General features: G+C 71.1%; 102 protein-coding genes, 1 tRNA gene and 9 pseudogenes (2 of these 112 cut by a window edge). 47 read left to right on the forward strand and 65 right to left on the reverse strand.

The features are described from left to right. Positions 1–18: pseudogene (locus ENC19_RS05380) on the forward strand (SCO7613 C-terminal domain-containing membrane protein); it begins 4900 nt to the left of the window's first position. Positions 19–26: 8 nt separating this feature from the next. On the opposite strand, the gene purE reads toward ENC19_RS05380, so the two are convergent. From purE to mca, 6 genes are all read right to left on the reverse strand, one after another. Continuing rightward, positions 27–518 (reverse strand): 5-(carboxyamino)imidazole ribonucleotide mutase, encoded by a 492-nt coding sequence (purE, locus tag ENC19_RS05385; protein ID WP_164446056.1) that lies wholly within the window; start codon positions 516–518, stop codon positions 27–29. Continuing rightward, positions 515–1711, reverse strand: a complete 1197-nt coding sequence (locus ENC19_RS05390) for a 5-(carboxyamino)imidazole ribonucleotide synthase (RefSeq protein ID WP_164446057.1) — start codon at positions 1709–1711, stop codon at positions 515–517. Before ENC19_RS05390 ends, purE begins: the two co-directional genes overlap by 4 nt. Positions 1712–1762: 51 nt before the next feature. Then, on the reverse strand, positions 1763–3802 hold the full coding sequence (locus ENC19_RS05395) for a thioredoxin domain-containing protein (protein WP_164446058.1): 2040 nt from the start codon (positions 3800–3802) through the stop codon (positions 1763–1765). 43 nt (positions 3803–3845) lie between these two features. Next, positions 3846–6314 (reverse strand): putative bifunctional diguanylate cyclase/phosphodiesterase, encoded by a 2469-nt coding sequence (locus tag ENC19_RS05400; protein ID WP_235944557.1) that lies wholly within the window; start codon positions 6312–6314, stop codon positions 3846–3848. A gap of 240 nt (positions 6315–6554) precedes the next feature. After that, positions 6555–6851 carry a hypothetical protein gene (locus ENC19_RS05405; protein ID WP_164446060.1) on the reverse strand — a complete coding sequence of 99 codons (297 nt, stop codon included), beginning with the start codon at positions 6849–6851 and terminating at the stop codon, positions 6555–6557. A 48-nt stretch (positions 6852–6899) separates the two neighbouring features. Further along, entirely contained in the window at positions 6900–7781 is an 882-nt protein-coding gene (gene mca, locus ENC19_RS05410; protein WP_164446061.1) for a mycothiol conjugate amidase Mca, read from the reverse strand. A 220-nt stretch (positions 7782–8001) separates the two neighbouring features. Here mca and ENC19_RS05415 point away from each other — a divergent pair, with 220 nt between their 5' ends. Continuing rightward, positions 8002–8436 (forward strand): DUF4307 domain-containing protein, encoded by a 435-nt coding sequence (locus tag ENC19_RS05415; protein WP_164446062.1) that lies wholly within the window; start codon positions 8002–8004, stop codon positions 8434–8436. Between the two features lie 104 nt (positions 8437–8540). Next, a complete protein-coding gene (gene greA, locus ENC19_RS05420) occupies positions 8541–9038 on the forward strand; it encodes a transcription elongation factor GreA (RefSeq protein WP_164446063.1) in 498 nt (165 codons plus the stop codon). Positions 9039–9098: 60 nt separating this feature from the next. Here greA and ilvA read toward each other — a convergent pair whose 3' ends face one another. The 4 genes from ilvA to ENC19_RS05440 are packed head-to-tail and all read right to left on the reverse strand — an operon-like array spanning position 9099 to position 13843. Then, positions 9099–10319, reverse strand: a complete 1221-nt coding sequence (ilvA, locus tag ENC19_RS05425; protein WP_164446064.1) for a threonine ammonia-lyase — start codon at positions 10317–10319, stop codon at positions 9099–9101. A gap of 2 nt (positions 10320–10321) precedes the next feature. Then, positions 10322–11230 (reverse strand): DUF4328 domain-containing protein, encoded by a 909-nt coding sequence (locus ENC19_RS05430; protein WP_164446065.1) that lies wholly within the window; start codon positions 11228–11230, stop codon positions 10322–10324. A 44-nt stretch (positions 11231–11274) separates the two neighbouring features. Next, the gene (locus tag ENC19_RS05435) at positions 11275–12684 is read right to left on the reverse strand and encodes an amidase (protein WP_164446066.1); all 1410 of its coding nucleotides are present in this window, start codon (positions 12682–12684) and stop codon (positions 11275–11277) included. Positions 12685–12700: 16 nt separating this feature from the next. Next, complete coding sequence (locus tag ENC19_RS05440; RefSeq protein WP_164446067.1) at positions 12701–13843, reverse strand: cystathionine gamma-synthase; 1143 nt, start codon at positions 13841–13843, stop codon at positions 12701–12703. Positions 13844–13919: 76 nt separating this feature from the next. Here ENC19_RS05440 and ENC19_RS05445 point away from each other — a divergent pair, with 76 nt between their 5' ends. From ENC19_RS05445 to ENC19_RS05495, 12 genes and pseudogenes are all read left to right on the forward strand, one after another. Then, the gene (locus ENC19_RS05445; protein WP_164446068.1) at positions 13920–14246 is read left to right on the forward strand and encodes a hypothetical protein; all 327 of its coding nucleotides are present in this window, start codon (positions 13920–13922) and stop codon (positions 14244–14246) included. Positions 14247–14248: 2 nt separating this feature from the next. After that, entirely contained in the window at positions 14249–14941 is a 693-nt protein-coding gene (locus tag ENC19_RS05450; RefSeq protein WP_164446069.1) for a nucleotidyl transferase AbiEii/AbiGii toxin family protein, read from the forward strand. 40 nt (positions 14942–14981) lie between these two features. Then, positions 14982–15398, forward strand: coding sequence for an HIT family protein (locus tag ENC19_RS05455; RefSeq protein WP_164446070.1), 417 nt, complete (start codon positions 14982–14984; stop codon positions 15396–15398). Positions 15399–15472: 74 nt separating this feature from the next. Then, the gene (gene msrA / locus ENC19_RS05460; RefSeq protein WP_164446071.1) at positions 15473–16135 is read left to right on the forward strand and encodes a peptide-methionine (S)-S-oxide reductase MsrA; all 663 of its coding nucleotides are present in this window, start codon (positions 15473–15475) and stop codon (positions 16133–16135) included. 39 nt (positions 16136–16174) lie between these two features. Beyond that, positions 16175–16516, forward strand: a complete 342-nt coding sequence (locus ENC19_RS05465) for a hypothetical protein (RefSeq protein WP_164446072.1) — start codon at positions 16175–16177, stop codon at positions 16514–16516. 4 nt (positions 16517–16520) lie between these two features. Next, a complete protein-coding gene (locus tag ENC19_RS05470) occupies positions 16521–17174 on the forward strand; it encodes a nucleotidyl transferase AbiEii/AbiGii toxin family protein (RefSeq protein WP_164446073.1) in 654 nt (217 codons plus the stop codon). A 46-nt stretch (positions 17175–17220) separates the two neighbouring features. Further along, positions 17221–17301 (forward strand): annotated as a pseudogene (locus ENC19_RS31685) (peptide-methionine (S)-S-oxide reductase MsrA); the annotation flags it as partial. Between the two features lie 303 nt (positions 17302–17604). Beyond that, positions 17605–19389, forward strand: a complete 1785-nt coding sequence (locus ENC19_RS05475) for an N-acetylglutaminylglutamine amidotransferase (RefSeq protein WP_164446074.1) — start codon at positions 17605–17607, stop codon at positions 19387–19389. 2 nt (positions 19390–19391) lie between these two features. Next, positions 19392–21284, forward strand: coding sequence for an N-acetylglutaminylglutamine synthetase (gene ngg / locus ENC19_RS05480; RefSeq protein WP_164446075.1), 1893 nt, complete (start codon positions 19392–19394; stop codon positions 21282–21284). Further along, positions 21281–22474 carry an osmoprotectant NAGGN system M42 family peptidase gene (locus tag ENC19_RS05485; protein WP_164446076.1) on the forward strand — a complete coding sequence of 398 codons (1194 nt, stop codon included), beginning with the start codon at positions 21281–21283 and terminating at the stop codon, positions 22472–22474. The genes ngg and ENC19_RS05485 overlap by 4 nt, the downstream gene beginning before the upstream one ends. A gap of 318 nt (positions 22475–22792) precedes the next feature. Further along, positions 22793–23722, forward strand: a complete 930-nt coding sequence (locus tag ENC19_RS05490; RefSeq protein ID WP_164446077.1) for a ribonuclease Z — start codon at positions 22793–22795, stop codon at positions 23720–23722. Beyond that, complete coding sequence (locus tag ENC19_RS05495) at positions 23719–24228, forward strand: GNAT family N-acetyltransferase (RefSeq protein ID WP_164446078.1); 510 nt, start codon at positions 23719–23721, stop codon at positions 24226–24228. Before ENC19_RS05490 ends, ENC19_RS05495 begins: the two co-directional genes overlap by 4 nt. Positions 24229–24321: 93 nt before the next feature. On the opposite strand, the gene ENC19_RS05500 is transcribed toward ENC19_RS05495, so the two are convergent. Next, positions 24322–25692, reverse strand: a complete 1371-nt coding sequence (locus ENC19_RS05500; RefSeq protein ID WP_164446079.1) for a cystathionine beta-synthase — start codon at positions 25690–25692, stop codon at positions 24322–24324. A gap of 82 nt (positions 25693–25774) precedes the next feature. Then, positions 25775–26131, reverse strand: a complete 357-nt coding sequence (locus tag ENC19_RS05505; protein WP_164446080.1) for a YkvA family protein — start codon at positions 26129–26131, stop codon at positions 25775–25777. 139 nt (positions 26132–26270) lie between these two features. Between ENC19_RS05505 and ENC19_RS05510 the strand changes: the two genes are divergently transcribed. The 3 genes from ENC19_RS05510 to ENC19_RS05520 all read left to right on the forward strand — a co-directional run bounded on the left by ENC19_RS05510 (position 26271) and on the right by ENC19_RS05520 (position 29528). Continuing rightward, entirely contained in the window at positions 26271–27323 is a 1053-nt protein-coding gene (locus tag ENC19_RS05510) for an SGNH/GDSL hydrolase family protein (RefSeq protein ID WP_164446081.1), read from the forward strand. Positions 27324–27437: 114 nt separating this feature from the next. Continuing rightward, a complete protein-coding gene (locus ENC19_RS05515) occupies positions 27438–28178 on the forward strand; it encodes an SGNH/GDSL hydrolase family protein (protein WP_164446734.1) in 741 nt (246 codons plus the stop codon). Between the two features lie 90 nt (positions 28179–28268). Further along, on the forward strand, positions 28269–29528 hold the full coding sequence (locus tag ENC19_RS05520) for an acetyl-CoA C-acetyltransferase (RefSeq protein ID WP_164446082.1): 1260 nt from the start codon (positions 28269–28271) through the stop codon (positions 29526–29528). A 62-nt stretch (positions 29529–29590) separates the two neighbouring features. On the opposite strand, the gene ENC19_RS05525 is transcribed toward ENC19_RS05520, so the two are convergent. From ENC19_RS05525 to ENC19_RS05535, 3 genes are all read right to left on the reverse strand, one after another. Continuing rightward, positions 29591–29884, reverse strand: a complete 294-nt coding sequence (locus ENC19_RS05525; protein ID WP_164446083.1) for a hypothetical protein — start codon at positions 29882–29884, stop codon at positions 29591–29593. 248 nt (positions 29885–30132) lie between these two features. Then, positions 30133–30966 carry a Bax inhibitor-1/YccA family protein gene (locus ENC19_RS05530; protein ID WP_164446084.1) on the reverse strand — a complete coding sequence of 278 codons (834 nt, stop codon included), beginning with the start codon at positions 30964–30966 and terminating at the stop codon, positions 30133–30135. A gap of 145 nt (positions 30967–31111) precedes the next feature. Beyond that, positions 31112–31192, reverse strand: a tRNA-Leu gene (locus tag ENC19_RS05535). Positions 31193–31293: 101 nt separating this feature from the next. Here ENC19_RS05535 and ENC19_RS05540 point away from each other — a divergent pair. Continuing rightward, a complete protein-coding gene (locus ENC19_RS05540) occupies positions 31294–33129 on the forward strand; it encodes a hypothetical protein (RefSeq protein WP_328824160.1) in 1836 nt (611 codons plus the stop codon). 34 nt (positions 33130–33163) lie between these two features. Here ENC19_RS05540 and ENC19_RS05545 read toward each other — a convergent pair whose 3' ends face one another. The 13 genes from ENC19_RS05545 to eno form a co-directional block, all read right to left on the reverse strand. Further along, the gene (locus ENC19_RS05545; RefSeq protein ID WP_164446085.1) at positions 33164–34489 is read right to left on the reverse strand and encodes an NAD(P)/FAD-dependent oxidoreductase; all 1326 of its coding nucleotides are present in this window, start codon (positions 34487–34489) and stop codon (positions 33164–33166) included. Positions 34490–34644: 155 nt separating this feature from the next. After that, positions 34645–35208, reverse strand: a complete 564-nt coding sequence (locus ENC19_RS05550) for a hypothetical protein (protein ID WP_164446086.1) — start codon at positions 35206–35208, stop codon at positions 34645–34647. Between the two features lie 58 nt (positions 35209–35266). Continuing rightward, positions 35267–36619, reverse strand: coding sequence for a DUF58 domain-containing protein (locus ENC19_RS05555; RefSeq protein ID WP_164446736.1), 1353 nt, complete (start codon positions 36617–36619; stop codon positions 35267–35269). A 44-nt stretch (positions 36620–36663) separates the two neighbouring features. Next, positions 36664–37671 carry an AAA family ATPase gene (locus tag ENC19_RS05560; RefSeq protein WP_164446087.1) on the reverse strand — a complete coding sequence of 336 codons (1008 nt, stop codon included), beginning with the start codon at positions 37669–37671 and terminating at the stop codon, positions 36664–36666. After that, on the reverse strand, positions 37671–38258 hold the full coding sequence (locus ENC19_RS05565; protein WP_164446088.1) for a hypothetical protein: 588 nt from the start codon (positions 38256–38258) through the stop codon (positions 37671–37673). The genes ENC19_RS05560 and ENC19_RS05565 overlap by 1 nt, the downstream gene beginning before the upstream one ends. Beyond that, positions 38255–38983 (reverse strand): DUF4129 domain-containing protein, encoded by a 729-nt coding sequence (locus ENC19_RS05570; protein WP_164446089.1) that lies wholly within the window; start codon positions 38981–38983, stop codon positions 38255–38257. The genes ENC19_RS05565 and ENC19_RS05570 overlap by 4 nt, the downstream gene beginning before the upstream one ends. Positions 38984–38991: 8 nt before the next feature. Beyond that, complete coding sequence (locus ENC19_RS05575; RefSeq protein ID WP_166458143.1) at positions 38992–39732, reverse strand: uracil-DNA glycosylase; 741 nt, start codon at positions 39730–39732, stop codon at positions 38992–38994. Beyond that, positions 39725–40411, reverse strand: a complete 687-nt coding sequence (locus tag ENC19_RS05580) for a dienelactone hydrolase family protein (protein ID WP_164446090.1) — start codon at positions 40409–40411, stop codon at positions 39725–39727. The genes ENC19_RS05575 and ENC19_RS05580 overlap by 8 nt, the downstream gene beginning before the upstream one ends. Before the next feature lie 152 nt (positions 40412–40563). After that, positions 40564–41517 (reverse strand): Ppx/GppA phosphatase family protein, encoded by a 954-nt coding sequence (locus ENC19_RS05585; RefSeq protein WP_164446738.1) that lies wholly within the window; start codon positions 41515–41517, stop codon positions 40564–40566. A 46-nt stretch (positions 41518–41563) separates the two neighbouring features. After that, complete coding sequence (locus ENC19_RS05590) at positions 41564–42076, reverse strand: amino-acid N-acetyltransferase (protein ID WP_164446091.1); 513 nt, start codon at positions 42074–42076, stop codon at positions 41564–41566. Further along, complete coding sequence (locus tag ENC19_RS05595) at positions 42073–42630, reverse strand: DUF501 domain-containing protein (RefSeq protein ID WP_164446092.1); 558 nt, start codon at positions 42628–42630, stop codon at positions 42073–42075. Before ENC19_RS05595 ends, ENC19_RS05590 begins: the two co-directional genes overlap by 4 nt. A 22-nt stretch (positions 42631–42652) precedes the next feature. After that, positions 42653–43273: an FtsB family cell division protein gene (locus tag ENC19_RS05600; RefSeq protein WP_164446093.1), complete on the reverse strand. Its 621-nt coding sequence runs from the start codon at positions 43271–43273 to the stop codon at positions 42653–42655. A 29-nt stretch (positions 43274–43302) separates the two neighbouring features. Beyond that, positions 43303–44586 carry a phosphopyruvate hydratase gene (gene eno / locus ENC19_RS05605; protein ID WP_164446094.1) on the reverse strand — a complete coding sequence of 428 codons (1284 nt, stop codon included), beginning with the start codon at positions 44584–44586 and terminating at the stop codon, positions 43303–43305. A gap of 221 nt (positions 44587–44807) precedes the next feature. Here eno and ENC19_RS05610 point away from each other — a divergent pair, with 221 nt between their 5' ends. Continuing rightward, a complete protein-coding gene (locus tag ENC19_RS05610) occupies positions 44808–45500 on the forward strand; it encodes a hypothetical protein (RefSeq protein ID WP_164446095.1) in 693 nt (230 codons plus the stop codon). Between the two features lie 29 nt (positions 45501–45529). On the opposite strand, the gene ENC19_RS05615 is transcribed toward ENC19_RS05610, so the two are convergent. From ENC19_RS05615 to mfd, 4 genes and pseudogenes are all read right to left on the reverse strand, one after another. Beyond that, positions 45530–47149 carry a DUF885 domain-containing protein gene (locus ENC19_RS05615; protein WP_164446096.1) on the reverse strand — a complete coding sequence of 540 codons (1620 nt, stop codon included), beginning with the start codon at positions 47147–47149 and terminating at the stop codon, positions 45530–45532. 89 nt (positions 47150–47238) lie between these two features. Beyond that, entirely contained in the window at positions 47239–48225 is a 987-nt protein-coding gene (locus tag ENC19_RS05620; RefSeq protein ID WP_164446097.1) for a nucleoside triphosphate pyrophosphohydrolase, read from the reverse strand. Positions 48226–48227: 2 nt separating this feature from the next. Then, positions 48228–48995 (reverse strand): hypothetical protein, encoded by a 768-nt coding sequence (locus ENC19_RS05625; protein WP_164446098.1) that lies wholly within the window; start codon positions 48993–48995, stop codon positions 48228–48230. A gap of 13 nt (positions 48996–49008) precedes the next feature. Then, positions 49009–52705 (reverse strand): annotated as a pseudogene (mfd, locus tag ENC19_RS05630) (transcription-repair coupling factor). Positions 52706–52989: 284 nt separating this feature from the next. On the opposite strand from mfd, the gene ENC19_RS05635 reads away from it, so the two are divergent. Beyond that, positions 52990–53904, forward strand: a complete 915-nt coding sequence (locus ENC19_RS05635) for a cyclase family protein (protein ID WP_164446099.1) — start codon at positions 52990–52992, stop codon at positions 53902–53904. A gap of 141 nt (positions 53905–54045) precedes the next feature. Here ENC19_RS05635 and ENC19_RS05640 read toward each other — a convergent pair whose 3' ends face one another. Further along, complete coding sequence (locus tag ENC19_RS05640; protein WP_164446100.1) at positions 54046–55086, reverse strand: S66 family peptidase; 1041 nt, start codon at positions 55084–55086, stop codon at positions 54046–54048. Between the two features lie 204 nt (positions 55087–55290). Between ENC19_RS05640 and ppc the strand changes: the two genes are divergently transcribed. After that, on the forward strand, positions 55291–58077 hold the full coding sequence (gene ppc, locus ENC19_RS05645; protein ID WP_164446101.1) for a phosphoenolpyruvate carboxylase: 2787 nt from the start codon (positions 55291–55293) through the stop codon (positions 58075–58077). 844 nt (positions 58078–58921) lie between these two features. Here the strand turns inward: ppc and ENC19_RS05650 are convergent. Further along, positions 58922–59740 carry a hypothetical protein gene (locus ENC19_RS05650; RefSeq protein ID WP_164446102.1) on the reverse strand — a complete coding sequence of 273 codons (819 nt, stop codon included), beginning with the start codon at positions 59738–59740 and terminating at the stop codon, positions 58922–58924. 311 nt (positions 59741–60051) lie between these two features. On the opposite strand from ENC19_RS05650, the gene ENC19_RS05655 reads away from it, so the two are divergent. Beyond that, positions 60052–61224: a DNA recombination protein RmuC gene (locus ENC19_RS05655; RefSeq protein WP_166458145.1), complete on the forward strand. Its 1173-nt coding sequence runs from the start codon at positions 60052–60054 to the stop codon at positions 61222–61224. A gap of 163 nt (positions 61225–61387) precedes the next feature. Continuing rightward, positions 61388–64645 (forward strand): S8 family serine peptidase, encoded by a 3258-nt coding sequence (locus ENC19_RS05660; protein WP_164446103.1) that lies wholly within the window; start codon positions 61388–61390, stop codon positions 64643–64645. A 75-nt stretch (positions 64646–64720) separates the two neighbouring features. On the opposite strand, the gene ENC19_RS05665 is transcribed toward ENC19_RS05660, so the two are convergent. From ENC19_RS05665 to ENC19_RS05675, 3 genes are all read right to left on the reverse strand, one after another. Next, entirely contained in the window at positions 64721–65557 is an 837-nt protein-coding gene (locus ENC19_RS05665; RefSeq protein WP_164446104.1) for a hypothetical protein, read from the reverse strand. Positions 65558–65630: 73 nt separating this feature from the next. Further along, on the reverse strand, positions 65631–66083 hold the full coding sequence (locus ENC19_RS05670) for a hypothetical protein (RefSeq protein WP_164446105.1): 453 nt from the start codon (positions 66081–66083) through the stop codon (positions 65631–65633). A 76-nt stretch (positions 66084–66159) separates the two neighbouring features. Continuing rightward, a complete protein-coding gene (locus ENC19_RS05675; protein WP_164446106.1) occupies positions 66160–67149 on the reverse strand; it encodes a 4-hydroxy-3-methylbut-2-enyl diphosphate reductase in 990 nt (329 codons plus the stop codon). Between the two features lie 157 nt (positions 67150–67306). Here ENC19_RS05675 and xseA point away from each other — a divergent pair, with 157 nt between their 5' ends. Both xseA and ENC19_RS05685 read left to right on the forward strand, forming a co-directional pair. Continuing rightward, a complete protein-coding gene (gene xseA, locus ENC19_RS05680) occupies positions 67307–68527 on the forward strand; it encodes an exodeoxyribonuclease VII large subunit (RefSeq protein WP_164446740.1) in 1221 nt (406 codons plus the stop codon). A gap of 167 nt (positions 68528–68694) precedes the next feature. Beyond that, positions 68695–68925, forward strand: a complete 231-nt coding sequence (locus ENC19_RS05685) for an exodeoxyribonuclease VII small subunit (RefSeq protein WP_373688900.1) — start codon at positions 68695–68697, stop codon at positions 68923–68925. Positions 68926–69149: 224 nt separating this feature from the next. Here the strand turns inward: ENC19_RS05685 and ENC19_RS05690 are convergent, their stop codons facing one another. From ENC19_RS05690 to ENC19_RS05700, 3 genes are all read right to left on the reverse strand, one after another. Further along, positions 69150–69992, reverse strand: coding sequence for a hypothetical protein (locus tag ENC19_RS05690; RefSeq protein WP_164446108.1), 843 nt, complete (start codon positions 69990–69992; stop codon positions 69150–69152). Positions 69993–70171: 179 nt separating this feature from the next. After that, a complete protein-coding gene (locus ENC19_RS05695) occupies positions 70172–70954 on the reverse strand; it encodes a hypothetical protein (protein ID WP_164446109.1) in 783 nt (260 codons plus the stop codon). Between the two features lie 155 nt (positions 70955–71109). After that, a complete protein-coding gene (locus ENC19_RS05700; RefSeq protein WP_164446110.1) occupies positions 71110–71685 on the reverse strand; it encodes a DUF4245 domain-containing protein in 576 nt (191 codons plus the stop codon). A gap of 144 nt (positions 71686–71829) precedes the next feature. Here ENC19_RS05700 and glpX point away from each other — a divergent pair, with 144 nt between their 5' ends. Together glpX and ENC19_RS05710 are read left to right on the forward strand one after the other, a co-directional pair. Then, positions 71830–72861, forward strand: a complete 1032-nt coding sequence (gene glpX / locus ENC19_RS05705; RefSeq protein ID WP_164446111.1) for a class II fructose-bisphosphatase — start codon at positions 71830–71832, stop codon at positions 72859–72861. After that, complete coding sequence (locus ENC19_RS05710) at positions 72858–73886, forward strand: DMT family transporter (protein WP_166458147.1); 1029 nt, start codon at positions 72858–72860, stop codon at positions 73884–73886. The genes glpX and ENC19_RS05710 overlap by 4 nt, the downstream gene beginning before the upstream one ends. On the opposite strand, the gene ENC19_RS05715 is transcribed toward ENC19_RS05710, so the two are convergent. The 5 genes from ENC19_RS05715 to ENC19_RS05735 all read right to left on the reverse strand — a co-directional run bounded on the left by ENC19_RS05715 (position 73816) and on the right by ENC19_RS05735 (position 78139). Then, positions 73816–74469, reverse strand: coding sequence for a rhomboid family intramembrane serine protease (locus tag ENC19_RS05715; protein ID WP_164446112.1), 654 nt, complete (start codon positions 74467–74469; stop codon positions 73816–73818). The two genes, ENC19_RS05710 and ENC19_RS05715, sit on opposite strands and share 71 nt — an antisense overlap. Before the next feature lie 109 nt (positions 74470–74578). Then, on the reverse strand, positions 74579–75253 hold the full coding sequence (locus ENC19_RS05720; protein WP_164446113.1) for an aggregation-promoting factor C-terminal-like domain-containing protein: 675 nt from the start codon (positions 75251–75253) through the stop codon (positions 74579–74581). A 287-nt stretch (positions 75254–75540) separates the two neighbouring features. Continuing rightward, a complete protein-coding gene (locus ENC19_RS05725; protein ID WP_164446114.1) occupies positions 75541–76956 on the reverse strand; it encodes a PhoH family protein in 1416 nt (471 codons plus the stop codon). A gap of 381 nt (positions 76957–77337) precedes the next feature. After that, complete coding sequence (locus ENC19_RS05730) at positions 77338–77766, reverse strand: hypothetical protein (protein WP_164446115.1); 429 nt, start codon at positions 77764–77766, stop codon at positions 77338–77340. Between the two features lie 28 nt (positions 77767–77794). Beyond that, positions 77795–78139: a hypothetical protein gene (locus tag ENC19_RS05735; RefSeq protein ID WP_164446116.1), complete on the reverse strand. Its 345-nt coding sequence runs from the start codon at positions 78137–78139 to the stop codon at positions 77795–77797. Positions 78140–78403: 264 nt separating this feature from the next. On the opposite strand from ENC19_RS05735, the gene ENC19_RS05740 reads away from it, so the two are divergent. The 3 genes from ENC19_RS05740 to otsB all read left to right on the forward strand — a co-directional run bounded on the left by ENC19_RS05740 (position 78404) and on the right by otsB (position 80251). Beyond that, on the forward strand, positions 78404–78844 hold the full coding sequence (locus ENC19_RS05740) for an XRE family transcriptional regulator (RefSeq protein ID WP_164446117.1): 441 nt from the start codon (positions 78404–78406) through the stop codon (positions 78842–78844). Positions 78845–79003: 159 nt separating this feature from the next. Continuing rightward, entirely contained in the window at positions 79004–79357 is a 354-nt protein-coding gene (locus ENC19_RS05745; RefSeq protein WP_164446118.1) for a hypothetical protein, read from the forward strand. Positions 79358–79426: 69 nt separating this feature from the next. Continuing rightward, positions 79427–80251, forward strand: coding sequence for a trehalose-phosphatase (gene otsB, locus ENC19_RS05750; RefSeq protein ID WP_164446119.1), 825 nt, complete (start codon positions 79427–79429; stop codon positions 80249–80251). 31 nt (positions 80252–80282) lie between these two features. On the opposite strand, the gene ENC19_RS05755 is transcribed toward otsB, so the two are convergent. The 4 genes from ENC19_RS05755 to ENC19_RS05770 all read right to left on the reverse strand — a co-directional run bounded on the left by ENC19_RS05755 (position 80283) and on the right by ENC19_RS05770 (position 85279). Then, positions 80283–81053, reverse strand: coding sequence for an isoprenyl transferase (locus ENC19_RS05755; protein ID WP_164446120.1), 771 nt, complete (start codon positions 81051–81053; stop codon positions 80283–80285). 31 nt (positions 81054–81084) lie between these two features. Continuing rightward, positions 81085–82227, reverse strand: a complete 1143-nt coding sequence (locus ENC19_RS05760) for an NAD(P)/FAD-dependent oxidoreductase (RefSeq protein WP_164446121.1) — start codon at positions 82225–82227, stop codon at positions 81085–81087. 315 nt (positions 82228–82542) lie between these two features. Further along, on the reverse strand, positions 82543–83397 hold the full coding sequence (locus ENC19_RS05765) for a hypothetical protein (RefSeq protein WP_164446122.1): 855 nt from the start codon (positions 83395–83397) through the stop codon (positions 82543–82545). A 31-nt stretch (positions 83398–83428) separates the two neighbouring features. Next, a complete protein-coding gene (locus ENC19_RS05770) occupies positions 83429–85279 on the reverse strand; it encodes a phosphoenolpyruvate carboxykinase (GTP) (protein WP_164446123.1) in 1851 nt (616 codons plus the stop codon). 138 nt (positions 85280–85417) lie between these two features. Here ENC19_RS05770 and ENC19_RS31690 point away from each other — a divergent pair. From ENC19_RS31690 to ENC19_RS05780, 3 genes and pseudogenes are all read left to right on the forward strand, one after another. Beyond that, positions 85418–85505: pseudogene (locus ENC19_RS31690) on the forward strand (GtrA family protein); the annotation flags it as partial. A gap of 191 nt (positions 85506–85696) precedes the next feature. After that, entirely contained in the window at positions 85697–86224 is a 528-nt protein-coding gene (locus ENC19_RS05775; RefSeq protein ID WP_235944505.1) for a GtrA family protein, read from the forward strand. A gap of 63 nt (positions 86225–86287) precedes the next feature. After that, positions 86288–87004 carry a GtrA family protein gene (locus ENC19_RS05780; protein WP_164446125.1) on the forward strand — a complete coding sequence of 239 codons (717 nt, stop codon included), beginning with the start codon at positions 86288–86290 and terminating at the stop codon, positions 87002–87004. Between the two features lie 39 nt (positions 87005–87043). On the opposite strand, the gene ENC19_RS05785 is transcribed toward ENC19_RS05780, so the two are convergent. Both ENC19_RS05785 and ENC19_RS05790 read right to left on the reverse strand, forming a co-directional pair. Then, a complete protein-coding gene (locus ENC19_RS05785; RefSeq protein WP_164446126.1) occupies positions 87044–87601 on the reverse strand; it encodes a PH domain-containing protein in 558 nt (185 codons plus the stop codon). Between the two features lie 173 nt (positions 87602–87774). Then, a pseudogene (locus tag ENC19_RS05790) lies at positions 87775–88649 on the reverse strand (biotin--[acetyl-CoA-carboxylase] ligase). A gap of 75 nt (positions 88650–88724) precedes the next feature. On the opposite strand from ENC19_RS05790, the gene ENC19_RS05795 reads away from it, so the two are divergent. After that, positions 88725–90308 (forward strand): acyl-CoA carboxylase subunit beta, encoded by a 1584-nt coding sequence (locus tag ENC19_RS05795; RefSeq protein ID WP_164446127.1) that lies wholly within the window; start codon positions 88725–88727, stop codon positions 90306–90308. Between the two features lie 49 nt (positions 90309–90357). Here ENC19_RS05795 and ENC19_RS05800 read toward each other — a convergent pair whose 3' ends face one another. From ENC19_RS05800 to ENC19_RS05810, 3 genes are all read right to left on the reverse strand, one after another. Further along, positions 90358–91242, reverse strand: a complete 885-nt coding sequence (locus ENC19_RS05800) for a hypothetical protein (protein ID WP_164446128.1) — start codon at positions 91240–91242, stop codon at positions 90358–90360. Then, complete coding sequence (locus tag ENC19_RS05805; protein ID WP_164446742.1) at positions 91232–91735, reverse strand: SigE family RNA polymerase sigma factor; 504 nt, start codon at positions 91733–91735, stop codon at positions 91232–91234. Before ENC19_RS05805 ends, ENC19_RS05800 begins: the two co-directional genes overlap by 11 nt. Positions 91736–91805: 70 nt before the next feature. Continuing rightward, positions 91806–92546, reverse strand: a complete 741-nt coding sequence (locus tag ENC19_RS05810; protein ID WP_164446129.1) for a M50 family metallopeptidase — start codon at positions 92544–92546, stop codon at positions 91806–91808. 229 nt (positions 92547–92775) lie between these two features. Between ENC19_RS05810 and ENC19_RS05815 the strand changes: the two genes are divergently transcribed. After that, on the forward strand, positions 92776–93525 hold the full coding sequence (locus tag ENC19_RS05815) for a GH25 family lysozyme (RefSeq protein WP_164446130.1): 750 nt from the start codon (positions 92776–92778) through the stop codon (positions 93523–93525). A gap of 106 nt (positions 93526–93631) precedes the next feature. Here ENC19_RS05815 and ENC19_RS05820 read toward each other — a convergent pair whose 3' ends face one another. The 3 genes and pseudogenes from ENC19_RS05820 to ENC19_RS05830 form a co-directional block, all read right to left on the reverse strand. Continuing rightward, a complete protein-coding gene (locus tag ENC19_RS05820; protein ID WP_164446131.1) occupies positions 93632–93868 on the reverse strand; it encodes a hypothetical protein in 237 nt (78 codons plus the stop codon). 64 nt (positions 93869–93932) lie between these two features. Continuing rightward, positions 93933–94610, reverse strand: a complete 678-nt coding sequence (locus ENC19_RS05825) for a hypothetical protein (protein WP_164446009.1) — start codon at positions 94608–94610, stop codon at positions 93933–93935. A 911-nt stretch (positions 94611–95521) separates the two neighbouring features. Beyond that, positions 95522–96499 (reverse strand): annotated as a pseudogene (locus tag ENC19_RS05830) (serine/threonine-protein kinase); the annotation flags it as partial. 92 nt (positions 96500–96591) lie between these two features. Here ENC19_RS05830 and ENC19_RS05835 point away from each other — a divergent pair. The 5 genes from ENC19_RS05835 (at position 96592) to ENC19_RS05855 (ending at position 101383) form a co-directional block, all read left to right on the forward strand. Continuing rightward, entirely contained in the window at positions 96592–96804 is a 213-nt protein-coding gene (locus ENC19_RS05835; RefSeq protein WP_164446132.1) for an acyl-CoA carboxylase subunit epsilon, read from the forward strand. Between the two features lie 110 nt (positions 96805–96914). Beyond that, positions 96915–97415: a hypothetical protein gene (locus ENC19_RS05840; RefSeq protein WP_164446133.1), complete on the forward strand. Its 501-nt coding sequence runs from the start codon at positions 96915–96917 to the stop codon at positions 97413–97415. Between the two features lie 1360 nt (positions 97416–98775). Further along, positions 98776–99954 carry a S8 family serine peptidase gene (locus ENC19_RS05845; protein WP_309246201.1) on the forward strand — a complete coding sequence of 393 codons (1179 nt, stop codon included), beginning with the start codon at positions 98776–98778 and terminating at the stop codon, positions 99952–99954. A 109-nt stretch (positions 99955–100063) separates the two neighbouring features. Next, entirely contained in the window at positions 100064–100720 is a 657-nt protein-coding gene (locus ENC19_RS05850) for a Maf family protein (RefSeq protein WP_164446134.1), read from the forward strand. Between the two features lie 9 nt (positions 100721–100729). Beyond that, positions 100730–101383, forward strand: coding sequence for an O-methyltransferase (locus ENC19_RS05855; protein ID WP_164446135.1), 654 nt, complete (start codon positions 100730–100732; stop codon positions 101381–101383). 193 nt (positions 101384–101576) lie between these two features. Here the strand turns inward: ENC19_RS05855 and ENC19_RS05860 are convergent, their stop codons facing one another. Both ENC19_RS05860 and ENC19_RS05865 read right to left on the reverse strand, forming a co-directional pair. Continuing rightward, the gene (locus tag ENC19_RS05860) at positions 101577–102332 is read right to left on the reverse strand and encodes an ABC transporter permease (RefSeq protein WP_164446136.1); all 756 of its coding nucleotides are present in this window, start codon (positions 102330–102332) and stop codon (positions 101577–101579) included. Positions 102333–102349: 17 nt separating this feature from the next. After that, positions 102350–103309, reverse strand: coding sequence for an ATP-binding cassette domain-containing protein (locus ENC19_RS05865; protein ID WP_093406253.1), 960 nt, complete (start codon positions 103307–103309; stop codon positions 102350–102352). Between the two features lie 185 nt (positions 103310–103494). Here ENC19_RS05865 and ENC19_RS05870 point away from each other — a divergent pair, with 185 nt between their 5' ends. Further along, positions 103495–105249, forward strand: coding sequence for an acetyl/propionyl/methylcrotonyl-CoA carboxylase subunit alpha (locus ENC19_RS05870; RefSeq protein WP_164446137.1), 1755 nt, complete (start codon positions 103495–103497; stop codon positions 105247–105249). 13 nt (positions 105250–105262) lie between these two features. Here the strand turns inward: ENC19_RS05870 and ENC19_RS05875 are convergent, their stop codons facing one another. Beyond that, complete coding sequence (locus ENC19_RS05875; protein ID WP_164446138.1) at positions 105263–106159, reverse strand: LysR family transcriptional regulator ArgP; 897 nt, start codon at positions 106157–106159, stop codon at positions 105263–105265. Positions 106160–106230: 71 nt separating this feature from the next. Between ENC19_RS05875 and ENC19_RS05880 the strand changes: the two genes are divergently transcribed. Together ENC19_RS05880 and ENC19_RS05885 are read left to right on the forward strand one after the other, a co-directional pair. Then, the gene (locus tag ENC19_RS05880; RefSeq protein ID WP_164446139.1) at positions 106231–106827 is read left to right on the forward strand and encodes a LysE/ArgO family amino acid transporter; all 597 of its coding nucleotides are present in this window, start codon (positions 106231–106233) and stop codon (positions 106825–106827) included. 14 nt (positions 106828–106841) lie between these two features. Continuing rightward, complete coding sequence (locus ENC19_RS05885) at positions 106842–108281, forward strand: GuaB1 family IMP dehydrogenase-related protein (RefSeq protein ID WP_164446140.1); 1440 nt, start codon at positions 106842–106844, stop codon at positions 108279–108281. A gap of 28 nt (positions 108282–108309) precedes the next feature. Here ENC19_RS05885 and ENC19_RS31695 read toward each other — a convergent pair. After that, positions 108310–108989: pseudogene (locus ENC19_RS31695) on the reverse strand (TetR/AcrR family transcriptional regulator). Between the two features lie 85 nt (positions 108990–109074). Here ENC19_RS31695 and ENC19_RS05895 point away from each other — a divergent pair. Next, positions 109075–109521 (forward strand): DoxX family protein, encoded by a 447-nt coding sequence (locus tag ENC19_RS05895; RefSeq protein ID WP_164446141.1) that lies wholly within the window; start codon positions 109075–109077, stop codon positions 109519–109521. 33 nt (positions 109522–109554) lie between these two features. Here ENC19_RS05895 and thrS read toward each other — a convergent pair whose 3' ends face one another. Beyond that, entirely contained in the window at positions 109555–110775 is a 1221-nt protein-coding gene (gene thrS / locus ENC19_RS05900) for a threonine--tRNA ligase (RefSeq protein WP_164446142.1), read from the reverse strand. Between the two features lie 521 nt (positions 110776–111296). Here thrS and ENC19_RS05905 point away from each other — a divergent pair. Then, positions 111297–111941, forward strand: coding sequence for a DUF998 domain-containing protein (locus ENC19_RS05905; protein ID WP_164446143.1), 645 nt, complete (start codon positions 111297–111299; stop codon positions 111939–111941). Here the strand turns inward: ENC19_RS05905 and ENC19_RS05910 are convergent. Continuing rightward, positions 111875–113278 (reverse strand): NAD(P)H-quinone dehydrogenase, encoded by a 1404-nt coding sequence (locus tag ENC19_RS05910; protein WP_164446144.1) that lies wholly within the window; start codon positions 113276–113278, stop codon positions 111875–111877. The two genes, ENC19_RS05905 and ENC19_RS05910, sit on opposite strands and share 67 nt — an antisense overlap. 106 nt (positions 113279–113384) lie before the next feature. Between ENC19_RS05910 and ENC19_RS05915 the strand changes: the two genes are divergently transcribed. After that, positions 113385–113840 carry a gamma-glutamylcyclotransferase gene (locus tag ENC19_RS05915; RefSeq protein ID WP_164446145.1) on the forward strand — a complete coding sequence of 152 codons (456 nt, stop codon included), beginning with the start codon at positions 113385–113387 and terminating at the stop codon, positions 113838–113840. A gap of 93 nt (positions 113841–113933) precedes the next feature. Here the strand turns inward: ENC19_RS05915 and ENC19_RS05920 are convergent. Both ENC19_RS05920 and ENC19_RS05925 read right to left on the reverse strand, forming a co-directional pair. Beyond that, positions 113934–114669: pseudogene (locus ENC19_RS05920) on the reverse strand (SCO6745 family protein). 85 nt (positions 114670–114754) lie between these two features. Further along, positions 114755–115343: pseudogene (locus tag ENC19_RS05925) on the reverse strand (hypothetical protein); it runs 334 nt beyond the window's last position.

The following is a 115343-nucleotide window of genomic DNA, read 5'->3' on the forward strand; positions in this document are numbered from 1 at the left end:
CTACGCGGCATGCGCTGAGTGTGGCGTCAGGCCAGGGAGGCGCGGAGTGCGGCGTCCTTTTCGGCGACCAACTGCTCCAGGTCTGCCTGGTACGCCGACATCCGGTCGAGCAGGGCGCGGTCGGCGGTGGCGAGGATGCGGACGGCGAGCAGCCCGGCGTTACGGGCATTGCCGATGGACACGGTCGCCACCGGCACACCGGCGGGCATCTGCACGATCGACAACAGCGAATCCATGCCGTCGAGGTGCTTCAACGGCACCGGTACGCCGATCACCGGCAGCGGGGTCACCGAGGCGACCATGCCGGGCAGCGCCGCCGCGCCACCGGCCCCGGCGATTATCACCTTGAGTCCCCGATCGGCGGCCGCCCGACCATAGTCGATCATCTTGACCGGGGTGCGGTGCGCCGAGACCACCTCGACCTCGTACGACACCTCGAACTCGGCGAGTACCTCGGCGGCGGCCCTCATCGTCGGCCAGTCCGAGTCGCTCCCCATGATCACACCGACCGTGCTCACGCCGCTTGTTCCTCCGGTGTTCCGTCCCGCAGCCAGCGGGCGGCCCGGGCAGCCCGGGCGCGTACCTCGTCCAGATCGTCACCGAGCACCGTGACGTGCCCGATCTTGCGGCCGGGGCGCACCTGCTTGCCGTACAGGTGGACCCGGGCGGTCGGCTCGGCGGCGAAGAGGTGGTGCAACCGCTCGTCGATCGACATGCCGCCGGGCTGACCACCGAGCACGTTCGCCATCACCACCACCGGGGCGGTCAACGAGGTGTCGCCCATCGGATAGTCCAGCACCGCGCGCAGGTGCTGCTCGAACTGCGAGGTCCGGGCGCCCTCGATGGTCCAGTGCCCCGAGTTGTGCGGACGCATCGCCAGCTCGTTGACCACCAGCCGGCTACCGCCGGGAACCGTCGGGTCGGCCACCTCGAACAGCTCCACGGCCAGCAGGCCCACCACGCCGAGGGCGGTGGCCAGGTCGATGGCGAGCTGCTGCGCGGCGACCGCCAGTTCCTCGGCCAGGCCGGGGGCCGGGGCCAGCACCTCGACGCAGATCCCGTCGCGTTGCACGGTCTCGACGACCGGATAGACCGCGACCTGCCCGAACGGCGAGCGGGCCACCTGCACGGCCAGTTCCCGGCGCAGCGGCACCCGTTCCTCGACGATCAGCTTCGTGCCACCGGCGAGCAGCGTCTGCGCCAGGTCGGCCGCGGCGGCCTGGTCGGTGACCGGCCAGACTCCCCGCCCGTCGTACCCGCCGCGGGCGGCCTTGAGCACGACCGGCCAGCCGACCTCGTCGCCGAAGGTGAGCAGTTCGGCGGGGGACGCGACCGGTCGCCAGCGCGGGTTGGGCGCGCCCAGGGTGTCGAGCCGCTCCCGCATCACCTGCTTGTCCTGAGCGTGCACCAGGGCGGCGGCGGGCGGGAACAGCTTCACGCCCTCGCCGGTCAGCGTGCGGATGTGTTCGGTAGGGACGTGCTCGTGGTCGAAGGTGACCACCTCGCAGCCCTTGGCGAAGGTACGCAGCGCGACGAGGTCGGTGTGGTCGCCGTACTGGACGTCGGCGGCGACCAGGGCCGCCCCGTCGTCCGGGGTGAGCGCGAGCACACGCAGCGACTGGCCGAGGGAGATCGCAGCCTGGTGGGTCATCCGGGCCAGTTGGCCGCCACCCACCATGCCGACAACGGGCAGACCGGTACGGGAATCCATAGCGGCGTCAGCCTAACCGGGCCGGTCCCGGCACCGACCGGCGGATCCGGCTCAACGCAACTGCCCCACCAGCTCCTCGACCCCGGTCACCGGTCGCTGGCAGACGAAGCCCCGACAGACGTACGCGGTGGGCCGCCCGTCGACAAGTGGACGGTCGGCCAGCAGCGGAATCCCGGGCCGGTCCGGGGGGCCCGCCACGATCACCGCGCCGGGTGGGGCGTGCCGGTACGCCGCCGCCACCAGCGGGTCGCCCGCCGGATCCTCGGTCGCCACCGCGATCTCGTACGGCCCGGAGAGCAGTGCCTCGCCCACGGTCGCCGCGTACCCGGTGAAGCGGGCGTGCCGCCCGACGATCGGCGCGACGGTGGACAGGGCCGCCTCGGCGGCCTCGCGGTAGCGGTTCTCCCCGGTCAACGCCGCGTACGCGACGAGGGCGGCGACGATCGCGGACCGACCCGAGGGGGTGGCGTTGTCGGTCGGGTCCGCGGGCCGGGCGACCAACTGCTCCGCGTCGTCGGCGGTGTCGTGGAACGCTCCGCCGGGCGCGGCGAAGTGGGCCAGCGCCGCGTCGATGAGCTGACCGGCCAGGTCCAGCCACCGCCCCTCGCCGGTGACCTGGTGCATCGCGCAGAACGCCTCGGCCACACAGCCGTAGTCCTCCAGCACTCCGGCCGGATCCCCGACCCGGCCGTCGCGGGAGGCGCGGCGCAGCCGACCGTCGACGACGTGCACCCGGGCGAGGTACTCGGCGGCGTCCCGCATCGCACCGTCGGCCACGATCGTGACCCCCTCCAGCAGGTTCGCCTCACCCTCGGTGCCGACCCGGCCGGTGGTCTCGACCAGCCGGACGAACTCCGCCAACGCGGTGATCGCCAACCCGTTCCAGGCGGCCACCACCTTGTCGTCGCGCGCCGGCTGGGGTCGGGTGTCCCGGACGGCCAGCAGTCGGCGAACCACCACCTGCCAGCGTTCCCGTACCGCCGGATCGGCGTCGTCGACGTCCCGCGCCAGCCGCAGCACGCTGGTGCCCTCTTCGAAGCTGCCGGCATCGGTCACCGCGAACAGGTCGGCGGCCCAGCGGCCGTCCTCCTCGCCCAGCGCCTCGACCAGTTGGGCCGGCGTCCAGACATAGGTCAGCCCCTCGACCCCCTCGGTGTCCGCGTCCAGCGCGGAGGCGAAGCCCTGCCCGGGCCGGTGCAGCTCGTCGGCGAGGAACCGGGCGGTGTCCCGGGCCACCCGCAGTGCCAGCGCGTCGCCGGTGAGTCGCCACAGCTGGGTGTAGACCCGCAGCAGCAACGCGTTGTCGTAGAGCATCTTCTCGAAGTGCGGCACGGTCCAGTGTCCGTCCACCGAGTACCGGGCGAAGCCGCCGGCGAGCTGGTCATGGAGGCCGCCACGGGCCATCGCCTCGCAGGTGTGCCGGACGATCTCCAGGCTCCGCGCCGAGCCGGTGCGCTGGTGGTGGCGCAGCAGGAAGAGCAGGTTCATGTGCGGCGGAAACTTCGGCGCCCCACCGAAACCACCGTTGACCTCGTCGTACTCGCTGGCCAGCTGGTCCGCGGCGGCGTCGAGCAGCTCGGCGGTGAGCGGGGCGGTGGGGCCGCCGACCGCCTGGGCGCCGCCGATCGCCTCCACCACCGCGGCGCCCTGGCGCAGCACGGCCTCACGCTGGTCCCGCCACGCGGTGCCGACCGACTCCAGCAGCCGGACGAAGTTCGGTCGGGGAAAGTACGTGCCGCAGAAGAACGGGGTGCCGTCCGGCGTGGCGAAGACCGTCATCGGCCAGCCGCCCTGACCGGTCATCGCCTGCGTCGCGGTCATGTAGACCGCGTCGACGTCGGGCCGCTCCTCACGGTCCACCTTGATCGATACGAAGCCCTCGTTCAGCAGCTTGCCGACGGCCTCGTCCTCGAACGACTCGTGCGCCATGACGTGGCACCAGTGGCAGGCCGAGTAGCCGACCGAGATCAGCACCGGCACGTCCCGCCGTTTCGCCTCGGCGAACGCCTCATCGCACCAGGGCCACCAGTCCACCGGGTTGTCGGCGTGCTGGAGCAGGTACGGACTGGTCGCCTCCGCAAGTCGATTCACCCGACGACCATATCCAGCCCGGCACCCGGTTGCCGGTCGGACGTCAGGAGGCGCCGTCGGCGCGGAGGGGGAGGACGTTCGTGGGGGCGGCGTCGCGTAGGGAGCCGAGGACGGCGGCGATCTTGTCGGCGGGCATCGGCTTGAAGAAGTGGTAGCCCTGGGCGGCGGTGCAGCCCAGCTCCGCCAGCGCGGAACGCTGCGCGGCGGTCTCCACCCCCTCGGCCACCACCCGCAGGCCCAACTGGTGGGCCAGCCCGACGGTGCTGCGCACGATGGCCGCCGCCTGGGGTGAGTCGGCCATCTGGAGGACGAAGGAGCGGTCCACCTTCAGCTCGTCCACGGTGACCCGGGTGAGGAACGCCAGCGACGAGAAGCCGGTGCCGAAGTCGTCCACGGCCAACTGCACGCCCATCGAACGCAGCGTGGTGAGCACCTGGTCGATGACCTCCAGGTCGCTCATCACCACTGTCTCGGTGATCTCCAGGACCAGCCGGTCCGCCGGCACCTGGTGCCGACGCAGCGCCTCGGCGATCTCCGCCGGCAACCTCGGATCCAACAGGCTGCGGGCGGAGAGGTTCACCGAGATGGGGACGTCCAGACCCTCCCGGGCCCAGTCGGCGGCCACGGCGAGCGCCTTGTCGAGCACGTAGCGGGTGAAGGCGCCGAGCTGTTCGCTGTTCTCCACCGGCCGGATGAAGTCGGCGGGCCCCAACCAGCCCCGCCTCGGGTGCCGCCAACGAATCAACGCCTCCACACCGGTCGGTGCCCCGGTGACCAGGTCCACGGCCGGCTGCAACACGAGCACCAACTGGTCGTCGGCCTGCAACGCCTCTCGCAGCTCGGCGAGCAGGGCCAGCTGGTCGGTGCTGGCCGCGTCGCGTGCCGTGTCGTACGCGGCCACGCTGACGCCACCCGACTTGGCCTGGTACATCGCGATGTCGGCCCGGCGCAGCAGCTCGGTCAGGTCGGCGGTGCCGGCCGGGGCCACCACCACCCCGACGGAGACCTCGACGGACATCCGCACCCCGGCCACCTCGGTGGGGGCGGCCAGCCGCTCGGCGATGTCCCGGGCCTGACGCAGCGCGTACGCCATGGGCGCGGCGCGGTCGCCGACCACCGGGACCGAACTCAGCAGCAGGGCGAACTCGTCGCCACCCAGGCGCGCCAGCAGGTCACCGGAGCGGGCCAGGGCACCCAGCCGGTTGGCGGTCAACCGCAACAGCTGGTCGCCGGCGGCGTGCCCGAGGGTGTCGTTGACCTCCTTGAACTGGTCGATGTCCAGCAGCAGCAGGGCGACCGGATGGTCGTGGGCCAGCTGCCGCAACGCCTGGTCGCCCTTGCCGAGCATCGCAGCCCGGTTGGCCAGGCCGGTCAGCGGGTCGTGCACCGCCTCGTACGAGGAGCGGGCGGTGACCAGGCGCAACTCCCGGTGGGTGGCGGCATCGTGCAACGCCGCGGCGAGGGCGTCGGCGAAGGCGGCGTGGGCGTCGCGTTCCCGACCGGTGGCCGGCGCCGTACGGGGAAATCGCACCCGCAGGCGGCCCACGCGGCTATCGCCGACCGACAGGTCACGGACCAGTTCCCCCGGTTCAGGCTCGTCGCCGCCGGGCGGAGCGATCTCCCGGTCGACCACCTGACCACCCGGGTCGCCCCGGTAGCGACGCCACCGACCGTCCCGCCGGGCCACCTCCACGTCGACCAGGTCCGCCTCGAACAGCGTCAGCGCTCCGGTGACACCCGCCGTGGCGACACCCCGCTCGTCGAGTTGGTTGAGCGCCTTCATGGCCTCGGCGAGCGATCGCCAGGTACGCCGATCGCGGTCCTCCCGCAACCGTTGCCGGTAGGTCTGCTGCAGCAGCCACAGCGGAGCGGGCAGCAACAGGAGCCAGCGTGGGTCGATCTCGATCAGCACCACCACCAGCACGCCGACCACCACGTTGCCGACGAACATCAGCAGCTTGCCGCGCAGCGCGGCGAGCAGTGGGCGTCCGATCGGGATGCCGTGCCGCAGCGCCAGCATCACCCCTCCCAGCCAGGCGCTGGCGAGTAGATAGGCGAGGGCGCCAGCGGCCACCGCGAGCGTGAGTGCCGGGGTCGGACCGGCGAGCGTCGGCTGACCAAGGGCGGTGGTGACCGCGACCGCCAGCGCGGTGGCGGCGGTGTGTGCGCTCGCGATTCGGATCACGTCCCAGGTGGCGCGGCCCTCGTCCACCAACGAGAGGGCCGTCCAGGCGAGCGCGACGCCGAGCAGCGCGGCCCCGGGCAGCCAGCCAGGTGGTACCAGGTAGAGGCAGACGACCAGGGCGGCTTCGGCCCAGGTGACGCTCACCACGCCGGCCGCGGCGCGGAACCGGAGCCGGGCCAGCTGGGACAGGGCGAAGAGGGCGACCGCGAAGCCGAAGCGGGCGGGCCCGCCGAGCGGATCGTCGACCGGCAGCCCCACCGGCAGGCTCAGGCCCACCACCGCGGCCACCAGCGCGGTGGTCACGACGGCGGCGGTGAGCAGGTGCAGCCCAGTCGGCGTACCACGGCTCCGGGGCCGGTCGAGCGGTTGACCGGCCCTGCCGGAGGTCACCGACCCCCTCCCGCCGACCCGGAACAGGCCACGCGGCGGGCGGATACGACTGCGGTGGTCATCGGCGCCCCCTCCCGCGCAGCTTGAGGACTTCTGGTCCCCCCGGCGGAAGGCTAAGCCAAACCCGATGGTCGCAACAGGGGTCGACCATCCGGTTCGACGTGAATCATGCTCCGATCAGCCGTCGCGGCGCTGCTTGCGCCCGTTGGGAGCATCCGTGGATGAATCCTCCGTCACGATCCCACCTGTCGGATCATCGACCGAGCGGTCCATCGACTCCGTGCCGGGTGCCGTCGGCCCCTCGGTCGGGAACCGGTCCGGAAGCCGGCGCAGGCGGGCATTCATGTTCCGGATCAGCAGCACGGTGGCGGCACCGAGGACGAGGATGAGGAACAGGCCCATCGGCCCGGCGAGGCCACCGGTGCGGGTGTCCCCGAAGTTGTTCTGGGCGAGCACCTGAGCAGCGGTCAGCATGGGATTCCTCCGGGTCGCGGTGTGCGACCAGGGTAGCCCGCCGCCCGCTCAGCGGGCATGGGCCGTACCTCGTACGCCAGCGAACAGGTCCGACTCCGGCATCGGGCTGTCGACCGACGACCGGACCAGCTCGAAATCCTCCGTCGGCCAGGCGCGCTGCTGCAACTCCATCGGCACCTGGAACCAGAAGCCGTCCGGATCCACCTGGGTGGCGTGCGCCCGCAGCGCGTCGTCGCGCACCGGGAAGTACTCGGCGCAGGGCACCCGGGTGGTGATCCGGGGCCCCTTGTCCGGCCGGTCCTCCCAGCGGGTCAGCCACTCCGCGTACGGCGACTCGGCACCGGTCGCGAGCACGGCCTCGTGCAACGCCAGGATCTTGCCCTTGGAGAAGCCGATGTCGTAGTAGAGCTTGAGCGGCTGCCACGGCGCGCCCAGTTCCGGGTAGCGCTCGGCGTCGCCGGCCGCGTCGAAGGCCGCCACGCTGACCTTGTGGCACATGATGTGGTCCGGGTGCGGGTAGCCACCCTCCTCGTCGTAGGTGGTGACCACGTGCGGACGGAACTCACGCATCAGCCGCACCAGCGGGCCGGCGGCCACGTCCACGTCCTGGAGGGCGAAACAACCCTCGGGTAGCGGCGGCAACGGATCGCCCTCGGGCAGACCGGAGTCGACGAAACCCAGCCATGCCTGCTCGATGCCGAGGATCGCCCGGGCCGCGTCCATCTCGGCGCGACGGATCTCGGCGATGTTCGCCCAGACGTCGGGACGGTCGAGCTTGGGGTTGAGCACGCTGCCCCGCTCACCGCCCGTACACGTCACGACCAGCACGTCCACCCCCTCGGCGACGTACTTCGCCATCGTCGCGGCGCCCTTGCTCGACTCGTCGTCGGGGTGCGCGTGAACGGCCATGAGTCGAAGTTGCTCTGCCAAGGTCGGCGCTCCTCGTCTCTGCCCACCGGCGACCCACCCCGGGCCCCCGTTGACCTGCCGGATTCCTCCCCGTAGCGGCACCGGACCGCGCCGGCCTGTCATATTTGACCCCAGCCGTACGCGACGCTGAGCCAGATCTGGCGACCGAGTCGAACAGGAATGGCGGACTCTGCCATTCTTGCCGATACCGCTGACAACAACGCCAGGGAGATACCCGACGGTGACCGAGACGCACGCCACACTTGGACCGGACGCGCCGGTTTTCCCAGCCGGCCGATACGGCCGCCGCCGCGCGCCGCGGCGCCGCCGCCCGGTGCTGGCCGCGCTGCTCGCCGTCGTCGTGGTCGCGACGCTCACCGTCGTCTCGGTCCGGCTCTACCGGCAGTACGGCGATCCGGCGTACGACGCCCAGGTGATCAGCTACGGCGACATCACGGACGACCAGGTGGTGGTCGACTTCCGGGTGAACCTGCCGGACGGTGGCTCGGCGGTGTGCGTGCTGCGCGCCCGGGACCATGCCGGTGCCGAGGTGGCCCGCGAGGAGGTGCCGGTGACCGCCGTCGCCGGGCAGCCTCACGTCACCGTCCGGCACCGCCTCGCGACCACGGCGCGGCCGTTCATCGGTGAGGTCGTCCGCTGCCGGCCACCCGTCTGAGGATCGACGACGCCCGGCGTGATCGCCGACACTCCTTGTCGTAGGGCACTGGTAACTTGGAGGTTCACCTGTCAGCCAGCACGCACAACCGAGGAGGACCGCCTGTGTCCAATGGCAACGAGGCGCCCGCCACCTGGCTGTCCCAGGACGCGTACGACCGCCTGAAGGGCGAGCTCGACGAGTTGATCGCCAACCGGCCGGTCATCGCCGCCGAGATCAACGCCCGGCGTGAGGAAGGCGACCTGCGCGAGAACGGCGGCTACCACGCCGCCCGCGAGGAGCAGGGCAAGGCCGAGGGGCGCATCCTCTACCTGAAGGAGCTGCTCCGCACGGCCCAGGTCGGCGAGGCGCCGACCGTCGACGCCGTGGCGCCCGGGATGGTCGTGACGATCTACTTCGACGACGACGCCGACGACACAGAGACGTTCCTGCTCGGCTCGCGTGAGATCGCCTCGACCACGGACCTGACGGTCTACAGCCCCGAGTCGGCCCTCGGCCAGGCGATCCTGGGCGGCAAGGCCGGCCAGGCCTGCACCTACACCGCTCCGAGCGGCGCCGACATCAAGGTGACCGTGGTCAGCTTCGAGCCGTTCTCCGGCTGACCGTCGTCATCCGCCGGCCGGGCCGGCAATCCGATCGTCCAGAGGCGTGACGCCACCGCGTCACGCCTCTGGTGCGATGGTCACCTGGTAGCCACTGGCCCGCAGGGCGCTGATCAGCATGTCGGAGTGTTCGACGCCACGGGTCTCCACCGACAACGCCACCTCCACCTCGCCGAGGCGTAGGTGCGGGTTGGCCCGCTGGTGCACCACGTCCACCACGTTCGCCCGGTGCTCGGCGATCTCGCTCAACAGCGAGGCCAGCTGTCCGGGCCGGTCCGAGCAGCGCACCGTCACCCGCAGGTAGCGACCTGCCGCCGCCAGTCCGTGCTCGATCACGCGCAACATCAGCAGCGGGTCGATGTTGCCACCGGAGAGCACCACCACCGCCGGCGCGGTCACCTCGACAGCACCGGCCAGCAGGGCGGCCACGCCAACCGCCCCGGCCGGCTCCACCACCTGCTTGCCGCGTTCGAGCAGCATCAGCAGCGCCCGGGAGATGTCCTCCTCGGAGACGGTGACCATGTCGTCGACAAGCTTGCGGACGTGGCTGAAGGTGACGTCGCCCGGCCGACCGACCGCGATGCCGTCCGCGATGGTGGTGAAGGCCGGCAGCCGGACCGGCTCGCCCGCGACAAGTGACGGCGGGAAGGCCGCCGCACCGGCCGCCTGCACCCCGATCACCCGAACCTCCGGCCGGAGCGCCTTGGCGGCAACCGCCAGCCCGGAGATCAGTCCTCCCCCGCCGACACCGGTGACGATCGTGGTCACCTGCGGGCACTGCTCCAGGATCTCCAGCGCCACCGTGCCCTGCCCGGCGATGACGTCCCGGTGGTCGAACGGATGGATCAGCACTGCTCCGGTGCGCTCGGCGAACGTCTGCGCCGCGACCAGAGACTCGTCGACCGTGGCACCGATCAGCTCGACCTGGGCGCCGTATCCCTTCGTGGCCGCCACCTTCGGCAGTGGCGCATTCACCGGCATGAAGACAGTGGCGTGGGTGCCGACCAGGCCGGCGGCGAGCGCCACCCCCTGTGCGTGGTTGCCGGCGCTGGCCGCGACCACACCCCGGGCACGCTCCTGCGCCGACAGCCGCGAGATCCGCACGTACGCGCCGCGCACCTTGTAGGACCCCGCCCGCTGGAGGTTCTCGCACTTGAGCCAGACCGGCCCGCCGAGCGCGGCACTGAGCGGGCGGGACGACTCCAGCGGAGTGGTACGGACGACCCCGTCGAGCAGGTCCCGGGCGGCGCGCACCTCGTCCAGGCTGACCAGTTCCGTCATGCCTAGATCGTGCCACCCGCCCCGTCCGGCGTCGGCGACGCCCGACCCGGAACAGCCGGCAGCGGACCGTTGGGCGGTACCGGTAACGGCACGGCCCGGGCCGGATCCGGCGATGCGGCCATCGTCATGCCGGGCAGGATCGGGCCGGCGGGCATCGACCGTGCGATTCGGGCGGTCTGGGCAGCGGAGATGCTCTGGATCAGCACGATCAACGAACCTCCCGCCACCGTGCAGAAGATCGCGGGCACCAGGTACTCACCGGTGGCCGTCAGATAGTGGTCGGCGTACGCCTGGAAGTCGGACGAGGTCTGCGGGTACGGCAACGCCTCGTACTCGGCGGCGGCGGAGCGCGCGAACATCCGTTCCGCGAAGAGGAACACCAGCCAACTGCCCCACCACACGTGCACGAGTACCGGGGTACTCAGCCGCCAGAGACTCTCCCGGGCGATGTTGCCCACCACCCGGTGCGGCATCACGAAGTTGACGAACGGCACCAGCCATCCGGCGATCGCCCACCCGTCGGAGTTGGTGGGCCCGGCGCCCGGAAAGACGTCCAGGTTCGTCCGGGCCCGCCAGGTCCAGACGATCACGAGCACGATCGCGACCAGGAACGCGACCTGGTAGAGCAGTGCCGCCGCCAGTTCCAGCACCCCCGCGGTGAGCAGGAACGTCTCGCTGTCGCGGGTGTCGGCCGCCCGCTCGGCGAGCAGCGCGTTCACCGGCTGGACGGCCACCGTCAACAACAGGAACGCGGTGGTCGCGGCGACGGCGACCGAGGCGGCCCGACCGACGCCCCGGACCGGTCGCACCCGGGCACCCGGGTGCAGGGCCGGCGCACCGACCGGCGTGCGGCAGGTCGGGCATTCTCTGGTGCGTACGTCGGTCTCGGTGTCGCAGGTGTGGCAGAGCATGCTCGGCGGTCCTCCCCTGTCGCGGTGCCGGGGAGCCTAGATGATCAAGCGTTGGCTGGCCAGCCCGTTCCGACGTGCGGGTATCCGGGTGCGTGCCGAGGCCACGGGTTCGCCATCTCGAACTGACCGGCGACGCCGAGCAGCAGCAGTTCCGAGCCGGGTGGTCCGACAAGTTGCACGGCGAGCGGCAGCCCGTCCGGGCGGCGGCCCACCGGCACCACCAGGGCGGGCAGGCCGGCGATGTTCCACGGCGCGGCGTAGGGCGCGTACCGGATGCTGGCCAGCATGTTGGCCTGCCAGGAACGGGTCGACCAGCTTGCCGCCGGCGGCGGCGCGCTGGCCAGCGCCGGGGTGAGCAGCAGGTCCACCGAGTGGTCGGTGAAGAAGCCGATCGACCGCTCGCGCCAGGCCGACCGGTCGGCCTCCCGGACGTACCCGCGCCGCCAGGCCCACTCGCCGAGGGTGACGTGCCGGCGGCTGCGGCGTTGCAGGGCCCGTCGGTCGACCCCGGCGTCACGCACGTCGGCTGCGGCGGCGGCGAACCAGGTGGCGACGCCCTTCAGGCCCAGCGACGTCGGGTACACCGGGTCGGCCGGCACCGTGTCGTGCCCGGCACCGGCGAGCAGCCGACCGGCGGCGGCGACCGCGTCCCGGTTCGGCGCGTCGGGTGAGACGCCCCGCACGGGCGATCGCAGCGACACCCCGACCCGCAGCCGCTGCGGTGGTACGAGCTTGCTCTGGGCACGGCCGGCGAGCACCTGGAAACCGACCGCCGCGTCGGCGACGGTGGTGCTGAGCATGCCGTGCTCGGTCAGGCCGAACCAGTCCTCCGCGCCGAGCTGACAGGGCACCACCCCACGACCGGGTTTCAGGCCGACCAGCCCGCAGCAGGCGGCCGGGATCCGGATCGAGCCGAGACCGTCGTTGCCGTGGGCGATCGGCACCAGTCCGGCAGCCACGGCCGCGGCCGCACCACCGGAGGAGCCGCCCGGGGTGCGGGACAGGTCCCACGGGTTGCGGGTGACGGCGGTCTCGTCGTCGGTGCTGCCCCACAGGCCCAGCTCGGGCATCCGGGTGACGCCGAGGATCACCGCGCCGGCTCCGCGCAGTCGGCGGACCACCTCGTGGTCGGCCTCCGCCACGGGGGTACGGACGGCGGCGGAACCGTTCCAGGTGGGCACACCGGCCACCGGGGTGTTCTCCTTGACCGCGACCGGCACCCCGGCCAGCGGGAGGTTCGCCAGGTCCTCCTGCTCGTCGACCTTCTCCGCCTCGGTGACCGCCTCCCCGCCGCGTACCGCGCGGAACGCGGCGAGGTCGACGTCGGTCTTGGCGACGTGGTCAAGGTGGTCGGCAAGCACCTGGGTGGCGGAGACGTCTCCCCGGCGTACCCCCCGGGCGATCTGTTTGGCGGTCGCCCCGACCCAGGTCGGCATGATGTCCTGCACGGCCACCCTCCCAAGCCAGCGGTCAGCCCAGCGCCTGCTCCAGATCGGCGAGCAGGTCTTCGACCGTCTCGATGCCGACAGACAGTCGCACGAGATCGGAGGGAACTTCAAGCGGCGAGCCGGCAGCACTCGCGTGTGTCATCCGACCGGGGTGTTCGATCAGGGATTCCACCCCACCGAGGGACTCGGCGAGCACGAAGAGCCGGGCCCGGTTGCAGATCTCGACAGCGTGCTCCTCACCCCCGGCCGCGCGGAAGGAGATCATGCCGCCGAACCGGCGCATCTGCTTCGCCGCCACCTCGTGCCCTGGGTGCGTGGGCAGACCCGGATAGAGCACCTGACCGACCTTGGCATGCCCGTCCAGGTACGCCACGATCCGTTCGGCGTTGTCGCAGTGCCGGTCCATGCGTACCCCGAGGGTCTTGATACCGCGCAGGGTCAGCCACGCGTCGAACGGACCGTTGATCGCGCCCATCGCGTTCTGGTGGTAGCGCAGTTGCTCGCCGAGGTCGGCGTCGGCCGCCACCAGCGCGCCACCGACCACGTCGGAGTGCCCGCCGACGTACTTGGTGGTCGAGTGCACGACCACGTCCGCGCCGAGCGTGATCGGCTGTTGCAGGTACGGCGAGGCGAACGTGTTGTCGACCACCAGCAACGCCCCGGCGTCGTGCGCCACGGCGGCCAGGGTGGCGATGTCGGCGATGCCGAGCAGCGGATTGGTCGGGGTCTCCACCCAGACCACCTTCGTGACGCCGGGCCGGATCGCGGCCCGCACGGCGTCCGCGTCGGAGACCCGGGCCGGGGTGTACGCCAGACCCCACCGCTCGGCGACCTTGGCGAAGAGCCGATACGTGCCGCCGTACGCGTCATCGGGGATCACCACGTGGTCGCCCGGACCACACACGGTACGCAGCAACGTGTCCTCGGCGGCGAGACCGCTGGCGAAAGCCAGGCCGACCTGGCCGGCCTCCAGCGCGGCCAGGCACTCCTGGAGCGCGTCCCGCGTCGGATTGCCGGAGCGGCTGTACTCGTAGCCGAGCCGTGGCGCGCCAACCGCGTCCTGGGCGTACGTGCTGGTCTGGTAGATCGGTGGGATCACCGCGCCGGTGCGGGCCTCGGGGTCCTGGCCGGCATGGATGGCGAGCGTCTCGAAGCCATGGGTCATTCCGCAGACGTTAGTCCTCCCGCCCGTCCCACCGTATGAAACCCACCCTGCCGGCCGGCTGGGTCATACTGGGCCGATGAGTCCGACGGAAACGCTGGCGTCTCGCCTGGCCGGCGCGGCCGACCGCATCCCGACGTCACTGGACCAGCTCACCGGGCCGGAGTGTGGCCACGTCGTACTGCCCCTGCGCTTGGCCTGGTCGGGTCTCACCGAGTTCGACATCGCCGATCCGCGGCAACGACTGACTCTGTACCGGACGTTGCTCGACTGCGGCCAACGGGACGATATCGTCCGCTACGTCAACGCGACGCTGCTCCGTAACGACTGGCCCCGCATCAGGCGGCTCACGTCAAGGCGTCTCGTGGCGATCTGGGAACGTCGGCTTCCCGAACTCGTTTCCTGAGTGTGGATGAACTACACCTTCGACTGCTGCGCGTCGGCTTCACTGCTGGCGACGACCTCGGGCTCGTCCTGGCTGGCGGCTACGCCCTCGCCGCCCACGATCTCGTCAAACGACCGTCCCGGGACATCGACTTCGCGACAGCCACCACCCTTCCGCTACCGGCCGTGGCCGCGCGCCTTGTCGATGCGTACGTCGCAGCCGGATTCGACGCCCGCATCATCGAGGCGACCGCACGGATGGCACGGTTGATGGTCACCGCCACGGGCCAAGCCTGCGAGGTTGACCTGTTGAAAGAGGCGATCGGGCCACCCGCCGCGCTCAACCTTGGGCCCGTTCTCGCCTTCGACGACGCTGTGGGCCTGAAGATGCGAGCGCTTCACGAACGCGCTGCGCACCGTGACTACATTGACATCCACGCCGCCAACGACCGGCTCCCTCGGCCCGACCTGGAGTCCCTGGGTGCCCGACACACGGTCGGATTCTCGTTGGAGGAGTTGGCTGACCGGCTCGGCGCCATCGGTGAGCTGGACGACGAGACGTTCACCGCGTACGGGCTGACGGACCCGAGGATCGTCGAGCTACATGGCTGGGCTCTCGACTGGGAGGCGGACATCCGGTTCCGGCTGGCGAACGGAGAGACCGGTCCGGTCCCGGTCGTCGGCGACGAGTGGGACGCGTACCTCGACCGCTTGTGACGAGCGGGCGGCGGCACCCGGTCCGGCTTAACCTGGCCGGATGGCGGGGTGTGTGTTCTGCGGGATCGTGGCTGGTACGGTGCCGGCGTTCCAGGTGACCGACGAGCCGGACGGGGTGGCGTTCCTGGACACCCGACCGGTGTTCAAGGGGCATGCGCTGGTGGTGCCGCGCACCCATCTGGTCACCCTCGCCGACCTGCCGCCGGAGTCGCTGCCCGGCTACTTCGGGTTGGTGCGGCGGATCGCCGTGGCGGTCGAGTCCGGTCTCGGCGCGGGCGGCACGTTCGTGGCGATGAACAACCGGGTGTCCCAGTCGGTGCCGCACCTGCACACCCATGTGGTGCCCAGGACGAAGGGCGACGGGCTGCGTGGCTTCTTCTGGCCGCGTACCCGGTACGCCGACGACGCCGAGGCCACCTCGTACGCGGGCCGTGTCCGGGCGGCGCTGGCGGCCTGACGGCGCACGACGCGGGTAAGGAAGCGGGGTCCGCCGGTGTTGCACGCGGGGAAGGGTACGAAAGGAGTTCCACCGTGTTCCTCCGCCGCATGAAGGCCGAGATGATCTCACCTGACCGGGCCCTGCCCGGCCGTCCCATCGCGATGCCGGTGGCCGACCGGCACGAGGTGCTCGGGACCCCGCTGAAGGGCCCGTTCCCCGAGGGCTACCAGGTCGCCGTGTTCGGTATGGGGTGTTTCTGGGGAGCCGAGCGCCTGTTCTGGACGCTGCCCGGCGTCTTCACCACCTCCGCGGGGTACGCGGGTGGTTACAGCCCCAACCCGACCTACGAGGAGGTCTGCTCCGGGATGACCGGGCACGCCGAGGTGGTCGAGGTGGTGTACGACCCAACGAAGATCAGCTACGAGGACCTGCTGAAGGTCTTCTGGGAGAACCACGACCCGACCCAGGGCATGCGCCAGGGCAACGACGTGGGCACCCAGTACCGGTCCGCGATCTACGCCAGCACGGACGAGCAACTGGCGATCGCCGAGGCGTCCCGAGAGGCGTTCGCGCCGATCGTGGCCCGGGCCGGCAAGGGCGAGATCACCACGGAGATCGCCCGACTCGGCGACTACTACCTGGCCGAGGACTACCACCAGCAGTACCTCGCGCCGACCAAGAACCCCAACGGCTACTGCAACCACGGTCCGAACGGGCTGAGCTGCCCGGTCGGCGTGGCCCGTACCGCAGGCTGAATCCAGGCGTTAGCCTGATTCGGACGTTGGGAGGGCACGATGAGCGGCGACAGCGCTAGCCGTCCACACGGTTACGCCAAGCCGATTGTCGTGCCCGAAACCCTCGATCAGCTCTGCGGGCCCACTTCCGGGGTAGTGGATCTACCACGCCATCTCAAGTGGTCCGGCAATCCTCGTTACGACCTCACGCAGCCCGGACGCATCGGCGACCTGTACCGGACGGTCCTCAACGAGGCCGCCAGTCCGACCGACCTCTACACCTACGTCAGCCGCGATGCCCTGATCCGGCTCTGGCCGTCGATGTGGCTGCCCCAGGCCGTGCGCCGCGCATGGGAGGAACGTTTCCCTGAACTGCGCCGCGCCCCCCGCCGCGCTGCCTGACACGATGCTGCCGAGTCACGTCAAGATCACCAGAGTCGCTCTCGCGGCGGCCGGACGGTTCGGCTTCGCCTTGGCAGGTGGATACGCGGTGAGCGCGCACGGCATGGGCAGTCGGCTCAGCGGCGACGTCGATCTTTTTACGTCCTGGCATCTGCGTGCCTCTTTCCCGGAAGCGGTCGACAACGTCATCAACGCCCTCGAAGAGCACAGGTACACAGTCACCGCGCTGATTCGGAGTGAGACGTTCGTCCGCCTACTCATCGCCGGCCAAGATGATCCAGGCGCGGAGCCGGACAAGCTGGAGATGTCGGCGGATTGGCGGGCGCACGACCCGGTGATGTCGGCCGTCGGCCCTGTCCTACACCCCGACGACGCCGTCGCCAACAAGATGTGTGCGCTCTTCGGCCGCGCCGAGGCCCGAGATTTTCTCGACGTAGACGCCGCCCTCATGAGCGGCCGCTACACCAAGCAACGCCTGCTCGAACTGGCTGCGGCAGCAGATCCGGGTTTCGAGCCGCACGCCTTTGCGGACGCGCTCGGCGCGTTGACGCAGATCACCGATGCGGACTTCGACTGCTACGGAATTCCGGCCGCTGAGCTACCTGCTGTCCGTGATCGTTTCGCTCGATGGCGACGCGAACTCACCGACACGCCATAGGCGCAGCAGGTGCGGCAACACCGCCAGTGGAGATGCCCCGCCCTCGACCAAGAACCCGAACGGGTACTGCAACCACGGTCCGAACGGGCTGAGCTGCCCGGTCGGCGTGGCCCGTACCGCAGGCTGAGCAGGGCAACGCGCCCAAGCGCCCTTGGCAGCCGGCCCGCCGAAGTCGGCGGGCCGGCTGCCGTCGCGTGTGCGGGACCACCGACCCCGTGATCACGCCCATGCCACACGTATTGCGGCATTCGTCACACCCGGCGCCGCTTCGCAAAGGCCGCAAGTGTCACGAGGTAGGCAGGAAACGACCCAACACTCGGCGTGGGATGTCACCTGCTTGATCGCGGGGCGCGGATTCTAGCAATGCTGTTACACGACCGTCATGGTCTCAACAGGCTAATCGCAACATCCTCTGGCAGCATGGGCACACATGTGCGGACTGGCTGGGGAGTTCCGACGGGACGCGACGCGTGCCAACGTCGCAGCGGTGGAACAAATGGCCGCCACCATGTGCGATCGGGGGCCGGACGGCAGCGGGGTGTGGTCACAGGGGGCGGTCGCCCTCGGCCACCGGCGCCTGAAAATCATCGACCTGTCGGCGGCCAGCGGCCAGCCGATCGTCGACTCCGCCGCCGGTCTGGCCGGCGTCTTCAACGGCTGCATCTACAACTACCGCGAGCTGCGTGCCGAGCTGCAGGCCAAGGGCCACCACTTCTTCTCCACCGGGGACAGCGAGGTCGTCGTCAAGGCGTACGCCGAGTGGGGGCTGGACTTCGTCGACCACCTGATCGGCATGTTCGCCGTGGCGATCAGCGAACGGGACACCGGCCGTCTGGTGCTGGCCCGGGACCGGCTCGGCATCAAGCCGCTCTACCTCGCCGAGTCCGCCGGCGTGGTGCGCTTCGCCAGTACCCTGCCGGCGCTGCTGGCCGGCGGCGGGGTGGACACCGGCATCGACCCGGTCGCCCTGGGCCACTACCTCAGCTTCCACAGCATCGTGCCGCCGCCGCGCACCATCCTGCGCGGGGTCACCAAGCTGCCACCGGCCACCGTGCGGGTCTACGAGGCCGACGGCCGCAGCCACGAGCGGGTCTACTGGGATCCACCGTTCCTCCGCCGCGACGAGCACGCCGGCTGGTCCGAGCGGGACTGGCAGGACGCGCTGCACGAGTCACTCACCACCGCCGTACGTCGGCGGATGGTCGCCGACGTACCGGTCGGCGTGCTGCTCTCCGGTGGCCTGGACTCCAGCCTGGTGGTCGCCCTGCTGGCCGGGGAGGGGCAACGCGGGCTGTCCACGTTCTCCATCGGCTTCGACGCCGTCGGCGGCCGTGAGGGCGACGAGTTCCGCTACTCCGACGTGGTCGCCAAGACCTTCGACACCGACCACCACCAGATCCGGGTCGCCGCCCAGGATCTGGTCCCGCCGCTGGAGGCGGCCGTCGCGGCCATGAGCGAACCCATGGTCAGCCACGACTGTGTCGCCTTCTACCTGCTCAGCCAGGAGGTGTCGCGGCACGTCAAGGTGGTGCAGTCCGGCCAGGGTGCCGACGAGATCCTGGGCGGCTACCACTGGTACCCGCCACTGGCGCAGGTCGGTCGGGAACAGGCCCTCGACACGTACGCCCGGGCCTTCTTCGACCGCGACGGCGCCGGCCTGGCCCGGGTGCTCAACCCCGACTGGCTCGCCGACGGCGATCCGGCGCGGGAGTTCGTCGCCGCGCACCTGGCGCGGCCGGGCGCGCAGACCGCGGTCGACGCCGGCCTGCGCATCGACACGCAGATCATGCTCACCGACGACCCGGTCAAGCGGGTCGACAACATGACCATGGCGCACGGGCTGGAGGCCCGGGTGCCGTTCCTGGATCACGAGTTCGTGGAACTGGCCGCCGCCTGCCCGCCGGAGTTGAAGCTGGCGCAGGGCGGTAAGGGTGTGCTGAAGGAGATCGGCCGTCGTGTGCTGCCGCACGAGGTCATCGACCGGCCCAAGGGTTACTTCCCGGTGCCGGGCCTGACGCACCTGGAGGGCAAGCTCCTCGACCGGGTACGCGACGCGCTGTCCGCTCCCGAGGCCCGCCGCCGCGACCTGTTCCGCACCGATTACGTCAACGCCCTGCTCGACGCGCCCAACGCCGAACTGACCCCGTTGAACGGAAACAAGCTGTGGCAACTCGGACTCCTGGAAATGTGGCTCCAGAGCCACGGAATCGACTGAGCGTGACCGACACCCTGGCCACCGGCGTAGCCCGGACCGACCGGGGCCGCGGCGCGGGCAGACGGTACGAGCGGGTCGGGCCGGGCGGTGATCCGATCGCCACCGGCGGTGCCGACCCGACCGCCGACGAGCGCCCGAGCACCGGTGCGGACGTCATCGTCGACTGCGGTTGGGGGCGGCTGGTCTTCGGCCAGACGTTCGCCAACCAGTCCGCGGTCGCCGACGTGCTGCGCTCCGAGGCGGCCGGAGCCCGGGACATCTGCATCTACCTGCGAGATCCGCACGTGCTGGTCTCCCGGCTGCCCGACGAGCTGTTCATCGACCCGTCGCTGACCTTCCGGCTGCCGCTCGGCGGGGACCGTCGCGGGCCCCGTCCCGGTGCCGGGACGACCGAGGAGGCCGGCACCGCCGAGACGCCGGCACCGCTCGACGGCCGCAACGAACTGCCCGGGGTACGCATCCGCCGGTTGCGCGACGCCGCCGACGCGGACGCGGTCAACCGGATCTACGCGGCCAACGGCATGGTCACCGCCCCGGTCGACGTGCTTGTCGACAACGCCGCGACCGACCGGTTCCTGCACCTGGTGGCCGAGGCGGTCACCGGCGAGATCGTCGGCACCATCACCGGCATCGACCATGTGGCGGTCTTCGACGACCCGGACAACGGCGCCAGCCTGTGGTGCCTGACCGTCGACTTCAACCAGGCCCCGCCCGGCACCGGGCAGGCACTGATCACCGAGCTGGCCAGCCGGTTGGTCGCCCGGGGTCGCGCGTACGTCGACCTGTCCGTGCTCGCCGAGAACGCCGGGGCGATCCGGCTCTACGAGCGGCTCGGTTTCTACCGCACCGCCACGCTCTGCGTGAAGCGGAAGAACCCGATCAACGAGCGGTTGTTCCTGCCGGCCATGCCGGTCGGGTACGACGGGCTCAACCCGTACGCCCGGATCGTCGCCGACGAGGCGATGCGGCGTGGCATCCGGGTGGAGGTGACCGACCCGGAGTGGGGCGAGCTGCGGCTGACCAGTGGCGGTCGGACGATCCTCACCCGGGAGTCGCTGTCCGAGCTGACCTCGGCGGTGGCGATGAGCCGCTGCGACGACAAGCGGGTCACCCGACGGATCCTGACCGAGGCCGGCCTGTCGGTGCCGCGCGGGCGCACCGCCACCGGCGACGCCGCCGACGCGGAGTTCCTGGCCGAGGTGGGCCAGGTGGTGGTCAAGCCGGCCCGGGGCGAGCAGGGCAACGGCATCACCGTCGGGGTACGCACCCCCGAGGCGCTGGCCGCCGCCGTGGAGCTGGCCGCCCGGTTCTGCCCGGAGGTGCTGCTGGAGGAGCTGTGCTCCGGTGAGGACCTGCGGGTCGTCATGATCGATCACGAGGTGGTGGCCGCCGCCGTCCGCCGGCCCGCCTCGATCACCGGCGACGGCGTGCACGACATCGCCGAGCTGATCGAGCGGCAGAGTCGCCGCCGGGCCGCCGCCACGGGCGGCGAGTCCCGCATCCCGCTTGACGACATGACCCGGGACGTGGTCACCGAGGCCGGCTACCAGCTGCACGACGTGCTGCCGGAGGGGCAGATGCTCGCCGTGCGGCGCACCGCGAACCTGCACACCGGCGGCACCATCCACGACGTGACCGGCGAGCTGCACCCGCTGATCGCCGAGGCGTGCGTCGCCGCCAGCCGCGCCATCGACATCCCGGTCACCGGGCTCGACCTGCTGGTGCCGGCGCCGGACCAACCCGAGCACGTCTTCATCGAGGCCAACGAGCGGCCCGGGCTGGCCAACCACGAACCGCAGCCCACCGCCGAACGCTTCGTGGATCTGCTCTTTCCCGGGACTCGGGCACCGCAGAAGCTGTGGACGCCGGCGGGTGCGGCACCATCTGGGGCATGACCGTACGCAAGACCACTCCGCTCCCCATCGACCTGGACTACCTCCGTCAGGTGCTGGTCGAGCTGCTCGACATACCGAGCCCCTCGGGGCGCACCGACCACGTGCAGCAGTACGTGGGTGAACGCCTGTCCGCGCTCGGCATCCCGTCGACGCTCACCCGCCGGGGCGCGCTGAGCGCCTGCCTGCCCGGACCCCGCGAGACCGGCGCGGACCGGGCGATCGTGGTGCACACCGACACCATCGGCGGAATGGTCAAACGGCTGAAGGAGAACGGCCGGCTGGAGCTGAAGCCGATCGGGACGCACAGCGCCCGGTTCGCCGAGGGCGCGCACGTACGGATCTTCACCGACGACCTGGACCGGGTGGTCACCGGGCAGGTGCTGCCGCTCAAGGCCAGCGGCCACCGCTACAACGAGGGCGTCGACCTGCAGGGCTTCGGCTGGGAGCAGGTGGAGGTACGCGTCGACGAGCCGGTGGAGGACATCGCCGGGCTGCGGGCGCTCGGCGTCGACGCGGGCGACTTCGTGGCGTTCCTGCCCAACCCGACGGTCACGCCCAGCGGGTACGTCAAGTCCCGCCACCTGGACGACAAGGCCGGCGTGGCCGCGGTGCTCGCCGCCCTGAAGGCGATGGTCGACGCCGGGGTGAAGCCGGCCGTGACCGCGCATCTGCTGGTCACCGTGACCGAGGAGATCGGCCACGGCGCGTCCCACGGCCTCGACCCCGACGTGGCCGAGATCGTCTCGGTGGACGCGGCGGTGGTCGCCCCCGGTCAGCAGTCCCGCGAGCATTCCGCCACCCTGGCGATGGGCGACGGCGTGGGCCCGTTCGACTACCACCTGACCCGCAACCTGGCGTCGATCGCCCGGGAGCACGACGTGGATCTCGTGCGGGACGTCTTCGACTACTACCGCTCCGACGTGGCGGCGGCGGTGGAGGCCGGGGCGCACGCCCGGGTGGCGCTGCTCGGCTTCGGTGTCGACGCCACCCACGGTCACGAGCGCACCCACCTGGAAGGGCTGCGCCACCTGGCCCAGTTGATCTGCCTGTACCTCCAGAGCGACCTGGTGTTTCCCGAATGGGACGCCGAGCCGGAGGGCGACCTGGCCGACTTCCCGTCGCTGGCGGTGCAGCCGGCCAACGCCGACGGCCCGCGCGAGGGCCCGATCGGCATCGCCCAGACCGCCTGACCGGAGCGGCGACGGCAGTGTGATCGAAATCCGTTGCCGGTGGGCCGCCGGCTGGATAGCGTGGCGGTACACGGGAAAGGAGGTGGTCCAGACTTGTATAGCAATCGGACTCGTGAGGTGGCTGTCCGCTAGCCGCTGTCCTCGACAGTGACAGCCTGTCCCCCGGGACGGGCACGGTAAGAGTCGTCGAGACCGTGTGGCAGCGGTGCGGCGAAACCACGACAGCCACCCGACCCCCGGGGTGCCGGCCCAGTCCAGTCGGCCCGCGCGTCAGCGCGGAAGCCCCGGGGGTCGCTTCATTCCGTACCGGAGGCGGCCGTGTCCATGCGCGAGCTGGTGGTGCTCGGCACGGCGAGCCAGGCGCCCACCCGGACCCGCAACCACAACGGGTACGTGCTGCGGTGGGACGACGAGGTGATCCTCTTCGACCCCGGCGAGGGCAGCCAGCGGCAACTGCTGCACACCGGCGTCACCGCCAGCGACCTGACCCGGATCTGCGTCACCCACTTCCACGGCGACCACTGCCTCGGCCTGCCCGGCACCATCCAGCGCCTGTCCCTGGACCGGGTGCCGCATCCGGTGGCGGTGCACTTCCCGGCCGGCGGTGCCGACTACTTCGCCCGGCTGCGGCACGCCAGTTCCTTCCACGAGACCGCCGAACTGGCCGTGGTGCCGATCGAGGCGGACGGGCAACGGGTCGCGCTGCGCTGCGGGACGCTGGAGGCGCGTCAGCTGCGGCACCCCGTCGAGACGTACGGTTATCGGCTGGTGGAGCCGGACGGGTGCCGGATGCTGCCGGAGAAGCTGGCCGCGTACGGCATCGCCGGGCCGGCGGTCGGTGAGCTGCACCGCGTCGGCCACCTCGACCTCGACGGGCGCCGCGTCACCCGGGACGAGGTGAGCACGCCACGGCCGGGGCAACGGTTCGCCTTCGTGATGGACACCGGCCTCTGCGACGGGGTGTACGCGCTGGCTGAGCACGCCGATCTGCTGGTCATCGAGTCGACGTTCCTGGAGTCGGAGGCCGCGCTCGCCGCCGAGGTCGGGCACCTCACCGCCGGTCAGGCGGCGCGGGTGGCGGCCGAGTCGGGGGTACGCCGACTCGTGCTCACCCACTTCTCCCAGCGGTACGCCGATCCGGCCCGCTTCGCCGACGAGGCCCGCCGGCACTTCGACGGAGACCTGGTGATCGCCGAGGATCTGACCACGGTTCAGGTGCCACCCCGGCGGGTACTCTCGGCGGGGTGAGCGTCACGCTGCGTCCGGCAGAGTCGGCCGATCTCCTGCCGGTGGGCGCCCTGCACCAACGTTCCCGGGTCGCCGCGTACTCCTCGTTCCTGCCGGCGGAGGCGCTCGCCGACCCGACGCCGGAGGCGATGGGCGAGTACTGGGTGCACCGATGGACCTGGGAGCGGGCGGACCATCTGATGACGGTGGCCGAACGGGACGGCGTGCTGGCCGGCTTCAGCTATTTCGGCCCCGACGACGCGGGCGACCCGGCGACCGGCCTGCTCAACGCCATCCACCTGGAGCCGACCGAACGCGGTCGCGGCGTCGGCCGGGCGCTGATGCTCGACGCCCTGACCAACATGCGGGCGCGCGGCTGGCGCCGCGCGGTCCTCTGGGTACTACGCGACAACACCCACGCCCGCCACTTCTACGAGCGCGGCGGCTGGCACCCCACCGGCCAACAACGCGACGAGACGATCGGCACCGCACTCACCCCCCAACTCCGCTACACCCGCCCCCTCTGACTCCCCTCCCCCCGTTGATCATGAGGTTAGCGGCATCGTGGAGATCGAAGACTGCCGCTAACCTCATGGTCAACACTGCTGTGGGGGGTCGGGTCAGCGGGCGCCGAGGTGGGCCAGGAGGTCCTGGCGGGTGAGGACGCCCTTGGGTTTGCCGTCGATCAGGACCAGGGCGGCGTCGGACTTCTCCAGGAGGTTCACCGCCTCGCTCACCGGCTGGCCGCCGCCGATCATCGGCAGCGGCGGGCCCATGTGCCGCTCGATGGTGTCGTGCAGGTGCGCCTGACCGGTGAAGAGCGCGTCGAGCAGATCCTTCTCGGCGATCGAGCCGGCCACCTCGCCGGTCACCACCGGCGGCTCGGCCTTGAGCACCGGCAACTGCGAGACGCCGTACTCGCGCATGTAGTCGATGGCGTCGCGAACCGTCTCGGTCGGGTGCACGTGGACCAGTTCGGGCAGGCCGCCCGGCTTGCCGGCCAGGGCCTGCGAGACGGTGGGTTCCGAACCGGAGGCGTCGAGGAAGCCGTAACGCGCCATCCAGGCGTCGTTGAAGATCTTGGAGAGATAGCCCCGGCCGCCGTCCGGCAGCAGCACCACGACCACGTCGTCCGGGCCGGCGGTGCGCGCCACCTCCAACGCCGCGACCGCCGCCATGCCGCAGGAGCCACCGACGAGCAGGCCCTCCTCGCGGGCCAGCCGCCGGGTCATCTCGAAGGACTGCTTGTCCGAGACCTCGATGATCTGGTCGGCCACGCTCCGGTCGTACGTCTCCGGCCAGAAGTCCTCGCCGACCCCCTCGACCAGGTACGGCCGACCGGTGCCGCCGGAGTAGACCGAGCCCTCCGGGTCGGCACCGATGATCTTGACGGTGCCGTTGGAGGCCTCCTTCAGGTAGCGCCCGATGCCGGAGATGGTGCCACCGGTACCCACCCCGGCCACGAAGTGGGTGATCCGTCCCTCGGTCTGCTTCCACAGCTCCGGGCCGGTCGTCTCGTAGTGCGAGCGTGGGTTCGCCGGGTTGGCGTACTGGTTGGGCTTCCACGCGCCGGGGATCTCCCGGGCCAGCCGGTCGGAGACGTTGTAGTACGAGCGGGGGTCCTCCGGGGCGACGGCCGTCGGGCAGACCACCACCTCGGCGCCGTACGCCCGCAGCACGTCCTGCTTGTCCTGACTGACCTTGTCGGGGCAGACGAACACGCAGCGGTAGCCCCGGAGCTGGGCCACCAGGGCCAGCCCGACGCCGGTGTTGCCGCTTGTCGGCTCGACGATGGTGCCGCCCGGCCGGAGGATCCCCGCCGCCTCGGCGTCCTCCACCATGCGCAGCGCGATCCGGTCCTTCACCGACCCGCCGGGGTTGAGGTACTCCACCTTCGCCAGCACCGTCGCCCGGATGCCCTCGGCGACGTTGCGTAGCCGTACCAGCGGCGTGTTGCCGATCATTTCGACCACGTTGTCGTAGTACTGCACCTCGTTGTGCCCTTTCGCTCCGGCACCGGCACGCCAGGCCGGGCGGGTGAACCAGGTGGAATTCCCGCCCAGGGTACGTCGGTCAGCGCACCACGTGGCCCGGGACCACGTTGCTGCGACGTGCCTCCCACTCCAGGAAGCGCTCGGTCTCGGCGAGCACCGCACCGGCCAGCCAGGTGACCATCACCGCGTCGTCGATCAGCCCGAACACGGTGAGGAACATTTCCGGGACCGCGTCGATCGGCGAGACGATGTACGCCGTGGCGGCGGTCATCATGGCCAGCCGCAGCCCGCCGTCGTACTGGCCCCGGGCGGTGGCCGCGATCATCCTGGGCAGCGCCCCGATCCGGGCGCCGAGCGACGGCCCGCCCCGGGCGCCGGCCGTCATCGCCCGTGCCAGCGCCGCGAACGCGGCACCTCGCTTCAACGTCTTAGCCATCGTCGTGCTCCTCTCCACGTGCAGCGTGACGCCCCGCCGCAACACCGTCCATCCAAGTACCCAGGACGGTCGATTTCCAGGCACCGCAGCGCCGCAACGATGACAGCAGGGCGTCAGACGGGCGCGCTAATGTCACGGTATGGGGGTCGCTGGTTCCGTCGTACCGGATCGTCCGCGCTGGCAGCGCACCCTGCGGGTGGCCCGGCTGGCGGCCATCGGCACGGGCGCCACGGTGGCCGCCGCCGCGGCGACGACAGGTGTGCTCCTCGGTCAGGCCCGGCAGGCCCGACGCACCATCCCGATGGCCGAGGCGCCGCCACCACGCTGCGACGGCATCTACGGCCCGAAGTTTCCCGGGCCCGCGATCACCATGGTCGTTCTCGGCGACTCGTCGGCCGCCGGCTACGGGGTGCACCGGCGCCGTGAGACGCCGGGCGCGTTGTTGGCCACCGGCCTGTCCCGGCGCCTGCGGCGGCCCGTCCGGTTGCACCGGTTCGCGGTGGTGGGTGCCATCTCGGCCGGCTTGAAGTTCCAGGTCGAGGCGGCCCTGGAGTGCGACCCCGACGTCGCGGTCATCCTCATCGGCGGCAACGACGTCACCAACCGCACGCCGCCGGCCCTGGCCGTGCGCTACCTCGTCGAGGGGGTCCGGGCGCTGCGCGCGGGCGGCGCCGAGGTGGTCGTCGGGACCTGCCCCGACCTGGGCGCGATCCGACCCATCCAGCCGCCGCTGCGCTGGTTGGCCCGCCGGTGGAGCCGGCAACTCGCCGCGGCGCAGACGGTCGCGGTGGTGTCGGCCGGCGGCTGGACGGTCTCGCTCGGCGACCTGCTCGGTCCCCGGTTCACCGCCGAGCCGGGGCGGATGTTCGGCTGGGACCGGTTCCACCCCTCCGCCGAGGGGTACGCGGCGGCTGCCGCCGCCCTGTTGCCGACGGTGCTCTCCGCGCTGGGGCACGGCGGCGAACGCAGGCCTACGCCAACGCGTCTCGAAGGCGTACGGTCGTTGCCGAAGGCCGCGCAGGAGGCGGCTCGGCATCCGGGGACGGAGGTCAGCGGTACGCAGGTCCGCGGCAGCGAGAGCGGCCCGGCCGGCCGTTGGGCGCAGCTGCGTCGGCGGGCATTCTTCGGTGTCGGTCCGACACCGCAGTCCGCCCCCACCGTCGACTCACCCGCAGTGGAAGGATTCTCATGACCGAGCGGATCAGGGGCCGGCTCGGCTCCGGCGCCGGCCCGAGGCGGGCACCATGACCGGTCTTCCTCCCGGCGACCGGGTCGCCGCGCGCGTCGCCCGTACCGCCGCGTTCTCCTGCTCGCTGGCGCGCTCGGCGGAGCCGTGGTGCTCGCCGGCGAGGCCGTGGTGGCGCGCAACCGCCGTTACGCCCAGCCGGAACTCGGCCTGGCGCTGCGGGCCACCGTCGGTCGGGCCGGCGCCCCACCGCTGCGTCTGGTGCTGCTCGGTGACTCCGCAGCCCTCGGCGTCGGCGTGGACCGGCTCGGCGACACCATCGGCGGGCAGTTGGCGGAGCTGCTCGCCGAGGGGCCGGGCGGGCGGCAGGTTCACCTGTCCAGCGTCGGTGTCTCCGGCTCCCGCTCGACCGACCTGGCCACCCAGGTGGCCCGGGCGCTGCTCGGTGAGCGGCCGGACGTGGCGGTCATCCTGGTCGGAGCCAACGACGTCACCGGCATGCGCCGCCCGGCCGAGGCCGCCGCCTACCTCGGCGCGGCCGTGCACCGGCTGCGGCACGCCGGTGTCGAGGTCGTGGTCGGCACCTGCCCGGATCTCGGCGCGGTACGCGCGATCGCAGCGCCCCTGCGGCAGGTCGTCGGCTGGCTGGGGCGCCGCGTCGCCCGGGCACAGACCGGTGCGGTGCTCGACGCCGGTGGGACGGTTGTCGATCTGGCCACCGAGACGGGACCGGTGTTCCGGGCCGACGCCGGCACCTTCTGCCACGACGGCTACCACCCCTCCGCCGACGGCTACCGGGTCTGGGCGCACGCCCTGCTGCCCGCCGTGGTCGCCGCAGCGGCCGTCACCCCACGCCACTGAACCGTCTACTCGTCCGGGTTGCGCGGGGGTGACATTTCCCGGCGCCCGGAAAACTTCCGCCGCAAGTTACCGGCGAGTTAACGTGACCGTATGCCGATTGAGTCGTCCCGCGACGCCGTCATCGTCGCCACCGCCCGCTCCCCCATCGGCCGGGCACACAAGGGGTCCCTACGGGATCTCCGCCCGGACGATCTGGCCGCCACCATCGTGCAGGCGGCCCTGGACAAGGTGCCGCAGCTCGACCCGCGACAGATAGACGACCTCTACCTCGGGTGCGGCCTGCCCGGCGGGGAACAGGGCTTCAACATGGCTCGCGTGGTGGCCGTGCTGATGGGCCTCGACGGTCTGCCCGGCGCGACCCTCACCCGCTACTGCGCCTCCTCGTTGCAGACGACGCGGATGGCCTTGCACGCGATCCGGGCCGGTGAGGGCGACGTCTTCGTCTCCGCCGGGGTCGAGATGGTGTCCCGGTACGCGCGCGGCAGCTCCGACGGCCTGCCGCCCGAGGCTCAGGCCCTGCTCGGCGGCTGGGAGAACCCCCGCTTCGCGTCGGCACGTGAGCGGTCCAAGGCCCGTGCAGAGGCCGGCGCGCCGGTCTGGACCGACCCGCGCGAGAAGGACGCCCTGCCCGACGTGTACCTGGCCATGGGGCAGACCGCCGAGAATCTCGCCCAGGTCCACGACGTGAGCCGCGCAGAGATGGACGCCTTCGGCGTACGCAGCCAGAACCTGGCCGAGAAGGCGATCGCCGACGGGTTCTGGGCCCGGGAGATCACCCCGGTCACCACGCCCGACGGCACGGTGGTCAGCACCGACGACGGCCCCCGCGCCGGGGTCACCCTGGAGGCGGTCGCCGAGCTGAAGCCGGTCTTCCGTCCGGACGGCCGGATCACCGCCGGCAACTGCTGCCCGCTCAACGACGGGGCCGCCGCGGTGGTCGTGATGAGCGCGCAGCGGGCCGAGGAACTGGGCGTGACTCCGCTGGCGCGGATCGTCTCCACAGGTGTCACCGCGTTGTCACCGGAGATCATGGGCCTCGGTCCGGTGGAGGCGAGCCGGCAGGCACTCGAACGCGCCGGGATGACCATCGACAACGTCGACCTGGTCGAGATCAACGAGGCCTTCGCCGCCCAGGTGATCCCGTCGTACCGCCAGCTCGGCATCCCCGAGGAGAAGCTGAACGTGATGGGCGGGGCGATCGCCGTCGGTCACCCGTTCGGAATGACCGGTGCCCGGATCACCGGCACGCTGCTCAACGCCCTGCAATGGCACGACAGGACCATCGGCCTGGAGACCATGTGCGTCGGTGGCGGGCAGGGCATGGCGATGGTCATCGAGCGCCTGAGCTGACATCGCTTCCACGGCCCGGCCCGCGTGGTCGGCGCGGGATGGTCGGCCCGGTCAAGCCGGGTCTAGAGCGCGGTGCGGGTCGCGGTCACTTCGGTCGCGGCCCGGGCCAGGGCCTCCTCGCTCGGGTGCGCCGCGAGGAGATCGGCGGCGACCACCCGGAGCTGGTCGGGCAGGGCGAGGTCGTTGTCGAGCCGGGGTACGTCTCGTCGTGGCTGCCCTTCCGCGTCCGCGGCAAGGTTGGCGATCTCCTGTACCAGCCGGTGCACCAGATCCGCCCGGGACACGTTGCCGACCGATGCCGCGGCCGACCACCGGGGCTGCTGCCAGTGGCTCACCTGCCGCACCAACAACTCCACCCCTCGGACAACCTCCGCCTCTGACTCACTCCCACCCACACCCGCCACCCCCCGCACTCTACGCACGACCCCCCAACCGACCGCCGATCACGCAGTTGTGGTCGTTGATTCCTCCGCTTACGCCCGACCTATCCGGTGCCACGACTGCATGATCGGCGCAGCGGGAGAGCGGGGGCGGGAGGTGGGGTGGGAAGGCGACGGCGCCCGCCCCGGGTGGGGCGGGCGCCGTCGGTCGTCGGGCGGCGAGGTCAGTCGTCGCCCTGGAAGTAGCTCAACAGGCGCAGCATCTCGATGTAGAGCCAGATCAGGCTGACCAGGATGCCGAACGCGGCAACCCACGAGTAGCGCTGCGGCAGGCCCATCCGGACGCCGTCCTCGACCTCCTTGAAGCTGAGCACGAAGCTCAGCGAGGCGACCACGATGCAGACGATGCTGAACCCGATGGCCAGCGGGCTGCCGTCACGCAGGCCGGTGTTGACGCCGAAGAGCGCCAGCACCAGGTTGATCAGCATGACGGCGAACAGGCCCGCCATCACCGCGATCATGCCCTTGACGAACTTCGGCGTCGCCCGGATGACCCGCGCCTTGTAGAGCATGGCCATCACGAAGAACACACCGAAGGTCGCGGTCACCGCCTGGAGCACGATGCCGTCGTACAGCGATTCGAAGAACTTGCTCACCGCGCCGACGAGGACGCCCTCGACGACGGCGTACGCGACGACGAGCGCCGGGTTCGCCATCCGGGAGAACGAGATGATCAGGCCGAGTACCAGGCCGACGACGGCCGCGCCGATCCAGGCGACGCCAAGGAACATGTCGGGCACAAGCGCCCACGCCGCCGCGGCGGCGACACCGACGATGGCCAGGAGGGTGACCGTCTTGACCACCACGTCGTCGATCGACATGGGGGTGACCGCCGGCGGGGCTGACGGAAAGCCGGGCGCGCCGGGGTAGCCGGCCTGCGGCGGAACCTGCTGGGGGTAGCCGGGCTGTCCGTACGGCCCGGACGGGGCGTACCCGGCAGCCCGCTCCCGCTCGGCCGCCTGACCGAGCCGGGCGAGCACCGGGTTCGAAGTCTTCACTGTCTGGCCTCCCTAAGGGGGTCGTGGCACGTCAACGCGCGCTACAAGAGTAAACGCCCCGCACAGCCCAGCGGTGATCGGAAGGCTGAGCGAACGCTGAGAGTGCCCGGTTCGGGTCGCCCGCGTCGGGCCTGCGGACGGCGGGTGCCCGGGGCGGGGGTCGAACCCGCACGCCTTGCGGCAGCCGCTTTTAAGGCGGCCGTGTCTGCCGTTCCACCACCCGGGCGGGTGACACCGGGGCGCCAGCGCGAACGGTGCAGTGCCACGGTAGCGGGTTCGTCGCCACTGCGGCGTCCCCCGTCGAGCACCGCCACTAGGGTCGAGGCCGTGAGCAGCCGCGCACCCATCGCCTCCACCGACGACGTGGCCACGCAGGCGGATCACCCCCTTGCCCGGGTACGCCGGCTGCGGCTCACCCGGTGGGGCCGGACGTTCGCCCGGCATCGGATCGACCTGCTGATCGGGCTGTTCTTCGCGGCGCTGGCCAGCGCACTCACCCACCGGCTCTGGGCCGACCCGACCGGTCTGGTGCTCGCGCTCAACCCCGAGGACCAGGTGCTCTACGAGTGGTTCCTGGCCGTCGACGCGCGGGCGCTGCTGGGCGACTTCGGCCTGTCCACCGACCGGCTGAACGCGCCCGACGGGGTCAACCTGATGGCCAACACGTCGGTCATCGCCCTGGGTGTGCTGTTCGCCCCGGTCACCCTGCTGTTCGGCGCTCCGGTCACCTTCGCCCTGCTGGTGACGCTCAACCTCGCCGGCACCGCCACCGCCTGGTACCTCCTGTTCAGTCGTACGCTGCGGGCCCGCCGGGCCGCCGCGACGCTGGGCGGTGCGCTGTGCGGCCTCGCCCCGGGCATGGTGTCCCAGAGCAACAGCCACCTGCACATGACGGCGCAGTGGCTGCTACCGGTCATCGTCTGGCTGGTCGTACGCCTGCTGCGGGCCGCCGAGCCCGTTGCTGGAGCAGCGGGCGGGCCCGACCGACGCCGGCTGACCACCTCCGCGCTCGGCTTGGCCGCCGTCGTCTCCGTCCAGGTGTTCATCGGCGAGGAGGTGCTGTTCCTCGCTGCGCTCACCCTGCTGGTGATGGCGGTGACGATGGTCGTCGCGGACCGTGACCTGGCCCGCCGGGCGCTGCCCGCCTTCACCGGCGCGATGGCCCTTGCCACCGGTGCGGCCCTGCTGGTGCTCGCCCGGCCGCTGTGGTTCCAGTTCGCCGGTCCGCTCGGCGTCGCCGACGGCATGTTCAGCCCGCACTACTTCTCCGCCGATCTGCGCAGCTGGTGGGCGGTCTCACCGCTGTCCCTGGTCGGGAACGAGCGGGCCGCCCGGCTGAGCACCGGCCCGGCCGAGTACAACACCTTCCTGGGCTGGCCGCTGCTGGTGGTCACCGTCGGCTGCGTTGTCTGGCTGGGGCGCCGTCCACTGGTGCTGGCCTGCGCCACCGGCATTCTCGTGATGGGTGCGCTGTCGCTCGGTCCCGAGGTGGTCTTCGACGGCACAGGCACCGGTCTGCCCGGGCCGTACGCGCTGCTCGGCGGCCTGCCGGTGGTCGACGGCGCGCTGCCGATGCGGTTCGCCCTGGCCGTACCGCCGCTGATCGCGACGCTGCTGGTGCTGGCGGTCGACCGGGCACTGCGCGGCACGGGCCGGGTCCGCCGCCTGACGCTGGTCGCGGTCGCCGTGGCGGTGGTACCGCTGATCCCGGCACCGTTGCCCACCGCGCACCGACCGCCGGTGCCCGAGTTCGTCACCGCCGGCCACTGGCGAACGTGTGTCGAGCCGGGCGGCGTCCTGGTACCGGTGCCACTGGCCACGCCCAAGCAACCCTGGCCGATGCAGTGGGCGACCGCCGCCGACGCCGAGTTCAGCATGCCGCAGGGATTCTTCATCGGCCCGCACGGCCGAGGCGGCAGCGCCGCGATGGGCGTCGCCCCGCGCCCCACCTCCGCCCTGCTGGCCGAGGTGGCCCGCAGCGGCCTCCGGCCGGTCGTCGGCGACGAGCAGCGCCGTCGCGCGGCGGCGGACGTCGAACACTGGGGTGCCTCGTGCGTGGTGCTGGCCGCCGACACCGCGCACTCCGACAGCCTGCGACTGACGGTGGAGGCGCTCTACGGCCCGGCGACCCGACTCAGCGACGCCTGGTACTGGCGGGTCTGAGCGCGTGGGGCGCCGATGGCGCCCCACGCGGGACTCACACCTTCGCCTGTGGCTGGGACGCCTCGGCGAACTCCTCGCGCGGGTCGTGCAGCTGGCCGAGGGCCACCACCTCACGCTTGAGCACGAACGCCAGCGTCCAGTCGACCACCACCCGGACCTTCCGGTTGAGCGACGGGATCCGGCTCATGTGGTACGTCCGGTGCATGAACCACGCCGGCCAACCGGTCATCTTGATCCCGTAGACCTGGGCGACACCCTTGTGCAGGCCGAGGCTCGCCACGCTGCCGGCGTGCTTGTGCTTGTAGGGGACCGGCTCGCGGCCCCGGAGCACGGTGACGATGTTGTCGGCCATCCGCTGGGCCTGGCGTACCGCGTGCTGGGCGCTCGGCGAGCAGTAGTTGCCCGGCGGCTTGGTCAGGTCCGGTACGGCGGCACAGTCGCCGGCGCTCCAGGCGCCCTCCACCACGCGGTCACCGTCGACCACCTGGAGCGTCGGCAGGCAGGTGACCCGGCGCCGCTCCTCGCGGGGGAAGTCGGTCGCGTCCAGCATCGGTGACGGCTTCACCCCGGCGGTCCAGACGATGGTGTCCGCGCTGAAGCTGTCCCCGTCGGAGAGCTTGACCACCCCGTCGACGCACGACTCCAGCCGGGTGTCGAGCCGGATGTCCATGTCCCGCTTCAGCAGCTGCTGCACCGTGTAGGCGCCCATGTCCCGGTCGACCTCCGGCAGCACCCGCTGGGTGGCCTCGACCAGTACCCACCGCATGTCCGACGTGTTCAGCTCCGGGTAGTACTTCAGCGCGTGCCGGGCCATGTCCTCCATCTCGGCCAACGCCTCGATGCCGGCGTACCCGCCACCGACGAAGACGAAGGTCAGCGCCCGGCGGCGTACCTCGGGGTCGGTCGTGGCGGCAGCCACGTCCAGCTGTTCGAGCACGTGGTTGCGCAGGAAGATGGCCTCACCGATGGTCTTGAAGCCGATGCCGTGCTCGTGCAGGCCGGGGATCGGCAGGGTCCGGGAGACCGAGCCGGGGGCGACCACCACGTGGTCGTAGGTGATCTCGCGAGGCGGGCCGATGATCGGCTGCACCGTTGCGGTCTTACTCGCGTGGTCGATCCGGGTGACCGCACCGGCCACCACCTTGCACCGGCGCAACTCCCGACGCAGCGGCACCACGGAGTGCCGTGGGGAGATGTTCCCCGCCGAAGCCTCGGGCAGGAACGGCTGGTACGTCATGTGCGGCTGGGGGTCGACGACGACGACCTCAGCCTCCCGGGAACTCAGCTTCTTCGACAGGCGCAGCGCCGCGTAGAGACCGACGTGCCCGGCACCCACCACAAGGATCCGCTTCGGATTCACGCCTACCATCTTTCCCCCACCGACAGCGGTAATCCCGGGTGCGGCCCCGTTCTGTGACCGAGCACAAGGCGGCTGTGACGCCGGTAACGGCGGCCACCGTCGCCACCGCCGACGCGGCAACACCCCCGGTCACCCGAGCCCCGACGGCCCCTGGTTCACCTGCGTCGCAGCAGCCCGGCCAGCAACGCCGTCACTCCGACGGCAAGCAGCAGACCGGCCACCGTCACCGCCTGCCAACCGCCTTCGGCGGCCCGGACACCGGCGAGTTCGAGCAGCAGCACGCCGAGCACGGACGTGGCGAGCAACACTCCCGCGGCTCGGGTGAGCCAACGCACTATCACGTCCGGATCCACCACGGCGTCGTACGGCAGCACCGCCACCAGCGCGCAGAGCGTGTGGGTCAGGTAGAGCGCCACGGCCACCGCCATCAGTCGCCACAACGCGATCGGCCGGTTGTACCCGTCGGTGGCGAGCAACCACCCGCCGACCGTGACCAACGCGACGAAGGTCGGCCAGAGCCGGCGCGGCGCCACCGCCGGCAGCACCGCGACCGCCACCAACGGCCCCAGTGCCCGCCCGACCACGACCTCGGCGGGGTACGCGAGCAGCAACCCCACCAGGGTGCTGAGGAAGATCCCCACCCGGACCAGTACCGGAGTGAGGGAGATCCGCGCCGCGGCCGTGCGCACCGCCCGGACCCGCCCGATGACCGACTCCATCACCGAGCTGACCTCTCGCTCGCGACTGCGGGACTCCGCTGCGCTGCGTTCCTCGCGCTCACCGGCCACCCACCCGGGGGGCGGTGGCGAGCCTCGCCACGTCACGCAGCACCTGGTCGAGACTGCCGGTGCCGGCCCACGGCACCACCGGCACCCCGTGCTCGCGCAACTGCGCGATCATCGTGTCCCGGTCCAGCCGCCACAGCCGGTACGCCACCTCGACCCAGCCCCGGTCCTGCGGTGGTGACAGGTCCGCCGGAAGCGTGTCGACGGCCACCACGAACCGTCCCGAACGGGCCAACCGGGCAAGCATCTGCGCCGACCGCTCCTCCAACAGCGGGGTGAGCACCACCACCAGCGCGTCCGCGGAGAGCAGTTGGGGACCGAACACATGGTCGTACGGCTCGTGCGGGGAGGACTGGGCCTTGACGTCCAACAGCCACTCCAGCACGGTCAGGTACTGCCGTCGCCCGGTGGCCGGACGCAGCCGCCGGGCACTCGGGCCGTACTCCAGCAGTGCCACCCGGTCACCCCGGTGCAGGTAGTGCTCGGCGATCGCGGCGGCCGCCCGGACCGTGGTGTCCAGCACCGACGCGGTACCGGTGACCCCGCCGGAGCGACCCGCCTCGGCCAGCACGTCGAGCAGCACGACCACCTCGGCGTCCCGGTCGGACAGGGTGGCCGCCACGTGCAGTTGCCGGGCCCGCAGCGACACCCGCCAGTCGATGCGGCGCAGCCGGTCACCCGGTGCGAAGACCCGCACCCCGGCGAGTTCGCCCCCCTCGCCGGGACGACGCGAGTGATGCGCCCCGACCAGGCCGGCGGCCCGGGGCATCACCTCGACCGCCTCGAACGGCTCGGTCTTCGGGTACACCTTGGACCGGACCGGTTCGACGACCACCGCGCGCGAGATCAGCAGGCCCTGCGCGGCGGCGACCCGGGCGCCCGCCGGGCCCAGCGGATGCCGACCCCACCGCAGCGCGGTACCGGCCAGTTCCAGGTCGATGGCGGTGTCCGGGGCTACCGACGTGACGAACGGACGGTCCGCCACGGTCGGCCGACCGGCACCGGCGGGCCGGCCGGTGCCGACGACCGCGCTGCCGGCGAGGCCCGCCCGTTCGACCCGCAGCCACGGTGAGACGCGGGTACGCAGCACCGCCACGTCGTAGGAGACCGCACCCGGGTTGCCGACGGTGACCGTCCCGGTCATGGCACCGCCTTCCACCAGGGGATCCTCGTCGGCGCTGAGCCACACCCGGGGCAGGTCGACGGGTCGGCGTCGCAAGGCGTACGCGGTGCCGAGGGCGAACGGCACGGCCAGCACGATCAGATCCACCCGCCCCAGCACCACCGCGGCGATCAGGAGCAGGCCGGTGAGCAGCACCGCCCGGCCGAACGCCCAGGTGGGCATCCAGTTGGTCGGTGCCGACTGCTCGCTCCGCTCGCTCACGCCGGTCAGTCTCCCGGCCGACCGGCGGCGTAGCTGGGCAGTGCGCCACTGGCCGGCGCCGGGGTGCCGTCGAGGACCTCACCGACCACGAAGGACGGATCGACACGGCGCAGCCACATCTCCGGCCGCAGCGTGATCCGGTGTGCCAGCGCCGGGGCCGCGACGTCCTTGACGTCCTCGGGCACCACGTAGTCCCGCCCGGAGAGCACCGCCCGTACCCGGGACAGCAGCAGCAGGGCCAGCGATCCGCGCGGCGACGCGCCGACCAGCACCGACGGATGCTCGCGGGTGGCCGCGGTCAGCGCCACGATGTACCGGCCCACCGAGTCCTCGACCACGACGTCCTCCAACGCCGCCTGCATGGCGCGCAGGGTGCCGGCGTCGACCACCGGCTTGATGTCGGCCTCCTCCCGGCGGCGCGCCATCCGCCGACGCAGCACCTCCCACTCCTCGTCCTGCGCCGGGTAACCGAACGACACCCGCAGCAGGAACCGGTCCAGCTGCGCCTCCGGCAACGGATAGGTGCCCTCGTACTCGATGGGATTGGCGGTGGCCAGCACGTGGAACGGTTCGTCGAGCCGGTACGTCACGCCCTCCACCGAGACCTGCTTCTCCTGCATCGCCTCCAGCAGGGCCGACTGGGTCTTCGGCGGGGTCCGGTTGATCTCGTCGGCGAGCAGCAGGTTGGTGAAGACCGGCCCGGCCCGGAAGGTGAAGTCACCGCTGCGCTGGTCGTAGAGGAAGGAGCCGGTGACGTCGGCGGGCAGCAGGTCGGGGGTGAACTGCAGACGCCGGAAGTCCAGGCCCAGCGCCTGGGCGAAGGACCGCGCGGTGAGCGTCTTGCCCAACCCCGGCAGGTCCTCCAGCAGCACGTGGCCGCCGGCGAGGATGCCGGCCAGCACCAGCTCCAGGGCGTCCCGTTTGCCGACCACGACCTGGCCCACCGCGTCCAGCACGGCCCGGGCGAGGCGACCTACCTCGGTGGGGGGCATCGTCCGGCCGACGTCGTTCATCAGATCTTCTCCAGTTCGGCGACGATCGCCGCGAGGTCGCGCGGCGAAGGGGTGCGGCGGGGTGTGGTCTCCAGGAACGTCGACAGGCGGTCACCCAACAGGGCGCGGGCCCGGGTCGGATCGGACTCGCGGGTGACGCCGTACTTCAGGCGCATCCGCTCGTCCGCCAGCTCGGCCAACCGGGGCAGGATCATCGTGGTGAACCGTTCGGGACTCGTCTTGGACCACTCCAGAGGTGTCGCCCAACCGTTGACCGCCACCCGCAGCGCGTCCCGCGCGTCCCAGTTGTAGGTGCCGGGTTCCTCGCCGCCCCGCGACGACGAACCCGCCTGGCCGGACTTCGCCGGTGGCGCGAGAGTGGCGACGATCCGGCGTACCACCAGCAGCGCGACCACGGCGGTGACCAGCACCAGCAACGAGACCCGCAGCCCGACCGCGCGCAGTCCGGCGACGGCGACCACGGTCACCGCCACGGTGACACCGAGCAGGCCGGCGACGGTACGCGCCCGCCCGCCCCGGCGTCGCTCGGACTGGGCCGGCCGCTCCTCGGAGAAGCTGAGCAGGTCGTCGATACTCGTGCTGCTCACACCGGCTCACCCCCGGCCAGTGCGGTCAGTTCGCCACGCAGCCGGCGCAGGGCCACCCGGGCCTGGTCCCGGGTCCGTTCGTCCACCGGACGGGTGGCGTACCGGGCCTCGCGGTAGACGTTCGCGAACCCGGCCAGCACGTCGGCGCTCACGATCGCCGGCACGCCGGTGGACGGATCACCGGCGAGCAGCCGGGTGACCAGGTCGGTGGGAGTGTCACCGGTCAGTCGGGGCACCCCGGCGACGGCGGCGGCCTCTTCGAGCCGTACCCAGCAGGCGATCACCGCGGTCCGTGGGTCGGTGGCCTCATCGTCCAGGTCCACCAGGCCGGCGTCGACGGCGGCCACCACCTCCGCGGCGGTGCCCTCGGCACTGCGCCGGGTCGGCTGCCCGGGAAGTGCCCGGGTGACCCGCCGCGCCACCCCCCGCGCCACGGTCCACAGCAGATAGCTGAGGGCGGCGAGCAGTGCCAGCCCGAGCACCGCCACCGCCACCGTGCCGAGCCAGGACGGAATCCGGGTACGGGTCTCCTCGGCGGCCTCGCGCGGTTCGGCCGGGATCGACGGACGCGGCTCCCCGCTGGGGTACTCCAGCACGAAGGGGGCGTCCTTGACGGCGGGCGGTATCCGGCTCGCGCCGATCGACGAGTGCGCGGTGGCCAGGGTCACGGCGGCGAGCAGGGCAATCACCGCCGTCACCGGCCACCACCTGCGAAGCACGTCCATCGATTACCTCAGTCCACCCCGGCCAGTAGTTTCGCCCGGGCGAACACGTCGTCCAGCATCTCTGGTGTCAACCGACCGGTGAAGGTGTTCTGCTGGCTGACGTGGTAGCAACCGAGCAGTTCCGGTCCGGTCGTGCCGGACCAGTGTGCCCCATGCCCGAACGGCGGTCGCGGGCTGGGCGGAGGGACGCCGTACCCGGCGCGTAACGCCGGCCACCACGCGGCCCAGGCGAAGGCGCCCAACGCCACCACCACCCGCAGCGTCGGCCGGATCAGCTCGACCTCCCGGTGCAACCAGGGCGCGCAGGTGTCCCGCTCGCCCGGGGTGGGCTTGTTGTCCGGTGGGGCGCAGCGTACGGCGGCGAAGATCCGCGTGTCGCGCAGCGTCAGACCGTCGTCGGCGGCCACACTCGTCGGCTGGTTGGCCAGGCCGGCCCGGTGCAGGGCGGCGAAGAGCACGTCACCGGACCGGTCGCCGGTGAAGACCCGGCCGGTGCGGTTACCGCCGTGCGCGGCCGGGGCCAGCCCGAGGATGGCGATCCGGGCCGCCGGATCACCGAAGCCGGGCACCGGCCGCCCCCAGTACTCCTGATCGCGGAAGGCCGCCCGCCTGGTGCGGGCGACCTCCTCCCGCCAGTCGACCAAACGGGGGCAGGCGAAACAGTCGGCGACGCCCGCGTCCAGGTCGGCCAGGTCCGTCGCGCGCGCGGCGCGGGCGACGATCTCGGTGGGAGTACGCGACTCAGCCAAGCTTTGCCCGGAAGAGTTCGAGGGTGCGTGCCCAGGCGCTGGTGGCGGCCCGCTGGTCGAACTTCTCCGGCCGGTCCTCGTTGAAGAAGGCGTGCGAGGTGCCCGGGTAGTCGTGCAGCTGGCAGGTGCCGCCGGAGTTCTCGATGGCCCGGCGTACCGCCTGCACACCCGGGTCCGCGGAGGTGCCGTCCGCCTCCGAGCAGTGCACCAGCGCGTCCTTGCCCGCGTAGTCGGTCCACTCGGTACGCATGCCCTCCCAGGGCAACCGGGGATAGAAGGCGGCGGTGGCGACGATCCGCTCGGAGAAGTTCGCCGCCCACAGCGCCAGGCTGGCCCCGGCGCAGAAGCCGGCGCAGCCCACCTTGCCGGTCACCTCGACGCGGCCGGCGAGGTAGTCGGCGGCGGCGGCGATCTCCTGTGCCGTCTCGTCCATCTGCGGCCCGTTGAGCAGCCGCCGGGGCTCACTAGGTTTCCCGGCTGGCTCACCGTGCCGGAAATCGGGTGCGAGGGCGACGAAGCCCGCCTCGGCGAAGCGGTCCACCACCGACCTGATGTGCGGCACGAGGCCCCACCAGTCCTGGATAACGATCACTGCCGGGCTTGCCGCACCGGTGGCGGGTATCGCGAGATATCCCTCACCCGTGCCGCCATCACCACGGTAGGTCACCATCTCGCCCATCGGCCCGTCCTCCTAGCGGTCAGTCATCGTTGGCTGGTCGCCCAGTGGTCCTACGTGCGGGTAGCCTGCCACGCGGTGACCACCGCCGGGAAGATGCCGGAACAGTGGCATTCACCTCCTGTTCGCGCTGGCGCCGACACCTCCTGTTCGCGCTAGCGCCGATACCTCCCGTTCGCGTTTGCCAGACTCCAGGCGATGCCGTCGAGGATGTCGTGCTCGGAGGCGATCACGGCGGTCATGCCGGCCCGTTCCATGGCGACCCGGAGCACCAACGCGCCGGCACCTATCACGTCCGCGCGGCCGGGATGCATCGCCGGGATGGCCAGCCGCTGCTCGCGCGTCATGGCCAGCAGGTCGGCGGTGACCCTTGCCACCTGGTCGTACGACACCCGAGCATGGTGGATGCGGGCCGGGTCGTACCCGGTGAGGCCCTCGGCGATCGCGACCACGGTGGTGACCGAACCGGCGAGCCCGACAAGCGTGGCCGCCTGCCGCCCCGGCACGGCCGTCAGTGCGCGGTCCACCGCGACCGCGATGTCGGCCTGGGCGGCGGCGATCTCGTCCAGGCCGGGCGGGTCCGCGTGCAGGTGCCGCTCGGTCATCCGGACGCAACCGATGTCCATGGAGATCGCGGCGTCGACACCGCCGTCCCGGGTGCCGACGACGAACTCGGTCGAGCCGCCACCGATGTCCAGCACCAGGTACGGCGACGCCGCGTCGGCGGGCAGGCCGCGGACGGCTCCGGTGAACGACAGCCGAGCCTCCTCGTCCCCGGTGACCACCTCCGGCGCGACGCCGAGCGTCTGCTCCACCATGGTCCGGAAGTCGGCCGCGTTCTCCGCGTCCCGGCTGGCCGAGGTGGCGCACATCCGCACCCGCTCGGCACCGAGCTTGTCGATCTCGGCGGCGTAGTCGGCGAGCGCGACCCGGGTCCGCTCGATCGCCTCCGGAGCGAGCCGGCCGGTGGCGTCCACCCCCTGGCCGAGCCGGACGATCTCCATCCGCCGACTCCGGTCCACCAGCGGCGCCTCCGGCCCGGCCGACGGATCCGGCAGGTCGGCCACCAGCAACCGGATCGAGTTGGTGCCACAGTCGATGGCCGCCACGCGCGTCGTCACGCCGGAAACCCTACCGCCACCGTCAGCAGGGTGGTCAGAGCCGCAGCAGCATGCGGGTGTTGCCCAGAGTGTTCGGCTTGACCCGTTCCAGGTCGAGGAACTCGGCGACGCCCTCGTCGTACGAGCGCAGCAGTTGCTCGTAGACGAGGTGCGGCACCGGGGCACCGTCGATCTCGGTGAAGCCGAACGAACCGAAGAACCGGGTCTCGAAGGTCAGCACGAAGATGCGGGCCACGCCCAGTTCCCGTGCCGCGCCGATCAGCTCCGCGACGATCCGGTGCCCGATCCGCTGCCCCCGGCAGCAGGGATCGACCGCCACCGTGCGGATCTCCGCCAGGTCCTCCCACATCACGTGCAGCGCGCCACAGCCCACCACCGTGCCGTCGGAGACCCGGCTGGCGACCCGGAACTCCTGCACGTCCTCGTACAGGGTGACAGTGGCCTTGCTGAGCAGGCGGCGGTCGTCGGTGTAGGTGTCGACCAGCCGTCGGATCGCCCGCACGTCGGCGGTCCGGGCCCGACGGATCACGACGTCGTCGTCGCTCACCCGCGCTCCGGCACGTCGACACAGGGTCCGGTCGTCCACCACGGCTCGACCAGGTCGAGCGTCTCGTCGCCGAACGGGTTGACCCCCGGCCCGGCGGCGAGCGCGTGACCGAGGTGGACGTGCAGACACTTCACCCGGCCGGGCATCCCACCGGCCGAGATGCCGGCGATCTCGGGCACCTCGGCGATGGCGTCCCGGCGGGTCAGGTAGTCCTCGTGGGCCGCGCGGTACCGGGCGGCCAGCTCCGGGTCGTCGGTCAGCCGCTGCGCCATCTCCTTCATCAGACCGGCCGACTCCAGCCGGCTGCACGCCGCGGTCGCCCGGGGACAGGTCAGGTAGAACAGCGTCGGGAAGGGAGTGCCGTCGGCCAGCCGGGGAGTCGTCTCCACCACGTCGGGCAGGCCGCACGGGCAGCGGTGAGCCACCGCCCGGGTACCGCGGGGCGGACGTCCGAGCTGCGCGGCCACCGCGGCCAGATCGGCCTCCGTGGCCGGTTCCCGCTTCGGCGGGGGTACGGAGGCCGCCGCCGGCTCCTGCGGTGGTACGACAGTCACGATGCCAGCTCTCGTCGGGTGCTCAGTCTTCGGTCTGGTGGGCGTCGGCGGCCCGCACGCTGGACCAGAGAGTGTCGTACCAGGGGTCGGGGGTGACCGGCGTTGCCGGGCCCTCGGCGGTGCCCGCCTCGCGGGCCGCGCCGGCCGGGTCGTCGAGCAGGATCAGCATCTTCTCACCGGGCCGCCGCATGAAGAACCGCTCCCGGGCCTGGGTCTCGATGTACGCCTCGTCCTGCCACTTCTCCGCCTGGGTGGTCAGCTCGGCGATCAGCTCCCGCTGGGCCGCCTGCGCCGCCTCCATCCGCTCGATGTCGGCCTGCTGGTCCAGGTAGACCCGGACCGGATAGGTGTAGGCGAGGGCGAGCGCGATCAGCACCGCGAACAGCACGGTGGCCCGGCCGGTGAGACCTCGGGATCGGGGTGCGGACAGCCGCGTCACCGCGCCACCGGCAGCCGCGCGCCTGGCGGCGGCGGGGCGCTTGGCGGAGCGTACGCCCTCGGCACCGCGGGCGGCCGACGGCGCCCGGCCGGCGGCGGACCGCGACTCGGCGCGGACACCGCCGTCGCGGGCCGTGCCGGGCCGGCCGGCGCGGGCCGGCCGACGGACCGGACGCTGACCACCCGGCGTGCGGCGCTGCTGCATCACACCCCTCCCCCGAGGTACGGCATCCGTCAGGCGGAACGGTAACGCGGGAAGGCCCCCGCACCGGCGTACCGCGCCGCGTCGGCCAGCTCCTCCTCGATCCGCAGGAGCTGGTTGTACTTCGCGACCCGGTCCGACCGGGCCGGCGCACCGGTCTTGATCTGGCCGCAACCGGTCGCCACCGCCAGATCGGCGATGGTGGTGTCCTCGGTCTCGCCGGAACGGTGGCTCATCATGCACTTGAAGCCGGCCCGGTGGGCGAGATCCACCGCGTCCAGCGTCTCGGTGAGCGAGCCGATCTGGTTGACCTTGACCAGCACCGCGTTGGCCGCCTGCTCGGCGATGCCCCGGGCGATGCGCTGCGGGTTGGTGACGAACAGGTCGTCGCCGACGATCTGGACCCGGTCACCGATCGCCGCGGTCAGCGTCTGCCAGCCGGTCCAGTCGTCCTCGGCCAGCGGGTCCTCGATGGAGACGATCGGGTACGCGTCGGCCAGCTTGGTGTAGTACTCGCTCATCTCCGCGGCGCTCTTGGTCGCGCCCTCGAAGGTGTAGCTGCCGTCGGCGAAGAACTCGGTGGCGGCGACGTCGAGGGCGAAGACGATGTCGGTGCCGAGCCGGTAGCCGGCCTTCTCCACCGCCTCGGCGATCAGGTCCAGCGCGGCGGCGTTGGTGGGCAGGTTCGGCGCGAAGCCGCCCTCGTCGCCGAGCCCGGTGGACAGGTCCTTCTTCTTCAGCACCGACTTGAGCGCGTGGTACACCTCGGCACCGGACCGCAGCGCCTCCCGGAAGCTGGGCGCGCCGATCGGCGCGATCATGAACTCCTGGATGTCGACGTTGCTGTCGGCGTGCGCCCCACCGTTGAGGATGTTCATCATCGGCACCGGCAGCAGGTGCGCGTTCGGGCCGCCCAGGTAGCGGAAGAGACTCAGGTCGGCGCTGCCGGCCGCGGCCTTGGCCACCGCCAGGGACACCCCGAGGATCGCGTTTGCGCCCAGCTCGGCCTTGTTGTCGGTGCCGTCGATGTCGAGCATCTTCTGGTCGATCGCCCGCTGCTCGCTGGCTTCGTAGCCGATGAGCTGGTCGACGATCCGGTCCTCGATGTTGGCGACCGCCTTCTCCACTCCCTTGCCCAGGTAGCGGCCCTTGTCACCGTCGCGCAGCTCGATCGCCTCGAAGGCGCCGGTCGATGCGCCGGAGGGCACCGCCGCCCGGGAGATCGTGCCGTCGTCGAGCCCGACCTCGACCTCGACCGTCGGGTTGCCCCGCGAGTCCAGGATCTCCCGAGCCTCGATTACCTCGATGGTTGCCACTGAGTCGCTCCTCGTTCGTGTGGTCTCGTCCGGTATGGGCCGCGACGGTGCGGCAGCGGCAGGTGTTGAACGCAGCGTATCGGTCCCCGCCTCGCGGCACGGCGACCGGGCGGGTCCACGACCACGCTCCGGTACCCGACGGGTCGGACATTCCCGGATTCTCGTGCCTCAACCGGCAACCGGTTTGCACGAGCGGGACCCGATCGACAAGGCTGGTCGCCATGCCCGCCGCTTCGACCACGCTCCGTACGCTCGCCGTGTCGGTCATCGCGTTGCTCACCGTCACCGGTTGTCAGGCCCTGGACGACGCCGGGCGGGCCATGGGGCGATCCGACATCGTCAACGACCTCGCCGCGCGGATGGACCGGGCGCTGGAGCTGACCTATTCGGCGGAGTACCAGCTTCCGGGCGGGCGGAGCGCCTCGTTCGTCCAGTCGCAGGACCCGGCCCGGTCCAGCTACACCTGGCCTGGCGGAAAGCTGACCGTCACCGACGAGGCGACCACCCGGTGCGACACCGACGGCGATCGGACCGTCTGCACCGTGGAGGAGCCGCCCGCCCCCAACAGCAAGCCCTCGGTGGTGGTCTTCGCCGAGGCCGAGTTGCAGGGGCTGGTCACGCCTCCGATGGTGATGGGCCGGCTGACCGCCGCGGCGTTGGATCCGGACGCGGTCATCACCGAGCGCAGCAGCACCGTCGTCGGCCACCACGCGACCTGCGTCGACGTGCGTCAGAACGGGGAGAGCTTCACCGCCTGCGTGACCGGGGAGGGCGCGCTGGGCAGCTTCACCGGCCAGGTCGACGGGCAACCGGTCGAGCTGGCGCTGAGCCGCTACCGCGACCAGGTCGACGGCGGCGCCTTCGACCTGCCGGCGAATGCCGACGTGGTGGACCGGCGCACCGAGGGCCCCTGAGCCGACCCCGCGCAGCCGGGCCGGACGACCTACAGGTCGAGCAGGGTGCGCAGGTGGCGCGGCGGAGGGCTGCCGTGCGCGAGCATCTCGTCGTGCCAGTGTCGCAGCGGCACATTGCGTGGGCGAGCGGCGGCGATCTCGGCCATCTCGCTGTAGCCGACGAAGTACGTCGACAGCTGCGCCGAGGTGAGCAACGCCCGGCGCCACTTGCCCGCCGCCTCACCCTCCTCCTGGAAACCACGGCCGGTCAACAGCGCCATCGCCTCGGCCTCCGGCAGCTCCTCGGCGTGCACCAGTTGGTCGAGCAACGCGTTGAGGGTCATCCGCAGCTGCATCTTCAGCTGCTGCAACCGCACCGGCAGGCCACCGAAGCCGCGGCCGACCATCAGCTCCTCGGCGTAGACCGCCCACCCCTCGACGAAGGGGCCGGAGCGAATCAATGCCCGTACCCGGGTGGAGCCGGCGTACCTTCGGGCGTGGGCGAGTTGGAGGAAGTGGCCCGGCATCGCCTCGTGCACGGTGAGGTTGCGGATCATGTGGTCGTTGTACTCGCGGTAGAACGACTCCACCCGACGCGCGGGCCAGTCCACCGGTGTCGGCGCGATGCAGTAGAACGTCGGAACGGCGGCGGTCTCCAGACCACCGGGCGCGTCGCAGTAGGCCACCGCCACACCCCGGGCGAACTGCGGCATCACCTGGATGACGCACGGGTCGTCCGGCACGGTCACCAGGTCGTGCGCCCGGACGACGTCACTCGCCTCGTCCAGGGTGATCGAGGCCAGGTCGACGATCGTGTGGTCGTCGGGGTGTTCGGCGGCGAGCAGGTCGAGGGCCCGGCGTACGGTCTCGTCGTCGGCCGGGCCACCGACCAGTTCGACCGCCGCCGCGCGGATCTCGTCGGTGACCCGGTCGAGGTTCGCCCAGGCCCGCCGCTGAATCTCGGCGGCGCTCAGCTCGGTGTCGAGGGTGTGCCACAGGCGCGCCTCCCAGCGACGCCGACCCAGGCGGGGATCGCGGCCCGGGCCGGCGTCGGCGGTCAGGCCGACACGCAGCCAGGCGACGAATTCGTCGAGCGCGGCCAGCGCCGAGGTGGCCGCCGGCTCGATCCGGTCGAAGCCGACGGGGGCCCGCGCGAGCAGTGCGGGAACCTCGTCGCGGATCAGCGCCGCCACCCCGGTGAACTGGCCGACCGCCGTCTCCGCGTGGATCCGGGGCATGTCACGCAACGTCGCGCGCGCGGTGGCCAGCGCATCCGGGACCGCGGCGAGGCGGCCGGCGAGGGCGGCCAACCGCACCTCCACCGGCGCGTACGGGCGCGACAGCAGGGCGTGCAGCAGTGGACCGGGATTGTGGACGAGCGGGTCCCACTCGTGTCCCCGGATCTCGGTCAGCTCGAACAGCTCCCGGTCGACGAGTGCGGAGAGCAGCGCGTGGTCCACCCGTTCCTCGACGTCGAGGTCGTCGGGGTCGATCTCGACGAGCGCGCTCGCCGCGTCGACGAGCATCGCCCGGTCCCCCGCGACCGCGTCGGCTGAGAAATCCGGCAGCCGATCGTCGACCCGATGGTCCCCCGCCGTCCCGGCGAGCCCCGGCCGACTCCCCAGCAACGCCTCGACAACCCGCTCCCCCACCACCTGAAACCGCTCCACCCCCCGACCCTAACCACCCGCCCCCGGGCCGCCAGTTGATCAAGAGGTTTTGGTCGCTCCCGAGCCGGCGGTGGACGCAAACTTCTTGGTCAACCGGGGCTGGGGGGTGGGGTTGTTTCGGTGGTGCGGAGGGTTTGGGCGTGAGCCAGGGTGGTGCGGCGGAGGGCGGCTTCGGGGTCGAGGTCGGTCGCGTTGGCTTGGGCGACCAGGGCGAGCAGGTGGGCACCGAGGGTGGATTCCGGATCCGGTTGCGCCTGCGGTGCTGGCAGCGGCGCGGTGACGCCGGCGCGGGCGGCACGCTCCAGGATCTTCGCCGCCAGGGCGAGCGCCGGTTGGCTCAGTGCGATGCCGTCGAGGACCGAGTCACGGGCCTTCTCCGCCTGCTTGATCCGCTCCCAGTTGGCGGTGATCTCCTCCAGGGTGCCCGCCTCGGCACCGGCGAAGACGTGCGGATTGCGCCGGATCATCTTGTCCACCAACCCACCGGCCACGTCGTCGATGGTCCAGCGTTCGTCCTCGGGCAACTCCTCGGCCAACCGGGCGTGCAGCACCACCTGGAGCAGCACGTCGCCCAGCTCCTCGCGCAGCGCGTCGGTGTCCCCCGCGCTCATCGCGTCGTACGCCTCGTAGCTCTCCTCCAGCAGGAAGCGGGCCAGGCTGCGGTGGGTCTGCGCCCGCTTCCACGGATCCCCGCCGGGCGAGAGCAGCCGGTCGAGCACCGCCACCGCGTCCAGCAGGCGAGCGCCCGGGGGATCCCACGAGCCGTACATCAGCTCCAGCTCCGCCAACCCTGGCTCGCGGGCCAGCCGCAGCCCCAGCTCCCGGGCCACCGACTCGTCACCGGCCGGGCCGGCCAGCCAGACCACCGTGTCGTGCGCCGCCACCGCGTCCAGCAGCGCCGGCACCGGCGGCCCGTCGAGCACCCGCACCTCGGCGCCCGCCGACCGCAGCGCCGTGGTCAGCTCGCTCTCCTCGGCGACCAGCACCGGAGCCGCGCGTACGACGTCCCAGGCGGTTGCCGTAAGCAGCCCGGCCGGCAACCGGGGCGAGGTCACCAGCAGGACGATCCGGGGCATGCTCAGCCGGCGGTCGGTACGGGCGGCTCGGGGCGCGACTGCGGGGTGGAGATGTCGGTGACCGTGTCGGAGCCCGGCTCACCCAGCGGCACGCCCACCGCGATGGCCTGCCCGGTGAAGCTCAGCACCGGGAACACCAGCGGCCGGTACCGGGGGTTGACCGTCACGTCGTACGTCTCGACGGCCTCGCGCAGCGAATTGCGGTTGGCCAGGGCCTGGCGCAGCTGGTCGCCGTCGAGCTGGGCGGCGGCCTGCTCGACGGTCACCTCGGGCGGCACCGCGCCGGCCCGCTTGCCCGCCTCGACCAGGTCGATCAGCTCCTGCTCGGTGGGGGCCACCGGAGCGCCGATCGGGATGCCGGACAGGCAGGTGTACAGCTCGGCCACCTGCCGCACGTACCCCGTCTCCGGGCTCAGGCCGAGGCCCTGCGCCACCTGCGCGGGGTCGACCTGGTTCTGCGGCCGGTAGCCCTCGTCGGCGGAGACCCGCTCGCAGACCTCGCTGAGCACCAGCGTGCTCACCACCTGGCTACGCCCGGGCATCTGGGGCTCCTGACCGGGCGGCGGAGGCTCCTGGCCGGGCGGCACCTCGTCCCCCTCGGTCGGGGTCGGGTTCTTCGCCTGAGCGTCCTCGATGATCCCGGTGACCGCGTCCTCGGTGATCCGATGGTCACCGACGTACGCGGCGACACCGGGCTCGGAACGGCAACCGGCGAGGGCGACGAGGCCGACCGCCACGCTGGCGACGGCGACAAGACGGCGAGCACGCATGCCCGTCACTCTCTCATGCCCCCTGACCGCCGGTGACACCGGCGGGTGCGCCCAGGACGTCGGAGAGGAGTTGGGCGCACCACTCGAGCAGGGGCTGGTCGCGCAGCGGTTCGCCACCGACCCGACGGGTGGTCGGACGAGGCACGCTGACCTGGTCGAGGGCGGCCTTGTAGACCGAGTCGGGGTGGTAGCGCTTGAGCCGCAACTGCTTGGAGTCGGGCAGCGGCAGCGGACCGAACCGGATGTGTTTGCCCTGCATGCTGACGTCGGTGAGGCCGTAGGACCGGGCCAGCAGCCGGAACCGGGCCACCGCGATCAGGTTCTGCACGGGTGCCGGCGGCTCGCCGTACCGGTCGGTCATCTCGGCGGCCACCTCGCGCAGCCGCTCCTCGTCGCGCGCCTCCGCCAGCTTGCGGTACATCTCCAGGCGCAGCCGTTCCACCCCCACGTAGTCGTGCGGCAGGTGCGCGTCCACCGGGAGGTCGATCTTGATATCGGTCTCCTCCTCCGGACGCTCACCCTTGAACGCCTGCACCGCCTCACCGACCATCCGCACGTACAGGTCGAACCCGACGCCCTCGATGTGCCCGGACTGCTCGCCGCCGAGCAGGTTGCCGGCGCCCCGGATCTCCAGGTCCTTCATGGCCACGTACATGCCGGCGCCCAGCTCGGTGTGCTGGGCGATGGTGGCCAGCCGCTCGTGGGCGTGCTCGGTGAGCGGCTTGTCCGGCGGATAGAGGAAGTACGCGTAAGCCCGCTCCCGGCCCCGGCCCACCCGGCCCCGGATCTGGTGCAGCTGAGCCAGGCCGAGCAGGTCGGCCCGCTCCACGATCAGCGTGTTGGCGTTCGGGATGTCGATGCCGGACTCGACGATCGTGGTGCAGACCAGGACGTCGTACTCCTTCTCCCAGAAGCCGACCATGACCTTCTCCAGGGCGTCCTCACCCATCTGCCCGTGCGCCACCGCCACCCGTGCCTCGGGCACCAGCTCGCGCAGCCGGCGGGCGGTCCGCTCGATCGACTCGACCCGGTTGTGCAGGTAGAAGACCTGACCGTCGCGGAGCAGCTCACGGTGGATCGCGGCGGCCACCTGCCGGTCGTCCTGGGCGCCGACGGCGGTGAGCACCGGGTGCCGCTCCTCCGGCGGGGTGGCGATCGTGGACATCTCCCGGATGCCGGTGATCGCCATCTCCAGGGTGCGCGGAATCGGGGTGGCGGACATGCTCAGCACGTCGACCGCCGCCCGCATCGACTTGAGGTGCTCCTTGTGCTCGACGCCGAAACGCTGCTCCTCGTCGACGATGACCAGCCCGAGCGACTTGAACCGGGTGGCCGACGCCAGCAGCCGGTGGGTGCCGATGACGATGTCGGCGGTGCCGTCGGCGACCATGGCGAGGGTCTGCTCCGCCTCCTTGGGCGTCTGGAAGCGGGACAGCTGCCGGATGGTCACCGGGAACTGGCTCATCCGCTCGGCGAAGGTGTTGTAGTGCTGCTGCACCAGCAGCGTGGTCGGCACCAGCACGGCCACCTGCTTACCGTCCTGCACCGCCTTGAACGCCGCCCGTACCGCGATCTCGGTCTTGCCGTAGCCGACGTCGCCGCAGATCAGCCGGTCCATCGGGATGCTCTGCTCCATGTCCCGCTTGACCTCTTCGATGGCGGCGAGCTGGTCGGGCGTCTCCTGCCAGGGGAAGGCGTCCTCCAACTCCCGCTGCCACGGGGTGTCCGGCCCGAAGTTGTGCCCCTTGGACGCCTTGCGGGCGGCGTAGAGCTGGATCAGCTGGGCGGCGATCTCCTTGACCGCCTTGCGGGCCCGGGCCTTGGACTTCTGCCAGTCCGAGCCGCCCATCTTGTGCAGGGTGGGCTGCTCGCCGCCGACGTAGCGGCTCAACTGGTCGAGCTGGTCGGTGGGGACGAAGAGGCGGTCACCGGGCTGGCCGCGCTTGCTCGGGGCGTACTCGATGACGAGGTACTCCCGGGAGGCGCCGTTGACGGTTCGCTGCACCAGTTCGACGTACCGGCCGATGCCGTGCTGCTCGTGCACCACGTGGTCACCGGCGCGCAGCTCAAGCGGGTCGATGGTGTTGCGCCGCCGGCTCGGCATCTTCCGCATGTCCCGGGTCGACACGCCCCGACCGCCGGTCACGTCGCTGCCGGTGAGCAGCACGAACCGGGCCGCCTCGTCGACGAAGCCACCGGTCAGGCTGCCGCAGGTGACCAGCAGCTCACCCGGGGCGGGCGCGACGGGCACCTCCTCGGTCATCCGGGCACCGAGGCCGCCGTCACGAAGCACCTCGACGGCCCGTTGGGCGGGGCCGTGCCCCTCGAAGACCAACGCGATCGACCAGCCCTCGCCGGCCCACCGCTTGAGGTCGTCGACCACCCGGGCGGTCTCGCCGTGGTAGAGCGGTGCGGGCTGGGCCGCCAGGGCCACCGCGATGGCGTCGTCGGGGGTGACGTCGACCGCCGCCGGCTCGTCCTCCCAGGGCTGCCGGGTCGCGGCTGGGCCGACCGGCTCGGCCAGGCCGAACGGGGACAGCGTCCACCAGGGCTGGCGCAGCGTCGCGGCGTGCGCGTACGTCGGCGAGGGTGTGGAAGGCGGCGGCGCCGAGGTCGACCGGGGCCTGGCCACCGACGGCGGCCGCGGCCCAGCTGGCCTGGAGGAACTCCTCCGAGGTACGCACCAGATCGTGCGCCCGGGTGCGGATCCGCTCCGGGTCGCAGAGCAGCACGTGGGTGCCGGCCGGCATGCAGTCCAGCAGCAGCTCCATCGAGTCATCGCCGATCAACGCCGGGGCCAGGGACTCCATGCCCTCTACCGGCACCCCGCCGGCCAGCTTGTCCAGGATCTCGGCCAGCTCCGGGTGCTGCTGCGCGAGGATGGCGGCCCGCTCCCGGATCTCGGGGGTGAGCAGAAGTTCCCGGCAGGGCGGGGCCCAGAGCTGGGGGATCTGCTCGATGGTGCGCTGGTCGGCGACGGCGAAGGTGCGGATCTCCTCCACCTCGTCGCCCCAGAACTCGACCCGGGACGGGTGCTCGTCGGTGGGCGGGAAGACGTCCAGGATGCCGCCGCGCACGGCGAACTCGCCCCGCTTGGTGACCAGGTCGACGCGGGCGTACGCCATGTCGGTGAGCCGGCGGGCGACCTGCTCCAGGTCGGCCTCGTCACCGGCGGCCAACCGGACCGGTTCCAGATCGCCGAGCCCCTTGAGCTGGGGTTGCAGCACCGAGCGGACGGGGGCCACCACCACCCGAAGCGGGCCGGTGCGCCCGTGCGCGTCCGCCGAGTCCGGGTGCGCGAGCCGGCGCAGCACGGCCAACCGCCGGCCGACGGTGTCGGAGCGTGGGGAGAGTCGCTCGTGCGGCAGCGTCTCCCAGCTCGGGAAGATCGCCACCTGCTCGGGCGGCAGCAGGCTGCCCAGCGCGGCGACGAGATCCTCGGCCTCGCGGCTGGTGGCGGTGACCGCCAGCACTGCCCGCCCCGCGCCGCCAGCCGTCGCACCGCTGCCCGAGCCGCCGCCGCTAGCCGGGCCGCCGGCACGGTCGTCGGGATCCGCCGCGACCGCGGCGACCGCGAACGGGCGCAGTGCCGGTGGGGCGGTCAGGTCGAGTCCGTCGACCTGGGCCGCACCGGAGCGCGCCAGGTCACGGACGCGGGCCAGGCCCGGGTCGGCCAGGGCGGCGGCGAACAGTCCGGTGAGCGCAGTCATGATCACTTCCGAGGTGGGGACACGACGATCACCCCGCGTCCAGCCCGGACGGGGGGTGCGGGTGCCAGCCTAGCTCTGCCCACCGACCTTCGCCCCGCTTCCCACCCTCCCGGCCGACGCCTCGCCGAAGCGCCCCGACCATCCCGAGGCGTGTGCAACTGCGGGGAAAGTGCAGGCTGCGGGGCGTGGGAGGCGACACTCTCCCCGAAGTTGTCGCCTCGACCGGGACGGCAGAGGCAGTGGCGGATCTTGACTGGTCGGGTGGGGGGTGATCGGGTGGGAGCGTGAGTGGGCAGTGGCGGGCGCAGTTCGACGCGGTGGTCGCTTTCGCCAACGGCGGAAGCCTGAGCACCGAGGGGTTCCGGCTGGACATCCCGGGCGACCGGATCGACGACGCCGACCTGGCGGCGCTGTTCGTCCGGCATCTCGGCCTGCTGATGGTCGCCGAGGTACGGATCACCAACAAGACGATCATCGAGGAACCGCACAAGGGTGGACGCGCCGTCGGCGGTGCCCCGGACGGCGTGACCGGGCGGCGGCTGATCGAGCTGAGCCACCTGGTCACCGACGGGATGATCACCCTGCCCGGCTGGCCGGCCCCGAAGATCACCGAGTGGCTGAGCCGCGAGGCGTCCCGCGAGCACTACGCGCCGGGCACCGAGTTCCACGTGGCCCGGATCGACATGATCGCCAACACCGGCACCTACCTGGACACCCCCGCCCACCGGTACGCCGACGGTGTCGACCTGTCCGGTTTCCCGCTGGACCGCCTCGCCGACCTGCCCGGACTCGTCGTCCGGCTGCCCGCCGACACCCGCGCGGTGGACCGGCTGCTGCTGGCGCCGTATGACGTGGCCGGCAAGGCGGTGCTGCTGCACACCGGCTGGGACGCGCACTTCGGCACCGACCGGTACGGCGCCCCGGAGGCGCCCCACCTGACCGGTGACGGCGCACAGGCGCTGGTGGACGCGGGGGCCGCCCTGGTCGGCATCGACTCGATCAACATTGACGCCATGGGTCCCGCGGCCGGCGGTGAGCGGCCCGCGCACAGCCTCCTGCTGGCCGCCGGCATCCCGATCGTGGAGCACCTGACCGGGCTGGACGCCCTGCCGCCGGACGGCTTCCGGTTCACCGCCGCGCCACCGAGGGTGGCCGGCATGGGCACCTTCCCCGTCCGCGCCTTCGCCGCCGTGGACTGAGGGGCGTCGTGGACTGAGGGGCGTCGTGGACTGCGGGGCACGGTCAACTCCGGATGCGGGATGTCGCGGCTTCCGTCGGCGCGGATACCGCGACATCCCGCATGTCGAGTGGATGTCGCGCCTCGGTGGCTGGCTCGGCCGTCAGTAGCGCACCGAGATGCGCTGCCGGACCGCGTCCACCCGGACCTCGCCGCCGTACGGGATGATCAGTTGCGGGTCGGTGTGACCGAAGTCGACGTCGAAGACCAGGACCGTGTCGGTGGCGTATTCGGCGAAGGCCCGGGTGACGGCGGCCCGCTGGTCCTCGGCGTACGCCTTCTTCTCGGGCGGGGTGAGCCGGCGGCCGAACTCCCACGCCTTGGCGCGACCGACGAGCGCGGCGGGGAAGCCGTCGAGCAGGCCACGCTCACCGAGGTTACGCAGCATGCGGTAGACCTCGACGGCCGGCGGCAGTTCCTCCGAGGTCTCCAACAGGAAGACCGACCCGGCCAGCGTGGCCGCCGGTGCGACCCGGTCGGCGGCGAGCAGCCAGTGCAGCACCTCCAGGTTGCCGCCCCAGGTGCGTCCCTCGACCACCTTCGCCGGCCCCTGCCAACGCCAGCCGGTGCCGGGGAACATCACCGGCTCGGCGGCGAGGGACGCGGGATCGTTCCAGTCGTTCGGCTCATCGCCCCACTGCGCCGCCGGGGTCAGGTCGTACCAGTCGCTGCCGAACAGCGCCGCGCGCAGCGAGTCGGCGCTCAGCGGGTGCAGCGCGCCGGGGCGGCCGAGGTGCACCAGCACCGAACCGCCGTGGTAGCTGACCACGCCCAGCCGGTGCAGGTGGTTGAGCACGTTGGTGTTGTCGGAGTACCCGAAGTAGGGCTTCGGGTTGGCCCGTAGCACCTCGTCGTCCAGATGAGGCGTCACGGTGATCAGATCGTCGCCGCCGACGGTGGCCAGCACGGCGGTGATCGTCGGATCGGCGAAGGCGGCGGTCAGGTCCCGGGCACGGTCGCGCGGGTCGGCACCCATGATCCGGGTGGTCGGGTACTCGACCGGCTCCAGGCCGTACTCCGCACGCAGCCGGCGCAGCCCCAGTTCGTACACGTGCGGGAAGAGACCTGGCAGACCGGCGGAGGGTGAGACGATCGCCACTCGATCGCCAGGTCGGGGCTTCGGGGGCTCAACCAACGACGTCATGTCCCGACGCTATCGGCCGTGAACAGCGGTTTTCGGCCTCCGGAAGTCCTCGACCGGCGCACCTCGGCAGCGTCGACGCCCGGTCGGGGTCCCCCTGAAACGAAGGGCGTTATCAAGGGGCCCTTCCTTCCGGGCGGGTTCGCGTGGATACGATCGGGGGAGTCGGACAGCGCTGTCCTTCGTACTTGACGTGAGGAGCGCATGGTGACCGACCAGCACGATCACGACGGCCCCGACGCCGCGCTGCGCGCCGACATCCGCAGGTTGGGCACGTTGCTCGGGCAGACCCTGGCCCGCCAGGAGGGGCGCCCGCTGCTCGACCTCGTCGAGGAGATCCGGGCCCAGGTCCGCACCGACGCGCCGGCCGCCGCCCGGCGGCTCGGCGGGCTCGACGTGACCACCGGCACCAAGCTGGCCCGCGCCTTCTCCACCTACTTCCACCTGGCCAACATCACCGAGCAGGTGCACCGGGCCCGCGACCTGCGGCGTCGCCGCGCCGTCCAGGGCGGCTGGCTGGACCAGGCGGCCAAGATGATCGCCGAACGCGGGGTGCCGGCCGAGGAGATCGCCTCGGTGGCCCGCCGGTTGGCGGTACGTCCGGTCTTCACCGCTCACCCGACCGAGGCGGCTCGCCGGTCGATCCTGTCGAAGCTGCGCGCGATCGCCGACGAGCTGGACGCCGAGACCGCCAACGCGATCCTCTACGGCGCCAGCGACGAGGGCCCGGCGAACCGGCGGCTGGCCGAGCTGCTCGACCTGATGTGGCAGACCGACGAGCTGCGGCTGGACCGGCCGGACCCGACCGACGAGGCGCGCAACGCCATCTACTACCTGCGTGACCTGTACGCCGAGGCGGCCCCGCAGGTGCTCGACGACCTCGCCGAGACGCTGCGTACGCTCGGCGTGGAGACCTCGCCGACGGCCCGACCGCTGACCTTCGGCACCTGGATCGGCGGTGACCGGGACGGCAACCCGTTCGTCACTCCGGCGGTGACCCGCGAGGTGCTGGCCATTCAGCACGAGCATGGCCTGACCGCCACCGAGGCGGCGATGGAAGAGCTGATCAACGAGGTGTCGGTCTCCCGCCGCCTGCGCGGGGTCTCGCTCGACCTGTCCGCCAGCCTCGCCGCCGACCTCGACGCGCTGCCCGAGGTGGCGCCCCGCTTCCGACGGGTCAACGCCGAGGAGCCGTACCGGCTCAAGGCCCGCTGTGTCCGCGCCAAGCTCGCCAACACCCGGGCCCGGCTGCGCCAGGGCACCCCGCACGTGCCGGGGCGCGACTACCGGGGTTCGGCCGAGCTGATCGCCGACCTCGATCTGCTGCGCGCCTCGCTGGCCCGCAACTCCGGTCAGCTCACCGCCGTCGGCCGGCTCGCCTCGACCATCCGTACCGTCTCCGCGTTCGGCCTGCACCTGGCGACCATGGACGTCCGCGAGCACGCCGAGAAGCACCACGAGGTGCTCACCCAGCTGTACGCGGCGGTGGGTGAGGTCGACGACTACCCGTCGCTGAGCCGGCTGGAGCGCACCAAGCTGCTCGCCGACGAGCTGGCCAGTCGCCGGCCGCTGTCGACGGCGGACACCCCGCTGAGCCAGTCGGCCCGCAAGACCTTCGACGTGTTCAGCACCATCCGTGAGGCGCAGGACCGGTTCGGCGCCGAGGTGATCGAGTCGTACATCATCTCGATGACCCTCGGCGTGGACGACGTGCTCGCCGCGGTCGTGCTCGCCCGCGAGGCCGGCCTGGTCGACGTGCACAGCGGCCGGGCCCGGATCGGCATCGTGCCGCTGCTGGAGACCCCGGCCGAGCTGAACTCCGGCGGGGAGCTGCTCGACGAGCTGCTGTCGCTGCCGGCGTACCGGGCGCTGGTGGCGGCCCGGGGCGACGTGCAGGAGGTGATGCTCGGTTACTCCGACTCCAACAAGGAGGCCGGCATCACCACCAGCCAGTGGTCCATCCACCGGGCCCAGCGCGCACTGCGCGACGTGGCCGCTCGGCACGGGGTGCACCTGCGGCTCTTCCACGGCCGGGGCGGCACGGTCGGGCGCGGCGGCGGCCCCACGCACGACGCGATCCTGGCCCAGCCGTACGGCACCCTGGACGGCGCGATAAAGGTGACCGAGCAGGGTGAGGTCATCTCCGACAAGTACACCCTGCCCGCGCTGGCTCGGGAGAACCTGGAGCTGAGCGTGGCCGCCGTGCTCCAGGCGACGCTGCTGCACACCGCGCCCCGCCAACCCGCCGAGATGTTGGAACGCTGGGACGCGACGATGGACGTGGTGTCCGAGTCGGCGTTCCGGTCGTACCGCTCACTGGTCGAGGATCCGGACCTGCCCGCGTACTTCTGGGCCTCCACCCCGACCGAGTTGCTCGGTGCGCTGAACATCGGCTCCCGGCCGGCGAAGCGACCGAACACCGGCGCCGGGCTGTCCGGGCTGCGGGCCATCCCGTGGGTGTTCGGCTGGACCCAGACCCGGCAGATCGTGCCCGGCTGGTTCGGGGTCGGCTCCGGTCTGGCCGCCGCCCGGGAGGCCGGGCTGGCCGACGTGCTCGCCGAGATGCACCGCAACTGGCACTTCTTCCGCACGTTCCTGTCGAACGTGGAGATGATGCTGACCAAGACCGACCTCGGCATCGCCCGCCGGTACGTCGAGACCCTGGTCCCGAAGCAGCTGCACCCGATCTTCGACAAGATCGAGCAGGAGTACGAGCTGACCAGGCGCGAGGTGCTCGCCGTCACCGACTCACCGGACCTGCTGGAGAACTCCCCGGTGCTGCAACGCACCCTCGCCGTACGTGACACCTACCTGGAACCGCTGCACCACCTTCAGGTGGCGCTGCTGCGGCAGTACCGCGACTCCGGGGCGGCCGGCCGGGCGGTGGCCACCGCACCGGGTGGCCGACGCGCCCCCAGCGACGGCACGGCCCTGGAGCGGGCCCTGCTCACCACGGTCAACGGCATCGCGGCCGGCATGCGCAACACCGGCTGACGGACGACCAGGGGCCCCGTCAACCAGCTCACCTGACGACGGGGCCCGTTCCGCAACGGCGTTGTCAGAAGTCGCCTGCACCGAAATCGCCGCCGCCTCAGTCCGCGCCGCCGTCGCCCGGATTCTCGAAGCCGCGTGCGCCGTGGCGTGGTAGGCGCGGCGACATCTGCCAGCGCTTAGCGTACTGCCGGGTCCTCGCCGCTGAGGTTTAGCACCTACCCGCCCGAGGTTCGTACCACCGCCGTGCGTCGGGCGGCGCATCGGCGAGATAGCGCACCTCCCGGGCAGCGAACCCCCGTCGCAAATAATCGATCCATCCGGCCAGCGGACGAGGATCGCAGCCACGGACGAAGGTTCCATGAGTTGAACGTATCCGGCCCCGTCAGCTAGTAATTTCTACGACCTGACGGGGCCGGAGTTCAGCCCCGGGTGCCCTCAACCCGAGCCATCTGGGCGCGGGTCAACAGAGCAATCAGTCCAGGGAAGATGGTTGGGACGATGCCCAGGACACCGGTAATCAGTAGTAAACGCCGGGCTAGGCGGACATCGCGCCGGACATACGCCACGAGGGCCGTAGCTGCCATAACCAACAGGGTGAGGACGAACGTGACGTACAGCCACGCCAACGGGTGGGACACAGTCGCCTCGTCAATTAGCCGCCCGCCCTTGTCACGGACAACCTCGGTACCAGTCGGCACAGCTGCCGCCGCCATCATGATGCTAACGGCCAACAGGATGAGAAGTGCGAAGACGGTCCATCTGCTTTTGGAGATTCTCACCAGGCGTCCTCTCACAACACTCGCTGAGCGAAGCCCCTCTCCCTCTACGCCGGAGCTTCATCGAATCAGCAGTAGTTACGCAACGTCTTATTGTACTTTGCGTCACACGTGCTGTCCCAGTGCCCCCAGAGATCCAATCGGAGCCTGACGGTAGGACCCACCTTCATGTGGGTGAACTTGCCCTGCGTGATGTGGTGCACCCCGCCCGGATGTGAACCGTTCAGGGTGTAACCGATAAAATCGTTTTGTGAACAGCCGTCCCACTGCCAGCCGTTCGCCGTTCCCCAACCGGTGGTGTAGCCACTGCATTCACCGGTCCAGTCACGGACCTTCTTGGTCGACTTGTTCCAGCACCAGTTCAGTGTCTGCCGGTGACCAAAGGCCACCTTGCCCCATACCTTTTGCGTAATCGTCCAACGAGTACTCATGCGACACCCTGAGGTCGCGGCCGCGACCGCCATCCCATCCGCTGCACCTACACGCTCAGCCATGGCCGGCGCGGCATTGGCCCCGTCTATCACGTCGATGATGTCGAGCCCCTCAATGACCGGACCGACGTCTACTGTGATCACATCACCCGCCTCGTCGAGCGTCGGCATATCCCGCTCTACGAACCGGTGCTCGTCATCACGGACGACTTCGACGTCGTAGGAGACACGCTCGCTGGCGCGGCGCGGATCACACGACAGATAGAACGCTTCGTCGGTCGTGAGTTCGCCGGCCTGCACCATATCCCAGACCATCGCCCGGAAGTCGACGTACTCTGCGGCGCCGACCATGTAGCAGTCATTCGGGTCGAAGTCGGCCGAGGCAGGGGCAGTCATCCCTGTGGCAAGCAGCAGGCCGACCGTCAGAATGGAAACGATTCGGGTAACCCCGCGCATTTCCCGTTTCCGACCACACAGATGCAACACACCATCTCCTGTCGCTGTAGAATAGTAGACAGGAGCCTATCATTTGATGGCTGTCGATCGATGTCCGAAACTTCACAGGAAGCGCGACAACGAATATCCCCCGGCAGTGCTATAGAGATCTTCGACGCCGAGTCACTTCTGCACTCGAGGAATCGGACATAAGGGAATCATCCCATTCTAGGTTGCAGGTCAGGCTAGTAGTAGGGGACGCAGATCGATATGGAGAGGCGGCGGCCACGTGCGTGTTGACAGCGGGTCGGGCCGTAGTCTGGCAAGCTCCGATGGTGGACCTGTCAATGATCGCCGTGGTGGGCGCCTGCCTTGCCGTCGGCGGCGCGGTCGGCTGGTTCGCCGCCCGGGCCCGCTCGGCGACCGAGATCGCCCGGTTGGACGCCACGCTGCGCGCCACCCGCGAGGGCGAGGGGCAACTAGAGCAGTCGATGCGGGCGTTGAGCTATGAGGCGACGGCCCAGTCGCAGGAGGCGGTCGCCCGGGCGGTGGCCCCGTTGCACGAGACGCTGCGCCGCTACGAGCAGCGGGTCGCCGATCTCGAACGGGAGCGGGTCGACGCGTACGCCGAGCTGCGCGAGCAGGTCCGCGCGATGAGCGCGGTCTCCGGTGAGCTGCGGACGGAGACGAAGCAGTTGGTGGCGGCCCTACGTGCGCCGCAGGTGCGTGGGCGGTGGGGCGAGCACCAGTTGCGGCGCATCGTCGAGGCCGCCGGGATGCTGGAACACTGCGACTTCGCCGAGCAGGTCACCGCCGCCACCGACCAGCAGACGGTACGCCCCGACCTGGTGGTTCGCCTGCACGGCGGACGAAGCGTTGTGGTGGACGCGAAGGCGCCGTTCGACGCGTACCTCACCGCGATGGAGGCGCGCGACGAGCGGGGCCGGGACGCCCATCTCGACGCGCACGCCAAGCACCTGCGGGCGCACGTCGACGCATTGGCCGCCAAGTCGTACTGGTCCGCATTCGAGTCCACTCCGGAGTTCGTTGTGCTCTTCGTGCCGGCTGATCCTTTTCTGGACGTCGCCCTGCAACGCGATCCGACGCTGTTGGAGCACGCCTTCGCCCGTAACGTGGTGCTGGCCACCCCGGCCACCCTGGTCGCGCTGCTACGTACGGTCGCCTGGTCGTGGCGGCAGGAACAGCTGACCCGCAATGCGATGGCCGTGCACACGGTGGCGCGGGAACTGTACGGACGGTTGTCGACGCTCGGTGACCACGTCGGTAAACTCGGTGCCTCACTCGGTGGTGCGGTCACTGCGTACAACCGGGCGGTGGGCTCGCTGGAGGCGCGGGTGCTGGTGAGCGCCCGCAAGCTGGCCGAGCTGGGGGTGTCGGATCAGGAACTGCCCACGCCGGGGCAGGTGGAGCTGGCGCCGCGGCAGCCGCAAGCGCCGGAACTGCTTGCGGAATCCACACCGGATGATCGAACTCGGTCTAACTGAAATCGGCCCCTATCATCTTCGATGTGACAATGAGCGTCTCGCATATCACGAGATGGTCACAACGTACCCGGCGGTAGTGACATCGACGGTCGGCACCACGAAGGATTTCGCTCACGCGTGCCCTGCTTCTGAGGGCGCCTGAGTTCTCTGGAGGAAAGAGAACGTGAGCAAACCCCGAAACCTGAGCCGGCGTACCTCCGCCGCGCTCTTCGCCTCGGTGATGGCGGCCAGCGCCGTGACCGTGGCGGGCGGTGCCGCCACCGCGAGCGCCGCTCCTGCCGGACCCGACACCGCGCAGGCCACCCCCGCCGAGTCGTTGGATCAGCACGACGCCAAGTTGCTCGCCGAGGCGGAGGCGAAGAAGGCCCCCACCGTCACGATGATCGTCGCCACCGACAAGGGCAAGGCGAAGGACGTCGCCGACGACCTCGAGGATCTCGGCGCGGCCGTCACCGAGCGCTACGACACCATCGGCTACGTGCTCGCCAAGGTGCCGACCGGCAAGGCGGTCAAGGCCGCCAAGCTGCCGGGCGTGGCCACCATCGACCTGGACGAGAAGATCCAGCTGCCCGACCCGAAGCCGGAGGTCGCTCCCGGCGGCAAGAAGGGCGGCAAGCAGGGCGACACGCTCAACGGTCCGGGCGCCCGGACCAAGGCCGACAACCCGTACATGCCGACGAACGAGACCGGTGCGGTCAAGTTCGTCAAGCAGCACAAGAAGTGGGACGGCCGCGGCGTCACCATCGGCATCATGGACTCCGGTGTGGACCTGGAGCACCCGGCGCTGCAGGAGACCACCACCGGCGAGCGCAAGATCGTCGACTGGGTGACCGCGACGGACCCGTTCGAGGACCCCACCTGGCGGCCAATGATCAACCAGGTGACCGGGCCGACGTTCACCCTCGCCGGTCGCACCTGGACCGCACCGGCCGGCAGCTACCGGTTCAACCTGTTCAGCGAGAACATCACCATCGACAGCGACCCGGCCGGTGACGTCAACCGCGACGGTGACAACACCGACCGGTTCGGCATCCTGTTCGACCCGACCACCAACAACATCTGGGTCGACACCGATCAGGACGGTGACTTCACCGACGAGGCCGTGATGCGGCCGTACAAGGAGAAGTTCGACGTCGGCCACTTCGGCACCGACAACCCGGCGACCGCGATCAAGGAGCGGATGTCGTTCGTCGTCGAGTACCGTAAGAACGTCTCTGCGGGCGCCAACGGCCTAGTGGACTTCGTCAACATCGGCATCATCGAGAGCGCCCACGGCACGCACGTCGCCGGCATCACCGCCGCGAACGACATGCTCGGCAACGGCGCGTTCGACGGTGCCGCCCCCGGCGCCAAGATCGTTTCCTCCCGTGCCTGCTCCTGGGGCGGCGGCTGCACGGCCGCCGCGCTCACCACCGGCATGGCCGATCTGGTGATCAACCGTGGGGTCGACGTCATCAACATGTCGATCGGTGGCCTGCCGGCGCTCAACGACGGCAACAACGCCCGCGCCACCCTCTACAACAACCTGATCACCACCTACGGGGTGCAGATGTTCATCTCGGCCGGCAACTCCGGCCCGGGCGTGAACACCATCGGTGACCCGTCGGTGGCGGGCAACGTGGTCAGCGTCGCCGCCAGCATCAGCAAGGACACCTGGCTGGCGAACTACGGCTCGGTGGTCAAGAAGAAGAACGCCCTGTTCAACTTCTCCTCGCGCGGCCCGCGTGAGGACGGTGGCGCCAAGCCGAACATCGCCGCGCCGGGTTCGGCCATCTCCACCACGCCGGTGTGGCAGCCCGGCAGCCCGGTCGCCGAGGCCGGCTACGCGCTGCCGCCGGGCTACGGCATGTTCAACGGCACGTCGATGGCCTCTCCGCAGGCCGCCGGCGCCGCCGCGCTGCTGCTCTCGGCCGCCCGGGCGACCGACAAGGGCATCACCCCGGAGATGCTGCGGCGGGCGATCTTCACCTCCGCCAAGCCGATCGCCGACACCCCGACCTACGGGCAGGGCTACGGCATGTTCAACGTGCCGGGTGCCTGGAAGCTGCTGAAGAAGGGTGTCCAGACCCGCTCGTACACCTCCGCCGCCCCGGTCTGCACGGTGCTCTCCGGCCTGCTGGCCACGCCGAACCAGGGCACCGGCGTCTACAACCGCTGCGGCTCCGCCGACGGCGGCCACAAGGTCAACCAGGCGAAGTCGTACCAGGTCACGCTGACCCGGACCAGCGGCCCGGCCGGCAACGTCAAGCACAACATCGGTCTGCGCGGCAACGACGGCACCTTCTCGGCGCCGAAGAACGTCACGCTGCCGCTGAACACGCCCGTCACCATCACGATCATCGCCAAGCCGAAGACCGTCGGCGCGCACGGCACGATCGTGACCGTCGACGACCCGGCCACCAGCACGATCGACTTCGAGGTCTCCGCCGTGGTGGTGGTCTCGAACGACGTCAGCAAGCCCAACTTCGCCTACTCGGCGCAGGGCTCGGTGGACCGGAACAGCACCACGTCGTACTTCGTGACGGTGCCCCCGGGCGCCGGTGCGCTCCAGGTCAACCTCTCCGGCATCGCCACCGGGTCGCAGACGCGCTTCATCGCGTTCAACCCGTGGGGCGTTCCGGTGGAGAGCACCTCCAGCCTGGCCTGCTTCACCAACCACGTCAGCACGGTCGTCTGCAACGCCTTCGAGCGCGACTACCAGAACCCGATGCCGGGTGTCTGGGAGATCGAGGTCGAGTCGCGGCGGACCTCGCCGTCGCTGAACAACCCGTACCAGATCCAGGCACGGGTGCAGGGCGTCGCGGTCGAGCCGGCCGTGGTCGAGCTGCCGTCGGTCACCGCCGGCGCACCGACCCCGGTCACCTGGTCGCTGAAGAACACCTTCGGCCCGGTCACGGTGACCGGTCAGGGCGGCGCGCTGGCCAGCTCGCACGCGGAGCGGCCGACCATCGTCGAGTACGCGACGCAGGAGTACACCGTGGACGTGCCGGCGGGCGCCACCAGCTTCACCGCCCGCATCGGCAACACCTCGGACGCCGGCGCCGACCTCGACCTGTTCGTGTACCGGGGCGGTGCCTTGATCGCGTACAACGCGGACGGGGACTCGGAGGAGTCCGTGACCCTGAACAACCCGGAGGCGGGCACCTACACCGTCGTCGTCGAGGCGTACTCGGTCGACGGCGCGGGTGGCAGCACCGAGTACGACTACCGGGACTCGTTCTCCTCCCCGGCGCTCGGCACCCTCTCGGCGTCGAGCGGCACCCTCACCCTGGGGCACGGTGCCACCGGCACCATCTCGGGCACGGTGACGGCCCAGTCCACCCCGGCCGCGGGCCGGAGCCTCTACGGTGAGCTGACCGTGGTGACCACCGAAGGCGCGGTCGTCGGCCGCGGCGCGGTCTCCATCGGCGCGGTGAACTGACACCACCCGCACCATCAGGAAGCCCGTCTCCGGTTCTCCGGAGGCGGGCTTCCGTCCGTCCACGGGCCGAGCCGGTCAGCCGACCGGCTCGGCCCGCTTCGAGTGGCGGCCGAGGAGACCCACCACGAGCAGCAGGTACGCGGCCAACTCGACGGCGGCGAAGACGGCCGGTCCGGAGGCGGGCAGACTCGCGTTGGCCCTAAACGCGGCGGTCAGCAGGACACCAGGTCCGGCGGCCGACGGCAGCGACAACGAGGCGAGCGCCGCGTCCAGGTGGGTCACGGCGACCAGCACCAGCAGGACGGCACCGCCGGCGGCGATCCGGTGGCGACGCCCGGCCAGCAGGGCAGCCAGGACCACCGCGCCGACGGCGAGGGCGAGGGGTGCCAGCATGGCGCCGACCGTCGCCACGCCGGACGGGCCGGTGTCGCCGGGACCGGGCGACTGGGTCGCGCGTACCGCAAAGTGGATCTCGACCAGCCGGACGGCCGCGTACCCGACCACGAGCGTCGCCGCCAGCACCGCACCGGCGAGGGCGAAGCGTCCCGGGCGGGCGTCACGCCACCGACCGGTCAGCAACAGGATCAGGACGAGGAACAGCGCCGCCCAGCTCAGCCGGAGGCCGGTGACGAACCCCAGGGTCGGGTCAACTGCGCCGGGTCGGAGGACCTGCCATTCCCGGTCGGCGGGTTCGGCGGGCATCGTGATCCACGCGTCGACGACGAGGACGGTCAGCGCCACCGGCAACGCCCAGGGCAGATCCGGTGACCGGGCGGTCAGCGCGTACGCCGCCAACAGCAGCAGCGCGGCCACCTCGGCCTGGCGCAGCAGCGGAACACCGGTGAGGATGCCGAGGACGTGGGCGGCGGCGAGGGCCCCGGCCGCCGCAGGAAGGATCGGTCGGTACCGCACCGGGGCATCCTGCCATCAACTGATCCACATCGTCGGCCCGTGCCGCCGTCGCGGGCGGCCCGGGGTCACGAAATCAGCTGCGCCTGGCGGAGGCCACGACGAACGGGGTGCCCTGCTGGCAGGTGGACATCATGGTCGGGTCGGGGCGCCCGGTCACCGTCACCGACGCCCCCGCGCTGAGCACGTCGCGAGGACCGCCGAGCAGCAGGTAGCCGTCGAGCAGCAGGCAGCCGGGCTCGACGCCGGACTCGATCCGGCCGGTCAACGTGATCTCGCCGGTCGCGGGTGGCTTCGACGGGGCGCTCGGCCGGACCGTCGGTCGGGTGGTGGGCGCCGTCGGGTCCACGGGGTCGGAGGGTGAGGGCGCGGGCGCGGACCCGGTCGGGTCCGGGGTGGGCAGTTCGGTCACCGGTGACGCTCCCGTCGGGGTCGGGGTGGTGGTGCCGTCACCCGCCTTCTGGCCGGCACAGGCGGCGAGCGCCGTGCAGACGATCAACGCGGTGGCGGCGATCCGAATGGTCCTCATACCAAGCTCTGACGTACCGGGCCGGTGATCAGTTCCACCGGGCCGGCCTGGCGTGCTCACGAACCTGTCCGGCGGCTCAGTCGCGGGCCGCCGCGGCGGCCTTCATGTCCCGCTTGAGTTCCTGCGGCAGCGAGAAGGTGAGCCGCTCGTTCGCGGTCACCACCTCCTCGACGTCGGTGAAGCCACGCTCGGCGAGGTGTGCCAGCACCTCCTGCACCAGTTCCTCCGGCACGCTGGCACCCGAGGTCAGGCCCACGGTCCGCGCGTCGGCGAGCCAGGCGTCCTCGATCTCGTGGGCGAAGTCGACCAGGTGACCGCCACGGGCACCACCGTCCAGGGCCACCTCGACCAGGCGTACGGAGTTCGACGAGTTGCGTGAGCCCACGACGATCACCACGTCGCACTCCGGCGCGATCTCCTTGATCACGTGCTGCCGGTTGCTGGTGGCGTAGCAGATGTCGTCGCTGGGCGGTGACTGGAGCATCGGCAGCCGCTTCTTCAGCCGGGCGACGGTCTCCATCGTCTCGTCCACCGACAGCGTGGTCTGCGACAGCCAGACCACCTTGTTCGGGTCCCGTACGGTGATCCGGTCGGCGTCCTCCGGACCGTCCACCAGCTGGATGTGCTCCGGCGCCTCGCCGGAGGTGCCGATGACCTCCTCGTGCCCCTCGTGACCGATGAGTAGGATGTCGTAGTCCTCGGCGGCGAACCGCTTCGCCTCGTGGTGCACCTTCGTCACCAGCGGACAGGTGGCGTCGATCGCCTTCAGCGACCGCTGCTTGGCCTGCTCGTAGACCTCGGGTGCCACGCCGTGCGCGGAGAAGATCACCGTGGCGCCCTCGGGCACCTCCTCGTTCTCCTCCACGAAGATCGCGCCCTGGGCTTCCAGCGTCCGCACCACGTGCTTGTTGTGCACGATCTGCTTACGGACGTAGATCGGGGCTCCGTAGAGCTTGAGCGCCTCCTCGACGGTCTGCACCGCCCGGTCCACGCCCGCGCAGTAGCCGCGGGGCTTGGCCAGGAGCACGCGCTTGCCGGTTTGGTAAGTCGCCTCAGCCTCAGTCACCCCCTCATCGTACGTGCCACCCCCGCACCCGGCAGCGCCCGAGCCGCCCCCCACCGCCCGTTGATCATGAAGTTGTCGCCCACGACACGCCGTGCCGAGCACAACAACTTCATGATCGACGCCGGTCGGGATGGGGTCGTAGGGTGGGCGGGTGGGTGTGGGTGAGGGGGCTGGTGGGAAGAGCAGCTCGGATGAGCCGTGGCCGGTTCGGGTGGTCAGTCAGAAGATCGGTGCGTGGGTGGCCCGGCTCGGGTGGGTGTGGGTGGACGGGCAGGTGGCGCAGATCAGCCGGCGGCCCGGTGCCAGCACCGTGTTCCTGACGCTGCGTGACCCCTCCGCCGACTTGAGCCTCACGGTCACCACCAACCGCGACGTCCTCGACTCCGGCGCACCGGAGCTGCGCGAGGGCGCCCGCGTGGTGCTGCACGCCAAGCCGGAGTTCTACGCCGCCCGGGGCACGCTCAGCCTGCGCGCCGACGAGATCCGTCAGGTCGGTCTCGGTGAGCTACTCGCCCGGCTGGAGAAACTCAAGAAGCTGCTGGCCGCCGAGGGGTTGTTCGACCGGGCGCGCAAGCGCCGCCCACCGTTCCTGCCGCAGCGGATCGGGCTCATCACCGGTCGGGCCAGTGCCGCCGAGCGGGACGTGCTGACGAACGCCCGCCGACGCTGGCCAGCGGTGGAGTTCCGCACGGTGAACGTGGCGGTCCAGGGCCCGGCCGCCGTGCCGCAGATCGTGGACGCGCTGAAGGTGCTGGACGCGGACCCGAGCATCGACGTCATCATCCTGGCCCGCGGCGGGGGTGGCATCGAGGATCTGCTGCCCTTCTCCGACGAGGCACTGTGCCGTGCCGTTTTCGCCTGTCGCACACCGGTGGTCAGTGCCATCGGCCACGAGACGGACGCGCCGCTGGTCGACTACGTGGCCGACGTCCGGGCGTCGACCCCCACCGACGCGGCCAAACGGGTGGTGCCCGACCTCGCCGAGGAGGTACGCCTGATCAAGCAGGCCCGGCACCGGCTGCACCGGGCCGTGCACAACCTCGTCGATCGGGAGGCCCACCGCATCGACGCGCTACGCTCCCGACCGGTGCTGGCCCGGCCACAGGTGATGATCGAGCAACGGGCCGCCGAGCTGGTCGCACTGCGCCAACGCGCCGGCCGCTGCCTGGACCACCGGCTCACCGCCGCCGACGACGACCTGCGGCACACCCTCGCCCGGTTGCGCGCGCTTTCCCCGGCCGCCACCCTCGACCGTGGGTACGCCATCGTGCAACGCGCCGACGGCCACGTCGTACGCGCGGCCAGCGAGGTGGCGGCCGGCGATCCGCTGCGGGTACGCCTGGCCGACGGCGAACTGTCCGCCACGGTCGACACCTGAGCAGTACATTCACCGCCCGGTCCGGCGGCCTCGTCTCGGGGGCGCCGGGTGCGTGAGCCACCAAACCGGGCCCCGGAGCCACACCGCCGGACCGCTGCGGCGGTGACGGCACGCGAGCGCGGACGACGGCGGTGCGGCCGCCGGTGGTGTCGGGCGGTTGTGCTGAGATGGGTGCGATGACTGACGAGAAGACAAGCGGGTCGGACGAACGACTCAGCTACGAACAGGCCCGCGCCGAACTCGCGTCGGTGGTGGAGCGGCTGGAGGCCGGTGGCACGTCGCTCGAGGAGTCGCTGGCGCTATGGGAGCGCGGCGAGGCGCTGACGGTGATCTGCCAACGTTGGCTCGACGGTGCCCGCGCCCGCATCGACGCCGCGCGGCCCGACCCGACTGCCTGACCAGACCCGAGGACGGACCCGTCGCCGGCGGCAGGCCGACCGGCACGGCAGGCCCACGGCCCGGGTGACCGGCAGGCCGACCGGCACGGCACGGCCAGCTCAGGTGACCGGCAGTCCAGCCGATTCCGGCAGGCGTCGCGGCGGGAGCCGGTCGGCTCCCGCCACGACGCGTACGGTTCATTCCGGGCGAGGCGGCCGTCCGGCCACGTCGCCGCGCTTCGGGCTCAGTCGAACAGGTTGTACAGCTCCGGCGGGGCCTCGACGACCTGGTCGGCCGGGGGCTTGGTCGCCTCGGTCGCGTTGCCGTAGTCGGAGTAGGTCACCCTGATCTCCTGCCCGGCCGGCCGGCCACCCTCGGGCAGTCGGATGACCATCTCGGTGAGCCGTCCCTGGGCATCGGTCGTCGCGGTGAACGGCACCGACTTCGCCTCCGCGCCGAGCGCGGCGACCACGCTCGGGTCGAGGGAACCGGCGTCGGCGGCCTTCGACAGGTCGAGGGTGCCGGCGTACGCCCCGTCGCCGGTACGACGGACATCGGTGACGGCCTGGGTCAGCGCCTCACTGCCGGCGGGGTCGACCTTGTCGAAGTCGAAGCCCAGGCTGCGGTTGCCCTGAATCCGGCTCTGGTCGAGGTGCTGGTACTTGCCGAGGTTGAGTCGGTCCACCCCGGGCACGCCGCTGGCCGCCTGGCCCTGAAGGTCCAGCTTCACCCAGCTGTCCGGCTTGGCGTGGATGACGTCAAGACTGATCGCCAGGTCGTCGGTCGACTCGCCAAGGCGTACCCGCATCTCGGCGCTCTGGCTCGGCTGGTGCACCTGCCCTTCCATGACGGAGCCGGCACCGGACATGCTGAACCTGAAGTTGCCGTTACGGATCTCCCGGGTCGAGTCGAGCAGCGCCTGCTTCGCGTCGGTGTCGGCCTCACCGGCGGCACCGGTGGCGGTGGCGGTGGCGGTGGCGGACGGTGTGGCGCTCGGCCCGGCGTCGCCGGTGTTGGTGCAGGCGGCGACTCCGGGCGTGAAGAGGGCGACGGCTACGAGGCCGGCGCTCAGTCGTCGAACGGTCATCGGTGTCTCCCAGCAGGGTCATCCGGTGCGTTCTCGCGCCGGAGGCTCCCCTCCTCTGTTCCCTGCCGCCCGCCCCGCCAATCACCCGAAACCGGCCAAGCCCCTCCGACCTTCTCGGCGAGCAGCCGGAACGCGTACGGGGGTGGGCTGAGCCCACCCCCGTAGCATCGCCGCTCGGCCTACTTGAACATCTCGTAGGTCTGCTCGCTCGCCTCGATGACCTGGTCCGCCGGCGGCTTCTGCACGGCGGTCGCGGCACCGTAGTCGCCGTAGGCGATCTTGATGTCCTGCGCCTTGGTCTCGCCCGCCGCCGGGACGGACATGACCAGCTCGCTCAGCCGCCCCTCGGCGTCCAGCTTCGCGGTGAACGGGATCGCCTTGGCCTGGTCGCCGAGCGCCTTGAGCATGTCCTCGTCGGCGGCCACCGAGTCCTTCACCGAAGTGAGGTCGAAGGTGCCGCTGTAGGTGCCCTCGCCGGTCTTCTGCACCTCGGCGAGGCCCTCGAACATGCCGGCGGCGTCGGCCGGGTCGGTGCCCTCCTTGAAGATGTCGAGGTTCTTCGCATCCTTGGCCTTGGCGGCGTCGAGGTGCTGGTACTTGTCCTTGATCGCCTCCATCCCCGGGACGCCGGCGAACAGGTCACCGAGGTCGACCTTCACCCAGGTGTCCGGCTGGATCTGGATGAGGTCGAAGTCCATGGTGAAGTCCTCGTCACCCACGGTCATCGTCATCTGAGCGCTGTTGCTGGGCTTGTGGAACGTGCCCTTGCCGGTCATCGAGTCGGCCGTGATGGTGAACGTGAAGTTGCCCTCGGCGAGCCCCTTGGTGCTGGCGACCAGCGCCGCCTTCGGGTCGGCCGGAATGCCCGCATCGGTCGAGGCGCCCGGGGAGGGCGAGTCGCCGCTGGCGTTGTTGCAGGCGACGAGGCCGGGAACGAGCAGCGTGGCGGCGAGGAGGCCCACGCTCCACCGTCGAATGTTCACAGATCGTCTCTCTTCAAGCAGGAAAGCCCGACCGAACACAGCCGGCCGGGCAGCGAACCCGGGGAGCGTAGCGGATCGCGCCGACACGCAGGGGGCACCCGATGCGCCGGCCCACCCGCGCCGGTGGCGGTCGTTCAGTCCACGGCGGTGGCGAGCGCGCGCAGCTCGTTGTCGCGGGCGTCGCCGACGACGATCACCGTGCGCTGCGGCTCAAGCAGCACCAACGCCTGCTCGTTGCCCCGGGCCGTGTACCGCTGCCAGGTGCCCGACCCGAGATCGGCCTGCCCCTGCGGGCGGCCCTCGTCGGTCAGCTCGGCCGGCAGCAGCCGGTCCGGCGGCACGTTGCTCTGCACGAGTTGCAGGCCCCGCCCCTCCGGGGTGACATATCCCACCCGCAGGATCGCCCCGTCCTCGGCCGTACGGTAGGTCGCGCGTACCGCCCGCCACTCGTCACCCAGCCCGGTCGGCTCGCTCACCGGAAACGCGCCGGCCGATCTCGCCTGTTCGAAGGCGGGCGCCGGATCGACTGTGTTCGGTTCGTCCCCACCGAGAAAGCCCCGGTAGAAGGCGAGTAGCAGGGCGATCGGAATCAGCAGCACGAGCAGCGAGATGGCCATGTCCCGCGGGGACCGCTCGGACTTCGCGGCGGCTGCGGGTGGTGGCACGGGCTCGTCGTCGGGTGTGCGGTCAGCAGGCTGTGCAGGTTCCACCCCGCCATTCTCGCAGCCGCCCGACCGGCGGTATCCGTCCCATCACCGCCCCGACCCGGCTGCGCATCCGCCATCGTGTGAGGATCAGCGACGAAGCCGGCAGCGCCGGCCCGCCCCGCACCGCCGCGAGGAGGAGCCGTTTTCATGACCACCATCAGGACGCGAATTCCCCAGAACCTCGACCGCAACCTGGCCCTCGATCTGGTCAGGGTCACCGAGGCCGCGGCGATGGCCGCCGGCCGCTGGGTCGGCCGGGGCGACAAGGAGGGCGGCGACGGCGCGGCCGTCGACGCGATGCGCAAGCTGATCAACTCGATCCCGATGAAGGGCGTCGTGGTGATCGGCGAGGGCGAGAAGGACAACGCCCCGATGCTGTTCAACGGCGAGGAGGTCGGCGACGGCGACGGCCCCGAGGTGGACGTCGCGGTGGACCCGATCGATGGCACCACCCTGATGAGCAAGGGCATGCCGAACGCCCTCGCGGTGCTGGCCGTGGCCGAACGCGGGGCGATGTTCGATCCCAGCGCGGTCTTCTACATGGAGAAGCTCGCCGTCGGCCCGGCCTATGCGGACGTGGTGGACATCGAGGCCGGCACGGTCGAAAATCTTCGCCGCATCGCGAAGACCAAGGGCACGAGCGTCTCCGAGGTCACGGTCTGTGTGCTCGATCGCTCCCGGCACGACGGCCTGGTCGACGAGATTCGCCGCGCCGGGGCCGGCATCCGCTTCATCTCCGACGGCGACATCGCCGGCGCGATCGCCGCCGCACGGGGCGAGTCGGACGTCGACGTGCTGATGGGCATCGGCGGCACCCCGGAGGGGATCACCGCCGCCTGTGCCCTGAAGTGCATGGGCGGCATGATGCAGGCCAAGCTCTGGCCGCGCGACGACGCCGAGCGCGAGAAGGCGGTCGCGGCCGGCCACGACCTGGACCGGGTGCTCACCACCGATGACCTGGTCACCGGCGACAACTGCTTCTTCGTGGCCACCGGCATCACCTCCGGGGACCTGCTGCGCGGCGTGCGGTACCGGGCCGGCGGGGCGTACACCCAGTCGATCGTGATGCGCTCCAAGAGCGGCACCATCCGGGTGATCGACTCGTACCACCGCCTGGAGAAGTTGGCGCTCTACTCGGCGGTGGACTTCGACGGTCGGCCGCTGGACGAACAGGCTTGAGTGCCCCCACGGCGACCCGGCCGGCGGTGTCGGCGGGTCGCCGGTTCGGCGCGGTGGCGCTGGCGACCCTGGCCGGGGTCGCGGTGGCGACGCAGTCGCGGATCAACGGCGAGTTGGGCGTACGCCTCGGCGACGGGGTCGCCGCCGCGGTCGTCTCGTTCGGTTCGGGCCTGCTGCTGCTGTTGCTGCTGGTACCGGCCACCCGCGCCGGACGACGCGGACTGACGGCGCTGCGTACCGCCCTCCAGCAGGGAGCGCTTCGGCCCTGGCAGTGCCTGGGTGGTGCCTGCGGCGCGTTCCTGGTGTTCACCCAGGGCGCCACCGTCGGCACCCTGGGAGTCGCGGTGTTCACCGTGGCCGTGGTGGCTGGCCAGTCCGCGAGCAGCCTGCTGGTCGACCGGGCGGGGATCGGTCCGAGTGGCCGGCAGGCGGTGACCGGTGCCCGGCTGGCCGGTGCGGCGCTGACCGTGGTCGCGGTGCTGCTGGCGGTCAGCGACCGGTTCCGCGAGCCGTCCACCCTCGCTTTGGCCCTGCTGCCGCTGCTGGCCGGCGTAGCGGTCGCCTGGCAGCAGGCGGTGAACGGGTGGGTCCGGGTGGTCACCGAGAGCACGCTGACCGCCACGCTCATCAACTTCACCGCCGGTACGGCGGTGCTGCTTGTCGCGTTCCTCGTCAGCCTCGCGCTGCGGGGTCTGCCACCCGGCGAGCTTCCCAACGATCTCTGGCTCTACCTCGGTGGGCCGATCGGCGTCACGTTCATCGCGGTGGCCGCCGCGGTGGTCCGCCTCACCGGCGTGTTGCTGCTCGGTCTGGCCACCGTCGCCGGCCAGGTGGTCGGCGCCGTGCTGCTGGACGTGCTGATGCCCTCCGCCGCCTCGCATCCCGACCCGACCACGCTGCTCGGTGCCGTTTTGACCCTGGTCGCCGTGGCGGTCGCCGCGCTCGGCGGACGAGTCAGGGCATGGTCATCGGAGACTCGGAGCGGTACGGCCCGTCGAGGTCGGACCGACGACGCCGGAAGATGATCGCGGCCACGATGCCGCCCAGCAGCCCGAACAGGTGCCCCTGCCAGGAGATCCGTTCGTCGGTGGGCAGGACGCCGACCAGTTGGCCGCCGTAGAGGAGCCCGACCAGCAGGAACACGGCGAAGTTCCACCAGCTCCGCTCGAAGATGCCCCGGGTGAGCAGGATGCCGAGGTATCCGAAGATCACCCCGCTGGCACCGACCACGATCGTGTTGGACGAGCCGGTGAACCACACGCCGAGCCCGCTGACCAGGACGATCACCAGGGTGGACCAGAGAAAGCGCCGGGCACCCGCGGCCAGCACGAAGGTGCCGAGGAGAATCAGCGGGATGCTGTTGCTGTAGAGATGGTCGAAGCCGTGGTGCAGGAACGGCGAGAAGAAGATGCCGTCCAGTCCGTCGATGCGCTGCGGGATGATCCCGGCGGCGGAGTCGAACCCGGCGCCCAGCCAGACGTCGAGGCCCTCGATCAGGAAGAGCACCGGAACCACCGCGCACATGGCGACGAACGCCCGGCCGATGGACGCGTAGAAGGCCACGGTGCCGAAGCGGTGGGGATCGCCACTTCCGGGAAGCAGGGTCACCCGTCAACAGCTATCAGCAAACGGCGACAGCCGCCACTTTTCCCGGCACGAGGCACGAGCGACACGGCGGCGGGGCGCGGTCGCCCGCGCGCCGCCGCCGTGGTCCAGCTCAGTAGTAACCCTTGGCCTGCGAGTGGTTCCACGCCGCGCAGGGCGTGCTGTAGCGGCCCTTGATGTAGCCGAGCCCCCACTTGATCTGGGTGACCGGGTTGGTCTGCCAGTCGGAGCCGACCGAGGACATCTTGTTCCCCGGGTACGCCTGCGGGATGCCGTACGCCCCGGAGGAGGGATTACGGGCCTTGTGGTTCCAGCCACTCTCCTTGTTCCAGAGCCGGTCCAGACAGGGGAACTGGTCGATCTTGAAGCCCGCATCGATCATGAGCGCGCAGCCGACCTTCCGGTTACCGCTGTACTCCTCGCAGGACTCCGGAATCGGGCCGTCGTACGGCTTCGCGGCCCGGGCCGCAGCCTCCTTGGCGGCCTTCTCCTCGGCCTTCCTGCGTGCCGCCTCCTCCGCCTTGCGGGCCTTCTCGGCGGCGGCCTTGGCCTGCTTCCGCACTTCGGTGGCCTGCTGCCGGGCGGTACGGACCTGGCGGGAAACCGTCTCCTGCTGCCGGTACTCGACGTTGACGTCGATGTCGCTGACGCTGCCGGCCACCTGAGCACCGGGGCCTGAGCGTTGGGACTGGCGGTCCTCACTGAGGTAGAAACCACCGGCCACGCCCACCGAGAGCAGCGCGACGGCTGCGGTGCGGGCGGCGAACCGGCTCCACGGCCGACTCACGAAGTGATCCCTTCGTCGGGGTCAGGGTCGCGGTGCGCCGAGACCAGACTGAGGTCGTAGCGCACCACGGGCGCCCGTGGCCGGCGTACCGGCCACCGTGGACGCACCGCGTCGCCTGGCTGGCGTCGTCCGCTCCGGTGTTGGAGTGACGAACGATCACCAACGATGCGTCGGGTGCGTGGGCGCCCGTGGGACACGATCGCGCACAGTGAGGCTGATGGGAAACCGCAGACCTCAATTGTGACGTGGGTCACGCCAAATTTCGGTGCAATACCCTGAAAAGGTGGTCAGGTCGGGATGTCCTCCAGCAGGTCCGTCACCATCGCGGCGATCGGCGACCGCTCCGAACGGCTGAGCGTCACGTGCGCGAACAGCTGATGACCCTTCAACGCCTCGATCACCGCCGTGACACCGTCGTGCCGTCCGACCCGGAGATTGTCCCGCTGGGCGACGTCGTGGGTCAGTACCACCCGCGAGCCCTGGCCGATCCGGGAGAGCACGGTCAGCAGCACGCCGCGTTCGAGTGACTGTGCCTCGTCCACGATGACGAAGGCATCGTGCAGGCTGCGGCCCCGGATATGGGTCAGCGGCAGCACCTCGAGCAGACCGCGGGAGGTGACCTCCTCCAGCACGTTCTCGTGCACCACCGCGCCGAGGGTGTCGAAGACCGCCTGCGCCCAGGGCGACATCTTCTCCGACTCCGAGCCGGGCAGATAGCCCAGCTCCTGCCCACCGACGGCGTACAGCGGGCGGAAGACGATCACCTTCTTGTGCCGGCGACGTTCCATCACCGCCTCCAGCCCCGCGCACAGGGCAAGGGCGGACTTGCCGGTGCCGGCCCGACCGCCGAGCGAGACGATGCCGATCGACTCGTCGAGCAACAGATCGAGCGCGACCCGTTGCTCGGCCGAGCGCCCGTGCACACCGAACGCCTCCCGGTCGCCACGGACCAGCCGCACGGTCTTGTCCGGCAGCACCCGGCCGAGCGCCGAGCCCCGGGACGAGTGCAGCACCAGACCGGTGTGGCAGGGCAGACCGGCCGCCGCGTCCACGTCGATGACCTCTCCGGCATAGAGCTTGGCGATGTCGTCCTCGGCCAGCTCCAGCTCGGCCATCCCGGTCCAGGTCGGGTCGCTGGCCTGGCCGTGCCGGTACTCGTCCGCGCGCAGCCCCACGGAGGCGGCCTTGACCCGCAACGGCATGTCCTTGCTGACCAGCGTCACCTCCCGCCCTTCGGCGGCGAGGTTGAGCGCGACGGAGAGGATCCGTGCGTCGTTGGACTCGTTACGGAAGCCCGGCGGCAGCACCCCGTCGTCGGTGTGGTTCAGCTCCACCCGCAGCGTGCCGCCGACGTCGTTGGCGGGCACCGGCCGGTCGAGCCGACCGTGGCGCACCCGCAGCTCGTCGAGCATGCGTAGCGACTGTCGGGCGAACCAGCCCAGCTCCGCGTGATGCCGCTTGCCCTCCAGCTCGGAGATCACCACCAGCGGAAGCACCACCTCGTGCTCGGCGAAACGGTGGAACGCCGCCGGATCGCTGAGCAGGACCGAGGTGTCCAGAACGAAGGACTGACCCGCTGGTCGAGGCTCCCTGGGGTCGACCGAACCGGCGGCCGCCGTGCGGCGGCTCCGGGTGCTGCGGCGGGTCGTGGTAGTCGCGGCCGGGCCCTGGTCGGCACCGGCGGTCGTACGGCGAGTCGTCACAGGCCTGCTCCGGCGGATGGGCACCCGGCCACCCGCGGTCCGCCTCCTCCGGATGCCCGACTGACACGGGGTCGGATGCGGGCCCCGTGCGCGAGGTCGCAGGCCGGGCGGGCCGGCTGGCTCGGGACAACCCCGCGCCATGCCTAGACGCTAGCTCCCCGCACCCGTCCCGGCTAGTAGTCGCTCATGAACTGCCGCGGGCGGACGCGACGGAGTTCCGCAACCCGCGCGGAGCCCACGCGATGAACCGGCCGGGATGCATGCCCCCTGCGCGCATCCCGGCCGGTGGGACCACCGCCACCGGTCTGACGTGGCCCCGGCGGCGCCACCCGGAGGGCGTACGCGCCGCGTCTGTGGACGGGCCGGAGCCCGTCGACCGGTTCAGCCGGTCCGTCGAACGAGGGTGCCGGTCGGGTGCCGCCCGGTGACCGAGGCGGCCGGCTCCCCGAAGGACGACCCGGTGTACGTGGTGCCCGGGCGGGCTGTCGGACCCTTCTCGATCTCCCCCGGTGGCCCGTCGGCACGCAGCGCCGAAGGTGGCGCACCCACCCCGCGCGGCTGAAGCGGATTCACCGTGGCCGAGACCCGAGCGGGAGGCGACGAGGGCGTGGTGACGGAGAGGGCGGAGGCGATGGCCGCCTGAGCCTCCCGACGACGCCGGTTCCACGCCCCACGGTCCCCGTCGAAGTAGCCCTGCCGGTAGCCGAAGCGGTAACCGATCCGATAACTGAGCTGCCCGTGCAGCCGCCCGGCGGCGTAGCTCGTCGCGGCGAGCACGAGCACCAGGAAGATCGCCAGGAACGGGCTCATCCGGCGGCTCCGGTGCGCCGCGCGGACCTCATCGTTCCTCCGGTTCGACGGTGGTGGGGTCGGCGACCAGGAGCCGGTCGAGGTCGTCGATGCCGATCTCCTCCACCAGTTCCACGCTGATCCGGCAGCCGTCCATGACCACCTCGGCCATCGAGGAGCGGCGGATCTCGCCGCCGGCGTCGTAGACCCGGACGCTCAGTTCGGGGCAGCCGAGATGGGTCCGCCAGGCGTTCCACTCGGCCCGGTCACCGACACTGAGCGACAGGTAGCGGCAGCCCCGGGCGAGGTAGAGGCGCCACGGCGCACTGAGCCCGGCGGCGACCCCCTCGGCCACCAGACCGAACGCCTGAGCACGGGTTGCGAGTTCGGTCACCGCGTCCCCCTCGCACCGGGCGCGTGACGCAGGTGAGCACTGATCGTCTCATGCACGTGACACACCGTAGGTTGTCCCATGAACGTGACAGTATCAGCTTTTCGTTCGTTTGCCTCCGCACCTACGTACATCTATCCTGCCCAGGTGACACCCCTCAGAAAGAGTGCCGGACCCTCATCCGGCTCCACCAGAACGACGTCACGCAAGCGTGACAGACGCGTGGCAGGCGCCGTCACCCAGGCTCAACGGTCGTACGGTCACGAGGTGACCGAGACGGCCAACGCCAGGAAGATCGCCTTCGCCACCTTCGTCCGGCGCGCGCTCGACGAGGCCCGCGCGACCCGGGCGTGGAGCGGCACCGAGGTCTCCCGGCGTACCGGCGTCTCGCGGCAGACCATCAACCGGTGGGTACGCGGCGACTGGGCCAGCGACCCGGAGGCCGAGCGGGTGGTGGCATTCTGCGAGGGTCTCGGTCTCAACCCGACAGTGGCCTTCGCGGCGTTGGGCTGGGACCGGACGACCTCCCGCCGAACCGCACCGTCACCACCACCGATGGATCCCGACGTCGAGGCACTGCTGCGCCGACTGGTCGATCCCGACGTCTCGGATGCGGAGAAGTTCCACATCCGAGAAACCATTCGTTACCTCGCATATCGCCCGACGTTGCCGCTCGGTGTCCGAAAACGAGGCGACGCCGCCAGCTAGTTCTCAGATGGCGAAAGAACGGCAGGTCAGCCTCATTCGTTTCGCTACGGGGCGGGATCGGGCGCGCTAGCGTCCGTATTCGTACTGCTTGGGCTCGTCGTCGGCGGGGGGACGGGACAAGGCCGAACCCAGCCCTGCGGGACAGAAGGGGGTCTCTCCATGACCCTGAAATGGTTGGCTGTCGTGGTCGCGACGGTCTCGGTGACGCTGTGCATCACCGGCAACGCGGTGACCCTGACCCTGAACGGCGGGCAGCTTCCGCTGCTCGTCAACCTCTTCGCGCTCGCCACCGCCGGCACCGCGATCGTCCTGGCCGTCGTCGCCGAGTTGCACGACCGGCTCAACGACCGGCTCACCGCGCTGACCGAGTTCCTGGTCGAGCGGCTGCGGGAGATCGAGGCGCACACCGGCGACCGGAACTCCGGTTTTGTGGAGGGCTACCTGCTCAGCCACGGCCAGGAGGCGGCGGTGGTGCCGTTCGGACGCCGGGGACGTGGAGCCGCCGAACGCTGAATCACACCTGTCGCCCACACCGGATTCACGCCAGGATTGACCGGTCGAACCCGGGGTACGCTGTCGCGCGTGCCGCCGTTGAATCTGGGCAACCAGCAGCCGAAGACCCCGCTGAACGCCGACCAGGCCTGGCGGGCAACCGCCGACCGGGCGGCCGAGACCGTCCTCTTCTTCGACTTCGACGGCACCCTCGCGCCGGTCGACGACGATCCGACGCAGGTGCAGCCCGCGCCGAAGGTGCTGGCCGCCATCGAGACCCTCGCGCCGATAGTGCGGCGCATCGCGATCGTCTCGGCCCGACCGGTGGAGTTCCTGCGCGAACACTTCGGTGGGCTCACCGGGGTCGACCTGTACGGCCTCTACGGCCTGGAACACAGCCACTCCGGCGGCGACACGGTCACCGAACCGGCCGCCCTGCCGTGGGTGCCCACGATGGCGGAACTCGCCGAACTCGGCCGGGCCGAACTGCCACCCGGCACCCTTGTGGAGTACAAGCGGCTGTCCGTGGCCCTGCACTGGAGAACCGCGCCGCAACTCGCCGCCACCGTCGAGCAGTGGGGCCGGGATCAGGCCGAGCGCCTCGGCCTGCGGGTCCAGATCGGACGGATGGTCCTGGAGATCAAGCCACCGGTCGACCGGGACAAGGGCATGGTGATCGCCGAGCTGGTGCAGGGCGTACGCGCGGCCTGGTATTTCGGCGACGACGTCTCCGACATCAAGGCCTTCGCCGCGCTGCGCGCCCGCGCCGCCGCCGACCCCGACTTCCTCGGTGTCTGCGTCGCCGTCGCCAACCCGGAGACCGGCGACGAGGTCGCCGAAGCCGCCGACCTCACCATCGACTCCCCGGCCGCCCTGGGTGACTTCCTCACCGAGGCAACCCACCGGCTCACCTGAGCCGGACCGGGACCGGTGCCGCTACGGCGTCTCAGACCCCGTAGCGGCGCTGGCGGGTGGCGTACGAACGCAACGCGCGGAGAAAGTCGACGCGACGGAAGTCGGGCCAGTTCAGCTCGCAGAAGTAGAACTCCGAGTGCGCCGACTGCCAGAGCATGAAGCCGGAGAGGCGCTGCTCACCGCTGGTCCGGATGATCAGATCCGGATCCGGCAGGCCCCGGGTGTACAGGTGCTCGGAGATGTCGTCGACGTCGAGCGAGCCGGCCAGATCCTCAAGCGTGCCGCCGTTCGCCGCGTGTTCCAGCAGCAACGAGCGCACCGCGTCGGCGATCTCCCGCCGCCCGCCGTACCCGACGGCGATGTTGACCTGAGCGCTGCCGGTGCGTTCCCGGGTCCGCTCCTCGGCGGCCTTGAGCGCCGTGGCGAGGCGCGTCGGCAGCACGTCGAGCGCACCGACCATCCGCAGCCGCCAGGGGTTACCCTCCTCGGCCAACTCGGTGGTGAGGTCCTCGATGATCTGGAGCAGCGGATCCAGCTCGGCCGACGGGCGGGACAGGTTGTCGGTGGAGAGCAGCCACAGGGTCACGTGTCCCACGCCCGCGGCGTCACACCAACGCAGCAGCTCCTTTATCCGCTCGGCACCCATCCGGTGCCCGTCGTTCGGATCCACGAAGCCCATCTCCCGGGCCCATCTGCGGTTGCCGTCACACATCACACCCACGTGGCGGGGCACCGGCCGACCCGCGAGCTTGGCCGTGAGCCGCCGCTCGTAGACGGAGTAGAGAAGTTTCCGCAGACTCATCACCTAGCAGGGTAGCGAGCCGCCGTACGGATCAGTGTGCCGGTGGCCGATGCCGCACCGACAGGCCGAGGGCGATCAGGCCGAGCGTCCGGCCGTCCAGCAGCCCGTCGCCCAGCCCCAGCTCGGTCACCCTGCCGAAGACCCGCGCGTCCCGACCGGCCGCCCGCACCGCCGCGTCCACCACCCGGCGTCGCCGGGCCAGCCAGGCCGCCGCCGAACTGTGCCGCAGATGGGTGCCGAGCCGGCGCCGCAGGGCGGTCGCGTACCGCCGCGCGGCCTGCTCGGGAGCCCCGACAGCGGCGTACCCGGCCAGCGCGCCGGAGCGCAACGCGTAGAAGATCCCCTCACCGGTCAGCGGGTTGATCAGCGAGAACGCGTCGCCGGCGAGAAGCACCCGGCCCCGCCCCGGCGCCGGGCGGAACGTGGACAGGGGCAGGTGATGGGCGCGCAGCGAGCCGACCGTCGCCGGGTCGGTGCCCGGCAGCAGCGCGGCGAGCCGGTCGAGCAGGTGCCCGCGGGTCAGCGACTCGCCCCGCAGCACCTCCCCGTACCCGACGTTCGCCCGGCCGTCACCGATCGGAAACGACCAGGCGTACGCCGGCCAGCGGGCGGCCGAGGTGACGATGAGCTGCGCGGGCGGACCGGGCGGCGCGGGGGCGTACCCCCGGATGGCCAGCGCCAGGTGACGGTCCGGATTCGTCGGCTCGCCGAGTGCCCGGCGCACGACGGACCCGGCGCCGTCGGCACCCACCACGACCCCGGCGGAGATCTCCCCGTCCAGCACGACCCGGTCGGCGCGCACCTCGACCCGGCGCACCGCCCGCCGGCTCAGCGGCACGCCGCCCAGGACCGCCGCCGCCACCAGCCGGGCATCGAACACCTGCCGCGGCACGGTGTACGCGGGCCTGGGCAACGCCCGCGCCACGGCACCGCCGTCCGGTGCCACCAGCCGCAGGGCCGGCACCGGCGCGAACCCGTCCACCGCGTCGCGCACACCCAGTTCGGCGAGAACGTCAAGCGCGTGCGCGGCGATACCGTCTCCGCAGGCCTTGTCCCGGGGAAACTCGGCCCGGTCCAACAGCAGGACCTCGGCACCCGCCCGGCGGGCCGCCAGCGCGGCAGCCGCCCCCGCCGGCCCCGCCCCGACCACCACCACGTCGAACTCGTCGCGCACAGCCCCTCCCCGCTGCAAAGCATCCCGCTGTCCCGCTGTCCCCTGCCCCGCTGCCCCGCCTCGACTGCGCGGCACTCTCTGCTCTGCCGCCTTTGCTCTGCTTCACCCCACGCACTGCGATCGTCCCGGATCCAGTGCGCCCGTTGAAGCAGAGCAAGGAGCCCGGCTCCGAATTGTCGTCCGGCCGCACGTCAAGATCCGGACAACTCGCCGCCGGGGGAACAGGAAGGAGCAACATCAGCGATGTTGTCCCCTCACGGGCGCCCGAGACAGCAACATCGGCGATGTTGTCCGCTCGGGCGGGCCGGGTGGGGGTCAGGGTGGGGTGGGGGTGGGGTGGGTGGCGCGGTGGATCCCGTAGACGGTGAGGGCGGCGGCGACGACCAGCGGCGCGCCGTCGCGGATCAGGCCGTCGACCCCGAGCAGCCACCAGCACAGCGGAAGGTCGACGGCGAGCACGGCGACCGTGACGACGACGAGCAGGGTGCCCGCCCAGTGTCGACCGCGCAGCAGGAACGCCGTGCAGAACAGCACCAGGTAGCTGGTCGCGATACCGGCTGCCAGCCAGAGCAGCACGGCGGGCACGGCGAGCAGTTGGCCGTCCAGGATCGCGGCGGTGGCGACCAGGGCCGGCACCAGCATCAGCGGGCTGTAGGTGAACGCCGCCACCCGGGCGGTCAACAGCCAGGCGCTCGCCTCAGGCCGGCGCGGTGGCGTTTCCCGCCAGGAGATGCCGGAGCGGTCGATCACCAGTCGGGACCGGTGCCGCACCAGGTGCCCGGCGAGCGTCGGCGACCGGTACAGCAACCAGACCACTGTCGCGCAGAGCGTGGTGAGCAGGGCGAAGCCGAGCAGGCCGGGCAGCGGCGGCACGCCCTGGCGGGGCACGATCAGCCGGCCGACCGCGAAGACCGTGGTGACGGCGAGGATCAGGCCGAACGGGCGGGCCACCGTCCGGCCGCGCCGCACGTGCCCGATGAGCAGCAGGAAGCCGAACGAGCGCAGCATCGCCCAGCCGGTGCGTACGGCGAGCCCGAAGCCCTGCTCCGGCGCGTACCACCAGTTGAGCACCTCGACCACGACGGTGGCCGCGGCCGTCACGGCCAGCAGTGCGGTCAGGGCCCGGACGGCGGACGGCCGCCGGACCTCGGTCTCGGCGGCCGTCCTCATGGGATCCGATGATGCCCGGATCCGTCGTCGATCACACCCCTCGCTGCGGTTGCTCCGCGTCGAGCCGAGCCCGCAGTGCGTCCAGCTCGGCCCAGAGGACACCGGGCAGCTTGTCGCCGAACTTCTCGAACCACTCGGTGACCAGCGGCAGTTCGTCGCGCCACTCGTCCGGGTCCACCTTCAGCGCGATGCGGACGTCCTCCGGCGTCATGTCCAGCCCCTCGACGTCAAGCGAGTCCAGGGTCGGCACCATGCCGATCGGGGTCTCCACGGCGTCCGCCCGGCCCTCGATCCGCTCGACGATCCACTTGAGCACCCGCGAGTTCTCGCCGAAGCCCGGCCAGAGGAACCCGCCCTCAGGGTCCTTGCGGAACCAGTTGACGTAGTAGACCTTGGGCAGCTTCGACTCGTCGCCGTCGGCGCCCTTGCCCATCTCGATCCAGTGCCGGAAGTAGTCGCCGCCGTGGTAGCCGATGAACGGCAGCATCGCCATCGGGTCGCGACGGACCACACCGACCGCACCGGAGGCGGCGGCGGTGGTCTCCGAGGAGAGCGTGGCGCCCATGTAGACGCCGTGCACCCAGTCCCGGGCCTCGGTGACCAGCGGCACGGTGTCACGACGGCGGCCACCGAACAGGATCGCGTCGATCGGTACGCCGTTGGGGTCGTAGTAGTCCTCAGCCAGGATCGGGCACTGGGTGATCGGGGTGCAGAACCGACTGTTCGCGTGCGAGGAGAGGTTCTCGCTCTCCGGCGTCCAGTCGTTGCCCTTCCAGTCGATCAGGTGGGCCGGCGGTTCACCCATGCCTTCCCACCAGATGTCACCGTCGTCGGTGAGGGCGACGTTCGTGAAGATGGAGTTGCCCCGGTCCAACGTCCGCATGGCGTTGGCGTTGGTCTTCCAGTCGGTGCCCGGTGCGACGCCGAACAGGCCGTACTCCGGGTTGATCGCGTAGAGCCGGCCGTCCGGGCCGAACCGCATCCAGGCGATGTCGTCACCGATCGTCTCGACCTTCCAACCCGGGATGGTCGGCTCCAGCATGGCCAGGTTGGTCTTGCCGCAGGCCGACGGGAAGGCACCGGCGATGTGGTAGACCCGACCCTCCGGCGAGGTGATCTTCAGGATCAGCATGTGCTCGGCGAGCCAGCCCTCGTCACGGCCCATCACGCTGGCGATACGCAGCGAGTAGCACTTCTTGCCGAGCAGCGAGTTGCCGCCGTACCCGGAGCCGAAGGACCAGATCTCGCGGGTCTCCGGGAAGTGGGAGATGTACTTGGTGTCGTTGCACGGCCAGGCCACGTCCTGCTGACCGGGGGCCAGCGGTGCGCCGATCGAGTGCAGGGCGTGCACGAAGTCGGCGTCGTCGCCCATGGCCTGCAGGACGGAGGCGCCCATCCGGGTCATGATCCGCATCGAGGCGACCACGTACGGGCTGTCGGTGATCTCGACGCCGAACATCGGGCTCTCGGCCTCGACCGGTCCCATGCAGAACGGGATGACGTACATCGTCCGGCCGCGCATCGAGCCGCGGTAGAGCTCCGTCATGGTCCGCTTCATCTCGGCCGGCGCCATCCAGTTGTTGGTGGGCCCGGCGTCCGCTTCGTCCACGGAACAGATGAAGGTGCGCTCCTCGACCCGGGCGACGTCCGTCGGGTCGGTACGCGCGTAGAAGGAGTTGGGCTTCTTGTCGGGGTTCAGCCGGATGAGCGTGCCGGCTTCGACCAGCTCATCGGTGAGGCGACGCCATTCCTGGTCGGACCCGTCCACCCAGACGACCTGGTCAGGGGTGGTCAGTTCAGCGACCTCACGGACCCAGGCGAGGAGTTTCGGGTGGGACGTAGGGGCCTGATCGATACCCCGAACGGTGGCCGGAGCAACCATGACACATCTCCTTGTGGTCGACGCTGACCGGTCTATGGAGTGCACGAGTCTCGGCGCCGCGATGCGCGTCGCCTTCGTGGAAACCTGGGATTGGCCTCAGCGTAAACCGAGGGACCTCTCCAGTCAGTGGGACTGGTTGTGAAGAACTGCACAAGGTGCGGTCACGCTGCGGCATCACGAGCCTTTACCCGCTTTCACGCGCAGTTTCACGCAAATCCTTCGGTGGACCTCCTGCTGACGGCACCCACACCGGCGTTTTTCGACCGGGCGTACCGAAGCGGTGAACAACACCCGATCGCACGGATGCGGTTACGCTCCGTTCGTGCCCGTCCGTGCCGCGGCACCGCCGCACCCCGGTGCCGGTTGCTACCCGCTCCCGGGGTCGCCAACCGGTACGCTCGCACGGTGGCCGCCACGATGACCGGGGAGCCAGGCTCCCGGCAGACCCGCTCGGGTCTGGTTCACTCCCTGATCGACCGTTTCGGTCACCTCGTCCGGGAGATGAGCAAGTTCGCAACCGTCGGCGGGATCGCCTTCCTCATCGACTTCGCACTGTTCAACTACCTGATCGGCCCGCAGGGCGTGGAGCAGATCACCGCGAAGACGATCGCGACGGTCATCGCCGCGACCTTCGCCTTCCTGGGCAACCGGTTCTGGACCTGGCGGCACCGTAAGCGCTCCCACCCGGCCCGGGAGTACGCGCTGTTCTTCTTCTTCAACGCGGTGGGCCTGGGCATCGCGGTCGCCTGCCTCGCGATCAGCCACTACGGGCTCGGCAGCATCTGGCCGTCCGTCTTCCAGACCCGGGTGGCCGACAACGTGGCCAGCTTCATCGTGGGCACCGGGTTCGGCACGCTGTTCCGATTCTGGTCGTACCGACGGTTCGTCTTCGTCGAAGCGGGAACGCCACCCGTCGCGGAAGCGAACCAGGACCGCCGGGCGTGACCTGCCGCCCACTCGTTCGGTCGGAGCCAGCCGACCCCGACCCACTGCCCTAAGGTGTTGCGCATGCCTCTCGTCCGTCTGCTGCCTGAGCGCTGGCAGAAGTTCATCCACGAGGCACTCAAATTCGGCCTGGTCGGTGGCATCAACACGGTCATCAATTACGCCGTGTTCAATGCGCTCGCACTCACGGTCTTCGTCGACGGTCAACTGAAGGCGACCGTCGTCGCCACCATCATGGCCACCATCACGTCATATCTGATGAATCGGCACTGGACGTACCGTGATCGTCCGAAATCTGCGATGCAGCGCGAATATGCCCTGTTCTTCCTTTTCAACGGCGCGGGGCTGCTGATCGAACTCGGCGTACTCGCCGCCGCCAAGTACGGACTGGGCGTGACCGGGCTGCTGGCGCTGAACATCGCGAAGACCGGCGGTGTGGTGCTCGCGACGCTGTTCCGCTTCTGGTCGTACCGGACGTTCGTCTTCCAGCCCGCCGCGCCGGCCGAGGCGACGCAGCGGTGGCACGGCCTGCCCCGCGACGAGTGGGACACCATGGCCGGAATGGACCCGGTGGCCGAACTCGCGGAGTCGGTGACGGAGCTGGAGGAGGAGCAGCCGCCGGCCGCCCGACCCGGCGTGACCCCCCGGCCACTCCAGCCGAGGTCCGCGTCGCTGCCCGACGAGGCCCGGCTGGCGGCGGAGTTGGACGCCGAGCTGGAGGCCGAGCTGGCCGCCCAGTTGCAGCCCGCCCCGGCTCCCCGTCGCCCTCGCCGGCGCTGACCTGTCGCTGCGCGGGGCGGTCGCGCCGGATTCGGGAGGTTACGCCCCGGCGGCCGTGTCGCGCTCGCCGAGAATCTCGCGCAGTTCGCCGTCACCGAGCGAGTGCCGGTCGTCGAATGCCTCCACGAGCTCGTACAGCTTCGTCTGAACCCGGTCGACCCTCGGCACGTCGTGCAGCACGGACTGTCCTCGCTCACCGGCCGACTCGATGGTCAGGGTTCCGTAACCCAGCAACCGGCCGGCGAACTGCTGACTCATCGAGTGGTCGTTGACCCGGCTGAGCGGAATGTCCCGGCGATCGCGGGAGAAGACGCCGTGCTGCAGCACAACCCGTTCGCTGGTGAAGAGGTAGTGGGTGCTGCGCCAGGAGACGTACGGCCACACCGCCAACACCAGCACGGCCAGCAGGGCCAGCCCGCCGATCACCGCGAGCGCCACGGAACCGCCACCGCCCGAGGGCAGGAACAACACGCCGACCACCACCGCCGCGACGGCGAGCACCAGCACCGCCACCGGTCGGATCAGCGCCTTCCAGTGCGGATGCAGGTGCAGCACGACGTGCTCATCCTCACTGAGCACGTCCTCGGGAAACGCCACGGAACCCTCCTCGCCGAAACGGACGCCCAGACCGTAACCCCCTGCGACCACCACCCCCATCCGCCACGCGGCTCATCACTCCCGCCCCATCGCACCGATCATGAAGTTGTTGTCACTCAGACGCGATCCACTCGACAACAACTTCATGATCAACAAATAGGGGCGGTCAGCGGTCAGCGGAGGTGGTGGAGGTCGGCGGCGGCCAGGGGGCGCTGGCCGGTGGGGGTGGTGAGGAGGAGTTGGCCGTCGGGGTCGACTCCGGTGGCGGTGCCGGTCAGGGTGGTGCCGTCGGGGAGCAGTGCCCGGACCTCGCGGCCGATGGTGCCGCACGCCGCCAGGTACGCCTCGCGCAGACCGCTGGCCGCCGCATCGCCGCCAGCCGCACGCCACCGCGCGTACCAGTCGGCGACCGAGCGGAGCAGGGCCCGCAACAGCGGATCCCGGTCGGTGGCCGACGCGCCGGCCAGTTGCAGCGAGGTGGCCGGCAGACCGGTCGGAAGCTCCGGCAGTTCGTCGGCGCGCAGCGTCACGTTCAGCCCGATACCGACAACGACCGCCGGCGGGTCGCTCAGCCCCGGCCCGGGCACCCCCTCGGCGAGAATCCCGGCGCACTTGGCACCCCCGACGAGCAGGTCGTTCGGCCACTTCAGGGTGGCGTCCAACTCGGCCAGCAGCGTCACCGCCTCGACCAGCGCCACGCCGGCCAGCAGCGGCAGCCACCCGTACCCCGAAGGTGGCGCCGGCGACCAGCCGCGGGCCGGCACGGCCTCGCCGGGCCGCAGCAGCACGCTGGTGGCGATGCCGGCGCGTGGCGGCGACTGCCACACCCGCCCGCGCCTGCCCCGGCCGGCGGTCTGCCGCTCGGCCACCACGACCAGGCCCTCCGGCTCCCCGCCCGGGCCGCCTCGGCGACGTCGGCGTTCGTGGACCCGGTCTCCGTCCGCAACTCCAGCCGGGACCACGGCCCGTACGGCGCGACCAGCGCCCGACGCAGCCGGGCCGCCGACAGCGGCGGACGATCCAGATCGGTGTACGGAGAACCCGGCACACAACCAGCCTACGGGTAGCCCGGTGAGGCGTAGTGCACAGCGGCGGCGACCTGAACCATCGTTATATTCCCAGGGTGACTACCGAGACCGGGACCAACATCCACAGCACCGCGGGCAAGCTGGCGGACCTGGCCAGACGGGTCGACGAGGCGGTGCACGCCGGGTCGGCCCGCGCCGTGGAGAAGCAGCACGCGCGCGGCAAGAAGACCGCCCGGGAGCGCATCGAGATGCTGCTCGACGAGGGGTCGTTCGTCGAGCTGGACGAGTTCGCCCGGCACCGGTCCACCAACTTCGGGCTGGACCGGACCCGCCCGTACGGCGACGGCGTGATCACCGGCTACGGCACCGTCGACGGCCGGCAGGTCTGCGTCTTCGCCCAGGACTTCACGGTCTTCGGCGGCTCGCTCGGCGAGGTCTTCGGCGAGAAGATCGTCAAGGTGATGGACCTGGCCATGAAGATCGGCTGCCCGGTCATCGGCATCAACGACTCCGGTGGCGCCCGGATCCAGGAGGGCGTGGCCTCACTCGGCCTCTACGGCGAGATCTTCTTCCGCAACGTCCGCGCCAGCGGTGTCATCCCGCAGATCTCGCTCATCATGGGCCCGTGCGCCGGCGGCGCCGTCTACTCCCCCGCGGTCACCGACTTCACCGTCATGGTCGACCAGACCTCGCACATGTTCATCACCGGTCCGGACGTCATCAAGACCGTCACCGGCGAGGACGTCGGCATGGAGGAGCTGGGCGGCGCCCGCACCCACAACAGCCGCAGCGGCAACGCGCACTACCTCGCCACCGACGAGGCCGACGCGATCGACTACGTCAAGGCGCTGCTGTCCCACCTGCCCTCGAACAACCTGGACGAGCCGCCGGTCTTCGACGCACCGGCCGACCTGGAGATCAGCGACGCGGACCGGGAACTGGACACGCTGATCCCCGACTCGGCCAACCAGCCGTACGACATGCACCGGGTGATCGAGCACGTGCTCGACGACGGGGAGTTCCTGGAGGTCCAGCCGCTCTACGCGCAGAACATGGTGGTCGGCTTCGGTCGGGTCGAGGGCCGGCCGGTGGGCGTGGTGGCCAACCAGCCGATGCACTTCGCCGGCACGCTGGACATCGCGGCCAGCGAGAAGGCGGCCCGCTTCGTCCGCACCTGCGACGCCTTCAACATTCCGGTGCTCACCTTCGTGGACGTGCCCGGGTTCCTGCCCGGCACCGGCCAGGAGTGGGACGGCATCATCCGCCGGGGCGCGAAGCTCATCTACGCGTACGCCGAGGCCACCGTCCCGAAGGTCACCGTCATCACCCGGAAGGCGTACGGCGGGGCGTACGACGTGATGGGCTCCAAGCACCTGGGGGCCGACCTCAACTTCGCCTGGCCGACCGCCCAGATCGCGGTGATGGGCGCGCAGGGCGCGGTGAACATCCTCTACCGGCAGGAACTGGCCACCGCCGAGGACCCGGCCGCGGTCCGCGCCGAGCGGATCGCCGAGTACGAGGACACCCTGGCCAACCCGTACGTGGCCGCCGAGCGCGGGTACGTCGACGCGGTGATCCCGCCGCACGAGACCCGTACCCAGATCGTCCGGGCGCTGCGGGTGCTGCGTACCAAGCGGGAGACGCTGCCGCCCAAGAAGCACGGCAACATCCCGCTGTAGCTGTCACGAGCGTGCCCCTCCCGAGCGTCGGCGCGTCGGGAGGGGCGGGTCAGCACGGGGGATTGGTGGCGGCGCACATCCGCCCGGCGGCGAGCACCGCCAGCCGACGCAGCTCGGACTCGCTCTCACCGGCCTCGACGTCGACGACCGTGACCAGGTCACCGACCCGCACCACGGCGATGATGTCCGGCGGCGTCGGTCCGGCGAGCACCTCACCGTCGGCGTCGCCTCGACGCGTCTCACCGACCCGGTGGCGGATCAGCACCGACTCGTCGCCGGCGAACTGCCGATCCACCACCTCCCAGTGCTGCACCGCGTGGAACTCGACCCACTCCGCCATGTCGTCGATCGCACCGACCACGACGCTCTCCCAGCTCAGACAGTTTCCGATCCGCCGATCGAGGCTGGCGAAGAGGGTTTGCGCCACCTGCGGAGTGATGCGGTACACGTCCTGGGATAGCACGATCGAGATGCCGCTTCCCAACGCCATCCCGTCCTCGATCCGGACATCCTGCGGACGACGCATGGACTGAGAACGGGAGTAACGAGACATCTCCCAGGCCGGAGACACCCCCTTCGCCTGTAGGCACCTCGCCAGCTCAGGATCGACCACGATCGGCTCGGCCAGGCCCGCATTGACGATCGGGGCGTCGACCTCCACCCGCAGATCCTCGGGTTGCAACAGTGCCTCGAACGGAATCTCCGCCCGGCTGATCGCACCTGTCTCCCCCGGCACCGTCGGCGGCCGGGACGGCAGTGCGACGGCGGTCACCAGCGGGATGGACAGCACGACGACGCCGACGGTCACCGCCGCTGCCCTGAACCGGCTGCGTCGCCGCGCCACTGCGCGCACCTCGGCGGTGTCCAGCCAGCGGACGGCCCGCAGCTCCTGTTGCACCCGTTCCACCAGGCCGATGTCGTCGTCAGATCGCATCGGTCGCCTCCTCCAGATCTGACACGACCAACAGCCCGGCCAGTGCGGCACGTCCCCGAGAAAGTCGGGCCTTGACCGTGCCGACCGGCGCGCCGGTCTCCCGGGCGACATCGGCGACGGGCAGGCCCACCAGGTAGTACAGCGCGATCGCGACGCGCTGTTCCTCGGGGAGTTGGCGCAGGGCGGCGACCACCTCGACGGTGTCGGTGGTCGGTTCCGGCACGCTGTCGACCGCGCCGTGTCGCAGGTAGGCCCGGGCCCGGCTACGCAGACTGCGCCAGCGGCTGACCGCGATCCGGGCCGCCACCACGCGTACCCACGCCTCCGGGTCGTCGTAACCGCCCACGCTGGACCAGCGCTGCCAGGCCCGGATGAAGGCCTCCTGCACGGCGTCCTGCGCCTCGGTGAGGTCGCCGGTCAGCACGTAGACGTACCCGAGCAGCCGTTGCCGGCTGCCCCGGTAGAACTCGTCGAACCCCTCGACGTCGGCCACCCGCACCTCCCCGTACCTGACAGAGCACACGCACCGGAGGGTGGTGCGGGTTGCCGGCCGACCGACGGAATCAGGTGAGGCCGGCCTCGGCGAGCAGCGGACCGGCCAGCATCAGGCCGCCGGTCACCAGCACGGTGAGGTTGACCAGGCCGAAGAGGACCACCCAGAAGAACGCCGGCAGCGGGGTGATCCCGGCCAGCTGGTCCGCGTCGGAGGCCGGCATGCCGCGCCGGGCCCGCAGCCGCTGCAACTCCACCACCGGGCGTACGCCACCGAGCAGCAGAAACCACACGCCGGTCCACGCGAAGGCGGCCTGGACCTGCGGGCTGGCGTACCAGGAGACGGCGAGCACCGCACCCCCGACGATCACCAGTGTCAGCGCGCCGTAGAGGTTGCGGATCATCACCAGCATGGCCAGCAGCAGGAGCACCGCGATCCACAGCAGCAGGGTGATCCGGTTGCCGGCGAGCAGCCACGCCCCACCCAGGCCCACCAGGGGCGGGGCCAGGTAGCCGGCGAGCAGGGTGAGCACCATGCCCGGGCCGGTGGGGCGGCCGGCGGACAGCGTCAGGCCGGAGGTGTCCGAGTGCAGTCGGATGCCGTGCAGCTTGCGCCCGGTGAGTACGGCGACCAGCGCGTGACCACCCTCGTGGGCGATCGTGATCGCGTTGCGGGCGATCCGCCACGGCAGCCGGGTGACGACGACGAGGAGCGCGACCAGCCCGGTGAGCACCACCAGCAGCGGAGGCGGATCAGGCTGCGCGCCGAAGAGGCGTTCCCAGAAGTCGGCCATGCCCTCGATCGACACCATGAGGCGGCAGCCTACCGCTCACGTTCCGCCGCCAGCGCCGAGCCAGGTGAGCGTTCCGGTGTCGGTCCCGGGCCGTTCCGCTGGCGGATCGATCCGGCCACGCTGCGTTGATCGCCAGGTGGGTCGCCACCACAACCGGTACATCGAAAGTTGTCTTGATCCCTCTTGCCCTGGCCGACGACCACCTCCAAAGATGTCTGTCTATCGACAGTCGTCTCAGGAGGACGCCATGGGTCGGACCAGATCACTGCGCCGGCTGACCGCCGCCGCACTCGCCGTACTCGCCACCGCCGCCGCCGGGCTGGTCGCCACCGCGACCCCGGCCGCCGCCGCCACCGTGCCGGGCATCGACGTCTCGCGCTACCAGGGCACCACCAACTGGACGAGCGTCCGCAACTCCGGCATCCAGTTCGCCTTCATCAAGGCCACCGAGGGTACGAGCTACCGCGACCCGAACTTCAACACCAACTACGTGAACGCGTACTACGCGGGAGTGATCCGCGGCGCGTACCACTTCGCCCGGCCCAACATCTCCTCCGGCGCGGTCCAGGCGAACTTCCTGGCCTCCAACGGCGGTGCCTGGTCCGCGGACAGCCGCACCCTGCCGGCCGCGCTGGACCTGGAGGCGAACCCGTACAGCGGCGGCTACTGCTACGGCCTGAGCACCACCGGCATGCGTAACTGGGTGCAGGACTTCCTCAACACCTACCGGTCCCGCACCGGCCGGTACGCGGTCATCTACACCACCACCAGCTTCTGGAACCAGTGCACCGGCTCCTGGAGCGGACCGTGGAACAACCACCCGCTGTGGGTGGCCCGCTGGTCGTCCTCCGTCGGGGCGCTGCCGGCCGGCGCGCCGTTCTGGAGCTTCTGGCAGTACACCGACTCCGGCAGCGTCCCCGGCATCAGCGGCGGCGTCGACCGCAACTACTGGAACGGCGACCGCAGCCGGCTGATCGCGCTGGCCAACAACACCTGACGTACGCCGCGACGGCGGGCCGACGTCCTTCGCTCGGAGCGGACGTCAGCCTGCCGTCGCGCCGCACCCGGACCGCTGTCGTCGCGCCTGGTGTCGGCGGGAAATCTCAGGCCCGCCGCCGCGCGGTCATCGCGACCGGCACGCTCATTCCCGCGCCACGGGACACGCTGCCCCGGCGGGTGAGGTGCCAGCCGGCGAACGCGGCTCCGGCGAGTGTCACCAGACTCAGCATGGTCGCCAGCACCGCGACTCCGACCGTGGCGACCAGCAGCACGACGTTGCCCAGCACCACGGCCGTCCACAGTGCCAGCCGGGGCCGGGCATCCCTTCCTCGGTAACCCATCTCGGGCCTCCCTTCCGTCGTCGGAGATCAGATACCCCGAACGGCGGAGGGCCATGCCTGTCGATCAGTCCTGCCGGTCCGGCACGAATTCGCGGAAGATCATCTCGAAGTTCGCCAACTCCTCGTCCCAGTCGCGGTTCGCGACCTCCCAGCGCAGCGCGAAGCCCCGGTTGCTGGCGGTGACGAAGGCCCGGTTACGGACCCTTATCCGGGTGCCGTCGCGGGTCTCCAGCCAGTCCCAGTCGGCGCAGGTCCGCCACTTGCACTCGAACGAGGAGATGTCGATGTACTTGTAGTCGCGGACCAGGTTCTTCCGGTTCGGCTCCTGCGATCGCCAGTCGGCTTCGGCGTCCCGCTTCGGCGTGTCGGTGCGGTCGATGAGCAGTTCCCGTACCCCGTCCGGCTCTTGGTAGATAACCGAAGTGCCGCTGGTGCTGCGTCGCCAGCCGTCGGGGATCGGCACCTTGAAGCCCACCGGGTCGGTCCGCAGCGTCCACCCCTCCGGCAGGCCACCGGCCGATTCCGAGGCGCTGGGCGAGGCCGACGGGCTGGGCGACGCCGACGGGCTGGCCGGCGGGTCACTCGGCGGTGGGGCGGCCGGTTCCGAGCTCGCTGGGGCCGGCGCGCTGCTGGTGCCGTTCGCGGCGGGCGGAGTCCCGCCGTCCTCGTCGCCACCGTTGAGCAGCGGTACCGCCACCACCACGCCGAGCAGCAGCAGCGCCACCACGGCACCGACGAGCACCGCCCGCCGGGTCCGCTCGAACGGAACTGCCCGGCCTTGAAGACGTTGCCGCGCGTCGGGGCCGGGCTAACCGGGGCCGCCGGCATGACCGAGGTCGGCTGCGGCGTACGCCGGCTGCCGTTTCCTGCCGGCTGATCCACCCGGGTGCGGCCGCTCACCGGCCGGTCACCGCTCGCCCCGTCCGGCGTGCCGCTCGACCGGACCGCCGCTCCGGGCTGCGGACCGCGATCCGTGACCGCACCGCCCGTTCGGGCCGTGTCCGTCGCGGCCCCGCCGTGCGCACCGGTCGCCGTCGGAGGTTGCCTCGCCTGCGGTCGCCGCACTTTCCGAAGCGTCGGCGTCCGACACGGCGTCGTCCGGGTGCGCCTCGCCGGCCGTCGCACCGTTGTTGGTCTCGTCCGGCGCCGCGTCGGCCCCGGCACTCGTCGGATCCGCCGGGTCAGAGCCGGTCCGGTCGCCGGTGGCGGCATCCGATCCGTCCTGCTCGTCGGGCGGCGCGGGCTGCCGTCGCCGGTGCCGTCTCCCGGCGCTCCGACCGCGCCAGCGACGACCGGAGCGGTACCACCCTCCGGCCCACCGGCTGCCGCTGCGGCGGTCGACGCGGTGCCGGCAGCGGCGGCCAGGGCGATGTCCCGGTCGCCCGCGGGCGAGTCGGTCCGAGGCTGCCGGTGCTCCGAGTCGTCCGGACCGGCGTCGGTCAGCCCGACTTCCGATGGCCTGCTCGGCGAAAGCTTGGCCGTCGGGTCGGCAGTGGCGCCGCTCTCCGGGCCGGCGACCCGTGTCGTCGAAGCGGCGTCGGCGCGGCCGGCCGAATCGTCGACCTTCGTCGTCGGGTCGGCGTCCGCGCCGGGCTGGTCACCTGTCGCACGGTCCGCTGTGGAACCAGCGGCTTCCGCACCACCGGCCAGCAGCCCTGAGGTGGGTGGCGTACGCGGTGCGGGCGGGGTGACCGGAGTGGACGGCCGCTCGCCGGAGGGACGCGGCGCCGGCACCAGCGGCGGGCGTGGCTCGCGCGGTCCGTTCGGCCCGGGTCGGCGTACGCCGTCGAGTAGTGAGATGCCCCGGGCCCGGCGCCCACCGGCCCGGCGCAGCATGCGTTCGGCCGACTCGGCGGTGATCCGCTCCTCTGGGTCCTTGCGCAGCAGCCCGGCGAGCACCTGCTTGAGCGGGCCGGCGTTGCGGGCCGGCGGCACCGGCTCGGTGGCCAGCGCGGCCAGAGTGCTGATCGCGGACGGGCGCGCGAACGGAGACTTGCCCTCGACGGCGGCGTACAGGGTGGCACCGAGCGACCACAGGTCGGCCTCCGGGCCGAAGGTGCCGTCGCGGGCCCGCTCCGGCGCGATGTACGCGGGCGAGCCGAGCACCATGCCGGTCCGGGTGACGTTCGGGTCACCGGGGATCGTGGCCAGCCCGAAGTCGGTGAGCACCACCCGGCCGTCGGTGCCGAGCAACACGTTGCCGGGCTTGACGTCGCGGTGCATGATGCCGGCCTTGTGCGCGGCCTTCAACGCGTTCAGCACGCCCAGACCGATCTCCACGGCACGCGCCGGTGACACCGGGCCGTCCTCGGCGATGGTGTCCTGCAACGACTTGGACGCCACGTACTCCATGACGATCCACGGATCGCCGTCGGTGCGGAGCACGTCGAAGATGCGTACCACGTTGATGTTGTTGAGCCGGGCGATGGCACGCGCCTCGCGGAGCGACCGCTCGCGCATCTCGCGACGTTCGTCGCTGGTCAGGCCCGGCGGCGGAACCAGCTCCTTGATGGCGACGTCGCGGTGCAGCACCTCGTCGCGCGCCTTCCATACCCGACCCATGCCGCCCTGACCGAGCGGCGAGAGCAGCCGGTACCGGTCGGCGACGAGTTGGGGGGCAGCTTCTGACATCGCTGAGACGGTACCCGGCAGCGCAGACGGTCACACCGCCGGCACGCCACTGTCCGACGAAGGTCGGCCTCCGGCCCGCGTACCCTGAGGTCATGTCTGTCGAAGAGCCGTTGTTCCGGGTGGTGCGCGGCGTGCCGACCGCCGAGGAACTGGCCGCGTTGGTGGGCGTGATCGCCGTCCGGTCGCGCCCCACGGCCCGGTCCGCGCCGGCCCCGGCGTCGGTCTGGGCGCGCAGCGGCCGTCCGACGGGTGCGGGGCTGACGCCCGGTGCCGGCAACTGGCGCACCGCCGGCCTCCCTCGCTGACCCCGTCTGGTTCCCGGCAGCTCTGTCGGGCCCGGTCAGGGCTGCCGGAGGGGGCGTTCACCGTCTAACCTCACTCAGGGGAGCGAGCCCGTGACAGATTGGGAGGGCCGATGATCCCTGAGGAGGATCGACACGCGTCCTGGCTGAGTGGTTCCGGGGGCGTCGAGGCCGACATCCGGCAGCTACGCGACTTCGCCGAGCAGCTCCGCGCCGAGGTGGAGAGCAGTTATGCACCGCACCTGCGGTACATCGCCGACGACATGCTCACCGCCGTGCCCAACCCGGCCGACGCGTTCGTCGAGCTGGTGCTCTTCATGCGTACCCACTGGGAGACGCAGCAGGCGACGACCAACGCCGTCTGGGGCGTCGGTGACGCCACCGGCCACCTCGCGGCGGCCGCGAAGCTCGTGGCCGATCAGTACGCCGACACGGACGCTTTCGCCGCCGCCCGCGTCGCCGACGTCCACCGAGCATTCGAGGAGCGGCACGCCGCGCCACCCGTCAGCGAGACGCTCGGGCAGCCGGGCCCGCCGCCAACCTCGGCCGTGGCCTCGCCACCGCTCGTCGACCCGACCGGCACCGACAACACCGGCCCGGTGGTGGTGCCATGAGGGAACCGGGCGTCGGCCGCAGCGGCGGCCTGACGGAGTGGCATCTGATGAACGTGGCCGACATGTGGGCCTGCCTCCAGGGCCACCACACCGACAACCACTGGCGTCACGTCGCCGGCTGGCGAAAAATCGCCGAGCTGTCCGGTCAGCATCTCGGCCGGCTGAGAACGTACCGCGAACGCTTGGCCCAGGCCTGGCCGCCCGAGACCAACGCGGCCTCCCACGCCTACCTCGTCAAGCTCGACGAGCTGATCGAACAGGTGCAGCGCACCCACGACGCCGCCGCCACCAACCAGACCGCGCTGTCCGCCGCGACCCTGGCCCTCAGCAGCAGCCGAGACAAAATCGAGAAAATCCACCAGGAGTACGCCGACAAGCTGCAACAGAAGCGATCCTGGGAACAAACCGCCGCCGACCCTAAAGCTGCCGCCGCCAGCCGAGCCATTCAGTCACCGGTCACCGACTCGGACCTGGAGCAGTTGAACACCCAGGCCCGCAACATCATGTACGGCCTCAGCACCGAACTCCAACAAGCCCAAACCCAACTCCGCCACCCCCCACCCACCGCGCGGCCCGTCGTTCAGGCAAATGATCCTGACGTGTATGCGACGAGCATCCATGTCCCCGTCATTCCTCGGATTGCTCCAATACCGGCATCCACGACAGCCCCGCATGCTACACGTTCGATTCGTTCGCCATCTGATGAAACTAAAGTCCGCCGAACCATAGGACCCATCTTGGGTTCGGCAATCCCGGGTTCAACGGCCGAATCCAGTAGCTTGCCAATCAACAGTTCGGCCGCCACGCCGTCTAGTCACTCAACCACCACCGCTAATATTCCGGCGTCACCGTTGAGCCGCAGTCCATTTACGACACCCGAAAACGGCCGAAGCAATCAGAGCCATTCGGACCGGCGATCCTCAATGACTGAGGGCCCCAAATCAGGGCGCCCAATACCAACCGGCGGCCTAATAGGCGAATCACCCGCTACGAGGGCTGGCTATCCAACACCGAGCGATACCTCCCCCACCCGAATTAATCCTTTTGGTGGGTTAATTGGTGGCGGGGCAGCGGGAACGGCCCCCGCTGGAGGAGCGGGTTCAAGACCAGGAGGAGCTAGAGGCCTGGGGGTAGGGGGAACGTTTTTTCCTCCACCCAACGGCAGCCCACCCGGAGCCCTAAACGTGACAGGAAGGGGCGAATGGCCAGGACCATCAACACGCTCAGACCTCGGCTCGACGAGTAGGCGGAGATGGGACGCAGATGACCCTTGGGCTACCCCCAAGGGGGTTGCACCAGTAGTTATGCCGCCAGACGACACCGGGCCAATCGATCCCGGACCAGCCATCGGTTTAGACAGGTGACCAACCATACTCCCTTCTACGCGGCTTTACCTCTCTTCGCGACCATTGTGATACTACAGGCATTTAGCTCACCAACTGCTGAGCCCCGAGAAGAACCCGCAGAAGCTGGCGTCGCCCGCATCCGCAGCGATCAGTGGCACCTTCGATTCCTCGAGATCGATGCGGTACACAAGCTCAACAAGGGCAGGGGTTCCGTCGTCGCTGTGCCTGACACGGGAGTTTCTACCCACCCAGATCTGCACAACAACGTACTCTCCGGCACCGATGTAATCGATGGCGGGGAAGGTGACGGCAGACAAGATCGAAACAGCCATGGAACAGCAATGGCCGGACTGATTGCGGCTCACGGCCGAGGTCCTAACGCAGGCGCTCTCGGCGTTGCTCCCGAGGCCAAGATCCTGCCGATATTCAGTACACCAGCCGACGGGGAAGGCCATCCCGACGCACTTGCTGCGGCTATCGATCTCGCAGTTGCCAAAGGGGCCGATGTCATCAGCATCTCCAGTGTAGGCGGCTCCAGCCCCGAGCTAATTCGCGCACTAGGAAATGCCATTGCGGCAGATATCGTAGTAGTCGCGGGTGCAGGAAATCAGCCCAGCAATTTAGGGGTGGGCTATCCGGCGTCGCATCCTGGCGTCATTGCCGTCGGCGGAATTGGCCGAGACGGCGATTACCATCCCATATCAGTCACAGGACCGGAAATAACCATAGTGGCGCCTGCTGTCGACTTGTACAGCACAAGCTATGGCGGCCATTACTCGAAGGGTACGGGGACTTCTGGGGCGGCGGCGATTGTGGCGGGGGCGGCAGCTTTGGTCCGGGCCAAGTATCCGTATCTGCCGGCTGATGAGGTGGCGCATCGGCTGACTGCGACTGCGATCGACAAGGGGCCGCCGGGAAGGGACGACCAGTACGGCTACGGGGTCATCGATCTGGTGGCGGCGCTGACGGCAGACGTACCGCCGAGGGGTTTCGGGTCGGTGCCGGCGGACGCGCCGGACACGACCGGTCCTAGCACAGCGGCGGCTGATGGGCCGCCGGCTGACGAGGGGCGGGCGGCGACTGTCCGCGGTCTGGTCACGCTGGGGGTGCTGGTGGCGGCGGGCGGCGCTTGGGCACTGGTGGCCCGGCACCGACGCCGCTCCGATGATCCGCCACCTCGGATTACTCGCTGACGCATCGGAATTGCGTTTCCCCCGGGCCGTGGGTGCGCGGGGAAGGCCCCAGGTCTGCGGGCGGCGGTGCGCGGTGAGGCGTACGCGGGCAGGCGGTAACGTCGGCGGGGTGTCTGATGCTTTGCCGCTTCGCCTCGTGCTCGCGTCGGCGAGCCCAGCCCGCCGCAAGTCTCTCCAGGCTGCCGGCATCGAGCCGGACGTGCTGGTCAGTGGAGTCGACGAATCGCTCGTGGTGACCGAACGGGCGGAGGATCTCTGCCTCGAGTTGGCCCGGCTCAAGGCGCAGGCCGTGCTGGGTCGGCTGCGTCCCACGGACGACGAGCGCACCCTTGTGCTCGGCTGCGACTCGGTGCTCGCCTTCGACGGCGAGATCTTCGGCAAGCCCGACAACGAGGCCGACGCGACCCGACGGTGGGAGCGGATGCGTGGGCGTAGCGGGGTGCTGCACAGCGGGCACTGTCTCGTCGACATCGCGGCCGGGCGACGCGCGGAGGCGGTGGCCTCCACCGTGGTGCACTTCGCCGACATCAGCGACCACGAGATCGCCACCTATGTCGCGACCGGCGAGCCGCTGGCGGTGGCCGGTGCGTTCACGATCGACGGACTGGGCGGGCCGTTCGTGGAGCGGATCGAGGGGGATCCGGGGACGGTCGTCGGGCTTTCCCTGCCGCTGCTGCGGAGGCTGCTCGGCGAGTTGGATCTGCGGATCACCGATCTGTGGACGAAGGTCGCGCCTGGTAACCAGATCGTCGAACCGCTCGGTTAGGTTCCGGGGATGACGCTGAAGTCGATTCCACTCACCGACGACCTGCACCGGTACCTCGTGGCGCACGGCGCCCCGCCGGACGAGGTCATCAGCGACCTGGCGCGGGAAACGCTCGCGCTGCTTCCCGAGCACGCGTCGATGCAGGTCGCGCCGGAACAGGCCGCATTCCTGACGTTCCTGACCCGGCTGATCGGTGCCCGACAGGCGGTGGAGGTGGGCACCTTCACCGGGCTGTCGTCGCTGGCGATCGCCCGTGGGCTGGCCGAGGGTGGACGGTTGACCTGCTTCGACATCTCGGAGGAGTACACAAGCGTGGCCCGCCGGTACTGGGCGCGGGCCGGTGTCGACGACCGGATCGACCTGCGGATCGGACCGGCCGGTGACACGCTGCGCGAACTGCCGCACGACCGGCACCTGGACTTCGCCTTCATCGACGCCGACAAGACCGGCTACCCGGTCTACTGGGCCGAGTTGGTGCCTCGGATGCGGCCGGGTGGTGTGATTGCCGTGGACAACGTGCTGCGTAACGGTCGGGTGGTGGCACCGCAGAGCGCCGACGACCGGGCGATCGCGGCGTTCAATGAGGATGTGCTGGCCGACGTACGGGTGGATGCCGTGATGCTGCCGATCGCCGACGGCCTGACCCTCGCCCACGTGCACTGACACCGACGCCGGGGGCATCGACCGACGCCGGGGGCATCGACCGACTCCGGTTACGGCATGTCGCGGCCTCCCGGAGACGGGAAACCGCGACATGCCGCAACTCGGGCCGCCGGCCGCCCATGCCGAACCGGGCCGCCGGCCGCCCCGCCGGACTGGGGCGGTCGGGGGGCGCGGTCGGTCTGGGTGGGTGGGGTCAGCGGACGCTGCGGGCGAACTGGCGGGCGGCCCAGTAGACGCCGGCCGCGGCGAGCACCGCGATGATGCTCAACCCCTGCCAGACCCGGTCGTCGCCGATGTCGCCGTTGAACAGGGCCCGGGTGCCGTCGACCGCCCAGGAGAACGGGTTCCACTTGGCGACGCCCTGCAACCAGCCCGGGGCGAAGGCGAGCGGCAGCAGGATGCCGGAGAGCAGCAGCACCGGCTGGGCCACGGTGTTCATCAGCGGCGCCAGGGCGTCCTCGCTCTTCACCTTCAGCGCGACGCCGTAGGAGACCGCCGAGGTCATCAATGCGATCAGGGCGAGCATCAGGTACGCCAGCAGCAGGTCACCGATGAACACCCGCAGGTCGAACAGGAGCGCGAGCAGCGTGATGATGACGGCCTGGGTCATCAGCGACACCACGTCGCGCAGCGACCGGCCGAGCAGCAGGGCGAGCCGACTGACCGGGGTGACCCGGGAACGTTCGATGACCCCGGCCCGTAGTTCGGCGATGAGTCCGAAGCCCTGAAAGAGGCCACCGAAGATGGCCAGCAGAACCAGCAGACCAGGCACGAAGATCTTGTACGCCTCGGCCTGGGTGGCTGCGCCCAGCGCCGGCTTGAGCAGCGGGGCGAACAGCAGCAGGTACATCACCGGTTGGAAGACGCCGACGAAGACCCACACGGGGTTGCGCAGCAGCAGGTGCAGCTGCCGTTGGAAGATCAGCCAGGTGTCGCGAGCGAGCTTCATGAGATCTCCGGGTCGGGTCAGGACTCGCGCAGCGAGCGGCCGGTCTTGGTGAGGAAGACGTCGTCGAGACTCGGGCGGTGCAGCTCGATCGACCTGAGGTCGAGCCCTGCCGCGTCGACCCGGCGCAGGATCCGCGGGATGGCGGTGGCACCCTCGTCGACGAAGAGCCGCAACCCGCCCTCGTCGAGCAGTTCCAGCCGGTTCACGTACTCCTCGCCGTCGAGCAGTTTCTCGGCCTCGCCGGTGGCGGTGACGTCCAGGCCGACCTGGACCACGTCGCCGGAGATCTCCCGCTTGAGGTCGGCCGGCGTACCCTCGGCGACCACCTCGCCGTGATCCATGATCGCGATGCGGTCGCAGAGCGCGTCGGCCTCGTCGAGGTAGTGCGTGGTGATGAAGACGGTCATCCCGTCGGCGCGCAACCGGCGGATCTCGTCCCACATGTGCGCGCGGCTCTGCGGGTCGAGCCCGGTGGTCGGCTCGTCCAGGAAGACGATCTTCGGCTCGTGGATGATGCCGAGCGCGATCTCGACCCGGCGTCGCTGGCCACCGGAGTACGTCTTGCACTTGCGGTCGGCGAACTCGACAAGTTGGAACGCCTCCAGCGCCCGGGCGGCCCGCCGCTGCGCCTCGGTCTTGCGGATGCCGTACATCCGGGCCTGGAGCACCAGTTCCTCGCGGCCGGTGGATTCGTCCCAGGTGCTTCCGCCCTGGGCCACGTAGCCGATCCGGCGACGCACCTCACCCGGGTCCTTGAGCAGGTCGGCGCCGGCGATGGTGGCCTGACCCCCGTCCGGCTCGATCAGGGTCGCCAGCATCCGCAGCGTGGTGGTCTTGCCGGCACCGTTCGGGCCCAGGAACCCGAAGATCTCGCCGGCCGGGACGTCGAGGTCGACGCCGCGTACCGCCTCGACGGTTTTCGTCTCCCGACCGGCCCGGCTGCGGAACGACTTCCGCAGCCCTCTGGTCTCGATCATGTCCTGCTCCCCGCTCGTGGCCGTTGTCGGCCATCATCGTCACCGGCACTCGACCACATCGGTACGACACCACGCCGCTCAATTACCTCGCCCGGACAGTGCGCCATCCCACACTGAGCGATCGTTAGGGCAATCGGGGTGCCCGATAAACTCCCGGTCAGTAACCCGCCGGGAGGAGCCACCAGGTGCGCAAGGTACTCATCGCCAACCGAGGCGAGATCGCCGTCCGGGTCATCCGCGCCTGCCGGGACGCGGGCCTGGGCAGCGTCGCGGTGTACGCCGACTCGGACCGGGACGCCCTGCACGCCACGCTCGCCGACGAAGCGTACGCCCTGGGTGGTGACACCGCCGCGGATTCCTACCTGCGCATCGACAAGCTGATCGACATCGCCCGACGTTCCGGCGCCGACGCGGTGCATCCCGGGTACGGCTTCCTCTCCGAGAACGCCGACTTCGCCCAGGCGGTCATCGACGCCGGCCTGACCTGGATCGGTCCGACCCCGCAGGCGATCCGCGACCTGGGCGACAAGGTGACCGCCCGGCACATCGCCCAGCGGGCCGGCGCCCCACTGGTCCCCGGCACCGCCGACCCGGTCGGCAGCCCCGACGAGGTGATGGCCTTCGCCGTCGACCACGGCCTGCCGGTGGCGATCAAGGCGGCTTTCGGCGGCGGTGGGCGCGGGCTGAAGGTGGCCCGCACGATGGAGGAAATTCCGCAGCTGTTCGAGTCGGCCACCCGGGAGGCGGTCGCCGCGTTCGGGCGGGGCGAGTGCTTCGTCGAGCGGTACCTCGACCAGCCCCGCCACGTGGAGGCGCAGGTGCTGGCCGACCAGCACGGCAACGTGATCGTGGTGGGCACCCGGGACTGCTCGTTGCAGCGCCGCCACCAGAAGTTGGTCGAGGAGGCGCCGGCGCCGTTCCTCACCGCCGCGCAGCGGGCCCAGATCCACGACAGTGCCAGGGCGATCTGCCGGGAGGCCGGCTATCACGGTGCCGGCACCGTCGAGTACCTGGTCGGCAGCGACGGCACCATCTCCTTCCTGGAGGTCAACACTCGACTCCAGGTGGAACACCCGGTCACCGAGGAGACCGCCGGCATCGACCTGGTCCGTGAGCAGTTCCGCATCGCCGACGGCGAGAAGCTGCGGTTCACCGAGGACCCGACCCCGCGCGGGCACTCCATCGAGTTCCGGATCAACGGCGAGGACCCGGGCCGCAACTTCCTGCCCGCCCCCGGTACGGTCACCGCGCTGCGGCTGCCCACCGGCCCCGGGGTACGGGTGGACGCCGGCATCTCGGCCGGCGACGTGATCGGCGGCAACTTCGACTCCCTACTCGCCAAGGTCATCATCACCGGTGAGACCCGGACCGAGGCGTTGGAGCGGGCCCGCCGGGCACTTGACGAGATGGTGGTCGAGGGGATGGCCACGGCGCTGCCGTTCCACCGTCTGGTGGTGCGCGACCCGGCGTTCACCGCCGAACCGTTCACCGTGCACACCCGGTGGATCGAGACGGAGTTCGACAACACCGTGCCGCCGTTCACCGCCGCCGCCGGGGCTCTTGCCGGCCCGGCGGAGCGCGAGACCGTCGTGGTCGAGGTGGGCGGCAAGCGGTTGGAGGTGAGCCTTCCCGCCGGTCTCGGCGCCGGTACGGTCGGTGCCGCCGCGCCAGCCGCGCGGAAGCCCACCCGTCGGGGTGGTGGGACAACGGCCGGCGCGGCGGTGAGCGGTGATTCGCTCACCTCGCCCATGCAGGGCACCATCGTCAAGATCGCGGTCGCCGACGGCGACACGGTCGCCGAGGGTGACCTGGTGGTGGTGCTGGAGGCGATGAAGATGGAGCAGCCCCTGCACGCCCACAAGGCCGGCACGGTCAGTGCCCTGTCGGCCGAGGTCGGCGCGGTGATCACCGCAGGCGCGGCGATCTGCACCATTGCCTGAGGTGTGACGGGCGTCAGCGGAGGGTTTCCGCGGCGACGGCGCAGACTGCGGCGGTCAGTGCGGTCAGCACCTGCGAGTCGAGGCGCCAGTGCTGCCAGTACAGCGGCACGTCCAGCACCCGGCCGGGTGCGATGTCCACGCAGCGCCCGGCGGCCACGTCGGCGTCGGCGAGCTGCTCCGCCATCAGCCCCCAGCCGAGCCCGAGTCGGATCGATTCGTTGAAGGCCGGCACCGACGGCACGTAGTGCACGGGCGGGTCGAGGGCGCCCCCGGTCACCGTACGCAGGAAGCGGTGTTGGATGCGGTCCTTGCGGTCGAAGACCACCACGGGCGCGACGGCGGCCGACGTCCGGGTCAGCCCGTCGGCGAACCAGCGGTCCGCCAGTTCGGGTGCGGCCAGGGCCCGGTAGCGCATCGCGCCGAGCCGGCGTACCCGGCAGCCCTGCACCGCTTCGCGCTGGGCGGTCACCGCGGCGGTGACCGTACCGGCACGCAGCAGCTCGGCGGTGTGGTCCTGGTCGTCCTGCCGGATGTCGAAGGACAACTCCGGCTGGTCGGGCAGCCGGGCGAGCGCGGCCGGGAACCAGGTGGCGAGCGAGTCGGCGTTGACCACGATGGCGACCCGGGTGCGGCCCCGGTCGCCGCCGAGCGGGCCCCGCGCGTCGGCGAGTGCCTCCCGTTCCAGCAGCGCGAGTTGGCCGGCCAGGCGCAACAGCGGACGTCCGGCCTCGGTGGCGTCGCAGGGCCGGTGGCGCCGGACGAGCACCTGCCCGACGGTCTCCTCCAGCGCCTTGATCCGTTGGCTGACCGCCGACGGTGTCACGTGCAGCAGGCGGGCCGCCGCCTCGAAGCTGCCCTCCGCGACGATGGCCGCGAGGGTACGGAGCTGGGTGGAGTCGACGCCACTCATGAAGCTGAGCTTAACTAGCTGAAGAATCTTTAGCTGGACTCAGGAAAGCAGGCGCCTCTAGCGTCGGCCACATGCTCACCTCCGTCGTCGCCGGCTTCTCCCTCTCCATCGCCCTCATCGTCGCCATCGGCGCGCAGAACGCCTTCGTGCTGCGTCAGGGCCTGCGCCGGGAGCACGTGGTGCCGGTGGTGCTGACCTGCGCGCTCTCCGACGCGTTGCTGATCGGGGTGGGCATCGCCGGGGTGGGCTCGATCGTGGCCGGCCGCCCGGTCCTGCTCACCGCGATCCGTTGGGGTGGGGCGGCCTTCCTCCTCGGGTACGCGGCCCTCGCCGCCCGCCGGGCGTTGCGGCCCGCCGCGCTCGCACCGGCCGACCGGCCACCGGCCCGGCTCGGCCCGACGCTGCTGGCCTGCCTCGCCTTCACCTACCTCAACCCGCACGTCTACCTCGACACGGTGCTGCTGCTCGGCGGGATCGCCCAGCAGCACCCGCACCGGTGGCTGTTCGGGGTGGGCGCGACGACGGCCAGCGTGCTCTGGTTCGCGGCACTCGGTGCGGGCGCGTACCGGCTCGCTCCGCTGCTCGCTCGCAGGCGGGTCTGGCAGGTGCTCGACGGCGTGATCGCGGTGGTGATGATCGCAGTGGCGCTGGCCCTGGTGCTGGGCTGAGTCATGATGGCCGGGTGCGGTTCCTCAACGGCGTGAATCCCGGGTACGACCTGACCTACAACGACGTCTTCATGGCACCGGCCCGCTCGGAGGTGGGTTCGCGGCTCGACGTGGACCTGGCCACCGGCGACGGCACCGGTACCACCATCCCGCTGGTGGTGGCGAACATGACGGCGGTCGCCGGCCGACGGATGGCCGAGACGGTGGCCCGACGTGGCGGCATCGCGGTGATCCCGCAGGACATCCCGATCGACGTGGTGGCGGAGGTGGTCGCCTGGGTCAAGCAGCGGCACCTGGTGCACGACACGGCGATCTCGTTGGGCCCGAACGACACCGTCGGTGACGCCATCCACCTGCTGCCCAAGCGGGCGTACGGCGCGGTGATCGTGGTGGACGACGACGGTCGCCCGGTGGGGGTGGTGACCGAGGCCGACACGGTCAGCGTGGACCGGTTCACCCAACTGCGGCACGTGATGTCGACCGAGTTGCACACGGTGCCCGTCGACGCGGATCCGCGTACCGGCTTCGACCGGCTCTCGGCGGGCCGGCGGCGGCTGGCGCCCGTGGTGGACGACGCGGGCCGGCTGGTCGGCGTGCTCACCCGCCCCGGTGCGCTGCGGGCGACGCTCTACAAGCCGGCGGTGGACGCCCACGGTCGACTGCGGATCGCGGCGGCGGTGGGCATCAACGGCGACGTGGCGGGCAAGGCGAAGGCCCTGCTGGAGGCCGGGGTGGACACCCTGGTGGTGGACACCGCGCACGGCCACCAGGAGCGAATGATCTCCGCCCTGCGGACGGTACGCGGCCTCGACCCGGCCGTGCCGGTGGCGGCCGGCAACGTGGTCACCGCCGACGGGGTACGCGATCTGGTCGACGCGGGTGCCGACATCGTCAAGGTGGGTGTCGGTCCGGGCGCGATGTGCACCACGCGGATGATGACCGGGGTCGGTCGGCCGCAGTTCTCGGCGGTACTGGACTGCGCGGCGGCGGCCCGGGCCCTGGGCCGCCATGTCTGGGCCGACGGTGGCGTGCGGCATCCTCGGGACGTGGCGCTGGCGCTGGCCGCCGGTGCGTCCAACGTGATGATCGGCTCCTGGTTCGCCGGCACCTACGAGTCCCCCGGTGACCTCTTCACCGACGAGGAGGGCCGGCGCTACAAGGAGAGTTTCGGCATGGCCTCGGCGCGGGCGGTGAGCGCGCGTACCGGCGACGACAGCCCCTACGACCGCGCCCGAAAGGCGATCTTCGAGGAGGGCATCTCGTCGGCCCGGATGTACCTGGATCCGACCCGTCCCGGGGTGGAGGACCTGATCGACGAGATCATCTCGGGAGTGCGGAGCGCCTTCACCTACGCCGGTGCGCGCACCCTCGACGAGTTCCACGATCGGGTGCTGATCGGCGTGCAGAGCACCGCCGGCTACACCGAGGGCATGCCCCTGCCGACCAGTTGGTGAGGTCGGGGCAGGTGCCGGCTGACGATGTTCAGTCGCTGCCCGGCACCGGGGTGAAGAGGTGTCGGATCACCGACCGGGCGGCGTCACCCGGGTCCTCGCCCAGCCCGGCGGGGAGTGCCCCGGCCAGCCAGAGGGTGGCGAAGCCGTGCACGATCGACCAGGCCGCCAGCACGTCTCCGGGCGGTCGGGTGGCGCGGGTGGCGGAGGGCGGCGAGCGGGCGGCCCGGCCGGTGCGGCCGTCCCGGTCGCCGCGTCCGGCATGCCGCTCGGCGGTCTCCACCGTGCCGGCGGCGGGCGTGGCACCGCCGGACCGGTGCGCCAGTCCGGCGCGCAGAACGGCGCCGGAGCGTTCCCGGCGGCCCGCAGCTCGGAGTCGTCGGCCCGGTAGAGATCGGGATGGAACATCACCTCGAAGTGGGCGCGGTGTCGAACGGCGAACTCCACGTAAGCCACGCCGAGATCCAGCAGCTCGTCGCCGGCCTCGGTGAGCGCGTCGGCGAGGGCGTCGAAACCCTGCACCGCGATCGCGGTGAACAGGCCGGCGCGGTCGCCGAAGTGGTGTGCCGGTGCGGCGTGCGAGACGCCGGCCCGGCGGGCCAGGTCGCGCAGGCTCAACGCCGCCGGCCCTGACTCCTCGATCGCCTGCACGGCCGCGGAGAGCAGGGCGCGGCGCAGGTCGCCGTGGTGGTAGCCGCGGGTGTCACGCATCACCCCACCCTATCTTGTCATTGACAAGATGCGCACCCGACGACAATCTTGACAGCGACAAGATTTGCGGTTGAGGGAGGTATCCATGGCCCCGCTGATCGCCCTGGTCGCCGGCACCGGGCTCGCCCGACTGGTTGGCCTGGCCGGGCTCTCCGCGCTCGACGGATGGCACCCGGCGCTGCGGGTCGGGCTGGCGCTCATGTTCGTCATGACCGGGATCGTGCACTTCGTCGGCCGTCGGCGGCAGGACCTGATCGCCATGGTGCCGCCCCGGCTGCCACGGCCGGATCTGCTGGTCACGGTGACCGGCGTGCTGGAACTCGCGGGCGCGGTCGGGTTGCTCGTGCCGGCCACCGCCCGTTGGGCCGCCGCCGGGCTGGCCCTGCTGCTGCTGGCCATGTTCCCGGCGAACGTCTCCGCCGCCCGCCGCCGGCTCACCCTGGCCGGACGCCCGGTCACTCCGCTCGGCACCCGTACCGCGCTGCAACTTGTGTTCCTCGCCGCCGCGATCGCGGTCGCGGTCGGACCGTGAGCCGGATCCGAGCACGACCGCGACCCGTCGGCGTCAGCGGGCCGGCAGCAGGTCGCCGGAGTGGGCGGCCACCACCGCGCTGATCAGCCCGATCGCCTCGGCCGCCGGCTGCGGCTCCAGCGAGCGGCCGTCGCGCAACCGCAACGCCACCCGGCCGTCGGCCGCCTCCCGGGCGCCCACCACGGCGGCGTACGGGATCCGGCGGCGTACCGCATCGCGGACCCGGGCACCGAGCGAGCCGGCATGGTCGACCTCGACCCGCAGGCCCGCCTCGGTGGCCTGCCGGGCCAGGTCGGCCGCGGCCTGGGCCTGGTCGTCGCCGACCGGCAGGACGACCAACTGCACGGGGGCGTACCAGGGCGGGAAGGCACCACCGTGCACCTCGATCAGGTACGCGAACAGCCGCTCCATGCTGCCGGCCAGGCTGCGGTGCACCATCACCGGACGCCGGCGGGCACCACCGGCGTCGGTGTACGCCAGGTCGAACCGCTCCGGCTTGTCGAAGTCGAGCTGGACGGTGGAGAGGGTGTACTCGCGATCGGCCGCGTCCCGCACCTGGATGTCGATCTTCGGGCCGTAGAAGGCGGCCTCGCCGGGCGCCTCGGTGTACGGCTCCCCGTCGAGGGCGGCGCGGAGCAGGTCCTCGGCCCGCGCCCACTGCGCGTCGTCACCGACGTACTTCTCCCCCGGCCCGCGCAGCGACAGCCGTACCCCCGCCGGCCGCACGCCCAGCGCCGCGTGCGCGGCCCGGATCAGCCGCAGGATCTCCGACACCTCCTGGCCGACCTGCTCCAGGGTGCAGAAGTTGTGCGCGTCGTTGAGGGTGATGGCGCGGACCCGGGAGAGCCCGCCGAGCACTCCCGAACGTTCCGCGCGGTACATTCCCCCGATCTCCGAGACCCGCAGCGGCAGTTCCCGGTAGGAACGCCCACGGGACCGGTAGACCAGGGCATGGTGCGGGCAGAGCGCCGGACGGAGCAGCAACTCGTCGTCGCCCTCCCCCGGCCGCATCGCGGGAAACATCTCGGCGACGAAGTAGCCGAGATGTCCGGAGACCTCGAACAGCTCCCGTCGGCCCAGCGGCGGGGTGTACACCTGCTGGTAGCCGGCCCGGCGTTCCAGCTCACGCAGGTACTCCTCGACGGCGTGCCGGGCGGCGGCACCGGCCGGCAGCCAGATCGGCAGGCCGGCACCGCAGAGCGGATCGGTGGCGAACAGGTCCAGGTCCCGGCCCAGCCGGCGGTGGTCGATCATGTCAGGCTCCTTGGCGGTAAGCCCCGACACGACCCCTGACCCACGACGCACAAGTGCCCCGGGCGGATCGCCCGGGGCACTTGCGTAGACGAAGACGTCAGTGCGGCGCGCCAGGCTTCCCCGGCGTCGTCGTCAGCACCGCACTGCACATGCGCGGAAGCGTATGCCCGCGCCGCGCACCGCCGCACCTCTTTTTGACCGGGCCGCTGGCACGGGACCTGCCAGCGGCCCGGCGGCGGCCCGGGCGTCAGGAACGGGGGACCCGACGCTCACCGGGCCGCGCGCCGACAACGGTACGCCGCCGAGGGAGATTTCGGCGACCGTGCCTCGCCGTCAACCCTCATCGATATGTTCACGCCTGCGCCGCGCATCCGGTCAGAAGTCCCGCCGGCCGGGTGCCCGACCGCCCGGAGCAGCCGGTCACCCGGGGAAATCCGGATGACCCGTCGGGGTGGTCCCGGGGTCGGATTTCGGTGCTCGTCCCGGATCCGCCCAGGGTGCCCGCGACGACAGGCTGAGACATGCCTGGAATCCGGAGTTACGGAGCACTGGCCCTCGGTGGGATCGTCGTCGCGGCGGTGCTCACCGTCATCGGTCACGCCGGGGTCAACGACCTGGATCCGGTCAGTCTGACCGTCAGCGACTACGCCGTCTCCGACTCCGGCGGGATCATCCACGTGGCCATGCTGCTGCTCGCCGCCGCCTCCGCCGTGCTCATCCCGACACTGGGTCAGCTCGGTCCACCGCGCGGTCGGCGATCCGCCGCCGCCGAGTGGCTGTTGGCGGCCTGGGCGGGCGGGCTGCTGGTGTCGGGTCTGGTGCCGACCAACCAGCCCGGCACCGAGATGGGTACGACCGCCTACGTGCACCGGTACGCCTCGGTGATCGCCTTCCTGGCGCTGCCGGTCGCCGGCTGGTTGCTCGCCGCCCGGCTGCCCGCCGGTGCCCGGGCCGGGCGCTGGCTGCGGGCGCTGACCGTGACCAGCCTGCTGCTGGCCACGGTCATGGCCTGGTCCGCCTACCCCGGCGACCGCGCCTACTACGGCCTCATCGAGCGCTTGCTGATCCTCGCCGAGGTGGCCCTGCTCGTCGTCATCGCCTACTCCAGCTCGTGGAGCATCAGTTGGCGGCCGGCTTCGGTGACCGAGCCGGAGAGGCTGGGGTAGATGGTGATGGTCTGAGCCAGCTCGTTGACGGTGAGGTTGTTCTCCACGGCCAGCGTGATCGGCATGATCAGTTCGCTGGCCTTCGGTGCGACCACCACTCCGCCGATCACCTGTCCGCTGGCCGGGCGGCAGAACAGCTTGACGAAGCCGTCCGGGATCTCGTCCATCTTCGCCCGGGCGTTGCCACCCAGCGGCAGCATCACCTGACGCGCCGGCACCTTGCCGGCGTCCACCTCGTCCTGGGAGACCCCGACCGTGGCCAGCTCCGGGTCGGTGAAGACGTTCGCCGAGACGGTACGCAGCCGCAGCGGCCGGACCGCCTCACCGAGCGCGTGCCACATCGCGATCCGGCCCTGCATCGCGGCGACGCTGGCCAGCGGCAGCACTCCGGTGCAGTCGCCGGCCGCGTAGATGCCGGGCACGTTGGTCCGGGACACCCGGTCCACCGTCACGTAGCCACCCCGGGCCAGCTCGACGCCGTACTCGGCCAAGCCCAGCTCGGCGGTGTTCGGGATCGAACCGACCGCGATCAGGGCGTGCGACCCGGTGACCGTACGACCGTCGGAGAGCTCGACCTCGACGCCGTCGGCGGTGCGTCGGACGCCCTCGGCACGGGAGTTGTTCAGGATGCTCATGCCCCGGGTCCGGAAGACCCGCTCGATCGCCTGGGCGGCGTCGGCGTCCTCGTGCGGCATCACCCGGTCGCGGCTGGAGACCAGGGTCACCTCGACGCCCATCGCGAGGTACGCGCTGGCGAACTCGGCACCGGTGACGCCGGAACCGACCACGATCAGGTGCTCGGGCAGTTCGGGCAGGTCGTACACCTGCCGCCAGGTCAGGATGCGCTCCCCGTCGGGCAGCGCGGTGGGCAGTTGGCGGGGCGTGGCACCGGTGGCGATCAGCACGGTCGAGGCATCGATGGCGTACGCGGCCTCCTCGCCGTCCGGCGTGACGATCACCCGGTGGGTGTGACCGAGCGTGTCCTCGCCGAGCCGGGCGCGCCCGGACACGAAGGTGACCCCGGCCTTGACCAGCTTCGCGTGGATGTCGGCGGACTGTGCCAGGGCGAGCCGCTTGACCCGGTCGTTGACCGCCTGGGCGTCGACGGTGACCGCCTCCAGCCCGTCGGAGTGCACCCCGAAAACCTCGGTGTCGCGGTAGCCGGTCACCACCTCTGAACTGGCGATGAACGTCTTCGACGGTACGCAGTCCGACAGCACGCAGGCGCCACCGGCGCCCTCGGCCTCCACGACTGTGACGTCGGCGTCCAACTGGGCCGCCACCAGTGCCGCCTCGTAGCCCGCCGGCCCCCCGCCGATGATCACGATTCGGCTCACCACGACCGTCCTTCCTCCATGCTCACAGTGACTTTCTTCTCCCCGACGCCTCCGACACGCACCGTCGTATTCTCCCCCACGCTCCGGCCGGGCTATCGTCATCGCCGTGCGTCATTACGCCGCCTACGGCTCGAACCTGGACCCCGCGCGAATGCGTGCCTACTGTCCGCATTCCCCGATGGTGGGCATCGGCTGGCTGGAAGGCTGGCGGCTCACCTTCGCCGGTGAGGACGTCATCGGCTGGGAGGGCGCGGTCAGCACCGTGGTCGAGTCGCCCGGCGACCGGGTGTTCGTGGCGCTCTACGACATCCACCCGTACGACGCCGCCCAGTTGGACGAGATCGAGGGGGTCACCTCCGGCACGTACCGGAAGCTGACCGTCCGCGTCTCGACCCTGGACGGCGACGTCACCGCCTGGGTCTACGTCTTCGACGGTTACGAGGGTGGCCTGCCCACGTCCTGGTACCTCTCCGAGATCGCCAACGCCGCCGAGAAGGCGGGCGCGCCGGACGACTACGTCAGCGACCTGCGGTCCCGGCCCACCGGCACCGCGTCGGCGTAGCTCGTCTCCCACCGCTCCAGTCTGCTACCGGTGGTGATGGCGCCGGGCGCCGACCCCGGGTCTCGGGAAGATCGTCCCGGGATGGCCCGGTTCTCACCGCTGTGCGTGGGTCCGCGCCAGGGTCAGCAGCTCGACCAGTTCCGCACCGTCGGCCGGACCGAGCGCCGTGAACGCCGGAGCGACGAGCCGGTCGGTCATCGCCTCGGCCCACAGCCGCCGCCGCACCAGCGGTCCGACCGGCGGGTACGGTGGCGGCCAGCCGCAGGCCATGGCGCCGCTGGCCCCTCCGGGCCGGCCAGCACCGCCTCCAGCGGCGTCATCCCGCTGGCCCGCACGGCCACCAGGTGCGCACCGGTGAAGTGTTCGCGCAGCAGGCGTAGGCCGGCGGCGACCCGGGCACCGGCCGTCGCCGCGTCCGAAGGCATGGCCCGCCAGGCGGCGAACAGGGGCATCGCGCTCGCGTCGGCCGCCGCGACGGCCCGTTCCACGAGCACCGCGAGACGGTCGACGCGGGGCAGGTCACCCAGCACCTCCTCACCCCACCGGCAGCACTCGGCGAGGCTGGCGGCGGCCACCTCGGCGGGCCGGACCGTGCGGGCGGCGGCGTCCCAGCCGTCGGCCACGGCGTCGGGGGCGATGAAGCCGAGCGCCGCCGCCACGGTCTCGGCCGTACGTCACCAAGCGCACCGGCCCGACCGGTGACGTAGAAGGCCCACCCGGAGATGCCGAGCAGCCGAGCCCGACGCAGCGTGGTCGGGCACCTGGTGTACGCCTCCCCGAGGGTGAGCACCGCCGGTTTGCTGGCCGCCGCGACCTGCTCCGGCGTCATCCCGCCCCGCCCGCACGTGGTCCACCCGACGCCATGTACGTGAAGGATCCACCCGAAGGTCCGTCCATGGGGACCAGTCTGCCGGTCAATCGTCGGCGTCGGCATCCCCCTCCTCGGCGTCCAGCGCCTCCATCGCGGCCTCGACCTCGCCGGCCCGTCGCCGGGCGGTGGTGAGCGCCCGTTCGGCGGCCCGACGGGCCAGCCGGGAGCGGCTGAGTTCCTGCTCGGCGACGGCCCGGCGGCGTTCCAGTTCGGCCAGTTCCGCCTCGACGGCGTCCAGCGCGGCCGTCCCGTCGCGTTCGGCCTCGACCGCGCCGGCCAGGTCCGTCTCGGCCCGGTCCTGGTCGGTACGCGCCCGGTCCAGCTCCTTCTGCAACGCCCTACGGCGACGGGACCGTTCGGCACGGGCGGCCCGCTGCGCCTGTTCGGCGCGCAGCGCACTTCGGTCCGGTGGGCGCTGCCGGACCGGCGCGGCGGGCGGCGGTTCCTCGTCGCCGGTCACCAGGCGCAGCTGCGGACGGGGCACCTCGCCGAACCCCGCGTAGTGGGCCGGGCGCAGCAGCCGCCCGGAGCGCACCTGCTCGGCCACCTCGACGTCGGAGAGCGCGGCGTTGAGGGTCGCCTCCACCTCGGCCAGTGGCAGCTTCCCACCCGACGGGGCACCCTCGACGCCG

Source organism: Verrucosispora sioxanthis (genome assembly GCF_010560025.1).
Taxonomy (GTDB): domain Bacteria; phylum Actinomycetota; class Actinomycetes; order Mycobacteriales; family Micromonosporaceae; genus Micromonospora; species Micromonospora palythoicola.

Bases quoted from the DNA above. Each gene is read 5' to 3' on its own strand.
- ENC19_RS05510 (WP_164446081.1), top strand. From the start codon at position 26,271: ATGGGGGTCGCTGGTTCCGTCGTACCGGATCGTCCGCGCTGGCAGCGC.
- ENC19_RS05875 (WP_164446138.1), bottom strand. From the start codon at position 106,159: ATGAGTGGCGTCGACTCCACCCAGCTCCGTACCCTCGCGGCCATCGTC.
- ENC19_RS05895 (WP_164446141.1), top strand. From the start codon at position 109,075: ATGGCCCCGCTGATCGCCCTGGTCGCCGGCACCGGGCTCGCCCGACTG.
- ENC19_RS05905 (WP_164446143.1), top strand. From the start codon at position 111,297: ATGCCTGGAATCCGGAGTTACGGAGCACTGGCCCTCGGTGGGATCGTC.
- ENC19_RS05865 (WP_093406253.1), bottom strand. From the start codon at position 103,309: ATGATCGAGACCAGAGGGCTGCGGAAGTCGTTCCGCAGCCGGGCCGGT.
- ENC19_RS05840 (WP_164446133.1), top strand. From the start codon at position 96,915: ATGATCCCTGAGGAGGATCGACACGCGTCCTGGCTGAGTGGTTCCGGG.
- ENC19_RS05815 (WP_164446130.1), top strand. From the start codon at position 92,776: ATGGGTCGGACCAGATCACTGCGCCGGCTGACCGCCGCCGCACTCGCC.
- ENC19_RS05620 (WP_164446097.1), bottom strand. From the start codon at position 48,225: ATGCCCCGGATCGTCCTGCTGGTGACCTCGCCCCGGTTGCCGGCCGGG.
- ENC19_RS05820 (WP_164446131.1), bottom strand. From the start codon at position 93,868: ATGGGTTACCGAGGAAGGGATGCCCGGCCCCGGCTGGCACTGTGGACG.
- ENC19_RS05455 (WP_164446070.1), top strand. From the start codon at position 14,982: ATGGCGGGGTGTGTGTTCTGCGGGATCGTGGCTGGTACGGTGCCGGCG.
- ENC19_RS05765 (WP_164446122.1), bottom strand. From the start codon at position 83,397: ATGAGGACGGCCGCCGAGACCGAGGTCCGGCGGCCGTCCGCCGTCCGG.
- ENC19_RS05440 (WP_164446067.1), bottom strand. From the start codon at position 13,843: ATGACCCATGGCTTCGAGACGCTCGCCATCCATGCCGGCCAGGACCCC.
- ENC19_RS05555 (WP_164446736.1), bottom strand. From the start codon at position 36,619: ATGCCCACCTGGGCGTTCGGCCGGGCGGTGCTGCTCACCGGCCTGCTC.
- ENC19_RS05670 (WP_164446105.1), bottom strand. From the start codon at position 66,083: ATGAGGACCATTCGGATCGCCGCCACCGCGTTGATCGTCTGCACGGCG.
- ENC19_RS05475 (WP_164446074.1), top strand. From the start codon at position 17,605: ATGTGCGGACTGGCTGGGGAGTTCCGACGGGACGCGACGCGTGCCAAC.
- ENC19_RS05560 (WP_164446087.1), bottom strand. From the start codon at position 37,671: ATGAACGACGTCGGCCGGACGATGCCCCCCACCGAGGTAGGTCGCCTC.
- ENC19_RS05655 (WP_166458145.1), top strand. From the start codon at position 60,052: ATGGTGGACCTGTCAATGATCGCCGTGGTGGGCGCCTGCCTTGCCGTC.
- ENC19_RS05810 (WP_164446129.1), bottom strand. From the start codon at position 92,546: ATGGTGTCGATCGAGGGCATGGCCGACTTCTGGGAACGCCTCTTCGGC.
- thrS (WP_164446142.1), bottom strand. From the start codon at position 110,775: ATGATCGACCACCGCCGGCTGGGCCGGGACCTGGACCTGTTCGCCACC.
- ENC19_RS05390 (WP_164446057.1), bottom strand. From the start codon at position 1,711: ATGGATTCCCGTACCGGTCTGCCCGTTGTCGGCATGGTGGGTGGCGGC.
- glpX (WP_164446111.1), top strand. From the start codon at position 71,830: ATGACCACCATCAGGACGCGAATTCCCCAGAACCTCGACCGCAACCTG.
- ENC19_RS05685 (WP_373688900.1), top strand. From the start codon at position 68,695: ATGGGTGCGATGACTGACGAGAAGACAAGCGGGTCGGACGAACGACTC.
- ENC19_RS05640 (WP_164446100.1), bottom strand. From the start codon at position 55,086: ATGACGTCGTTGGTTGAGCCCCCGAAGCCCCGACCTGGCGATCGAGTG.
- ENC19_RS05855 (WP_164446135.1), top strand. From the start codon at position 100,730: ATGACGCTGAAGTCGATTCCACTCACCGACGACCTGCACCGGTACCTC.
- ENC19_RS05690 (WP_164446108.1), bottom strand. From the start codon at position 69,992: ATGACCGTTCGACGACTGAGCGCCGGCCTCGTAGCCGTCGCCCTCTTC.
- ENC19_RS05835 (WP_164446132.1), top strand. From the start codon at position 96,592: ATGTCTGTCGAAGAGCCGTTGTTCCGGGTGGTGCGCGGCGTGCCGACC.
- ENC19_RS05880 (WP_164446139.1), top strand. From the start codon at position 106,231: ATGCTCACCTCCGTCGTCGCCGGCTTCTCCCTCTCCATCGCCCTCATC.
- ENC19_RS05505 (WP_164446080.1), bottom strand. From the start codon at position 26,131: ATGGCTAAGACGTTGAAGCGAGGTGCCGCGTTCGCGGCGCTGGCACGG.
- ENC19_RS05650 (WP_164446102.1), bottom strand. From the start codon at position 59,740: ATGCGCGGGGTTACCCGAATCGTTTCCATTCTGACGGTCGGCCTGCTG.
- ilvA (WP_164446064.1), bottom strand. From the start codon at position 10,319: ATGACGGAACTGGTCAGCCTGGACGAGGTGCGCGCCGCCCGGGACCTG.
- ENC19_RS05580 (WP_164446090.1), bottom strand. From the start codon at position 40,411: ATGGGCGAGATGGTGACCTACCGTGGTGATGGCGGCACGGGTGAGGGA.
- ENC19_RS05600 (WP_164446093.1), bottom strand. From the start codon at position 43,273: ATGCAGCAGCGCCGCACGCCGGGTGGTCAGCGTCCGGTCCGTCGGCCG.
- ENC19_RS05520 (WP_164446082.1), top strand. From the start codon at position 28,269: ATGCCGATTGAGTCGTCCCGCGACGCCGTCATCGTCGCCACCGCCCGC.
- ENC19_RS05775 (WP_235944505.1), top strand. From the start codon at position 85,697: ATGACCGGGGAGCCAGGCTCCCGGCAGACCCGCTCGGGTCTGGTTCAC.
- ENC19_RS05485 (WP_164446076.1), top strand. From the start codon at position 21,281: ATGACCGTACGCAAGACCACTCCGCTCCCCATCGACCTGGACTACCTC.
- ENC19_RS05405 (WP_164446060.1), bottom strand. From the start codon at position 6,851: ATGCTGACCGCTGCTCAGGTGCTCGCCCAGAACAACTTCGGGGACACC.
- ENC19_RS05730 (WP_164446115.1), bottom strand. From the start codon at position 77,766: ATGAGCCCGTTCCTGGCGATCTTCCTGGTGCTCGTGCTCGCCGCGACG.
- ENC19_RS05610 (WP_164446095.1), top strand. From the start codon at position 44,808: ATGCCCGCCGCTTCGACCACGCTCCGTACGCTCGCCGTGTCGGTCATC.
- ENC19_RS05445 (WP_164446068.1), top strand. From the start codon at position 13,920: ATGAGTCCGACGGAAACGCTGGCGTCTCGCCTGGCCGGCGCGGCCGAC.
- ENC19_RS05800 (WP_164446128.1), bottom strand. From the start codon at position 91,242: ATGCGATCTGACGACGACATCGGCCTGGTGGAACGGGTGCAACAGGAG.
- ENC19_RS05465 (WP_164446072.1), top strand. From the start codon at position 16,175: ATGAGCGGCGACAGCGCTAGCCGTCCACACGGTTACGCCAAGCCGATT.
- ENC19_RS05745 (WP_164446118.1), top strand. From the start codon at position 79,004: ATGACCCTGAAATGGTTGGCTGTCGTGGTCGCGACGGTCTCGGTGACG.
- ENC19_RS05570 (WP_164446089.1), bottom strand. From the start codon at position 38,983: ATGGACGTGCTTCGCAGGTGGTGGCCGGTGACGGCGGTGATTGCCCTG.
- ENC19_RS05470 (WP_164446073.1), top strand. From the start codon at position 16,521: ATGCTGCCGAGTCACGTCAAGATCACCAGAGTCGCTCTCGCGGCGGCC.
- ENC19_RS05755 (WP_164446120.1), bottom strand. From the start codon at position 81,053: ATGAGTCTGCGGAAACTTCTCTACTCCGTCTACGAGCGGCGGCTCACG.
- ENC19_RS05550 (WP_164446086.1), bottom strand. From the start codon at position 35,208: ATGGAGTCGGTCATCGGGCGGGTCCGGGCGGTGCGCACGGCCGCGGCG.
- ENC19_RS05860 (WP_164446136.1), bottom strand. From the start codon at position 102,332: ATGAAGCTCGCTCGCGACACCTGGCTGATCTTCCAACGGCAGCTGCAC.
- ENC19_RS05625 (WP_164446098.1), bottom strand. From the start codon at position 48,995: ATGCGTGCTCGCCGTCTTGTCGCCGTCGCCAGCGTGGCGGTCGGCCTC.
- ENC19_RS05430 (WP_164446065.1), bottom strand. From the start codon at position 11,230: ATGCTCTGCCACACCTGCGACACCGAGACCGACGTACGCACCAGAGAA.
- ENC19_RS05770 (WP_164446123.1), bottom strand. From the start codon at position 85,279: ATGGTTGCTCCGGCCACCGTTCGGGGTATCGATCAGGCCCCTACGTCC.
- ENC19_RS05780 (WP_164446125.1), top strand. From the start codon at position 86,288: ATGCCTCTCGTCCGTCTGCTGCCTGAGCGCTGGCAGAAGTTCATCCAC.